Below are 115343 nucleotides of genomic sequence, written 5' to 3' on the forward strand. Positions count from 1 at the left end.
TGGAACAGACGATCAAGATCGACGACCGGGTGCTGGTGGACAAGCTGACCCCCTGGTTCGGCTGGGAGCCGCAGCGTGGCGAGGTGGTCGTCTTCCGGGACCCGGGCGGCTGGCTGGAGCAGGACCCGCAGGCCGCCGCGGGCGATCCGCCGGCCGGGATCAAGCAACTGCGGGACGGGCTGACCTGGATCGGACTGCTGCCCTCCGCCGAGGACCAGGATCTGATCAAGCGGGTGATCGGGATCGGCGGGGACCGGGTGGTCTGCTGCGAGGAGGCCGGCCGGATCACGGTGAACGGCGTCGCGGTGGACGAGCCCTACCTCTACCCCGGGAATCCGCCCTCGCGGATCGAGTTCGACGTGACGGTGCCCGAGGGGCACATCTTCGTCATGGGTGACCACCGCTCGAACTCCGCGGACTCCCGGTACCACCTGGAGGGGCCGGATCAGGGTACGGTTCCCACTGAGCTGGTCGTGGGCCGTGCCGTGGTCATCGCCTGGCCGTTCTCCCACTGGCAGCGGCTGGACGCCACCGACGTATTCGCGGCGGTGCCGGACCCGGCCGAGACGGACGGGACGGTCGAGGATGCTGAGGCGCGGGCCGCTCCGCCGGAACGGGCCACGCTCGGGAACAATGTTTTGGCGCCACTCCCGATCCCTGTGGAACTTCCGCTCGTTATGGGAGTAGTGGGCCTGTGGCGGATACCGCATGGGCAGAAACGCAGCGTGAGGAGTGGATGTGGGGGATGTGGCAGTCGGTGCACGGTCCGGCGCGGACGATCCGGAGGAATCCCCGGTGAGTCCCGGCGGCGGAGCATCTGGCGAGGAGCCCCCAGGCGACGGTCCTGACTCCGAGGGTCAGGGCAAGGGCGGTTACCAGCCCGACGACGGCGAGAGCACGCCGGCACCGGGCAAGAAGCAGCGCTCCTTCTGGAAGGAGCTGCCGATCCTGATCGGCATCGCCATCGTGCTGGCGCTGTTGATCAAGACCTTCCTGGTGCAGGCGTTCTCGATCCCCTCGAACTCGATGCAGAACACCTTGCAGCGGGGCGATCGTGTGCTGGTCGACAAGCTCACCCCCTGGTTCGGGTCCACTCCCGAGCGCGGCGAGGTCGTCGTCTTCAACGACCCGGGTGGCTGGCTGGGCGAGAGCCCGGAACAGAGCGGCTTCGGCGCCGCCGTGCAGCAGGGGTTGAGCTGGATCGGCCTGATGCCCTCCGCCGAGGACCAGGACCTGATCAAGCGGGTGATCGCGGTCGGCGGCGACACCGTCTCGTGCCGCAAGGGTGGTCCGGTGATCCTCAACGGCAGGGAACTGGACGAGAGCGAGTACCTCTTCCCCGGCAACACCGCCTGTGACGACCAGGAGTTCGGGCCGATCACCATCCCGGACGGCGAGCTGTGGGTGATGGGCGACCACCGGCAGGATTCCCTGGACTCCCGTTACCACCAGAACCTCCCCGGCGGCGGCACCGTGCCGGAGAGCAAGGTCGTCGGCCGTGCCATCGTCGTCGCCTGGCCGGTGAACCGCTGGTCCACACTGCCCGTCCCCTCCAGCTACGACGACATTCCCAGCGCGGCGATGGCCACGGCCGTCGCGACGGCGGCCGGCCCGGCCGGACTGGGGCTGGCCCTGGCCGTCCCGCTGGTGCTGTGGCGGCGCCGGACGCTGCTCCGCAAGGAGGAGTCGGCACAACGCTGATCGTGGGACACCCGGCGCTGGGTAGAGTCACTCCGGACCAAAAATCTGGAGGGTGTGATGAACGGAGCGCCGCGCCGTCCCACGGGCGTGGGGCATCGGCTGTCCCAGATCGCCGTCGCCCTGGGCTGCGTGCTGTTCGTGGGCGGCTTCGCCGTGGGTGCCCTGCTCTATCAGCCGTACGCCGTGCCCACCGACTCCATGCACCCCTCGGTCGCGGCGGGGGACCGGGTGCTGGCCCAGCGCATCGAGGGCGAGCAGGTACGCCGCGGGGACGTCGTGGTCTTCCGGGAGGCGACCTGGGGGGACGCCCCGATGATCAAGCGCGTCGTGGGCCTGGGCGGGGACACCGTGGTCTGCTGCGACCCGGACGGGCTGCTGCTGGTGAACGGCGAGCCGGTCCACGAGCCGTACCTGGATCCGCGGTGGAGTGAGTCGCCCACGGCCTACGAGGTCCGGATCCCGGAGGGCGAGCTGTTTCTGCTGGGGGACCAGCGGCTGGCCTCCATCGACTCCCGGGATCAGATCAGCGAGGCCACGGCGGGCAGCGTGCCCGTGCAGGCGGTCACCGCCCGGGTGGAGGCCACACTGTGGCCGCCCAGCTCCGTGGGGCTGCTGTCGCGCCCCACCGGGTTCGCCGACCAGCCCGGCGGCATATCCGGTACAGGACCGTTTCTCCTGCTGTGCTGGGCCATCGGCGCCGGCCTGCTGCTGATCCTCGCCGGGGCCCTGTACGGCCCGCTGGCGCGTCGCTCATCCCGATCGGGCCACCGAGGGGTGCCGAAACCGACGGGTGACGCACAATGAGGGAAGCACGGCTGAAGGGGATCACGCCATGAGCGCCGAGGACCTCGAAAAGTACGAGACCGAGATGGAGCTGAAGCTCTACCGGGAGTACCGTGACGTCGTCGGTCTGTTCACATATGTGATTGAGACCGAGCGGCGCTTCTACCTCACCAACGACTACGAGATGCAGGTGCACTCGGTCCAGGGCGAGGTGTTCTTCGAGGTGTCGATGGCCGACGCCTGGGTGTGGGACATGTACCGTCCGGCCCGTTTCGTCAAGCAGGTGCGTGTCCTCACCTTCAAGGACGTGAACATCGAGGAGCTCAACAAGAGCGACCTCGACCTCCCCGAAGACTCCGGATTCGGCGGATCGCACGGGCAGTGACCGCACCACAGACTCACTCGGACGAGTGAGGGAGTTATCCACAGCAGCCCTGTTTTCCACAGATTCCGGCTGCCCGGCACCATGGTCGGCCCGTATCGGGCAGCCTGCCCGCATGGCTCCGATCACTCTGTGTTGTCTTCTGCTCGCTCTGGCCGGTGGCGGCTCACCGCCCGACCGTGCCTGGCCCGTCCCCGGCGCCCAAGGGGCGTCCCGGCCGCTGATCCTCCGGCTCTTCGAACCTCCCGCCACCCCCTGGGGCGCAGGCCACCGCGGAGTGGACCTGCACACCGACCCGGGCGCCACCGTGGTGGCGGCAGTTCCGGGCACCGTGGTGTTCGCGGGTCAGGTCGGGGGCCGCGGGGTGATCAGCATCGAACTCGCCGGTGACGACGGCCCCCCGATGCGCATCACCTACGAGCCGGTGCGGGCGACCGTGGCCGTTGGGGAGGAGGTCACCGCCGGTCAGCCGGTGGGGATCCTGGAGAGCGGGCGGTACCACTGCGATCGGCCCTGTCTGCACTGGGGCTTCAAGGAGACCGGCACCCGCCGCTATCAGGACCCGCTGAGTCTGCTGCCCACCGAGCTGCTACGCCCGGGCCCCTCCCGGCTGCTGCCCGTCCACGGCGTCCCGCTCCCCGGGGACGGCCCCGGCCACCCCGTCCAGCGCGATCCGCACGGCGGTACCGGCGATCTCGGCCGGGTCGTCGAACCCGGACAGCGCCCGGCGCACCGCGGCGTCCACCACGCCCTGGAGGAGCGCCGCCGCCGGCCACGGCTCGGTGTGCCCCAGGCCGCGAAGCGCTTCGGTGATCAGCTCAAACAGGCCGCCGTGCGCCGCCTTGATCTTCTCCCGGGCCGCCGCGTCAAGCTCCATGGCGGACAGCGCCACCACCGCTCGGTGCCGACCGTCGCAGGCGAGCGCGAGCTGCGCACGCACATAAGCCTCCACCTGGCCGCGCGGGGAGTCCGCCGCGGCCACCGCCGCCTCGATCTCGGCGGCCCACAGGGGGAAGTCGACCGCGCACAGCGCCTCGACCACGGCGCCCCGGGAGCGGAAGTACTCGTAGACGGAGGAACGCGCCAGGCCCGTACGGGCCGCCAGCGCGGGGAAGGTGAGTGCGGCCGCTCCGCCCTCGGACAGCAGTGACCGGGCGGCGTCCAGCAGGGCGCCGCGCTGCAGCGAGCGGTGCTCGGCCACGGAGGCCGCTTGGATCCTGGGCACCAGACCACTGTAGAGCGTGCGGCGGCGCGGTTCAGCCCTGCACGCAAGAGGTGCCTCAACCGCTCACATCGGCGAGCTTCGCCCGCAGCTGGAGCACGGACTTGGTGTGGATCTGGCTGACCCGGCTCTCGGTGACCCCCAGTACCTGGCCGATCTCCGCCAGCGTCAGCCCTTCGTAGTAGTACAGCGTCACCACCGTCTTCTCCCGCTCCGGCAGGGTGTTGACGGCCCGGGCCAGCAGCCGCCGCAGTTCGCGGTCCTCGGCCACCTCCACCGGATCGTCGGCGGCCGTGTCCTCCAGCGTGTCCATCAGACTCAGCCGGTCGCCGCTCTCCCCTCCCACATGCAGCAACTCCTCCAGCGCCACCACATTGGCAAGTGACAACTGGCTGAATACCGCGTGGAGTTCCTCCAGGGTGATGTCCATCTCCCGGGCCACCTCGGATTCCGAGGGGGTGCGGCGCAGCGACGCCTCCAAGGTGGCGTAGGCCCGCTCGATGGCGCGGGCCTTCTGCCGTACCGAGCGCGGGATCCAGTCCAGGGCCCGCAGTTCGTCGATCATCGCGCCGCGGATCCGGGTGATGGCGTAGGTCTCGAACTTGATGGAGCGCTCGGGGTCGAACTTCTCGATCGCGTCGATCAGGCCGAACACCCCGGAGGAGACGAAGTCGGCCTGCTCCACGTTGGGTGGCAGCCCCACACTCACCCGGCCCGCCACGTACTTCACCAGGGGGGAGTAGTGCAGGATCAGCTGCTCCCGCAGCCGCTCGTCGCCGGTGGCCTTGTAGGTGCGCCACAGCCCGTCGAGCGAGGTGGGCGCGGCGGGAAGCGTCGCGCTCTCCACCACGGCCGGTGCGGCCGGCGCCGGGTGCGCGGGCCCGGGAGAGTGCTGGGGCATGCGGTGTCTTGAGCCGTTCTGCAGGGATCTGAGCGGGTGATGCGGAGTTCCGGGATGGCGAACTCTGTGAGCGTAGCGTGACTGGTGGGTCGCTTTGTGCAGGTGGCCGAAGTTGACCGATGCGCAGATACGTTCCGCTGGCCGCGCCGTCGTGTTACGCCCCCGCACCAACGTGTGACACGGAGGGGAGGGCGTGTCGGCCGTGGCAATGCCGTAACTGCCAGCGATCGGCCACATGTTCGACAAAGCCGAGGGAGCCGAGTTCGAGCAGCCGGGCCAGAGCCGTGTCGGCGGGCATGCAGGCCCCGCGGGCGACCTCCGCCACCGTGACCGCTCCCGAGGCCGGCAGCGCGTCCAGCACGCGAGCCGCCGCCTCACCCAGCAGATCCCGGGGAACCGCCGGGCCGTTCTCCGTGTCCGCCACCTCCCCCATGTCACCGACGAGCTCGATGACCTCGTCGGCCCCGCCCACCAAGGTCGCCTCCTGACGGATCAGCCGGTGGGCCCCCGCCGAGAGCCCTGAGGTCACCGGGCCCGGCACCGCCATCAGATGCCGCCCGAGCCCGGCCGCCCGCCGGGCGGTGATCAGCGAACCGCTGCGCAGCGCGGCCTCCACCACCACCGTCCCGCGGCTCAGCGCGGCGATCACCCGGTTCCGCTGCACGAACCGGCCCCGGGTGGGACGTTCCCCCGGTGGCAGCTCGCTGACCAGCAGCCCGCACTCGGCGATCCGGCACAGCAGTTCCCGGTGGCCGGCCGGATAGGCCACATCCAGACCGCAGGCCAGAACGGCCACCGTGGGGCCGGCCACCGCGAGCGCACCGCGGTGCGCCGCGCCGTCGATCCCGTACGCGGCACCCGAGATCACCGTCCAGCCTCGTTCGGCGAGCGCGGCTCCCAGCTCCGCAGCCATGTGTCCCCCGTAGTCGGTGCACGCCCGCGCCCCCACCAAGGAGACCGACCGCAGCGCCACGAACCGCAGTGAGCAGCCGCCGCGCACCCACAGCCCCACGGGGCGGGCCTCCCCGAGATCGTCCAGCTGTCCGGGCCACTCCCAGTCCCCGGGGCACACCAGCCGGCCGCCGCACCGGGCCATCTCCTCCAGATCGTGGCCCGGCGTGGCCCGCTCGGCCCGCAGCCGCAGGCCGGCCCAGCGGCCGGCCGGCACCTCCGGCAGCGGCTCGTCCCGCTCCAGGGCACGCCACACCGGTTCGGCGCCCAGCCGGGCCAGCTGCCGGCCCATGAGCTCGTCCCCGGGCTCGATCACCCCCGTGAGCGCCGCCCGCGCCAGTCGTTCCTCGTGCGACACCGCGCCGCTCACGGCAGACTCCCCGCCACCCCGGAGCCCCGTCGTACCCCGGTGCGGAACTCCAGCGCGGCATCCACGTCGTCCGCCGTGGGCCGGTCGTGCCCGGCGAGGTCCGCCACCGTCCAGGCCACCCGCAGCACCCGGTCCAGGCCCCGGGCCGTCAGCGTGCCGCGATCCAGGTCCGTCTCGGCCCTGGCCAGTGCTCCGGGGGCCGGCGCCCAGCGGGTCCGCAGCTCGTGACCCGGAGCCTCACCGTTGGTGGACCACGCCATCCCGGCGTAGCGGGCCGCGGCCCGTTCCCTGGCCGCACTCACCCGTGCCGCCACCACGGCGGTCGACTCGCCGCCGCCCGGCGACGTCAACTCGGCCCGCCCCACCGGCTCCACCGGCACCCGCAGATCGATCCGGTCCAGCAGCGGGCCGGACAACCGGGCCCGGTAGCGCCGCACCGTACTGGGCGGACACTCGCACTCACCGCCCGGCGAACCGTGCAGCCCGCACGGACAGGGATTGGCGGCCAGCACCAGCAGCACCCGGGCCGGCATCCGCAGCATCCCGGCCGAGCGCGCCACGACCACCTGCCCGGACTCCAGCGGCTGCCGCAGCGCGTCCAGCACCTGGCTGCTCATCTCGGCCGCCTCGTCCAGGAAGAGCACCCCGTGGTGGGCGAGGGAGGCCGCACCTGGCCGGGGCAGTCCGCTGCCGCCGCCCACCAGCGCGGGCAGCGAGGCGGAGTGGTGCGGGGCGCAGTACGGCGGCCGGTCCACCAGGGGCCGGTCCGATGGGAGCGAACCGCTCACCGAGTGCACCGCCGTGACCTCCAGCGCCTCCTGCCGGGTGAGTGGCGGCAGCAGCCCCGGCAGCCGTTCGGCCAGCATGGTCTTGCCCGCACCGGGCGAGCCCTTGAGGAACAGATGGTGCCGCCCGGCCGCCGCCACCTCCAGCGCCCGGCGGGCGAGCCGCTGGCCCGCCACCTCCGCCAGATCGGGTGGCCGCTCCGTTCCGTCGAAGGTGCGATACAGGCCGCCCGGCCGTGGACAGCCCCAGCTCGCGCCCCGCGCCCCGGGGTCGGCTCCCCCGGGCCCGGGCCGGGGTGCGGGTTCCTCCGGCACCGGCTCACCGGCCAGTACCGCGATCAGCTGCCGCAGGCTGCGCACTCCCAGCACCGCCACGTCCGGCACCAGCGCCGCCTCGGCGGCGGTCTGCTCGGGCACCACCACCTGCCGGTATCCGGCGTCCGCCGCGGTGAGCACGGCGGGCAGCACCCCGCGTACCGGACGGACCCCGCCGTCCAGGCCCAGCTCCCCGATCAGCAGCAGATCCGCGATCGCCTTGGGGTCGATGCGTTCGGCCGCCGCCAGGACGGCGCAGGCCACGGCCAGATCGAAGCCGCTGCCGCGCTTGGGCACCGCCGCCGGGCTGAGCCCCACGGTGAGTTTCTTCTGCGGCCACTCGGCGCCCGAGTTGAGCACCGCGGCCCGCACCCGGTCCCGGCTCTCGTTCAGCGTTCGGTCGGCGAGGCCGACCAGGGTGAATGCCGCCAGCCCCGGTTCGAGATCCGCCTGCACCTCCACCACGACGCCCTCGACCCCGACGAGGGCGACGGCTCCGGTGCGCGCGAACCCCATCACGCCACCCCCTTGGCGTGCTCCACGACCGGGGCACCCCGGCGGGGCAGCAGTACCCCGATCAGATCGATCCGTACTCCGCCGGCCGGCGGGGCGCCGTACGCGGGCAGCCAGCGTTCGCTCAGCCACCACTCGGCCAGCCGTCGCAGCCGTTCCGCCTTGCTCGGCGTCACGCCCGCCATCGGGTGCTGGAACCCCGCACCCCTGCGGGTCTTCACCTCGCACACCAGCAGGGCCCCGGCCCGGCCGGGCTCCCGGGCCACGATGTCGATCTCCCCGGCCCGGCAGCGCCAGTTCCGCTCCAGCACGGTCGTGCCCGCGGCCGCCAGCCGCCGTACCGCCAGGTCCTCTCCGAACCGGCCCAGCGCTCCTCGCTGTCCTCCGGTGCGTCCCGTCGCACGCGCCATCGCGCATCACCTCCGCCCCGGACGGTGCCCCAGCCGGCGGAAGCCTGCCGGAGCCTGTGGACAACCCCGGGGATGTGGACAACTCGTTCACCCTTGCGGGTGAACGGGGTCCCGTCGTGGGGGGCCCGGGGGCGGCCGGGACAGCGGCCGATGGGCTGTCGCCCCGCATGCCCGGGGTCCCGTACACTTCTGGTGGCGATCCGGGGACCCGGATCGACCTCGCATGCCCCGCCACCGCCGCGTCCCGGCCTCGCAGCCGAAGCGCTGAGGTGGCCGCGACTCTCGGTCCGCGGGACGGCCTTCACCGGCTTCCCCGGCACAGCGCGCAGGGGCGTCAGGAGCGCCGGCCGCCCGGCCGGTGCTGACAACCGAGTACCACGAGGAGAACGGCCATGGCCGTCGTCACGATGCGGGAGCTGCTGGAGAGCGGCGTCCACTTCGGGCACCAGACCCGCCGCTGGAACCCGAAGATGAAGCGCTTCATCTTCACCGAGCGCAACGGCATCTACATCATCGACCTGCTCCAGTCGCTGTCGTACATCGACCGCGCCTACGAGTTCGTCAAGGAGACCGTCGCCCACGGCGGCACGGTCATGTTCGTCGGCACCAAGAAGCAGGCCCAGCAGGCCATCGCGGAGCAGGCGACCCGGGTTGGCATGCCCTTCGTCAACCAGCGCTGGCTCGGCGGCATGCTCACCAACTTCTCCACCGTGCACAAGCGCCTCCAGCGCCTCAAGGAGCTGGAGCAGATCGACTTCGAGGACGTGGCCGCCTCCGGCCTGACCAAGAAGGAACTGCTCGTCCTCTCCCGCGAGAAGGCCAAGCTGGAGAAGACCCTGGGCGGTATCCGCGACATGCAGAAGGTGCCCAGCGCCGTCTGGATCGTGGACACCAAGAAGGAGCACATCGCCGTCGGCGAGGCCCGCAAGCTCAACATCCCGGTGGTCGCGATCCTCGACACCAACTGCGACCCGGACGAGGTCGACTACAAGATCCCCGGCAACGACGACGCGATCCGCTCCGTCACGCTGCTCACCCGGGTCATCGCCGACGCCGTCGCCGAGGGCCTGATCTCCCGCTCCGGTGCCGCCGAGGCGGCCAAGGGCGGCGAGAAGGCGGCCGCCGAGCCGCTGCCCGAGTGGGAGCGCGAGCTGCTGGAGCGCGGTGAGTCCGCCGAGGCCAAGGCCGAGGACAAGCCCGCCGAGCAGGCCCCCGCCGAGGCCGCCCCCGAGGCTGCCCCCGAGGCCCCCGCGGCGGACACCCCCGCCGAGCAGGGCTGACGCGAGCCGCAGAGCGATTCATCGACATTCCGGGAAGAGAATCAGACAACCATGGCGAACTACACCGCCGCTGACGTCAAGAAGCTCCGTGAGCTGACCGGCGCCGGCATGATGGACTGCAAGAAGGCGCTGGACGAGGCCGAGGGCAACGTCGACAAGGCCGTTGAGATCCTGCGCGTCAAGGGCCAGAAGGGTGTGGCCAAGCGTGAGAGCCGCACCACCGAGAACGGCGCCGTCACTTCGCTGATCTCCGACGACGCCACCTCCGGTGTGCTGGTCGAGCTCAAGTGCGAGACGGACTTCGTCGCCAAGGGCGAGAAGTTCCAGGCCGCCCTCGCCACCATCGCGCAGCACGTCTCCGCGACCGCCCCCGCGGACCTGGAGACCCTGCTGGCCTCGGAGATCGAGCCCGGCAAGTCCGTGCAGGCGTACGTCGACGAGGCCAACGCGACCCTGGGCGAGAAGATCGTTCTCGACCGCTTCGCGCGCTTCACCGGCGGCTACGTCGGCTCCTACCTGCACCGCACCAACCCCGACCTGCCGCCGCAGGTGGGTGTGCTGGTGGAGCTGGCCGAGGCCGGCGACCAGGCGGCCCAGGTGGTCAAGGACGTCGCGCAGCACATCGCCGCGTTCGGCCCGCGCTACCTGTCCCGCGAGGACGTGCCCGCCGAGCTGGTCGACTCCGAGCGTCGCGTCGCCGAGGCGACCGCCCGCGAGGAGGGCAAGCCCGAGGCCGCCCTGGCGCGCATCGTCGAGGGCCGGGTGAACGGCTTCTACAAGGAGAACGTCCTCCTTGACCAGGCCTTCGCCAAGGACAACAAGAAGACGGTGCAGAAGGTCCTGACCGAGGCGGGCGCCACGGTCAAGAACTTCGCCCGCTTCCGCGTCGGCGCCTGATCACGGAATCCGTCCCGCGCCATCGGCGGCGGACGGGACCGCGCCCGGCTATTGTCGGGGGCGGCAGGCCGTACGGCCGAGCCGGGTCAGGACCCGGCCGGCCGCAGTTGTGACGAGGAGGCCATTGCCGAACAGGACCGTCAAGGATCCACGGGCAATGGCCTCCTCAGCATGCGCACGAGGAGATTTCCATGAACCAGGGCGCCGCCGCCGCCGAGAGGACGGACGGCAAGGACGTCACACCTCCCCGCTTTCTCCTGAAGCTTTCGGGAGAGGCATTCGCGGGCAATGGAGGGCTCGGCGTCGACCCCGACATCGTCCACAAGATGGCGCGGGAGATCGCCGCCGTGGTCCGGGACGGTGCTCAGATCGCCGTGGTCATCGGCGGCGGAAACTTCTTCCGCGGGGCCGAACTCCAGCAGCGCGGCATGGACCGGGCCAGGTCCGACTACATGGGCATGCTGGGCACGGTGATGAACTGCCTCGCGCTCCAGGACTTCCTGGAGAAGGAGGGCATCGACTCCCGGGTGCAGACGGCGATCACCATGGGGCAGGTCGCCGAGCCGTACATTCCGCTGCGTGCGGTGCGGCACCTGGAGAAGGGCCGGGTCGTCATCTTCGGAGCCGGCATGGGCATGCCCTACTTCTCCACCGACACCACGGCCGCCCAGCGTGCGCTGGAGATCAACGCCGAGGCGCTGCTGATGGGCAAGAACGGGGTCGACGGAGTCTACGATTCCGACCCGGCCAAGAACCCTGACGCGGTGAAGTACGACGCCCTCGACTACGGCGAGGTCATCACGCGCGATCTGCGGGTCGCCGATGCCACGGCCATCACGCTGTGTCGGGACAATTCGCTCCCCATTCTGGTCTTCGAACTGCTGGCCGAAGGCAATATCGCCCGCGCCGTAAAGGGTGAGAAGATCGGCACGCTCGTGAACAGCCAGGGCCGACGGGCCTGACCGCCCGTCACGTCACGTCATACACATCGAACCAGGAGCACGTGGTGATCGAAGAAGCCCTCCTCGAGGCTGAGGAGAAGATGGAGAAGGCAGTCGTCGTCGCCAAGGAGGATCTGGCCGCGATCCGTACCGGCCGTGCCCACCCGGCGATGTTCAACAAGATCGTGGCCGAGTACTACGGCGCGATGACCCCGATCAACCAGCTGGCCTCGTTCTCGGTGCCCGAGGCCCGGATGGCGGTGGTGACCCCGTTCGACAAGACCGCGCTGCGCAACATCGAGCAGGCAATCCGCGACTCGGACCTGGGCGTCAACCCCACCAACGACGGTCACATCATCCGGGTGGTCCTTCCCGAACTGAGCGAGGAACGGCGCCGGGACTACATCAAGGTCGCCAAGACCAAGGGCGAGGACGCCAAGATCTCGATCCGCGGGGTGCGCCGCAAGGCCAAGGAATCGATCGACAAGTCCGTCAAGGACGGCGAGGTCGGCGAGGACGAGGGCCGGCGGGCGGAGAAGGAACTGGACGACACCACCAGCAAGTACGTCGCCCAGGTCGATGAGCTGCTCAAGCACAAGGAAGCCGAGCTGCTCGAAATCTGAGCGCCGGGCGGCGTCCCCACGTCGCCGCTCCCGTTGTCACTCCGCACCGCCGCCACCGAAGGACGAAGGACACCGCCACCCGTGAACGAACCATCCTGGCGCCCGCCCCAGCCCGCCGCCGGTTACGGGGAACCGCCGGCGAACGCCCGTCCCCACGCGGCGGGTCACGAGGGTGAGAGCCGGGGCCACGGGCGTGACGGGGCGGGCACTCCACCCGCCTCCGCCGCGCCGGCGGGGTCCGCGCCGGGCGTCGCCGCGGGTGGCGGCGGCCCCCAGGGGCAGGGCGGATCGGGCGGCGGCAAGCGGGCGGGACGCGACCTGCGGGCCGCCGTCGGGGTGGGGCTGGCGCTGGGCGCGGTGATCATCGCCTCGCTCTTCATCTACAAGCCGGTCTTCCTCGGCGTGATAGCGGTCGCCGTCATGGTCGGCGTGTGGGAGCTGTGCTCCCGGCTCGCCGAGCGCAAGCAGATCCAGGTGCCCATGGTGCCGCTGGCGATCGGCGGCGCCGCCATCGTGGTGGCGGGGTACCTGCGCGGTGCGGCGGGGGCCTGGGTGGCCCTGGGGCTGACGGTGCTCGTGGTGCTGCTGTGGCGGATGGCGTTCTCGCCCGAGACCTACCTGCGGGACGCCACCGCGTCGGTCTTCGCCGCGTTCTACGTTCCCTTCCTGGCCGCGTTCGTGGCACTCATGCTCGCCGCCGACGACGGCGCGTGGCGGGTGCTGACCTTCCTGGTGCTGGTGGTGCTCAGCGACACCGGCGCCTACGCCGTCGGCTGGCGGCTGGGCCGGCGCAAGCTCGCCCCCCGCATCAGCCCCGGCAAGACCCTGGAAGGGCTGGCGGGCGCCATCTCCTTCGCGATGGTGGGCGGCGCCCTGTGCTTCGCCTTCCTCATCGAGGACGCCGTGTGGTGGCAGGGCCTGCTGATGGGGCTCGCCGTCGCCATCTGCGCCACGCTCGGTGACCTGGGCGAGTCCATGATCAAGCGCGATCTGGGCATCAAGGACATGGGCACACTGCTGCCGGGCCACGGCGGCATCATGGACCGGCTCGACTCGCTGCTGCCCACCGCTCCCGTGGCCTGGCTGCTCTACCTGGCCTTCACCGGCGCCGGGTGAGCCCACGCGGGTGAATCTGCGACACTGGCAGAACCATGCCTAAGCCCGGAGAACTCACCTTTGTCGCGCCCCGCGGAGCCAAGAAGCCGCCGCGCCACCTCGCCGATCTGACCCCCGCGGAGCGCCGCGAGGCGGTGGCCGCCCTCGGCGAGAAGCCGTTCCGCGCCCAGCAGCTGTCGCGGCACTACTTCGCCCGCCTCACCGATGACCCGGCCGCCTGGACGGACGTCCCGGCCGCCGCCCGGGAGCGGCTGGCGAGCGGGCTGCTGCCGCAGCTGATGACGGTGGTCCGGCACATCAGCTGCGACGACGGCGCCACCCGCAAGACCCTGTGGCGGCTGCACGACGGGACACTGGTGGAGTCCGTGCTGATGCGGTACCCGGACCGGGTCACCATGTGCATCTCCTCACAGGCCGGCTGCGGCATGAACTGCCCGTTCTGCGCCACCGGCCAGGCCGGGCTCGACCGCAATCTGTCCACCGCCGAGATCGTGCACCAGATCGTGGACGGGATGCGCGCACTGCGGGACGGCGAGGTACCCGGCGGCCCGGCGCGGCTGTCGAACATCGTCTTCATGGGCATGGGCGAGCCGCTGGCCAACTACAACCGCGTCATCGGCGCGATCCGCCGGCTGACCGACCCCGAGCCGGACGGCATCGGGCTCTCCCAGCGCGGCATCACCGTCTCCACCGTCGGTCTGGTCCCGGCGATGCGACGGTTCGCCGACGAGGGGCTGAGCTGCCGGCTGGCGGTCTCGCTGCACGCCCCGGACGACGAGCTGCGCGACACCCTGGTGCCGGTGAACACCCGCTGGAAGGTCCGTGAGGTCCTGGACGCGGCGTGGGAGTACGCGGAGCGCTCCGGGCGCCGCATCTCCATCGAGTACGCACTGATCAGGGACATCAACGACCAGGCGTGGCGCGCCGATCTGCTCGGCAAGATGCTGCGCGGACACCGGGCGCACGTCAACCTCATCCCGCTGAACCCGACGCCCGGCTCGAAGTGGACGGCCTCCCGCCCCGAGGACGAGGCGGCGTTCGTCGAGGCCCTTCAGGCGCAGGGGGTGCCGGTCACCGTACGGGACACCCGTGGCCAGGAGATCGAGGGCGCCTGCGGACAGCTGGCGGCGGCGGAGCGATAGCGGCGGTCCCGGGCGGTCCGGGCCGGTCCGGTCGGTCTTCAGCGGTCCGGGCGGTTCTGTCCGGACCTGCTGCTATCGTGACGTCGAACAAACGCATTACTCCGACAGGGGAGCGCTCGCAGCGCTGAGAGTGCGGCACCAGGCCGCAGACCCTCGAACCTCGCCCAGGTCATGCTGGGTAGGAAGTCGATGTCTCTCGTGCTGCCCGCGTGTGCCCTCCTTGAGAAAGCAGCACGATGACGCGCAGCAGTGCCCGCCGGATCGCGGCGGCCCTCGCCCTCCCCGTGGCGGCGGTGACCCTGACCGCCTGCGGAAGCGGCGGAGACTCCGACGGCTCCGGCAGCTCCGGCGGCGAGCAGGTCACCCTCGTCACCCACGACTCGTTCAACGTCTCGCCCGAGGTGCTGGAGAAATTCACCGAGCAGACCGGCTACCGCGTCCAGGTGCTGCGCGCGGGTGACGCCGGGGTGATGGTCAACCAGGCGGTGCTCTCCAAGAACAACCCGCAGGGCGATGTGCTCTTCGGGGTCGACAACACCCTGCTCTCCCGCGCTCTGGACGAGGGCGTGTTCACCCCGTACGAGGCGGCCGGCCTCGACGCGGTCCCCGGGACGTACCAGCTGGACGCGGGTGAGCACCGGGTGACGCCCGTCGACAGCGGCGACATCTGCGTCAACTACGACCGCGCGTACTTCGCCGAGCACGACCTGGCACCGCCGCAGGACCTCGACGACCTCATCGACCCCGCGTACCGGGACCTCCTCGTGGTGCAGAACGCCGCCACCTCCTCGCCCGGCCTCGGCTTCCTGCTGGGCACCGTCGCGGCCTACGGGGACGACGGCTGGCAGGAGTACTGGCAGGCGCTGCGCGACAACGGTGTGGAGGTCGTCGACGGCTGGGAGCAGGCGTACAACGAGCGCTTCTCCGGCGCGGGCGGCGGCGCGGGTGACCGGCCGCTGGTGGTCTCCTACGCCTCCAGCCCGCCCGCCGAGGTCATCTACGGCGAGGGCGAGCTGCCCGAGGAAGGTCCGACCGGGGTGTCGAGCGGTACCTGCTTCCGGCAGATCGAGTTCGCCGGGCTGCTGGCCGGGGCCGGCAATCCCGAGGGTGGCCAGGCGCTGCTCGACTTCCTGATCGGCCTGGACTTCCAGGAGGACCTGCCGCTGCAGATGTTCGTCAACCCGGTGCACCCCGACGCCGAACTGCCGCAGGAGTTCGTCACCTACGGCGAGACGATCGAGACGCCGCTGACGATGGAGCCGCAGCGGATCGCGGAGCACCGTGAGGACTGGGTGTCGACGTGGACCTCGCTGGTCATCAGGTAGTTCGCGAACAGGAGGCGGCGGAGCACGATCCGCCGCCCGCCCCGTCCTCCCCGGCGGCCCCCCGGGCGCGGCGCCGTTCCACCGCTGTGCGGCTGGCCCTGCTGGCGGTGCCGCTGGTCTTCTTCGCGCTGTTCTTCGCCTACCCGGTCGCCGCCATCATCGGCCGCGGACTGCGCGACGGCGGAGCCTGGCAACTCGGTCCGGCCGCCGAGGTGCTCTCGGACCCCGGCATCCGCAAGGTGCTGTGGTTCACGCTGTGGCAGGCCGCCGCCTCCACCGCCCTCACCCTCGCCCTCGCGCTGCCCGGCGCGTACGTCTTCGCCCGGCTCGACTTCCCCGGCAAACGGCTGCTGCACGCCGCCGTCACCGTGCCCTTCGTGCTGCCCACCGTGGTGGCCGGCGCCGCCTTCCTGGCGCTCCTGGGCCGCGGCGGATTGCTGGAGGACCTGTGGGGGATACGCCTGGACACCACCGTGTGGGCGATCCTGCTGGCGCACGTGTTCTTCAACTACGCGGTGGTGGTCCGCACCGTGGGCGGGCTGTGGGCACAGCTCGATCCCCGCCAGGAGGAGGCCGCCCGCGTCCTGGGTGCGAGCCCGGCGGCGGCCTGGCGGCGGGTCACCCTCCCGGCGCTGGCCCCGGCCGTGGCCTCCGCCACGCTGATGGTCTTTCTCTTCACCTTCACCTCCTTCGGCGTCGTGCAGATCCTCGGCGGGCCCCGCTACGCCACGCTGGAGGTGGAGATCTACCGGCAGACCGCGCAACTGCTCGACCTGCCGACCGCGGCCGTGCTCACGCTGCTCCAGTTCGCGGCGGTCGGTGCGCTATTGCTCGTGCACGCGCGCACCGTACGCCGCGCCGAGACCTCGCTGCGGCTGGTGGACGCGGGTTCCGCGGCGCACCGGCCGCGCGGCGCCGCCCAGTGGTCGCTGCTCGCCGGGGTCCTGCTCTCCATCGCGCTGCTGCTCCTGCTGCCGCTCGCGGTGCTGGTCGAACGGTCCCTGTCCGGTCCCGACGGCTATGGCTTCGCCTATTACCGGGCGCTGACCAATACGGACAGCGGCACCTTCGTGGTGGCACCGTGGGAGGCCATCGGGCACTCCCTGGCGTACGGCGCGGTGGCCACGCTCATCGCCCTGACCGTGGGCGGGCTGGCCGCCGCCGCGCTCACCCGGCGGGCCGGCCGCTTCACCCGGGGCTTCGACGCCCTGCTGATGCTGCCGCTGGGCACCTCGGCGGTCACCGTGGGCTTCGGCTTCCTGATCGCGCTCGACGAACCGCCGCTGGACCTGCGGTCCTCGTGGATCCTGGTGCCGCTCGCCCAGGCACTGGTCGGAGTCCCGTTCGTCGTGCGGGTGCTGCTGCCCGTCCTGCGCGCGGTCGACGACCGGCTGCGGGAGGCGGCGGCGGTGCTGGGCGCCTCCCCGCTGCGGGTGTGGCGGGAGGTCGATCTGCCGCTGGTGCGGCGGGCGGCGCTGGTCGCGGCGGGGTTCGCGTTCGCCGTGTCCCTGGGCGAGTTCGGCGCCACGGTCTTCATCGCCCGGGCCGACACCCCCACGCTGCCGGTCGCGGTGGCCCGGCTGCTGGGGCGCGCCGGGGAACTCAACTACGGGCAGGCGATGGCCCTGTCCACCATTCTCATGCTGGTGTGCGCCGCCACGCTGCTGCTCCTGGAGCGGCTGCGCCCCGGCCGTACGGGGGAGCTGTGAAGGAAGACAACCCGATGCCTCTGCTGAGCCTGGACGGGCTGACCGTACGGTTCGGCGCGCACGCCGCGCTGGACGCCGTCGACCTCGCCGTCGCCGAACGCGAGATCGTGAGTGTGCTGGGTCCCAGCGGCAGTGGCAAGTCCACGCTGCTGCGGGCGGTCGCCGGGCTGCGGCCCGCCGACGCCGGCACGGTCACGCTCGGCGGGCAGGACCAGTCGGCGGTGCCCACCCACCGCCGCGGCCTGGGGCTGATGTTCCAGGACCATCAGCTGTTCCCGCAGCGGGACGTGGGGGGCAACATCGCCTTCGGCCTGCGGATGCGCGGCGTACCGCGGCACGCGGCGGCGCGGCGGGTGGCGGAACTCCTCGACCTGGTCGGGCTGCCGGACGCCGCCGGCCGGTCGGTGGGTTCGCTGTCCGGGGGAGAGCAGCAGCGGGTGGCGCTCGCCCGCGCGCTGGCGCCGAGCCCCCGGCTGCTGATGCTGGACGAACCGCTCGGTCAGCTGGACCGGGGGCTGCGGGAGCGCCTGGTGGTGGAGTTGCGGCAGTTGTTCCGGAAACTGGGCACCACCGTGCTGGCGGTCACCCACGATCAGGGGGAGGCGTTCGCGCTCGCGGACCGGGTCGTGGTGATGGGGGCCGGCCGGATCGCCCAGAGCGGCAGCCCGGCCGAGGTGTGGCAGCGTCCGGCCTCGGAGTTCGTCGCGCGGTTCCTCGGCTTCCGCAATGTGACGGAGGCGACCGTACGGGGCGGAACGGCGCAGACCCCGTGGGGCGAGGTGCCGGTGCCCGCCGGGACCCCCGAGGGCGTGGGGCAACTGCTCATCCGCCCCTCCGGCGTGGGTCTGGCGGGTGAGGGCAGCGGTCCGCGCTGCACGGTCGCCGCGCGCACGTTCCGCGGCGAGCGGGTGGTGCTGCTCCTGGATCCCGAGCGCGGCCCGCGACTGGAAGCGTCCGTACCGCTGCGGCTGGCGCCGGCGGAGGGCGAGCGGGTGACGCTCGTCTTCGATCCGCGCGAGGTGGTGCCGCTGGCGGGTGCCGAACCCGGCGACGGGTGAAAGTTTCTGTCTGTACGTCGGCCGGGCGGCGAAGTAAATTGTCGGCGTCCGGTCAACAACCCCTGGAGGGGCCGTATGAGACGGATCGTCGCCACCTGGCTTGTCGCGCTGAGTCTGCTGCTGGGCAGCGTCGCGCTGGCCGGCCCCGCCCGCGCCGAGCAGGATGTCCCCGAACAGTGGCGCAGCTACTGGGTCGACGCCTTCAACGACGGCATCTACACCCCTGATCAGGTCAGCACCCTGGTCGAGGACGCCAGCGCCGTCAACGCCAACGTGCTCATCGTCCAGACCGCCCGCCGCTACGACTGCTTCTGCAACCGGGCGCTGTACCCGCGCACCGACGCCGCGATCGCCCCCGCCCCGTACGACCCGCTGGACGAGGTCATCGCCCAGGCGCACGCGGCGGGGCTCCAGGTGCACGCCTGGGTCAACGTCAACACATTGTGGAACAGCGCCACCCCGCCCCGCGCCGCCGACCATGTCTTCAACCGGCACGGGCCCACCGCGCAGGGCCGCGACCGCTGGCTGAACAAGAAGGCGGACGGCACCGAACTCCAGGGCGTCAACGCCTACATCGACCCGGGGCACCCGGACGCCGCCGCGTACATCGTGGACGCCATCCGTTCCCTCGTCCGCCAGTACGACGTGGACGGCATCAACCTCGACTACATCCGCTACCCCGACGGCAGCTCCACCACCACCCACAGCGACTGGGGGTACAACGAGGTCGCGCTGGAGCGCTTCCGGCAGGCCACCGGGCGCACCGGCACCCCCGCGCCCGACGACGCGCGGTGGAGCGAGTGGCGCCGGGACCAGATCACCTCCCTGGTGCGGCGGATCTACCTCGGCATGTGGGAGGAGGATCCGGCGGCGCGGCTGTCCGTCAACGCCATCACGTACGGTTTCGGCCCCCAGTCGGTGGGCGGCTGGGAGGCGACGCGCACCTACGCGGAGGTGCTCCAGGACTGGTCCGGCTGGCTGGCGGAGGGCATCACCGACACCGTGGTCACCATGAACTACAAGCGGGACTGGAACCCCGACCAGGCGCGGATGTACAGCGAGTGGACCGAGTTCCTGGCCGACTCACAGGCCGGGCGGCAAGGGGTGACCGGGCCCGCGCTCTACCTCAACCCGGTCGAGGGCAGTTTGGCGCAGGTGCGCGAGGCGCTCACGCCGACCGCCTCCGGCAATGTGGCGGCCGGCTGGAGCGGCTACTCCTACGCCTCGCCGAGCATGGACGTGGCGGCCGACGGAGCGGCGGCGGAACGGGAACGGCTCACCGCCGCGCTCACCACCGGCCCCGACGCCCCCTTCGCCGATCCGGCCGCCGTACCCGGCATGGCGTGGAAGGAGGCGCCGCGGGACGGACATGTGACGGGTCAGCTGGCGCTGCGCGACGGTACGCCGCTGGATCAGGCCCGGATCACGCTGCGGCCGCTCGGTGGCTCGGGCGGCGGGGGCGCGCCGCAGGCGGTCCGTACGGTGACGGACGGCTCCGGCTGGTTCGGGTTCGTGCACGCGGCCCCGGGGCGCTATCTGCTGACGGTCGATCTGCCCTCGGGGGTGGTGGGCGTCCCGGTCTCCGCGGTCGAGGTGCGCGAGGGCCGTATCACCCAGGCGCCGTTCGGCCCGTTCTGGCAGGTGCGCTGACCCGTCCTTCCGGTTGGCCGCGGCCCGCGCCGCGGCCAACCGGCTACGCGCGGATCGGCAGCACCAGCGTCTGGAAGACCAGCCAGCTGAGCGGTGCGAACACCAGCAGCAGCGCCGCCAGTCGCAGCAGCGCCGCGCGGCGGATCAGCGCGCGGGGCGCGCCGAGCCGCAGCAGTGAGGTGGTCGCCGCGGCCCGCGCGGTGCGGGACTCGTGCACCGCCGCCGCGATCGTGCCCAGCGCGCACACCAGCACGATGCCGGTACCCAGCGCGCTGAGCGGCCCGAACAGCCGCGGTCCGTCGAGATGGAGCGCCGCCAGCGCCGCCGCCAGTGCCACGCACAGCGCCCCCAGGGGATGGCCCAGCCGCTCCGCCTCGCTCTGCAGGACGCGCCCCGCCAGCAGGCGCAGTGCGCCCGGCCGGCCCACCGCCAGCATCCTGCCGCACAGATGGGTGAGGGAGGGCGCCGCCACGATGACGCCGGTGGCGATCAGCAGCCAGCCCGCGACCACGCCGGGCGTCAGCCCGCTGAGCGCGCCCGGCAGGGTCAGCGCCCCCTCCGCGTCGCTCGGCGGCCGCTCCGTGAAGCCGGCGTAGCCGCTGAACGCGATCCCGGCCCCGATCAGGGCCGCCCCCCAGGGCAGCCCGGTGGGCACCTGCACCGGCTCCTCGGCCGGCCCGGTCGCCGTGGCGGAGGGAGCGGTGGGGGGCGCGGGCGGCGGGGGCAGGGGTGCGGAGTGCCGTACCGGCGCCGTCCTGCCGCGCAGCGCGAGCGCGCTGGCGACGGCGGCGGCAGCGGGGACGATCGTCAGCAGGGTCAGCGCGGCGGCCAGGGGCAGCGGCCGGTCCGCCGCGAGCAGGCCGGCCGCCGCCCCGTCGAAGGGCATACCCGAGATGTCGCCGCGCAGATGCAGGAAGACCAGCAGGGCGAGCGCGCTGCCCAACAGCGCGGCGACCGCCGTGGACACCGCCGCCAGCATCGGCAGCCGGGCCGGTCCCAGGCCCGCCGAGTCGAGTCCCGAACGCGGCCGTCCCGCCGGATCCGCGCGGGCCACCGCCACCGCCAGTTGGACCGTCGCGGCGATCGGCAGCACGCACCAGGCCAGCCGCAGCACCGCCTGGTCGCCGTCCCCGGGGTGGGCGCTGGCCCAGCCCAGGCCGCTGAGCAGCAGGAACCCGACCCCGCCGGCCGTCGCCGCGAGCAGCAGCCGGCGGGCGAGGGCCAGCGGCCGCGAGCCGCGGGCTAGGCGGAGAGCGAGCATGCCGGCTCGGCCGTCGAGTCGGGCTGGCGGCCGTCGAGCAGAGTGAGGGTGCGGTCGGCGAGCGTGGCGACCTCCGGATCGTGGGTGGCCAGCACGACGGTGATGCCGTGGGACCGTCCGGCGCTGGTCAGGGTGCGCAGCGCCTGGGCGCGGTCGGCCTGGTGCAGCGGCGCGGTGGGTTCGTCCGCGAAGACCACGTCCGGGGTGTGGACCAGGGCGCGGGCGATGGCGATCCGCTGCCGCTGCGCCTGGAGCAGTGCGGCGGGGCGCTTGCGGGCGCAGTCGCGCACATCCAGGCGTTCCAGCCACTCCAGCGCGGCGCGTTTGGCGGCGCGGTGGCCGGTGCCGGTGAGCAGCAGCGGCAGGGCGGCGTTCTCCCAGGCGGTCAGCTCGGGAACCAGGTGCGGGCGGTCGCCCACCCAGCCGAACTTGTCGCGGCGCAGCCGCTCGCGGGAGGTGGGGGTGAGGGTGTGGACGGGCATGCCGCTGAACCAGACCTCGCCGCCGGCGGGCACCAGTTGCCCGGACAGACAGCCCAGGAGCGTGGTCTTGCCGCAGCCCCGGGGGCCGGTGACGGCCACGATCTCGCCTTCCTGGATGCCCAGGGAGACCCCGAGCAATGCCGGGGATCCGCCGTGGGAGTAGTGCAGGTCGCGCGCCCACAGCACATCGTCGTCGGGTGGGGCCATCCTTGCCGGGACCTCCGCTCATGGGGTCTGATTCCCCCCGGCCGGGTGAACGTGTGGCCGGGGTATCGGTCACAGGGGCTGCTGCCGCCGGAGCGGCGATGCTAACAACGCGGGGCGGCGAATCAGGACATAGCGGAGCGGGTCGGCGAGGCGCGCGGCCGGTCGTACGGATGGGGGTTCGGTCGCGGTCGCGGTGGGGGCCGGACGGGGGAAGCCGGATGCGGGTGACCGCAAAATCTCCCTCGTTCATGTCATGTGTTCGACGTTTTTCCCGATGAGGCGCGGTGTCGGGTGTGGATTTCTCGACTGCGGCGGTGTTGCCACAGGGGCCTGCGGGCATAGGGTGAGGTGTCCCGCCCTCCCCAGGACAGTGAGCAGGAGGCTGTTGTGACCACCGAACCGCGTCGGCTGCGCAACTACATCGGCGGTACGTACCGCGATGCCCACGACGGGCGCACCACCGAGGTGGTCGATCCCGTGACGGGGGCCCCGTACGCCCTGGCCCCGCTCTCCGGGCGGGCCGATGTGGACGATGCCATGGCCGCCGCCGAGGCCGCGTTCCCCGCCTGGCGGGACGCCACCCCCGCCACCCGCCAGCTGGCGCTGCTGAAGATCGCCGACGCCTTCGAACGGCACGCGGACGAACTGCTGGCCATCGAGTGCGAGAACACCGGTAAGCCGCTGGAACTGACCCGGCAGGAAGAACTGCCGATGATGCTGGAGCAGATCCGCTTCTTCGCCGGTGCCGCGCGCATGCTGGAGGGCAAGTCCGCCGGGGAGTACATGGCCGGCATGACCTCCTTCGTACGCCGCGAACCCGTGGGCGTGTGCGCCCAGGTGGCGCCCTGGAACTACCCGATCATGATGGCGGTGTGGAAGTTCGCCCCGGCCCTGGCGGCGGGCAACACCGTGGTGCTCAAGCCCTCGGACACCACGCCGGCCTCCACGGTGTACGCCGCCGGGTTGATGGGGGAGATCCTGCCGCCCGGCGTTCTCAACGTGGTCTGCGGCGACCGCGACACCGGCCGGCTGATGGTGGATCACCCCACCCCCGCCATGGTGTCGATCACCGGCTCGGTACGGGCCGGCGGTGAGGTGGCGGCCGGCGCGGCCGCCGGACTCAAGCGGGTGCACCTGGAGCTGGGCGGCAAGGCGCCCTGCCTGGTCTTCGAGGACGCCGATCTCCAGGCGGCGGTGTCGGGCATCCGGGACGGCGGCTTCTTCAACGCCGGGCAGGACTGCACGGCCGCCACCCGGGTCCTGGTGCACGAGTCGCTGCACGACGACTTCGTCGCCGCGCTCACCAAGGCGACGCAGGAGGTCAAGACCGGCGACGTGACCGACCCCGACTGCTTCTACGGACCGCTCAACAGCGCCGCGCACCTCGCGAAGGTGGCCGGCTTCATCGAGCGGCTCCCCGCCCACGCGCGGATCGAGACCGGCGGCAAGCAGGTCGGCGACCGCGGATACTTCTACGCCCCGACCGTGATCAGCGGACTGCGCCAGGACGACGAGATCATCCAGCAGGAGGTCTTCGGCCCGGTCATCACCGTGCAGAAGTTCACCGACGAGGCCGAGGGCGTGCGGTGGGCCAACGACGTCGAGTACGGCCTGGCCTCCTCCGTGTGGACCAAGGACCACTCGCGGGCGATGCGGCTCTCCAAGGAGCTGGAGTTCGGCTGCGTGTGGATCAACACCCACATCCCGCTGGTCGGCGAGATGCCGCACGGCGGCTTCAAGAAGTCCGGCTACGGCAAGGACCTCTCCGCGTACGGCATGGAGGACTACACCCGCGTCAAGCACGTGATGACCGCGTTGTGAGGCCATGACCGCCGCCGGCCGCCGCGCCCCCGATCGTTTCGGTGCGCGGCGGCCGGCGGCGTCCGCCCGTGCGGGCGGTCAGGAATCCCGCGCCAGGACGTCCCGCAGCCGGCGGGTCTCGGTCAGGAGCCGGGTGGAGCCCGGCCGCGCGGCGTACTCGGTCAGGGCGGGAATCTCCCCGCCCGCCCCGGCCCAGGCGGCGCATTCGGTGCCCAGCGCCACCAGATCCGCCAGTCGGTGCGGCGGATCGGCCAGCGTGGACGGCAGCGCCGCCGCCACCGCGTCCCAGATCTCCCGGTAGGCACCGGATCCGGCCGCCTCCCGCAGGGCCGGCACCACCCTGCTGAGCTTGACCTCGCCCTGCCGGGCGCGGGCCGCCAGTTCGGCGCCCAGCGTCGCGCCGTCCAGCCGCCGCCCCGCCGCCAGGGCCAGCAGCGCGTCCACCGCGACCGCACGGTCCTCGGCGCGGGTCGCGCTCAGGGTCAGGGTGATCGCGAGCAGCAGGACCGGCCCACCGGAGCCGGGCGTCTCCGCCAGCGCGGCGATCATGCCGGAACCCTCGTTCGACCTGTTGTCCACCAGCTCGGGCAGCGCGGACACCACGAACGCCGCCATCAGCTCCGGCTGGGCCGGCCACAGCGCGGGCCAGCAACTGGCCAGCTGCGCCCTCGGATACAGGGGACGCCGGACATCGGGCGGCGTGGTGAGCCACGACAGCAGGGCGTCGCTCCCCGCCGCCGGGACGCCGGAGCGCGCGGGCACCGCGGCGGGCCGCAGCCCGATGGCGCGCAGACCTCGCGGCCGTTGCACCGTCGCCCGCGCGGCGCCGAAGCTCAGCCAGTCCGCCAGCCGGTCCCCGGCCGGGCTGCCGATGGCGTTCGCGTGCTCCGCGAGCCGCGGCTCCGGCTCCGGCGCGAGCCGCAGCAGCGCCAGCTGGAGGTCGTACTCCCAGGGTGTCCATCCCGCACGCGCCGCCCGCTCCAGACGCTCCGTCAGCCGGGCCGCCGCCAGCGTGCCGTCGGGCTCCGTGGGGGTGGCCACCAGCATCGGCACCGGCGCGTGCGCCAGGCCGAACGTGATCTCCCGCAGCCGGTGCAGCAGCACCCGCACCGGCCCGGGGCAGCGCTCGGCGTTGGTGCGCCACTGGCCCAGCCGGGTGCCGAAGAAGGGGTCCGGGTCGGGGGCCTCTTCCGCCGCGGCGTGCCCGTAGAACCGCCGGAGCCCGCTGTCCCGCCGCCGCACCGCCCCGGTCGCCGCGCCCAGCAGATCGCGCAGCTCGCCGAGCGGATCGGTGTACGAGCGCAGATACGACTCGCTCTCCCCGAGACCGATGCCGTGCCGGTCGAGCACGGGCGTCAGCGCGGCGATCAGCCCCGGCCGGTCCTCGTGCGCGGCGGACACCACGGCCGCCAGCACCCGCTCCAGCGCCGGCGGATCCACCTCGGCGCGATGCGAGAACCGTACGCCGTCGCTCATCACCGACAGCAACTGCGCCGTCTCCTCGGCCAGCTCCGCGAGCGAGCCGATCGGCGCGCGCGAGGTCCGCGCCGGCGGCGCGGGCGGGGGCGGCGGCGGTGCGCCGTCCGGCGCGCTGACCTCGATGCCCAGCGCCGGACCCAGCACCGTGCGCAGATCCGCCGGCAGGGACTCCGCCCGCACCGACAGTTCCTCGGCGGCGGCCGGGGTCAGCACCCCGGCGTGCCGCACCACCAGCCGGGTGGCCCGCTGCGCGACCTGCGTGGAGGAGTGGGCGAAAGCCGCGCCCGCCGCCGTCAGCAGGGCCGCCGCGTGCTCCGGATGCCGCGGAACGGCCTTGGCCAGCCAGGACAGCTGGGCGTCCGCCAGCTTCCGCTCGGGCCGGAACAGCACCACCTCGGTGATCTCGCACAGCTCACCCGCCGTGAACCGTTCCGCCTCCTCCAGGCGGCGCAGCTCCGCCTGCGCCAGTGCCGCCACCGCGGACGGCGCGTCGGACAGCAGCAGGGTCAGCTCCCGCACCCGCCCGGCGGCCTCCGCCGTCGTCACCTCCAGCAGCGTGTACAGCCGCAGAGGTCCGCGCAGATCCCCCGCCCGGCCGCCGCCGCGCAGCAGCCGGCGCAGCACGCCGTCCAGCAGGACGGCGCGGGGCAGCGCGCCGCCGTCGCCGTCGGCGGCCGCCACCAGCCGCTGGGCGAACGGCCCGTTCTCCAGCAGCTCGCCCACCTCGTCCACCGCGAACAGCAGCGGCACCATCGCCTTCAGCAGCGGGTCCTTCCCCAGCCCCGCCGCGGCGACGTCCCGGTTGTGGCTCCGGTGCACCCACGAGCGCACCAGCTCGGCGCGGGGCGGCGGCGTCACGCCGGTCTCGGCCAGCAGATCGAGCACGGCCAGCCGGCAGTCCGTCCGGGTGGCGTCGTCGACCCGCGCCGCCAGCCGCTCGGTCAGCTCCCGCAGCCACGGCGCCTCCCGTTCCCGCAGCAGCTCCAGCTCCGCCGTGAAGCCCTCCCGGTAGGGGCCCTGGAAGAACCGCCGGTCGGTCAGCCAGCGCGCCAGTTCCTCCGGGCCGCGCAGCACCCCCGCGCCGGCCAGCCGCAGCGCCGGGCCCCGGTCGTACACCAACTGGCGGCGCCCCTGGGCCGCGCGCCGCTCCCGTGCCCCGCGGCCCCACAGCCACTGATCCGCCTCATCGCGCTCCTGCTCCCACCGCCGGCGGTACGCCCTCAGCGGCTTGACCATGGACCGCCGCTCCCGGTCGCCCAGCCCCGAGACCGCCGCCCGCACCGCCGCGTGGTCGGCGGCCTCCAGCGCCTTCTCCAGAAGGCTGAACGCGTCATCCGTCATGATCCCGCTTCTCCCCAGCCGCTCTCAGTCGTTCCCGCCACCGCGCCCGCGCCGCGCCCTCAGCTCCGCCGCCAGCGCGTGCTTGCACTTGCCCCGCGTCCCCCGGTACCGCGACCACCAGGGGCAGGTGCAGCCCAGCGCCGCGCCCTGCGGGGACAGCCGCACCCGGTGGACGTGGTCCGGCACGGCGATGGTCGCCGTGTCGCCGCCCTCCGCGAGCCGCACCACGTCGTCCGCGAGCAGCGCCCGCGCCCCGCGCAGCCGAGGGTTCAGCCGCTCCGCGCCCGCCGCGTCGTACGGCAGCTCGCGGTGGAAGTACGCGGCCTCCGCCACGTCGTAGCCGACCCGGCCGGCCGTTCCCAGCTGTCCCAGCGCCGCCTTCACCCGGGGCAGTGGCAGCCCGGACAGCCGCGCCAGCTCCCCGGTGTCCACGGCGGGTTCGAAGTCCACCAGCGCGCCGATCAGCTCGGCGTCCGCCTCGACCTCGTCCGCCGCGAGCGCGTCGAGGACCGCGCCCTCCCCGCTGAAACCGCGCGTGACCTCGGGGGAGAGCGTCAGCACCAGCCGCATGCCGGGCAGCTCCAGTTCCCAGGCCGAGGCCACCGGGAGCGACCCCGCCCCCACCGGCGGGCCGTACACCCGCAGCGCCCGCGCGAAGCGCAGCAGCGGCGTCAGCACCTCGAGGCGCCGCGCCCCGGCCAGCGCCACCGCGCCCGGCACCGGCCGCGCCGAGCGGCGCAGCGTCCGTCCGGCGGGCACCATCCACAGCACCTCCGTGCCGGCCGGCAAGGACCGCAGCAGCCGTACCGCCTCCGCCGCCGGCAGTTCGGCCCGCAGGTCGAACGGCGCGGAGATCACCTGGAGTTCGGCGAACCCCCGCAGCCACCGCTCCGGCAGGGGCACCTTCTTCTCCACCACCGCGCCGTCGGCCGTGGTCACCGTCAGCTCGTCGGCGCCGACGGACAGCCGCAGCGGGTCCTCGCCGCGCACCCGGGCCAGTGCCTCGCGCAGCGGGTCGTTCACATCGACGTTGGTGGTGCCGCGGTCCAGGACCTCGCCGTCCAGCCCGCCGGGCAGCACGTCCAGCCGGGCGTGCACCCCGCAGCACGCCGAGAACGACTCGAAGCGCAGCCGCTCCCCGTCGCAGGTCACCACCGGGTCGCGCAGCGCGTCCAGAGATGGCCGGAAGTAGCGGGTACGTGCCACTGCGGCGACCGCCAGCAGGCCACGTGCCGCCGCCTCGGGACGGGTCAGCTTTCCGCTGAAGAACCGCGGATGCGGCTGTGGCCCGCGCGAGGTTGTCCCGCCCGAGGTCGCCAGCCCGACCCGGCGGCCGGGGGCATCGACCACCGAGGGCCGCAGATACCGATAGGAATGAGTCATCGCCACCATGCCCCGAACCGTAGGGCCAGGCACTGACAATCCGGCCCGGGGCAACGGTGGTTCGGCTCAGTGACCGGACAACGGCCCGATGACGCGGCGCAGTTCGGTGACGCGGTTGCTCGTGATGGCGTCCACGCCCATCGCCAGCAGGCGGCGCATGGCGCGCGGCGAGTCCACCGTCCAGGCCATCACCCGCAGCCCCCGCGCGTGGGCCCGCTCCACCAGCGCGTGGTCCAGCAGACCGAAGCGGTACGTCAGCCAGGCGGGGCGCAGGTCGTGCAGCACGGCGGGGCGGGGCGGGCCCGTGCGCTTCCAGGTGAGGCCGATCTCCGCCGCCTCGTCCGCCGCCCGCACCGCCTTGAGCGCGGCCGGATCGCCGCAGTAGCCCACCCGCTCGCCCGCGCCGGCCTCGCGCACCGCCGCCACCGCCGCGCGGGCCGGCGCCGCGTCGCGCATCGGCAGATCGATCAGGGTGCGCACCGGCGCCGTCACCGCCAGGACCTCGGCGAGCGTCGGGATGCCGCCGGCGGTCAGTTCCCGTACCTGCTGGGCCGTCAGCTCCGCGACGGGGCGGTCATGACCCCACAGCCGGTCCAGGGTCGCATCGTGCAGCACCACCGGCACGCCGTCGCGGGTCAGCCTGACGTCCAGCTCCACCATGTCCGCGCCGGCGGCGATCGCGGACCGGAAGGAGGCGACGGTGTTCTCCCGGGCGCGGTACGGGTCGCCCCGGTGCGCCACCGCCAGAACCGTGCTCATGCGGGCCACGCCGCCAGATGCGCGTCGATCTCCGCCGCCAGGGCGGCCTTGCCGGCCGGGTCGAGGAAGGAGGCGGTCACCGCGTTCTTCGCCAGCGCCGCCACCCCCGCCGCGTCCAGGCCCAGCAACTGCGCGGCGATCGCGTACTCCGTGCTCAGGTCGGTGCCGAACATCGGCGGGTCGTCGGAGTTGATGGTCACCGTGACCCCGGCGTCGATCAGCTGCGGAAGGGGGTGCTCCGCCATGGACGACACCGAGCGGGTGGCGACCTCGGAGGTGGGGCAGATCTCCAGCGGGATGCCGCGCTCCGCCAGGTGCGCCAGCAGGGCGGGGTCGTGGACGGCGTTGTTGCCGTGCCCGATGCGCTCCGCGCGCAGCTCGGTCAGCGCGTCCCAGACGGTCTGCGGCCCCGTGCTCTCCCCGGCGTGCGGGACGCTGTGCAGCCCGGCGGCGATGGCGCGGTCGAAGGCCGGCTTGAACAGCCCGCGCGGCCAGCCCTTCTCCGGGCCGCCCAGGCCGAAGGAGACCAGCCCGTCCGGCGGCAGTTCGGTCGCCAGCCGGGCGGTCTCCTCGGCGGCGGGCAGGCCCAGTTCGCCGGGGATGTCGAAGCACCAGCGCAGCACGACACCCAGGTCGCGCTCGGCGGCGACGCGGGCGTCCTCGATGGCCTCCATGTACGCGGGGGCAGGGATGTCACGGATCACGGAGGAGTAGGGCGTGAGCGTCAGCTCGGCGTAACGGATGTGCTGGGCGGCCATGTCCCGGGCGACCTCGTAGGTCAGCAGCCGGATGTCCTCGGCGTCCCGGATCAGGTCGACGACCGAGATGTACACCTCGATGAAGTGCGCGAAGTCCCGGAAGGTGAAGTACTCGGCGAGGAGCTCCGGATCCTTGGGGACCGAGGAGTCGGGATGCCGGGCCGCCAGCTCCGCGACAATACGCGGAGAGGCTGAGCCCACATGGTGAACATGCAGCTCAGCCTTGGGAAGCCGGGCGATGAAAGCGGTCAGGTCGGACAAGGGGGCCTCCGGTGCGGGCTGGTGGGGCCCGTTCATGGTAGGCAGGGGCCTCGCCGCGTGCGGCGGCCCATAGGGTATGGGGACTCAGGGGAGGAAGTGTGACCACGATGGAGGAGCCCGATCCGTTCCGGGTACCGGAGGAGAGCGGGCCCACGGGGCGGGGAACGGGCTGGGAGCCACCGGGCGGCGCGGCGCCGGTTCCCCCGCCCACGGCCGTGCCCGCCGCGCCGCCGCAGCCACCCGCGGCGGGCGTCGTACCGGACCCCGTACCCGTACTGTCCCCCGCTCCGGTGCCGGGCCCCGGGCCCGCCACCGGCGCCGTGCCCCTGCCGCGGCAACAGCCGTACGGGCCGCCGTCGTACGCCGTGAACGCGCCGTACGGGGCGCCCTACGCCATGATGCAGCCGGGCCCGCCGCGCAACGGTCTGGGCACCGCGTCGCTGGTCCTCGGGGTGATCGCCGCCGCCGTCTGCTGGACGTTCTACCTCAGCCCGCTGGCCGTGATCCTGGGCGTCCTGGCCCTGGTGCTCGGCGCGCTGGGTGCCGCCCGCGCACGCGGCGGCGGCGCCACCAACCGGGGCGCGGCGCTCGGCGGCCTGTGGACGGGAGCGGGCGCGGCGGTCATCGGTGCCGTGCTGTCCGCGCTGCTGGTCGGTCATCTGCTCCAGGTGATCGAGGTGGAGTCCGAGGCCGGCTCCGAACTGCTGGCCGGAGCCAGTGTGACGGTCCGGTTCGAGGACGGTCTGACCGTGACCATGCCCGAGCCGCAGCTTTCCGCCAGCGGGGCGATCGCCACCGTCGAGGTACGGCTGCGCAACGAGGGCAGCGACGCCGCGGACCTGGGCGGCGCCGAGCTGTACGTCCTGGTCGGTGAGCGCGAACTGCCCGGCCGTGACGTACGGCTGGAGACCCCGCTTCCCGGCAGCCTGGATCCGGGCCAGAGCTGGACCGCCCGGTACACCGTCACCGTGCCCTCCGGCGCGGGCGAGTTCGGGGTGGACTACGCCCCGGGCCGGGACTACGCGTTCGGCTACTGGCGGCTGCCGCTGCCCGGCGGCGCCGGCGAGGAGAGCGGCGACGGCGAGCGGGACCGTGACCGTGACCGGGACGACGAGGACACCGCCGACGTCTGACCGCGCCTCACCCCGCCCCCGCTCACGCCGCGTACCGAACTCTTCGGGCGATGTGACGCACAGCACGCGAAAACCCGGCGAAACGGTGTAAGGATCCACCTACTCGCCGCTCTCACCCGGTGATCCGCACGGCCCCCGCCCGGGGGCCCCGGAGCATCAGGGAGGAGAGCACAAGTGAGCGGCACAGTCGGGGTGAGGTCCGCGATGCGCTGGCTGGCATCGGCGGCACCCGATCCAAGGGCCTGCCGGTGGGAATGGGAGCGCCACCCGCTGGGGGTGGCGCTGCTCCCGGCCGGCCGGTTATGGGATCTGCTGATCCTCGACGGCGGGCTGGGGCACCCCACGCTGGAGGTGCTCACCGGGCTGCTGGGCCGCCCGGGCCCGGTGCTCGCGGACCACGGGGACACCAGGATCGGCTTCTTCGTGCCGCCGGGCACCGCCGACCGCTGGCTGGGCACCGGGGTACGTGCCGCCGGGCGCGGCAGCTGGGTCGCCGTCCCGCACCCGGGCCGTACCGGTCACGGGGTGCGCTGGCTGGTGCTGCCGGACGGATCGGGGACGCTGAACGACCCGGCGGTCCTGGAACTGGCGATGCACGAGGCGGCGGCTTCCAGGGCGCGCCGCCCGGCGGGGAACGGTTGACCGGCCGCACGCCCCGGGGGGTGTGGGGCGGGCGGAACCGGTCCCAAGAAGGCGGGAGTCGATGGCTCGCCACCGCTGTGAACGGTACGACAGCGGCGGCGGCCACACGCCCCGCGCCGCCGGATCCGCATCACATCCACCCAGCTTCTTCATCACGCGAAGCCGGGCCGCACACCCCCCGCCCTCTCCCGCCCTGTCCGGCGCGGCGGCCGGGCACCGCGTCACTGCTCCGCGAGGGCGCCCTCCAGGATGTCCAGGCCCTCGTTCAGCAGGTCCTCGCCGATGACCAGCGGCGGCAGGAAGCGCATCACATTGCCGTAGGTGCCGGTGGTCAGTACCAGCAGCCCCGCACGGTGGCAGGCCGCCGCCACCGCCGCGGTGGCCTGCGGCGCGGGCTCCTTGGTGCCCGGGCGGACCAGTTCGATGGCCAGCATCGCGCCCCGCCCCCGTACCTCGCCGATCAGATCGAACCGCTCGGCCAGCGCGCGCAGCCGGGGTTTCATGATCTCCTCGATGCGCCGCGCCCGGGCCGGCAGATCCATCTCCCGCATGGTCTCGATGGCGCCGAGCGCCGCGGCGCAGGCGACCGGGTTGCCGCCGTAGGTGCCGCCCAGCCCGCCGGTGTGCGCGGCGTCCATCAACTCGGCGCGGCCGGTGACCGCAGCCAGCGGCAGCCCGCCGGCGATGCCCTTGGCGGTGGTGATCAGATCGGGCACCAGGCCCTCGTCCTCGCTGGCGAACCACTGTCCGGTGCGGCAGAACCCGGACTGGATCTCATCGGCGATGAAGACGATGCCGTGCTCCTTCGCGAAGCCGGCCATGCGCGGCAGGAAGCCCTTCGCGGGCTCGATGAAGCCGCCCTCGCCCTGCAGCGGTTCGATGAGGATCGCCGCGACGTTCTCCGGGCCGATGTCCTTGCTGATGAGGTCAATGGCCTGGGCGGCGGCCTCCTCGGCGCAGTTCTCGGGGCCGGTCAGCCAGCGGTACGGGTAGGCCACCGGCACCCGGTAGATCTCCGGCGCGAACGGCCCGAAGCCCTGCTTGTAGGGCATGTTCTTGGCGGTGAGCGCCATGGTGAGGTTGGTGCGGCCGTGGTAGCCGTGCTCGAAGACCACCACCGCCTGCCGCTTGGTGGCGTACCGGGCGATCTTGACGGCGTTCTCCACCGCCTCCGCCCCGGAGTTGAACAGCGCGGACTTCTTCGGGTGATCCCCGGGGGTGACCCGGGCCAGCTCCTCGCACACCTCCACATAGCCCTCGTACGGGGTGACCATCGCGCAGGTGTGGGTGAACCGGGTCAGCTGCTCGGTGGCCCGGCGCACCACGGCCTCCGCGCTGTTGCCCACCGAGGTGACCGCGATGCCGGAGCCGAAGTCGATCAGGGCGTTGCCGTCGACGTCCTCCACGATGGCCCCGCCGGCCCGCCGCACGAACACCGGGAGCACGGTGCCCACGCCGTTGGCGACCGCGGCCTGCTTGCGGGCCAGCAGTTCCCGGGACAGCGGCCCGGGAATCTCGGTGACGACGCGCCGTTCCTGGCGCAGGGCGGGGCCGCCGGACAGTTCGGTCAAGCTGCTCATGTGCGCACTCCTCGGTACGAAGGGGCTGCTTTTCTCGCTCTGCTGTGCAGGCTAGGGCCAGCCGCCAGGGCCTGGCATGCACCGCCACGTAGCAGTTGCCCCGACCACTTGGCCGTGATGGACAGCGGGGCCCGGGGCGGGGGCCGGGGCGCGGATCCGCCGTGCGGACGGCGTTCCCGGCGATCAGCGTGCTCGATTAGATTGATGGCGACGCACAGTCAGCCATCCGGCCGGTCAGGGGGCTTGGGAGAGATGAGTACGGACGGCACCGGGCGGGCGGCGGGAGGCGACGTACGGCGTACCCCCGCCGTGCCGCCGCACGGCGCCCCGCCGCGGCCCCGCCAGGCGCCCGAGGCCGAACCGGCCGCCCCGCCGCTGGTGCGCTGGGTGCGCACCCCGCGGCCGGCCGCCGGGGCCGGCATCTGGCGCCTGGGCCATGTGCCCAAGCCGCCGCAGGACCCGAACCGGCTCGGCGACCGCGAACTGCACGGCACCGCGCTGCTGGCGCTGCTCGCCGGATGGCTGGTGTGGTCGCTGTACGACAACCGCTATCTGCGCGCGGTCGACTGGCCGCTGGACTGGGCGGGCGCCGCCTCCTGGGGCCCGAGCACCGGCGGGATCAGCGTCATCCACACCTACCAGGTGCTGTTCGTGTGCCTGCTGGCCTACGTGTTCGGCCGGCTCGGCCACGCCCCCGCGCTGTGGCGGCGGCACCGGCCGGCCCTGCTGCGGCTGCTGGGGCTGCCCGCGGGCACCGAGCCGCTGGAGCGCGCGGTGGTCCTGCGCGCGACGGCCGCCGCGGTCGCCGCGTACGTGGTGTGGACGCTCAGCTTCCGCGGCGTGTGGACGTTCTGGCTCGAGCCGCTGTACGCGGTGGTGCCCGACTCCTGGTGGGAGGACGGCGACAGCACGGCGTACACCGTCGCGTACAACGTCCACTACGCGCTCTACGCGCTGCTGCTGGCGCTGCTCCTGGGCCGGGCCGGCGGCTGGGGCGCGATCGCGCGGCGGTACCGCCCGGCGTGGCTGGGCGGGGACGGCGCCGTGACGCGGGGGGAGCGCGAGCGGGAGCGGCTGGCGGAGTGGTCCGAACTGCGCGAGGCCGGCGCGGTGCCCGCCGCGGACCGGCTGGCCGAGGAGATGCGCTCGGGCGCCATGAGCGACCTGGACTACGCCCGCATCGAGCACGCCTGGCAGGCGGTGCGCGCCCGGCCCACCGCCCTGGAACAGTTCACCCGCTCCGCGCTCGACGACGGGGCCGGCGCGTTCGTCCACCCCTCCGGCAGCCGTGACCTGACGGTGCGTACGGCCCAGCACGATCTGCTGACCCGGCAGGTGCGCATCGGCCGCGCCGTGGACGAGGAACGCAACCCGTACGAGCAGCGCGGCGAGGAGATCGCCCTGGACCCCGCCGTTCTGGGGACCTCGCTCCTGGCGGTGGGGCCGCCGGGCTCCGGGAAGACCGGGCGGGTGATCCGGCCGGTCACCGAGGCGCTGTGCCTGCACGCGCTCACCGGGCAGGCCGCGGTGGTGGCGGTCGGCACGGCGCGCAGCGCGCTGGGGCCCGACGACGCCTTCGACATCATCGTGCGGGTCGGCGACGTCCGCTCCACCCATGTGCTCGACCCGTACGGCGGGGCCGCCGACACCGACGAGGCCGCGGCGCTGCTGGCGGAGGCGCTGATCGGCGGCAGCGAGACCGAGCCGCGTACGGCCGCCGCGGCGCTGGCCCAGCTGATCGGCCCCTTCCAGGCGGCGTACGGACACTTCCCCGGCATACCGGAGCTGCGCGCCATGCTCGACGGGGCCCCGGCCCTGCTGGCCACGCTGCGCGAGGACCTGGGGCTGGCCGGCGCGTGGGACCAGCAGCGCGAACTGGACGCCCGGGCCCGGCAGGCGCAGCGGCCCGACGACATCGGGCCCCGGCTGGCCGACCAGCTGGCGCTGCTGGACCGGGCCGGTTTCTCGCAGGGTGAGGCGGAGCGCCGCACGCGGCCGTTCTCACTCAGCTCGCTGGAACACCCGCTGCGGGTACGGATCGATCTGCCGGCCACCGGGCACGCGGAGGCGGGGCGGGTGATCACACGGCTGCTGCTGGCGCAGTTCACGGCGGCGGTCACCGCGCGGCCGGACCGTACGCTGTTCGCCGCCCTGGTCCTGGACGACGCGACGGCCGCGATCACCCCCGGCACGGTGCGCGGGCTGACCCATCTGCGCCCGGCGAACGCGGGCGCGGTGCTCTCGCTGCGCACCCTGGACGATGTGCCCGCCGCGCTGCGCAGCGGGCTGCTGGGCGCGGTGGGCTGCCGGATGGCGTTCTCCGGGATCACCACGTGGGACGCGGAACACTTCGCGCGGGCGTGGGGCACGGCGTGGACGGAGGACCGCGATGTCACCAGTACCCCGGACCGCACCGGCGGTGTGGTGCGGCGGTTCACGCGCGGGGTGCGCAAGCTGTTCACGGGGCGGGACGCGACCACGGAGTCGGTGACGGTGCGGCGGGTGGAGCGGGAACGCTGGTCGGCCTCCGAGCTGGCGCACCGCGTGCCGCCGCGGCACGCGGTGCTGTCGCTGACCACGGTGGCGGGGGAGTCCGGGCCGCCGGTGCTGGTGCGGCTGGGCTGAGCGCGCCGCCGGAGCGCGCCGCCGCCAGGAGCGGTGGTGCGGCGGGGGCGGGGCGGTCCGCGGCGGAGCGGGTGCGACGTCCCGGGGGTGGTGCCCGTGGCGGGGGCGGTGCTTGTGCTGCCTCGCCCGGTGCCGCGCGGCGATGCCGGGGTCCGGATCAGTGCCTTTGCGCCCGGCGTGGCCGGCGGCGGCCCGCCCGGACCGGTGCCCCGGCGGCCCGCGCGGGTCCGTCCGTTCGGGAGCCCCGATGGGGATGGCCGAAGGTATCCCTGGCGCATATGACAAGCGCTGTACCGTGATGTCGGCGCGTGTCGTTCCCCCGGTCATCCAGATGGTCTCCCAAGGTGGTCCATGTACCCGACGCTTTCCTCACTCGTTCAGCACACGGCGCTCAAATTGGGCGTGCTCACGGGGGAGGACCGGCTGGATGTCCCGGTCCGCTGGGCGCACGCCAGCGAGCTGGCCGATCCGGTGCCCTATCTCGACGGCGGCGAGCTGCTGCTGACCACCGGGCTGAAACTCGACATCGACGACGCGGCGAAGATGACGGAGTACGTCCGCCGGCTGAGCGCCGCCGGGGTGGTGGGCCTGGGCTTCGGCGTCGGGGTGCACCACCCGGCGGTCACCCCGCAGCTGCTGGCGGCCGTGCAGGAGGTACGGATGCCGCTGCTTGAGGTGCCGCGGCGTACCCCCTTCATCGCGATCGGCAAGTTCGTCTCCGCCGCCATCGCCGCCGAGCAGTACCGGTCGGTCGGCGCCGGCTTCGCCGCGCAGCGGGAGCTGACCCGCGCGGCGCTGGCCCCAGGCGGGCGCCAGGCGCTGCTCGACCGGCTCGCCGCGCAGCTGGACGGCTGGGTCGCGCTGTACGACGTGGCGGGCGCCGTCACCGCCGTCGCCCCGGCGTGGGCCGCGCGCCGCGCCGCCCGGATGACGCCGGAGGTGATCCGGCTGCGCGACCGCCCGGCCCCGGCCAGCGCGGTGTGCTCCTGCGCGCCCGAGGCCGGCCCGGACGCCACGGGCGGCGGGGCGGGGGAGGACCGGGTGGAATTGCAGTCGGTGGGTTCGGGGCGCAGCGCGCGGGCGGTGCTCGCGGTCGGCACCGCCGCGCCGCCGGGCACCGCGGAGCGCTACGCGGTGCAGTCCGCGGTCGCGGTGCTGACGCTGGTCACCGAGCGGTCCCAGGCGTACCAGGCGGCCGAGGCGCGGCTGGGCGGCGCGGTGCTGCGGATGCTGCTCAGCGGCGAGCCGGACCACGCCCGGGCGGTGGCCGGCGATCTGTATGGGGGCTTGCTGGACGCCCCGCTGCGGCTGCTGGCCGCCGAGACGGGCGGGGAGCCGGAGGCGCTGACCGAGCTGGGCGCGGCCATCGAGGCCGCCGCAGCCCGGGCGGGGGAGGCCGTGCTGGCGCTGGCGGACGGCCAGCAGCTGGTGGTGCTGGCGGCGGACGGCGGGGCCGCGGTCGCGGCGGGGGCGGCGTTCGCCCGTACCGAGCAGCCGCCGGCGGCCCCGGGGCCCGCCGTGATTCTCGGGCTGTCGGCGCCGACCGGCCCCGCCACCGTGGACACCGCCTACCAGCAGGCCAGGGCGGCCCTGGTGGTGGCGCGGCGGCGCGGTCGCCCGCTGGTGGAGCACGACGACGTGGCGGCCGGCTCCGTCATGCCGCTGCTGGCGGACGACGCCGTGCGGGCCTTCGCCGAGGGGCGGCTGCGCGCGCTGCGGGCTCATGACGCGCAGGGCCGCGGTGATCTGGTCGCCTCGCTGCGGGCCTGGCTGTCCCGGCACGGTCAGTGGGACGCGGCGGCCGGCGATCTGGGCGTGCACCGGCACACGCTGCGCTACCGGATGCGCCGGGTGGAGGAGATTCTGGACCGCTCGCTGGACGATCCGGATGTCCGGATGGAGCTGTGGCTGGCGCTGAAGGCCACCGGCGCCTGAGCCGGTACGGACGGGGTCCCGGCCTCCCCCGAGGGAAGCCGGGACCCATCAGATCCGGTCAGAATTTGCCAGTGGACGATCGTTACTGATCATCCCTGATCGGTCACGAGCAGTACTGGGACTCCTTGCCGATCGAGCGGTACATGCAGTCCGCGTTCTCCAGCAGGATCAGCACGGCCTCCCGGTTGCGGGCGGTCTCCCGGTCGATCACGCTGCCCGGCGGGTAGAAGCCACCGCCGCTCGCACCGCGCGGATACATCTCGAACGTGTACGAGAAGATCCCCTGGTTCGCCCAGAGCCAGTCGTTGATGGATCCGTCGGTGATGTACAGATCGCTGGACTGCTGCGCCGTGTACCCGTTGCTCGCGGCCATCTCGCGCCCGACCGCGACGAAGGCGTCCCGGTCGTCCGCCGTCAGCCCCGCCGCGGTGTCCGCGTAGGTGTAGCCGTAGGGCCACAGGATCAGCTCGCCGTAGGTGTGGAAGTCGATGTGCGCGGTGATCTGCTGCTCGCCGCCGACCACCCGGCTGCGGACGAAGTCGGCGACCACCCTGGTCTCCGGCCCCGACTCGGGCGCCGCGCCCCGGTAGGTCGCGCTGCTCGTGCTGCCCGAGGAGCCGCCGCAGCAGCCCCACATGTGGTTCCAGTTGCGGTTGAGGTCGGTGCCGATCGCGCTGGAACCGGCGTTGGGCTGGCGGTTCTTGCGCCAGGAACGGAACGCGCCGGACTCTGTGTCGTAGTGCTTGCCGTCCGGGTTGACCGACGGGATCAGCCAGATCTCCCGGGTGTCCAGCAGCTCGGTGACGCGGGCGTCGCGCCCGTACTGGGAGGTCAGTTCGTCCAGCGTGTAGAGCGCCATCTCGACGGTGAGATGTTCGCGTGCGTGCTGGTTGTGGGTGAACAGGATCTCCGGCTCGTCCTCGTCGACGGCCACGTTGGCGCTCACCTTGACGGCGACGATGTCGCGTCCCTCGTGGCTGCGGCCGATCACCCGGCTGCTGACCAGGCCGGGATGACGGGCCACGGTGTCGTTGATGGCCGCCGTCATCGACGCGTAGGTGTGGTAGTCGGACGGCGCGGCGGCCTGGAAGTCGGCGCCCTCGTCGGTGTCGGCGAGCGGGGTCAGGTCGTAGCCGAGCTTCCGCAGCCGATCCGCCTCGCCGGCGTCGGCGGTGATCAGCACCGAACTGTGCAGCACCTCGTCGATGGCCGTGCCGGTGCCGGCCAGCGCCGTACGGTCCTGGGCCGTGCGCAGTCCGGTCACCTCGTACTGCCGGATCTGCTGAAGGGCCGGATCCGCCGAGCCGGCCGGGTCGGGTGTCGCGGCCGGGCCGGGTACGGCGGTGGCCTGGGCGCCGAGGGTGAGCGCCAGTGCCAGGGACAGGACGGCGGCGCCGGCCGCACCGTACCTGCGGGTCCGCCGGGTGCGGCGGGTGGTGCGTGGTTCCTGTGGTGCACGCGATGTGCGCATCGCAGCTCCTGGGTTCTCCAGTGCGACGGGTGGGGGCGGCGCCATGGTCCCGAACATGGCATGCTCCGGTCAATAACGCCTTTCCGGTCCCACCCGGCCAAGGCGTAAGAATGGAAACAGCCACCCCTACGCGGCGTACAAGTAAGCAGGAGTGCCCGAACCCCTACGGTGGAGCCCGGACACCCAATTCCACCCCTTTCGGAAGGGCGGGACCCGCGATGACGACAGCGACTGCCACCCAGGCGTTCTGGCTGGCCGGGCAGCAGGCCACCGGCACGGACACCCTGGAGGTGACCTCCCCCTGGGACGGCCGGCATCTGGCGACGGTGAGCGTGCCCACGCACGAACAGACCGAGGCGGCCGTGGCCGCCGCAGCCGCCGTGGCCGCCGAGTTCGCCGCCACCCCCGCGCATGTACGCGCCGCCGCGCTCGACCACGTCGGCGCCCGGCTCGCCGAACGCGCCGAGGAGATCGCCCAGCTCATCAGCGCGGAGAACGGCAAGCCCATCAAGTGGGCCAGGACCGAGGTCGCCCGCTGCCGCTCCGTCTTCCGCTGGGCCGCGGACGAGGCGCGCCGCTTCAACGGCGGCACCGGCCAGCGACTGGACGCCGACGCCGGCGGCGAGGGCCGGCTCGCGCTCACCCGCCGCATCCCCTACGGCCCGGTGCTCGGCATCGCGCCCTTCAACTTCCCGCTGAACCTGTGCGCCCACAAGGTCGCCCCCGCCATCGCCGCCGGCGCGCCGATCATCCTCAAGCCCGCCCCCGCCACGCCGCTCTCCGGGCTGCTGCTGGGCGAACTGCTGGCCGAGACCGACCTGCCCGCCGGAGCCTTCAGCGTGCTGCCGGTGCCGAACGACGCCATGCCCGACCTGGTGCGCGACGAGCGGCTGCCGATCATCTCCTTCACCGGCTCCGCGCCGGTCGGCTGGTCCATCCGCGACTCCGTGCCGCGCAAGCGCGTCACCCTGGAACTGGGCGGCAACGGCGCGGCCATCGTCCTGGGCGACTACTCCTCCGACGCCGACCTGGACTGGGCCGCCCAGCGCATCGCCACCTTCTCCAACTACCAGGGCGGCCAGTCCTGCATCTCCGTGCAGCGCGTCGTCGTCGACGCCACCCTGCACGACCGGCTGCTCCCGAGGCTGATCGACGCCGTACGGAACCTGGTCACCGGCGACCCGGCGGACGACGCCACCGACGTCGGTCCGCTCGTCAGCGAGGACGCCGCCCGCCGCGTGGAGTCCTGGGTCGAGCAGGCCAAGGACGCCGGCGCCACCGTCCTCACCGGCGGCACCCGGGACGGCGCCAGCTACGCGCCCACCGTGCTCGCCGACGTCCCCGGCGACACCCTGGTGAGCCACGAGGAGATCTTCGGCCCCGTCATGACCGTCACCACCGTCGAGAACGAGGAAGCCGCCTACGCCGCCGCCAACGACTCGCGGTACGGCCTCCAGGCGGGCCTGTTCACCCACGATCTGCGCGCCGCCTTCCGCGCCCACCGGGCCCTGCAGGTCGGCGGCGTGATCGTCGGCGACGTGCCGTCCTACCGCGCCGACCAGATGCCCTACGGCGGCGTCAAGGACTCCGGAGTCGGCCGCGAGGGCGTGCGGTACGCCATGGAGGACTACACCTACGAGCGGGTGATGGTGCTCACCGGCATCGAGCTGTAGCGGAACGGCCCGGCGCCGGAACGCCCCCCGCCGTCCACGGCGCGGGGCGTTCCGGCACTCAGGCTCGGCTGCTGCTCAGGCCGTTTTCCGCGCCACGATCAGATCCCGGGTGATGGCCTGATCCACCCGGTGCTCGAAGCCCCGGTACGGCTCCGTGTCCCGCACCTCGAAGCCCGCGTCCGCCAGCACCTCCGCCAGCTCCGCGCGGGAGGCGCCATAGATGTTCCACGAGATGCCGATGGCGCCGCCGGTGCGCAGCAGCCGCGCCCACACCGGCACCGCCTCGCTCAGCAGCGGCAGCGGGGAACGGGTCAGCCCGCCACCCTCGCCACGGGTCCTGCTGCCGTACCGCACCCCGTACGGCGCGTCCGTCACGATCAGGTCGAACGAGCCGGGCCTGAAGAACTGATCACTGGCCACGGTGTCCGCCTGCACCACGGTCAGCCCGATCGACTGCCCCTTCTTGTACAGCTCCTTGTTCTCGCCGATCTCCACCGACAGCCGCCGCCCCAGCGTCCGCTTGTCCCGGCGCACCTGCCCGCTCTCCGCGCGGTGCTTGAGGCGGCCGGCCTTCAGCCAGTGCCGCAGAAAGGTCTCGTACGCCTCGACGCTGCGCGCGTCCTGCTCGACCCCGGCGGAGTCCAGGCCGTACATGAGCGCCTGGTTGAGCGTGGTGCCCCGCCCGCACAGCGGGTCGAGCACCCGCAGCCCGCCGCTGAGCAGCCGCTGTGGGGCGTCGCACGCCATCGCCGTCACATTCAGCAGCAGCTTGGTGAAGTCCTCGTTGGTCTTCCCCGGGTACTTCTGGATGGTGATCAGATCACTGGGAAACCGGTCAAGACGCTCCACCGGCACCGGGCGCAGCGCCGGAGCGTCCGGCTCCCCCTCGATCAGGAACAGCGCGTACAGGGAGGACAGGTTCGCCACGTGGCGCAGCTGCCCGGCGGTCAGCTCCGGCGCGCGGAACGTCACGTACGGCACCCCGCCCAGTTCGGCCGCGGCCACTTCCCGCACGGCGCCATCCAGCACCGCGTCGCTGAGGACCAGCAGCTCGGCGCGCGCCAGGTCGGCGGCGCCGGCGGCGTACAGCCGGTTGTGGGAGGGCAGCAGCAGGAAACCGTAGGTGTGCATCGCGTTCATCGCGCCGGAGTCTAGCCGCCGCGGCGTCAGCCGAATTCCAGCCGGTCCACCCGCACCCCGGCGCCCACGGTCAGCTCCAGGTCGGCCACCCCGTCCGGCGGGACGGGCAGCTCGCCGCGCACCGTGGTGTACGTGTAACGGTCGCCCGTCGAGGGCACCGCGAGCGTCAGCTCCGCGCCGCCGGCCCCCGGAACCCGCAGCGAGAGAACGCCCTCGCCCGGCTCCTGGCGTGCCACCCGCACCGCGACGACGGCCGGGCCGCCGCCCGTACCGACATCGCAGCGCCGGAACAGCAGCCGGCCGGGCTCGCCGCCCGCAGCAGTCACCGCGTCGCCCGCCGAACGGGAGAGATCGACGATCTCCACGCCGTCCGCCTCGTCGAAGTCCGCCGCCGCGAGACCCGCCGCCCGCACCGGGCGCGGCGGCACCGGCTCACCGTCCAGCGTCAGATGGGTGCGTTCCCTGATGTCCCGGCTGGAGGAGCCGATGTGCAGCTCGTAGCCGCCCGGCTCCACCGTCCACCGCCCGTGCGCCACGTCCCAGAAGCCCAGCGCCTCCGCCAGCGGCACCTCGAACGTCAGCCGCCGCGCCTCGCCCGGCGCCAGCGCCACCCGCCGGTGGGCGACCAGCGCCCGGTGCGGACGGGGCACGCTCGGCGCGGTGGCCACGGCGTACACCTGCACCACTTCCTCGCCGGCCACCGTGCCGGTGTTCCGGACGGCCACCTCGGCGGTCAGCGTCTCGCCGTCCTGCCGCACCGACGCGTCCGCGTAGCCGAAGGACGTGTACGAGAGCCCGTGGCCGAACGGATACAGCGGCGTGCCGTCGTAGTAGAGATACGTGGCGCGCGAGCCGATCAGGTCGTAGTCCAGCAGCCCCGGCAGCTCGGCGTCCGCCCCGTACCAGGTCTGCGGCAGCCGCCCCGCGGGGGAGACGTCGCCCAGCAGCACCCGGGCCAGCGCCGTACCCGCCGCCTGCCCGCCGTGCGCCGTCCACAGCAGCGCGGGCAGCGCGGCGTCGGCGGCGTCGACCGCGTAGGGGTAGGAGGAGGAGAGCACCAGCACGGTGCGCTCGTTGGCGGCGTGCGCCGCCCGCCACAGCGCCTCCTGCTGCGGGGGCAGCGCGAGCGAGGGCCGGTCCTCGGTTTCGCGGCCGTTCAGATGCGGGTCGTTGCCCGCCACCACGACCACCACGTCGGCGTCCGCCGCCGCCCGGGCCACCTCGTCCACGCCGCGCCGCACCGTCTCCACGGTGAACACCGCGCCCTCGCCGGCGTCCTGCGCGACACTCAGCCCGCCCGGGGTCACCGCGACCAGCCGCCCGGTGCCGCGGTGCCGCAGCACCTGCCCGTCGGCGTGCGGCTCCAGGGTGAACGCCTCCTGGATCACCCAGCCACCGGGCTGCGCCGCCGACGCCCGCAGCAGTCCGTCCTCGGCGACCGACACGTACAGCCCGTCGGCGGCGCGCAGCGTCAGCACGCCCTCGCCCCAGTCGATCAGGTCCAGCACGGACCCCTGCTCGGGGTCGGAGCCGGCCGTCACCGTCAGCGGCGCCAGGTCGGTGCGCCCCGCGATCAGCGCCGGGTCCAGCGCCCCGGCCGCCGCCCGGTCGCCGACCGCGACCTCCGGGTCGGCTGCGGGTACGCTCACCCAGCCCTCCGCCGTACGCAGCCGGATCCGGTCGGTGCCCTCCGCGAAGGTCACCGAGCCCACCGCAGGGTGCTCCCGCAGCCCGTCCAGCGGGCTCACCGCGCGCAGCAGCGTCCCGCTGTACCAGTCGAGCTTCACCTCGTCCGCCAGCAGGCCGACCACGGCGATCCGCAGCCCCGGACGCAGCGGCAGCAGCCCGTCGTTCTTCAGCAGGACGACGGCCTGCTCGGCGGCCTCCCGCGCCAGCTCCCGGTGCTCGGGGGTGTCGAACGCCGCCTCCGCCGCGAACGGGTCGAGTTCGGGGTCGAAGTCGCCCAGCCGGAACCGCATGTCCAGCAGACGGCGCGCCGCCTCGTCGATGTCGTCCTGGCCGATCAGCCCGCGCTCCAGCGCGGCGCTCAGCCGCTCCACCGTCGGAGCGGAGTCCTCGCCGTGGTCGGTGAAGCTGTCCACCCCGGCGCGCAGCGCGGCGGCCAGGCCTTCCTCGTGGCTGGGGTAGTACGCCTCGGAACCGGCGATGTTGCTGGGCGCGCCGGCGTCCGAGCAGACCACCAGCGGCTGCTCGCTCCAGGTGCGCAGGTGCTCCGCCAGCAGCGGGGAGAGGTGGTTGGGACGGCCGTTGACGAGGTTGTACGCGGGCATCACCCCGGCCACCGAGCCGGCCCGCACCGGGCCGCGGAAGGCGGGCAGCTCGTACTCGTGCAGCACCCGCGCCCGCACCGAGGTGGAGGCGGTGTCCCGGTCGACCTCGTGGTTGTGCGCCAGCCAGTGCTTGAGCACCGGCGCGGTACGCCAGTACACGGGGTGCTCGCCGCGCAGCCCGCGGGTGTACGCGACGGCGATGGCCGAGGTCAGGTGCGGGTCCTCCGCGTACCCCTCCTCGTTACGGCCCCACAACGGGTGGCGCAGCAGGTTGACGGTGGGGGACCAGACGTTGAGCCCGACCCGGTCGTCGTGCGCCCGCATGGCCCGCACCTCACGGCCCACCGCCTCGCCGACGCGCCGCACCAGGTCCGGGTTCCAGGTGGCGCCGAGCCCGACCGCCTGCGGGAAGACCGTGGCCGGTCCCATCCAGGCGACGCCGTGCAGGGCTTCCTGACCGGTGCGGAAGGCCGGGACCGCCAGTCGTTCGACGGCGGGGGCGTACTGATGGAGCATCGCGAGCCGCTCGGCCGGGTTCAGCCGGTCCAGCAGATCGGTGACCCGTTCCGCGACGCTCAGCTGGGGGTTGCGGAAGGCCGGCTGATGGGCTGTCACAGGTGATTCCCTTGGGGACGGCGGTATCGGGGCGGCGCCACGGGCCGATACGGTAACGCGGTAACGGGGCGGCTCTCCCACACGTTCGAAGCGCTTCGATGCTGTGTTTCCGACAGGTCTCCTGTCAAGACACGGCTTGGCAACGACTGCTGAACCCCAAGAAGATACAGGCTACCCAGCCTGTCGAAATACAGTCGAACTTTCTTTGAAGCAGGGGTTGTGCCCCCAGCGGACGGGTCTTAATGTCGGCGCCACATCGAAGCGCTTCGACCACCTCGCACAACGGTCGTGTGATGGCAAAGAGCCACGAAGGGTTGACGAATGCCGAACTCAAGCTCCGCTCCAAGTCGGAGAAAATTCCTCGCTTCCACGGCGGTCGCCGCGGCGGCGACGGTGGGGGGCGTGCCGCTGCTGACGGCATGCGGCTCCGACGGGGGGAGCGGCGGAGGCGAGGGACGGGCCTCGCAGGAGGACCTGAAGAGCATACTTCCGACATATCGGCAGTCGGATACGGCGATTGAGCCGGACATCCCGAGTGAAAATGGCTCCAGCCCGGGATACACGACCTTTATTCCCACCGCGGAACTCGGCGTTTCCGTTCCCACGCCCAAGGGGAACGGCGGGACATTCACCGCCATGACCCCGCTGTGGGGCACTCCGCCCAGGAGCGGCAATGAGTACTGGACGGCGATGGATGAGGCCATCGGCGTCAAAATGAACTGGCAGACCCAGGACGGCAACACCTACGGCGAGAAGCTCGGCGCCGTGCTGGCCGGGAGCGACATCCCGGACATGGTGTGTGTTCCCGGCTGGGAACTGGGCGGCCAGATACCCCAGGCCATCTCCAGCCGTTTCGCGGACCTGGGTGAATACCTCTCCGGTGACAAGGTCCTCGACTTCCCGAACCTCGCGGCGATCCCCACCGCCGCCTGGCAGTCCTCGGTCTTCGGCGGCGCGCTGCGCGGTCTTCCGATGCCGATGGCGCCCGTCGGCGGCGTGGTGCCCTACTACCGGCAGGACATCTTCGAGGAGAACGGCTGGACCCCGCCGACGGACCCGCAGGGGTTCATCGACTTCGCCAAGGACGTCACCTCGGCGAAGAACCGGGTGTGGGCCTGCGAGGACATGAAGTGGTCGGCCTTCGTCATCCACGGTGTGCTGCCGGAGAAGCCCAACTACTTCGCCATGGTGGACGGCAAACTCGTCAACCGCTACGAGACGGACGCCTTCCTCGAGGCCCTGGAGTGGACCCGCAAGCTGTACGACGCGGGCGTCGTCCACCCGGACGCGGTCGCCGTCCAGGGCGACAGCAAGAACCGCTTCACCGCCGGCGAGTCCCTGATGTTCAACGATGGTGACGGCACCTGGCACAACCTGGTCGCCGAACAGCAGGCCGCCAACCCGGACTTCCGGATGAACGCCTTCGACTTCTTCGGCGCCGACGGCGACCCGGTGCTGTGGCGGGCCAACGGCTCCAACATCTGGACGTTCATCAACAAGAGCCTGAGCCCGGACCGCATCCGCGAGGCCCTGGAGATCGCCAACTTCTGCGCCGCCCCGTACGGCACCATCGAGCAGCGGATGCGTAACTACGGCGTCGAGGACGTGCACTACACCATCGAGAACGGTGTGCAGGTGCGCACTCCGCTGGGCGAGGAGCAGGTCGCGCCCGAGACCTATGTCTTCCTCTGTTCCCCGGGCTCGTTCTTCGCCTACCCCGACACTCCGCAGATGGTCCAGGACCTGACCAGTTGGCAGAAGCGCATGCTGCCCTTCGCCCAGGAGCCGCTGTTCTACGGCCGGCAGGTGCAGGAGCCGGATCGTTTCGCCAACCTGGCCGACCGCTTCGAGGCGCTGGAGGACGACGTTGTCCGGGGCAACCAGTCGATCAAGGACATGCAGCAGGCCGTCACCGACTGGCGGCGCAATGGCGGCGACCAGCTCCGCGACTGGTACCAGGAGCTGCTGGACAACGCGGACGCGTGACAGCGGCGAGGTACCCCTCGCCGCCCCCGTACCACCACCCCTGACCCGACTACCACTCCACACCACATAAGCAGGCGGCCACCCGGCCGGGCGCATGATGCCCGGCCGGGCCGGTCGCGTGAAACAAGGAGAATGCCGTGTCACAGAGCACGGTCCCGCGTTCCCCCAAGCCGCGGGAGGGAGGCGGCGGACAAGCTCCGCCGCCGACGAAGCACCGAAAGCCGGGTGTCCTGCGCGCCGCCGCCGGCCGCCGCGACGGACCGCCGCAGGCACGCGGGGGCACCGAGGCCTGGCGGAACCGGTTGCGCCGCGACTATCCGCTGATCCTGATGACCCTCCCGGTCATCGGCCTGCTGGTGGTCTTCGCGTACATCCCGATCGCCGGGAACGTGATCGCCTTCCAGTTCTTCAGCCCGTACGCCGGGGACGGCTTCTTCGGCTCCCTGGCGAACAGCGCCTGGGTGGGCCTGGAGCACTTCCAGACGATGGTGAACGACCGCTACTTCTGGGAAGCGGTCGAGAACACCCTGGTCTTCTCCGCGCTCCAGCTGCTGTTCTTCTTCCCGATCCCCATCGGGCTGGCGATCCTGATCAACAGCATCCTGCACAACAAGGTGCGGGCCTGGGCCCAGGCGGTGCTGTACCTGCCGCACTTCTTCTCCTGGGTGCTGGTGATCACCGTCTTCCAGCAGATCTTCGGCGGCGCCGGCCTGATCGCCCAGATCATGCGGGACAACGACTGGGGCAACGGCTTCGACCTGATGACCGACCCCGGCTTCTTCAAGTGGCTGATCACCTTCCAGGTGATCTGGAAGGACGCCGGCTGGGGCATCATCGTCTTCCTGGCGGCGCTGTCCATGGTCAACCAGGAGCTGTACGAGTCCGCCGCCGTCGACGGCGCGAACCGCTGGCGCCGCATCTGGCACATCACCCTCCCCGCGCTGCGGCCGGTGATCGCGCTGCTGCTGGTCCTCCAGGTCGGCAACATGCTCACCGTGGGCATGGAACAGTTCCTCATCCAGCGCACCGCGGTCGGGGTCGGAGCCTCCGAGGTCCTCGACACCTATGTGTGGGACCGGGGCATCGCCAACCATCAGTTCAGCTACGCGGCCGCCGTCGGCATCGTCAAGGGGATCTTCTCCCTGGCGCTGGTCCTGGCAGCCAACCGGGTCGCCCACGCGATGGGCGAGCAGGGGGTGTACAAGAAGCAATGAGTGACGCCAGTGTTCTCGTCGACGACGACGAAGAGACCAAGGGGAAGCGCACCAGACCGTCATGGGAGGAACCGCCGACTCAGATCGGCCTGGCGGCCAAGGGCGTCATCCTCGCCATCGCCCTGCTCGCCATCCTCTTCCCCCTGTGGATCGTGGTCGCCACCAGCCTGTCCGATGCAGAAACGATTTCCCGGACTGGCGGGCTGGTAATCATCCCGGACGGCATCAGCCTGGACGCGTACCGCGAACTGCTCAGCGGCGGCCAGGTGGCCAACGCCATGTGGATCTCGGTGTGCATCACCGTCATCGGCACGCTGTTCTCGATGACCACCTCGGTGCTCGCCGCGTACGGCCTGTCCCGGATGAACTCGCTGTGGCACCGGCCGCTGCTGATGACCCTGCTGCTGACGATGTTCTTCGGCGGCGCCGGGCTCATCCCGTCCTATCTGCTCATCCAGACCCTGGGCCTGATGAACAGCTACGCGGCGATCATCCTGCCGATGGCGGTGAACGTCTTCAACATCCTGGTGCTGCGCGCGTTCTTCATGAACATCGGCACCGAGCTGATCGACAGCGCCCGCATCGACGGCGCCGGCGAGTTCCGCATCCTGTGGCAGATCGTCCTGCCGCTGTCGCGCGCCGTGCTGGCCGTGATCGCGCTGTTCTACGCGGTCGGGTACTGGGGCAACTACTTCGCCGCCTTCATCTACATCACCGATCAGGAGAAACTGCCGCTGCAGAACGTCCTGCAGCAGATCGTGGTGAAGGGTGAACGTCCCATGGGCATGTCGGCGGCCATCGGCACCGGCCAGATCCCGAGCCTCGCGGTGCAGACCGCCGTGATGGTGCTGGCGCTGATCCCGGTCGCGGTGCTGTCCCCGTTCGTTCAGAAGCACTTCAAGAAGGGCATGCTCATCGGCGCCGTCAAGGGCTGAACCCCGCGTACGGCGATGGCTGGGCATTTTTTTGTGTCGTGAGGAGAATCGATTCGATGGCAGGGCTGAACGACGCCACCCGGGGCCGGCTGCTGTTCGGGGGCGACTACAACCCCGAGCAGTGGACGCCCGAGATCTGGCGCGAGGACATCCGGTTGATGAAGGAGGCCGGAGTCAATCTCGCCACCGTCGGCGTCTTCTCCTGGGCGACACTCGAACCCCGCCCGGGGGCGCGGAACTTCGGATGGCTGGATGAGGTCCTCGACCTCCTGCACGACGCCCGCATCGGCGTCGCGCTGGCCACACCGACCGCGTCCCCGCCCCCGTGGCTGGGCGCCCGGCACCCCGAGACGCTGCCGCAGGACGAGAACGGCGCCACCGTCTGGTACGGCGCCCGCAACCAGTTCTGCGCCTCCTCGCCCCTGTACCGCGAGTACGCGCAGCGCATCACCACCGACCTCGCCCGCCGCTACGGCCACCACCCGGCCCTGCGCGTGTGGCACATCAACAACGAGTACGGCACCCACTGCTGGTGCGACGAGAGCGCCCGGCACTTCCGCCGCTGGCTGCGCGAGCGCTACCAGGACCTGGACGCCCTGAACGACGCCTGGGGCACCGCCTTCTGGAGCCAGCGCTACGACTCCTGGGAGGAGCTGATCCCGCCGCGCCGGGCCCAGTACCTCAACAACCCCGCCCAGCTACTGGACTTCCGCCGCTTCACCAGCGACGCGCTGCTGGAGTGCTTCACCGCGGAACGCGACATCGTGGCCGCGCACAGCCCCTCCGGCATCCCGGTCACCACCAACTTCATGCCGCTGTTCGGCGGTCTGGACGGCTGGCGCTGGGCGGCGGAGGAGGACGTCGTCTCGGTCGACATCTACCCCGACCCCGCCGTCGGCCGCGAGAACCCGGCGGGCCCCGCGCACGGCGCGCTGGTCGCCGACCTGACCCGCTCCCAGGCCCGCGGCCCGTGGATGCTGATGGAACAGGCCGCCTCCGCCGTCAACTTCCGCGGCGTCAACAAGCCCAAGGGCGAGGGCCTGATGCGGCTGTGGTCCCTCCAGGCGGTGGCGCGCGGCGCGGACTCCCTGTGCTTCTTCCAGTGGCGCGCCTCGCGGCAGGGCAGCGAGAAGTTCCACTCCGCGATGCTGCCGCACGCCGGCGAGACCTCGCGCGCCTTCCGCCGCATCCGCGACCTGGGCGCGGAACTGGACCTGCTGGCCGGCGTCACCGGTACGGGGGTGAGCGCCGAGATCGCGATCCTGCACGACTGGCCCGCGTGGTGGGCCTCGAACCAGCCGGGCCGCCCCTCGGCCGAGCTGGACTACCCGGCGATCCTCGCCGCCTGGCACCACGCGCTGTGGCAGCAGAACCTCACCGCCGACCTCGCCCACCCCGAGGCCGACCTCAGCGGCTACAAGCTGATCGTCATCCCGCAGCTGTATCTGCTCTCGGACGCCGCGCTGGACGGCCTGGCGGCGTACGTACGCGGCGGCGGGCACGTCGTGTGCGGCTTCTTCACCGGCGTCGCCGACCCCGACGACCGGATCCGGGAGGGCGGCACCGACGCGCGCCTGCGCGCCGTCCTGGGCCTGGCCACCATCGAGGAGTGGTGGCCGCTGGCGGCGGGGGAGACCGTCGCCCTGGACGACGGCACCACCGGCAGCCTGTGGAGCGAGGACCTGACGCCGGCGGGGGCGCGGGCGGAGGCGTCCTACGCCGCCGGCGAGCTGGCCGGCCGCCCCGCCCTCACCCGCCACACCTACGGCGAGGGCACCGCCCGGTACGTCTCCACGCTGCCCGAACCCGCCGCCCTGCGCGCCCTGCTGGCCCGCGCCGCCGAAGCCGCCGGCGCCGCCCCCGCGCTGCCCGGCGCACCCGAGGGGGTGGAGGCCGTCCGCCGCGGCGGGCTGCTGTTCCTCCTCAACCACACACGTGAGCCGATCACCGTGCCCCTGGACGTCCCGCACAGCGATCTGCTCACCGGTCACCCCCACGCCGCCGACGTACGGCTGGAGCGGTACGGGGTGGCCGTGCTTTCCCCCACACCAACACAAGGGAGCCGCACATGCAGCACGCAAGGAGAGCACGCACGTTAGTCCTGGCACCGCTGGTCGCGTTTCTGACCTTCTTCGGCTACGGCGCCTCCACGGCGCAGGCGGCGGCCGTCTGGGAGTCCTGCGACCAGTGGGGCAACTGGACGGCGCCGGACGGCTACATCGTCTACAACAACATCTGGGGCTCGGGAGGCGGCAGCCAGTGCATCTCCGCCGACTCCTCCTCCAGCTGGACGGTGACCGCCAACCACCCCAACACCGGCGGTATCAAGTCCTACCCGAACGCCAAGCGCATCGTGAACCGCCCGCTCAACCAGCTGAACTCGCTCAACAGCACCTTCAACGTCACGGTGCCGCAGGCGGGCGCGTACAACACCGCCTATGACATCTGGGACCAGAACTACAACCACGAGATCATGCTGTGGACCAACTGGTACGGCCCCGTGGGACCGCTGGGCAGCTACCAGTCCCGGGTGAGCCTGGGCGGCCACACCTGGGACATCTACCGGGGCAGCAACGGGCACAACAACGTGTACTCGTTCCTGCGCACCGGCAACACCAGCTCCGGGACGGTGGACATCCTGCCGATCCTGCGCTGGATCGCCAACCAGGGCTGGATCAGCCAGAACGAGGTGATCGGTGATGTCCAGTTCGGCTACGAGATCACCTCGTCCTCGGGTGGTCTGACGTTCCGCACCAACCAATTCAGCGTCAGCCACAGCTGACGCGCCCCGCACCACACGCCCGGGCGGCGCGGCCACGCGCGGTACGGCCCGCCGCCCGGGCCCCCACGCGGCGCAGCGTCGCGACGGCGCCGGGCCGCGACCCGCGCACGTCCTGTCCGGCGTACGCGAGGGCCGCGGCCCGGCGGTGGGCGCGTGCGGGCGGCGCGCGGGGTTCAGCGCACCAGGCGCGGAGCCTGCCCCGTACTGGCGCGGACGGTCAGCCGGGGGGAGAGCAGGCGCACCACCGTCTCGCGCGGCGCCGCGGCCCTGGCCCGGCCGGCCCCGGTCCCCGCCGCGCCGAGCTTGGCCATCACCAGTTCCACCGCCCGCCGCCCCATCTCGTGCGCCGGGATCGCCACCGAGGTCAGGGCCACCGAGGTCTGCGTCGCCACCTGGTCAGGACAGATCGCCACCACCGAGATGTCCTCCGGCACCGCCCTGCCCTGCTGCCGCAGCAGGGAGAGCAGCGGCCCCACCGCGCTCTCGTTCTGCACGATGATCCCCGTCGTCCCCGGCCGCTCGTCGAAGATCCGGGCCAGGGCGCCCGCCATCGACTCGAAGCTCCCCTCGCACGGCCGGTGCAGCATCCGCAGCCCCAGCTCGGCGACCCGCTCCCGCACGCCGTTGATCGTCCGCTCGGCGAAGCCGGTGTGCCGTTCGTACACCGCCGCAGCCTCGCCGATGACCGCCAGCTCCTGATGGCCCAGCTCCGCCAGATGGTCCACGCACAGCCGGCCGGTCGCCACGAAGTCCAGATCGACACAGGTCAGTCCGTCGGTGTCGGCCGGCAGCCCGATGAGTACGGAGGGACGCGGTGATTCGTGCACCAGCGGCAGACGTGCGTCCTCCAGCTCCACGTCCATGAGGATCATCGCGTCGGCGAGGCCGCTGCCGATCACCCGGCGCACCGCCTCGGGGCCCTCCTGGTCGGTCAGCAGCAGGACGTCCCGTCCGTGCTCGCGCGCCGTGGTCGCCACCGCCATGGCGATCTCCATCATCACCGGCACGTACATGTCGGTGCGCAGAGGCATCATCAGGGCGATGATGTCGGAACGGCTGCTCGCCAGGGCCCGGGCCCCGGCGTTGGGGTGGTAGCCGAGCTGCTGGATGCTGCGTTCCACCCGCTCCCTGGTGGGGGCCGAGATGGTCCGCTTGCCGCTGAGCACATAGCTCACGGTGCTGGCTGAGACTCCGGCGTGCCGGGCGACCTCGGCGAGAGTGACCATAGACGCGCCTCCGTGGAAACCTGGGTGAAGCGCTTCGATCGTCCGTTCGCCGGGCAGATTCGAACGCTCCAAACGATGGAACCGCGTTGACCTTAGACCGGGCAATGGTTTGTGTCCATAGATGTATCGAAGCGCTTCGATGGAGCTTTCGTGGGTACCGCACAGTGGTACGCGACCGCTGAATCGGGTACCTGTACAACACCAGGTCTCGATCCCTCATGCCCCCACAGCGAGGTGAGCGGAGATGACCGCACCCAGCGACCCCTCGGAGGCGGAACGGGAGGCCAGGCGGCTGGCCGAGGCCGCGCGCGGCGCGGCCGCCCGTACCCCCGGTTTCGCCGGCCAGCTCTTCCTCGGCCGCCTCCGGCTCCAGCTGATCCACCCCCGCCCGGAGCCCGAGGCGGAGGCCGTACGGATCGGGGAACACTTCCTCGAACGATTGCGCGAATTCTGTACGGAGCACATCGACGCCGCCCTCATCGAACGCGAGGCCCGCATCCCCGAGGAGGTGATACGCGGCCTGCGCGAGCTGGGCGCCTTCGGCATGAACATCGCCGAGGAGTACGGCGGCCTTGGCCTGAACCACGTGTACTACAACCGCGCCCTCGCCGTCCTCACCTCCGCCAGCCCCGCGGTCGGCGCGCTGCTCTCCGCCCACCAGTCGATCGGTGTGCCGCAGCCCCTGGCCCTCTTCGGCACCGACGAGCAGAAGCGGACGTACCTGCCGCGCTGCGCGCGCGGCGCCATCTCCGCCTTCCTGCTCACTGAACCCGACGTCGGCTCCGACCCCGCGCGGCTGGGCGCCACCGCCGAGCCGGACGGCGACGACTACATCCTGGACGGCGTCAAGCTGTGGACCACCAACGGGGTCATCGCCGAACTCCTGGTGGTGATGGCCCAGGTACCCGGCATCGGCGACCACCCCGGCGGCATCACGGCGTTCGTCGTGGAGGCCGATTCGCCCGGCATCACCGTCGAGCAGCGCAACAGCTTCATGGGACTGCGCGGTATCGAGAACGGCGTCACCCGCTTCCACCGGGTCCGGGTCCCCGGCGACCGGCGGATCGGCGAGGAGGGCGCCGGCCTCAAGATCGCGCTCACCACGCTCAACACCGGGCGGCTCGCCGTCCCGGCGGTCGCCGTCGGCGCCGGCAAGTGGTGCCTGCGGATCGCCCGCCAGTGGTCGGGGCAGCGGGTGCAGTGGGGCAAGCCGATCGGGGAGCACGAGGCGATCGGCTCGAAGCTCTCGTACATCGCCGCCACCACCTTCGCCATGGAGGCGCTGCTGGAGGTCTTCAGCGAGATGGCCGACGAGGGGCGGGCCGACATCCGCCTGGAGGCGGCGGTCGCCAAGCTGCTGGGGAGCGAGTTCGCCGGCCGGATGGCGGACGAACTGGTGCAGCTGCGCGGCGGACGCGGCTACGAGACGGCCCAGTCCCTGGCGGCGCGCGGCGAGCGCGGCGTCCCGGCCGAGCAGCTCCTGCGCGACATGCGGATCAACCGGATCTTCGAGGGCTCCTCCGAGATCATGCGGCTCATGATCGCCCGCGAGGCCGTGGACACCCACCTCAAGGTCGCCGGCGCGCTGATCGACCCGGAACAGAACTTCACCGCCAAGCGCAGGGCCGCCCTCGCCGCGAGCGGCTTCTACGCCCGCTGGCTGCCGTCCCTGACCGCGGGCCGCGGACAGCTTCCCCTGTCGTACGGCGACTTCCGGGTCCCCGGCCACCGTGACCTGTCCGCCGAACTGCGCTACGTCGAACGCAGCGCGCGGCGTCTCGCCCGCGCGACGTTCTCCGGCATGGCGCGCTGGCAGGGCGCCATGGAGAGCAAGCAGGGCTACCTCGGGCGGCTGGTGGACATCGGGGCGGAGCTGTGCGCGATGAGCGCCGCCTGCGTGCACGCCGAGCGGCTGCGCACCCGTGGCCACCGTGACAACGGCAAGGAGGCGTACGAACTGGCGTACACCTTCTGCCGGCAGGCCCGGGTCCGCGTCGAGGACCTGTTCGTCCATCTCCACCACAGCGCGGACGCCGCGGACCGCGCGCTGGCACGCGGCGTGCTGGACGGTGCGTACACCTGGCTGGAGGAAGGCGTGCTCGACCCCTCCCTCGAGGGCCCCTGGATCGCCGAGACACCCCCCGGTCCCTCCGCACACCCCAACCTCCACCGCCCCATCCCCTGACCGACCGTGCCGCCGCCCGCCCCGGCGGGCAGCACAATGGCGGGATGCTCCGTGCGACACGCATCGTTCACCGGACCGCCGACGGCGTCCGGATACCCGGGACCTGGCGGCATGCCTTCATCCGCAACGGCGGGCGGTACCACCTCACCGATCTGTTCATCTACGCGGACGGGCTCATCGACTGCTGGGAGCTGGTGACCGTGGAGGAGTTCGCCGCGAAGCTGCGCAGCCAGTGGGTGGCCACCTCGTTCGAGGAGGCAGCCGATGCCTCCGCGTACGGGCTGGTCTCCTGGAAGCTCGGCGCTCCGCAGAGCTGGCTGACGCCCGAGCTGCTGCTCGCCGAGGTGCGGGACACCATCGATCAGCTGAACGAGCGTCCCGACTCGACCGACCGCTGCCTGGCCGCCGTCGACGCGTACCTCGCCGACCGCACGGAGGAGAAGCGGGCCCTGGCGCTCGCCGCCTACCACGCGATCCCCGAGTCGCAGCGGCTGTACGCGCTCGGCGACATGGACCACCGCGACGAGCCGCTGCGGGCGCTGCTGGAGGGAACCGGCGAGGAGTACGCGTACGGTCTCGCCTACTTCGAAGAGCGTGCGCGGGAGGCCGGCGCGCCGGCGGAGCGGGAGGAGCCGCAGCCCGCGGCGGTGCAGCTGTACCAGTCGAGCGTGGGCGTGCGCGAGGGCGAGGCGCTGGGCAAGGTGGCGCTGCGCAACGACTATCCCGCGCCCATCGAGGTGGACGGTGTGCTGTACCCCTCCGTCGCACACGCCCACTGCGCGCTGTCCGTCGCCGACCCCGCGGTACGGCCGGCGATCGCCGCCGCGTCCGGCGGGTACGCCGCGCGGACACTCGCCGACGAGGCGGGGCTGCGTAGCGACTGGACGCGGGTGCGTGCCGGGGTGATGGCGGAGCTGCTGCGCGCCAAGTTCGCCCGCCATCCCGATCTCGCGGCGGTGCTGCTGGCCACCGGTGACGCCTCGCTCATCTATGACGACATGAGTTCGGACTTCTTCGGCGACAACGGCGGGCGCGGACGCAACTGGGCAGGCAGGCTGCTGGAGCTGGTACGGGCAGAACTGTGCCTGCAAGGGCAGCCCCGGGACGCGGCGCCCGGTGGAGCGGCCACAATGGGGGAATGACCGAGACTTCCGGGGTCCTCGCTGATCCGCGTCTGCGTTATTCCGCCGCACCGCCCGAGGGGGTGCGTGAGGTGGTCATTCTGGGGTCGACCGGCTCGATCGGAACCCAGGCCATCGATGTGGTGCTGGCCAACCCGGACCGGTTCCGGGTGACCGGGATCTCCGCCGCGGGCGGCCGGGTCGAACTGCTCGCCATGCAGGCCCACCGCCTCCAGGTGCGTACCGTGGCCGTCGCCCAGGAGGCGAAGGCGACCGAGCTGCGCGAGGCGCTGCGCACCCGGTACGGGGTGGGGGAGCCGCTGCCGGAGATCCTCGCCGGTCCCGACGCCGCCGCCCACCTGGCCGGCAGCGCGTGCCACACCGTCCTCAACGGCATCACCGGATCCATCGGGCTCGCGCCCACCCTCGCCGCCCTGCGCGCCGGGCGGGTGCTGGCGCTCGCCAACAAGGAGTCGCTGATCGTCGGCGGTCCGCTGGTCGCCGCACTGGCCAAGCCGGGGCAGATCATCCCGGTGGACTCCGAGCACTCCGCCCTCTTCCAGGCGCTGCTGGGCGGTACCCGCGCCGAGATCGGCAAGCTGATCGTCACCGCCAGCGGCGGGCCGTTCCGCGGCCGTACCCGCGCCGAGCTGGCCGCCGTCACCCGTGAGCAGGCACTGAACCATCCCACCTGGGACATGGGCCCGGTCATCACCATCAACTCGGCGACCCTGGTGAACAAGGGGCTTGAGGTGATCGAGGCCCATCTGCTCTACGGCATCCCGTTCGACCGGATCGAGGTCGTGGTCCACCCGCAGTCGTACATTCATTCCATGGTCGAGTTCATGGACGGCTCCACCCTCGCTCAGCTCTCCCCGCCGGACATGCGCACGCCCATCGCGCTCGGTCTCGGCTGGCCCGACCGGGTCCCGCGGGCCGCCCCCGCCGTCGACTGGACCCGCGCCCACACCTGGGAGTTCTTCCCGCTGGACACCGAGGCCTTCCCCTCGGTGCCGCTCGCGTGCCATGTGGGTAGCCTCGGCGGTACCGCGCCCGCGGTGTACAACGCGGCCAACGAGGAGTGCGTCGACGCCTTCCTCGCCGGACTGCTGCCGTTCACCGGGATCGTGGACACTGTGGCCAAGGTGGTCGAGGAACAGGGCGATGCCTTCGCCGGAACCTCCCTGACCCTCCCCGACGTCCTCGAAGCGGAGACCCGGGCGCGCGTCCGCGCCCGCGAGCTGGCCGGACTGCCGCGACACACGTCCGCGGCACCCGTGGCGAATGGAGAAACGACGGCATGACGGGCTTGATGTTCCTGATCGGGATACTTGTCTTCGTCTTCGGACTGCTTTTTTCCATCGCCTGGCACGAGCTGGGGCATTTCAGCACCGCGAAGCTGTTCGGCGTCCGCGTTCCCCAGTTCATGGTGGGCTTCGGCCCCACCCTGTGGTCGCGGAAGAAGGGCGAGACCGAGTACGGCATCAAGGCCATCCCGATGGGCGGCTACATCCGCATGATCGGGATGTTCCCGCCCGGCGACGACGGCAGCCTCAGGAAACGCTCCACCTCGCCGTTCCGCGGCATGATCGAGGACGCCCGCGCCGCCTCCTTCGAGGAACTGGAGCCGGGCGACGAGAAGCGGCTGCTGTACACCCGCAAGCCGTGGCAGCGCATCGTCGTCTTCTTCGCCGGCCCCGCCATGAACCTCATCCTCGCCGTCGCGATCTTCCTCGGCGTCCTGATGTTCTTCGGGATCAACACCCAGACCACCACGGTCGCCTCCGTCTCCCAGTGCGTCATCTCGCAGAGCGAGGAGCAGCGCGACTGCCGGGCGGACGATCCGCTGGCCCCGGCCAACGCCGCCGGGCTGAAGACGGGCGACACGATCGTCGCCTTCAACGACGAGCCGGTCGAGGACTGGGGCACCCTCCAGCAGCGCATCCGCAACACCATCGGCCCGGCCACCATCACCGTGGAGCGGGACGGCAGCACCCAGGTGCTGCGGGCCGACCTCATCGAGAACCAGGTCGCCAAGACGGACGGCAGCGGCGGCTACGTCGAGGGCGAGTACGTCAGCGCCGGGTTCCTCGGCTTCTCCCCGGCCTCGGGCATCGTCAAGCAGGACTTTCCGCAGGCCGTGGACCGGATGGGCGACATCATGACCACCGGCGTCCAGGCCCTGGTCAACATCCCCTCCAAGGTCCCCGACCTGTGGAACGCCGCCATCGGCAACGGCGAGCGCGCCCAGGACTCACCGATGGGCGTCGTCGGCGCCGCCCGCGTCGGCGGGGAGATCTTCACCCTCGACATCCCGGCCAGCCAGCAGATCGCCACCGCGCTCTTCCTGGTCGCCGGCTTCAATCTCTCCCTCTTCCTGTTCAACATGCTGCCGCTGCTGCCGCTGGACGGCGGACACATGGCCGGGGCGGCGTGGGAGAGCGTGCGCCGGCACACCGCGAGGCTGCTCAGGCGCCCGGACCCGGGCCCCTTCGACGTGGCCAAACTGATGCCCGTTGCCTATGTGGTGGCGGGGGTCTTCATCTGCTTCACGCTGCTGGTTTTGGCGGCGGATATCGTCACACCGGTACGGCTTACCGGTTAACCGACCATCACCCGGGAAGGGTAATGTCAAGGGCTTGAGCCCGCCTTTCCCGGGACCTAGATCCGCACTGGGGTTGCACGAACATCATGAGCGCCATCTCGCTGGGAATTCCCTCCGTACCCATCAAGCTGGCTGATCGCCGCGTCAGCAAGAAGATCCAGGTCGGCTCCGTAGCGGTGGGTGGCGACGCCCCCGTGTCCGTGCAGTCGATGACCACCACCCGTACCTCGGACATCGGTGCCACGCTCCAGCAGATCGCGGAGCTCACCGCGTCCGGCTGCCAGATCGTGCGCGTCGCCTGCCCCACCCAGGACGACGCCGACGCACTGCCCGTCATCGCCCGCAAGTCGCAGATCCCCGTGATCGCCGACATCCACTTCCAGCCCAAGTACGTCTTCGCCGCCATCGACGCCGGCTGCGCGGCGGTCCGGGTCAACCCCGGCAACATCAAGAAGTTCGACGACCAGGTGAAGGAGATCGCCAAGGCGGCCTCCGACGCCGGCACCCCGATCCGGATCGGCGTCAACGCCGGCTCGCTGGACCGCCGGCTGCTCGCCAAGTACGGCAAGGCCACCCCCGAGGCGCTGGTGGAGTCCGCGCTGTGGGAGTGCTCCCTCTTCGAGGAGCACGGCTTCACCGACCTGAAGATCTCCGTCAAGCACAACGACCCGGTCGTCATGGTCAACGCCTACCGCCAGCTCGCCGCCCAGTGCGACTACCCGCTGCACCTGGGCGTCACCGAGGCGGGTCCCGCCTTCCAGGGCACCATCAAGTCGGCGGTCGCCTTCGGCGCACTGCTCGCCGAGGGCATCGGCGACACCATCCGGGTCTCGCTCTCCGCCCCGCCCGCCGAGGAGATCAAGGTCGGCATCCAGATCCTGGAATCGCTGAACCTGCGCCAGCGCCGCCTGGAAATCGTCTCCTGCCCCTCCTGCGGCCGCGCCCAGGTCGATGTCTACAAGCTCGCCGAGGAGGTCACCGCCGGGCTCGACGGCATGGAGGTGCCGCTGCGCGTCGCCGTCATGGGCTGCGTCGTCAACGGCCCCGGCGAGGCCCGCGAGGCCGACCTCGGGGTCGCCTCCGGCAACGGCAAGGGCCAGATCTTCGTCAAGGGAGAGGTCATCAAGACCGTTCCCGAGTCCAAGATCGTGGAGACCCTCATCGACGAGGCGATGAAGATCGCCGAGCAGATGGAGAAGGACGGCATCACCTCCGGCGAGCCCACCGTCTCCGTCGCCGGCTGAACGGCCCCGCGGGCGCGACGCACCCCGTCCGCCCGCACCCCCCGGCACCCGACCGCCGCCGCTCCGGCCCCGAGCCCGGACCGGCGGCGGCACGTGTGTGCGGCGTACGTGCAGGGCGTACGGAGGGCGCGTACCCACCCGGCGAACGCACGGCGCCCCCGCCACCGCGGGCGGTACAGTGCGCGGAACCCGCTCACCGCTCACCTCCAAGGCCACCTCGTGCTCACCACGCCCGCCACCCGCCCCCTGGACCCCGGCGACCTCGGCGACGCCCTGGCCCTCCTCGCCCGGGAACCGCTCGCCAACGCCTTCGTCACCGCCCGGGTCATCGAATCCGGCCTCGACCCCCGGCTGCTCGGCGGCGAACTGTGGGGCTGGTACCACCGCGGGCAGCTGCGCTCCCTGTGCTTCTCCGGCGCCAACCTCGTCCCCGTCGACGCCGCCCCCGCCGCCCTGCGCGCCTTCGCCGAACGCGCCCTGCGCGAGGGCCGCCGCTGCACCTCCATCGTCGGCCCGGAACCCGCCACCGCCGCCCTGTGGGCCCACCTGGAGCCGCACTGGGGCCCCGCCCGCGCCGTACGCGCCCACCAGCCACTGATGGCCACCAGCACCGCGCCGCCCGCCATCACCCCCGACCCCCTGGTGCGCCCCATGCGCAAGGACGAGATGGACCTGGTGCTGCCGGCCGCCGTCGCCATGTTCACCGAGGAGGTCGGCGTCTCCCCGCTCACCGCCCAGGACGGCGGCCTCGCCTACCAGTCCCGGGTCGCGGAGACGGTGGGCACCGGACGCTGCTTCGCCCGCGTCGAGGACGGCCGCATCGTCTTCAAGGCCGAGATCGGCGCCGTCACCCCCCACGCCTGCCAGCTCACCGGCGTGTGGACCGCCCCCGACCGCCGCCGCACCGGCCTCGCCGCCGCCGGCCTCGCCACCGTCATCCGGCACGCCCTGGACACCTGCGCCCCCGTTGTCAGCCTCTACGTCAACGACTACAACGCCCCCGCCCTCGCCCTCTACCGCCGCCTCGGCTTCACCAGCTCGGGCGCGCTGATGAGCGTGCTGTTCTGAGCGATGCGCGTTAGCCTCCCCGGCATGACACCATCTGCCTCGGGAGCCGCCCCCGACGCCCAGGACATCGCCGTGGGCCCCATCGATCTGGCGGCCAGGGTGGACGAGGCACTCGCCGTCCAGGCTCAGGCGTTCGGACTGAGCCCCGAGGAGATCGCGGTCCGCCGGCACATCGTGCTGCGCCACCTCGCCCACCCCGGCGCCCGGGCATTGGGCGCCGTCAGCACCGCCACCGGGGCGCTGGCCGGCTTCATCTACGGGATGCCCAACGACCGCGCGCAGTGGTGGTCCACCGTCGTCGAGCCGTATCTGCGCCGCGCCGGGTACGACGGCTGGCTGGACGACTCCTTCACCATCACCGAACTGCACGTGCTGCCCGCCTACCAGGGCCGCGGCATAGGCACCCGTCTCATCACCACGCTCACCGACGCCGCCGACGAACCCCGCTCGATCCTGTCCGCCATCGACATCGAGAGCCCCGCGCGACGCCTCTACCGCCGGCTCGGCTACCAGGACCTCGCCCGCCGGGTGCACTTCCCCTCCGCGCCGAGCCCGTACGCCGTGATGGGCGCCGAGCTCCCGCTGCGCCGCTGACCCCTCCGCTTGGCGCGCGCGGCCCGCGACCCGCTACTCTCGGGCCCAATCGCTCATCCCACGCAGGAGTCACGAATTCCCATGGCAGCCCGAGTACAGCGCCTGTCCCGATCCATGCTCAAGACGCTGCGGGACGCCCCGGCCGACGCGGAGACGATCAACCACGCGCTGCTGGTACGCGCCGGATACGTACGCCGCTCCGCCGCCGGCATCTGGAGCTGGCTGCCGCTGGGCAAGCAGGTCCTGGAGAACGTCGCGCGCGTGGTCCGCGAGGAGATGGACGCCATCGGCGGCCAGGAGGTGCTGCTGCCGGCCCTGCTGCCCAAGGAGCCCTACGAGGTCACCGGCCGCTACGAGGAGTACGGTGATCTGCTCTTCCGGCTGAAGGACCGCAAGGGCGCCGACTACGTCCTGGGCCCCACCCACGAGGAGATCTTCACCCAGCTGGTCCAGGACCAGTGCACCTCGTACAAGGACCTGCCGGTCACGCTGTACCAGATCCAGACCAAGTACCGTGACGAGGCGCGGCCCCGGGCCGGCATCCTGCGCGGGCGCGAGTTCACGATGAAGGACTCGTACTCCTTCGACGCCACCGACGAGGGGCTGGCCGAGTCTTACCGGCTGCACCGCGAGGCGTACATCAAGATCTTCACCCGTCTCGGTCTGGACTACCGCATCGTCTCCGCCGTCTCCGGCGCGATGGGCGGCTCCGCCTCCGAAGAGTTCCTGGCCCCCGCGCCGGCCGGCGAGGACACCTTCGCCGACTGCCCGGCGTGCGGCTACGCCGCCAACACCGAGGCGGTCAGCTTCGCGCTGACGCCGGTGGAGGGCGTCGCGCACCCCGGCATCGAGGAACTGGACACCCCGGACACCCCCACCATCGAGGCCCTGGCCGAGCACCTGAAGGTGCCCGCCTCCGCCACCCTGAAGAACCTCCTCGTCACCATCGACGGCGAGATCGCGGCCATCGGCGTGCCCGGTGACCGCGAGGTCGACCTCGGCAAGCTCTCCGAGGCGCTGGCCCCGGCGGAGGTGGAGCTGGTGACGGCCGAGCACTTCGCGCAGCGGCCGGACCTGGTGCGCGGCTACGTCGGCCCGCAGGGCATGGCGGGCAAGGCGTTCCGCTACCTGGCCGACCCGCGCGTCGCGCCGGGCACCTCGTGGATCACCGGCGCCAACAAGGCCGGCGCGCACGCCCGCAACGTGGTGGCCGGCCGCGACTTCGAGGTGGACCAGTACCTGGACGTGGTCGTGGTCGAGCCCGGCGACCCGTGCCCGAACTGTGGTGCCGGACTGAACCTGGACCGCGCGATCGAGATCGGCCACATCTTCCAGCTGGGCCGCAAGTACGCGGACGCCTTCGGCCTGGAGGTGCTGGGCCGCGAGGGCAAGCCGGTGCGGGTGACGATGGGCTCCTACGGCGTCGGCGTCTCGCGCGCCGTGGCGGCCCTGGCCGAGCAGACGGCGGACGAGCAGGGCCTGTGCTGGCCGCGGGAGATCGCGCCGGCCGATGTCCATGTGGTGGCGGCGGGCAAGGCGGTGCAGACGGAGCTGGCGCTCTCGATCGCCGACCGCCTCGGCGCGGGGGGCGTGCGCGTGCTGGCGGACGACCGCGCGGGTGTCTCCCCGGGCGTGAAGTTCACCGACGCGGAGCTGATCGGTGTTCCCACGATCCTGATCGTGGGGCGCGGCGCGGCCGAGGGCCGGGTGGAGCTGAAGGACCGCCGCACCGGCGAGCGCGAGGACCTGACGGTGGACGAGGCGATCGCCCGCCTGACCGAACAGCTGGGCTGACCCCCCCGCGCACCCCGGCCCGCCCCGACGGGACCACCACGCCGCTCCGCCGCACCCACGCGGCGGGGCGGCGGGCGGGTGGGCCGCGCACGCGGCGGAGGTCGGCACGCCGCGCCTGTCCACGCGGCGCGGTGGTGGCCGGGATGCCGCGCACGTTCACACGGTGCGGCGGAGGGCGGGACGCCGCGCGCATTCCGTCCACGCGGTGCGGCGGAGGGCGCAACGCCGCGCCCGGCCACGCGGCGCGGCGGTTTTGCCGGTCGAAGGCGGCGGGGCGGCGGACGGGGTCCTCACCGTCACACCCGCAGCCGCCCGAGAAAGGTCTCCATCGCCGTCACCGCCCGGTGCAGTGCCAGGACCGATGCGGCCGGGTCGCCGGGGAGTTCGAGGGCGTGGTCCGCGCCCGGGAACTCCACCACCTGGTGCGGCAGCGAGGCCGCGATCGCCGGGTCCCACCAGCGTTCGTCGGCGGTGCCGCCGATCAGCAGCGCGGGCGCGGTGGCCCCGGCCAGCGCGGCGGCCACGCCGGCGTCCCGCAGCAACGGCGTCAGCCAGATCGCCGGCAGGCCCCGCTCCGTGGCCAGCGGGGCGGCCATGGTGCCCAGCGACTTGCCGACCAGCAACCCGCAGGCGCCGTCCTCCGCCGCGATCGCTTCCTCGGCCCGTTCCCGTACCCACGCCGCGGACCGGGCGGGGGAGAGGCCGTCCGGGGCCTGCCACCACAGTTCCCGCACCGTCCAGCCCGCCGCCAGCAGCGCGGCGCGGGCGAAGTGCAGCAACGGCCGCGCCGGCGAATAGCCCATCCCGGGCAGCACCAGGGCGACGCGGCCGGACCCGCCCTCGTAGCGGGTGGGCGCGGGGAAACGTACGGGGTCGGCATCCGGTTCTCGCATGGCGGCACGGTAGCCGCGCCGCGCGGAGCCGTCACAGCCAGGTGGCGAACTCCAGCAGCGCCTCGGCGTCCCTGCGGCGGTCCTCGGCATGGGCACGGACGCCGGACTCCACGGCGCGGAACAGCGTCCAGCCGCGCAGCCGCTCCGGATCCACCTCGACCGACGCCGCCAGCTTCGTCATCCGGCGCCGGGTGATGGCCGGAGCGCCCGCGGAGGCGGTCAGATCGTGCAGCCGGTCCCGGGACAGCCGGGCCAGGTCGTAGGCCCGCTCGCCCACCACCGGGTCAGGACCCACCGCCAGCCACGGCGCCCGCCCGGTGTCACAGGCCAGCACCGCGCCCTGGCGGAAGTCCCCGTGGAGCAAGAGTTCCTCCGGCGGGCCGGCCAGCAGTTCGGCGCGGGCCGCCAGCGCCTCCGCGATCAGCGGTCCCGCCCCTTCCGGCAGCTCGGCGTCCGCCGTCAGCCCCGCCGTGCGCTCGGCCACCGTGGGGAAGGCGTGTTCCGCGCCCGGGCCGACCCACAGCCGGTGCAGCGCCGAGACCGCCTCCAGCATCGCCTTGGTCTCCGGCAGCGACCGCAGCGAGGTCTCCCCGTGCAGTCGCTCCAGCAGCAGCGCGCCCGCGTCCGGCGCCGCCTCCAGCACCCGCACCGCGCCGTGGCCGTCCCAGCGCGCCAGCGCCGCCGCCTCCAGCGCGGCGGAGTGGCCCGGCGCGCACAGCTTCAGCGCGGCCGGGGTGCCGTCCGCGCGCCGCACCAGCACGGTCATGCTGGTGCGTCCGCCCGGCGCGGCCACCCGCTCCACCCTCAGCTCCCACTCCCGGGTGAGCCGCACCACCAGTTCCGGCAGCCCGGCCAGCCATGCTTCGGCCGCCGCGGGCTGGGCGCGGGTGAGGCGCAGCGGGGGCGCCAGATCGGGTGCCGCCGTCATGCGCCACCGCCGGCGTACTCGGCGAGGCCGGGGAAGGCCGTTCCCGTGCCGCTCCACCGGGCCGCCCGGACCGCGCTCTCGCGCAGCGCCGCCGCGGCGTCCCGGCGCGACGCCCCCGTGGCGACCAGCACCAGATCCGCGTAGGCACCGGCCAGCCGCGCCTCCAGATCGGCGGCGAGCGCCTGCGCCGTGGCGGCGTCGCTCACCTCGAACGGCAGCGCGTACGCCGCGGCGGCCGCCTCCGGCACCGCGCCCAGGTCCAACACCGTGCGCCGCAGCGCGTCGCGGCGTGCCCGGTGTCCCGTGTAGGCCTCACGCACCTCCGCGTCCCGATCCGCGCCGATCCGCGCGCCGACCACGCCGTAGCCGTACACCGCGGCGTGCTCGGCGGCGAGCGCCGCCTGGGTGGCGCGCAGCGCCGGGGTGTCGGGGACCTCGGCGGAGTCCTGGGCCCGCCGCGTGGTCCCCCGTGTCGTGCGCGTCATGCGCGGGCCTCTCCCAGCAGATAGACGTGGACCGAACCGGCCGCCGACAGCGAGGCGAGCAGCCGGGCCAGCTCGGGCGGGGCGTCGCCGAGGGTGCGCAGTCGCTCGTCGGCCAGGGCGCGTTCGGCCTCGATGAGCCCGGCGAGCGCGCCGTCGGCGTCGGACGGCACCCCGGGCGCGGAGCCGGGGGACGGCGCACCGTCCTCCTGAAGCGCCGTCAGCTGCGCCGCGACGGTCTCCCGCAGCGGGGTGAGCGTTCCGGCGAGGTCCGGGTGGGCCGCGGTGGTGGCGTCGTAGCGGGCGAGCAGCTTGGCGTTGTCCCGGGCCGCCCGCCGGCGCAGCCCCTCGGGGGTGGCGGCGGCCTCGCCGGAACGTTCGGGGCCGGCGTCGTCCGCCCCGGAGCAGCCGCTGAGCACGCCGGTCAGGGCGACGAGGGCGCCGCCGGTGAGCAGAAGGGTACGTCTGGGCAGCTCGATGGGCGGGCCGCTGGACATGGCTTCCCCGTACTTCCCGCGAGTGAGTTCATCTGATGATGCGTCAGCGGTATCTCCAGTGGAGATCACCGCAGGGTGAGCGTACCCGTGCAGTCAGCTCATCGGCCCGCGACCCCGGGTTCGCGGCGTGCCAGGACCGCACGACAACGCGGTCGGCGTACGGTGCCACAGGCGATAGGCTGTGGCGGCGGGTCTGAGCCCCGCGCCCCCACCCCCCGATCCCCACAACAGCAGACGCGGCCGAGGAGTCACCCGGATGAGCACGACCCAGATCGACAGGCTGCGGGAGCTGCTGGAGCCGCTGGCCGGGGAACGGGGGATGGACCTCGAAGAGGTGCGGCTGACGCCGGCGGGCAAGCGCCGCGTGCTGCGGGTCGTGGTGGACACCGACGAGGGCGTGGGCCTGGAGGCCTGCGCCGAACTGAGCCGCGCCGCCTCCGCCGCCCTCGACGCCGCGGATGTGCTCGGAGCGACCCCGTACGTCCTGGAGGTCTCCTCGCCCGGCGCCGACCGGCCGCTGACGGAGCACCGCCACTACCGGCGTGCCACCGGCCGGCTGATCAAGGCCAGGCTGCACGACGGCGGCGAGCTGACCGCGCGCGTCGTCGGCGTGGACGGGAGCGGCCTGGACCTGGAGGTCCCGGGCGTCAAGGGACGCCGGCCGACCGCCCGCCGGGTGGGGTTCGACGAGATCGCCTCCGCCCGGGTGGAGATCGAGTTCAGCCGCAAGACGGACGCTGACACGGACAGCGACACAGACACAGATACACCTACAGACACCGACGGTGACGAGAGCCAGAAGGAGGCGTAGTCGTGGACATCGATATGAGTGCCCTGCGGGGACTGGTGCGGGAGAAGGAGATCTCCTTCGATCTGCTCGTGGAGGCGATCGAATCGGCTCTCCTCATTGCGTACCACCGCACCGAGGGCAGCCGCCGCCGCGCACGCGTGGTGCTGGACCGCGGCACCGGCCATGTGACGGTGTGGGCCAAGGAGGACGCGGCCGACCTCGAACCGGACGAGGACGGCGAGCGGCCCGAGCCGCGCGAGTTCGACGACACCCCGGACGGGTTCGGCAGGATCGCGGCGACCACCGCCAAGCAGGTCATCCTCCAGCGGCTGCGCGACGCGGAGGGTGATGTCACCTTCGGCGAGTACGCCGGGCGCGAGGGCGACGTGGTGGCCGGCGTCGTCCAGCAGGGGCGTGACCCGCGCAGCGTGCTGGTGGACATCGGCAAGATGGAGGCCGTGCTGCCGCCGCAGGAGCAGGTTCCGGGCGAGTCGTACACCCACGGCTCGCGGCTGCGCTGCTACGTGGTGCGGGTGGCCAAGGGGGCGCGCGGCCCGTCCGTCACGCTCTCGCGCACCCACCCGAACCTGGTGAAGAAGCTGTTCGAGCTGGAGGTCCCGGAGATCGCCGACGGCTCGGTCGAGATCGCGGCGATCGCCCGCGAGGCCGGGCACCGCACCAAGATCGCGGTGCACTCCACCAGATCAGGGCTGAACGCCAAGGGCGCCTGCATCGGCCCGATGGGCGGGCGGGTGCGCAACGTGATGGCGGAGCTGCACGGCGAGAAGATCGACATCGTGGACTGGTCCGACGACCCGGCCGAGATGGTCGCCAACGCTCTGTCGCCCGCCCGGGTGAGCCGGGTCGAGGTGGTGGACGCGGCGGCCCGCTCGGCGCGGGTCACCGTGCCGGACTACCAGCTGTCGCTCGCCATCGGCAAGGAGGGGCAGAACGCCCGGCTGGCGGCCCGCCTGACCGGCTGGCGCATCGACATCCGCCCCGACACCGAGCAGCGGCAGCCGGACGCCGGGGAATGACCTTGGCGGCCGTGGCGTTGTGACAACCGCCGCCCCGTGCGACGGGGCGGAGATCGTGCCGACCCGGGTAGGGGAGCGGTACGTACGGGGAGGTAGAATCAACTGTGTCTGGCCGGACACATGTCCAGGCATGCCCGGAGCGGACGTGCGTGGGCTGTAGGCAACGCGCGGCCCGGGATGATCTGCTGCGTGCGGTGTTGGTCGAGGGGCACTGTGTCCCTGATCCACGCGGTACGCTGCCCGGTCGGGGCGCCTATGTGCACCCCGTACCGGCCTGCGTCGAGCTGGCGGTCCGCCGTCGGGCGTTCCCCAGGGCCTATCGGACCCAGGGGCCGCTTGACACCGGAGAGCTGGCACGCTTGGTCGGCCGGATGCAAGCGCAGGAAACGCACCAAACGTAAGAAGCGCCGCGTGGTGGTCACCACGCGGTCCAGGTACCTCGCGAGTCGGAAGTAGGTCGAGATTGCGATGAGCACTCGATGAGTACGCGATGAGTACGCCCGTGAAATAGCGAAGGTCCGAGGGACGACCCACCCCGGACCGTAAGGAGCGAAGTGGCTAAGGTCCGGGTATACGAGCTCGCCAAGGAGCTTGGAGTCGAAAGCAAGGTCGTCATGGCCAAGCTCCAAGAACTCGGTGAATTCGTCCGTTCGGCGTCCTCGACGATTGAGGCGCCGGTCGTCCGTAAACTGACTGATGCGCTCAGCGCGGGTTCTGGCGGTGCCAGGAAGTCCGCGAAGCCCGGTGCGCCGGGCAGGAGCGCCCCCAAGCCGGGTGGCGCGCCCAAGCCGGGTGCCCCCGGTCCCCGTCCGGGACCTGCCGCGCCCAAGCCGGGTGCGGCGGCCCCCAAGCCGGGCAACGCGCCGCGGCCGGGTCCCACCCCGCCGCCTGCCGCGCCCAAGCCGTCCGGCGCCAAGCCGGGCCCTGCGGCGCCCGAGTTCACCGCGCCGCCGAGCCCCGAGCCGGCGCCGCGTCCCGCCGCCCAGCGTCCCGGCCCCGCGGCCGGTCCTGGTGGCAACGCGCCCAAGCCGGGTGCGCGTCCGGCCCCCAAGCCGGGTGCCGCCGCGCCGAAGCCGGCCGGTGCCAAGCCCGCGGGTGAGGCCCGCAAGCCGGGTGGCCCCAAGCCGGGCGCCCGTCCCGCCGGCCCGCGTCCGGGTAACAACCCGTTCACGACCAGTGGCTCCACGGGCATGGCCCGTCCGCAGGCCCCTCGTCCCGGTGGCGCTCCGCGTCCCGGTGGCCAGGGCCAGGGCGGTCCGCGTCCCGGTGGCGGTCAGCCGGGTGCGGCCGGTCCGCGCCCCCAGGCGCCCGGTGGCGGTCGCGCCACTCCGGGCAACATGCCCCGTCCGCAGGGTGCGGCCCCCGGTGGCCCGCGTCCCGGCGGCGGTAACCGTCCGAACCCCGGCATGATGCCGCAGCGTCCGGCGGCCGGTGGCCGTCCGGGCGGCGGTCCCGGTGGCCCCGGCGGCCGTGGTGCCGGTGGCGGTCCCCGCCCCGGTGGCGGCGGCGGTGGCGGCTTCCGCGGTGGCGGCGGCGGTGCCCGTCCGGGCGGCGCCGGTCGTCCCGGTGGCGGCGGCGGTTTCGCCGGTCGTCCCGGTGGCGGCGGTGGAGCCGGTGGCGGCGGCGGTTTCGCCGGCCGTCCGGGCTTCGGCGGCCGTCCCGGTGGCCCCGGTGGCCGTGGTGGTACGCAGGGTGCCTTCGGGCGTCCCGGCGGCCCGGCCCGGCGTGGCCGCAAGTCGAAGCGGCAGCGGCGCCAGGAGTACGAGGCCATGCAGGCCCCGTCGATCGGCGGCGTGATGCTGCCGCGCGGCAAGGGTGAGGCCATCCGGCTGTCGCGCGGTGCGTCCCTGACCGACTTCGCGGAGAAGATCAACGCCAACCCGGCGTCGCTGGTCCAGGTGATGTTCAACCTGGGCGAGATGGTCACCGCGACCCAGTCGGTCTCCGACGAGACCCTCCAACTCCTCGGTGACGAGATGAACTACACGGTTCAGATCGTCAGCCCGGAGGAGGAGGACCGCGAGCTGCTCGGCTCCTTCGACATCGAGTTCGGTGAGGACGAGGGCGGCGAAGAGGCCCTGGTCAAGCGTCCGCCGGTGGTGACCGTCATGGGTCACGTCGACCACGGCAAGACGCGTCTGCTGGACGCGATCCGCAAGACCAACGTCATCGAGGGTGAGGCCGGCGGCATCACCCAGCACATCGGTGCGTACCAGGTCGCCACCGAGGTCAACGGCGACGACCGGAAGATCACCTTCATCGACACCCCGGGTCACGAGGCGTTCACCGCCATGCGTGCCCGTGGTGCGAAGTCGACCGACATCGCGATCCTGGTGGTCGCGGCCAACGACGGTGTGATGCCCCAGACGATCGAGGCGCTCAACCACGCCAAGGCCGCCGAGGTGCCGATCGTCGTCGCGGTCAACAAGATCGACGTCGAGGGTGCCGACCCGACCAAGGTGCGCGGTCAGCTGACCGAGTACGGCCTGGTCGCCGAGGAGTACGGCGGCGAGACCATGTTCGTCGACATCTCCGCCAAGCAGGGCACCAACATCGAGGGTCTGCTGGAGGCCGTGATCCTCACGGCGGACGCCGCCCTCGACCTGCGGGCCAACCCCACGCAGGACGCCCAGGGCATCGCCATCGAGGCCCACCTGGACCGCGGTCGCGGTGCGGTGGCCACGGTGCTGGTCCAGCGCGGCACGCTGCGCGTCGGCGACACCATGGTGGCGGGCGACGCGCACGGCCGAGTGCGGGCGATGCTGGACGACTCCGGCAAGAACGTCTACGAGGCCGGTCCGTCCACGCCCGTCCTGGTGCAGGGTCTGACCAATGTGCCGGGCGCCGGCGACAACTTCCTGGTGGTCGGCGAGGACCGTACCGCCCGGCAGATCGCCGAGAAGCGTGCGGCGCGGGAGCGCAACGCGGCCTTCGCCAAGCGCGTCCGCAGGGTCTCCCTCGAGGACCTGGACCGGGTGCTCAAGGAGGGCGAGTTCCAGCAGCTCAACCTCATCATCAAGGGCGACGCGTCCGGTTCGGTCGAGGCCCTGGAGTCCTCGCTGCTCCAGCTGGATGTCGGCGAGGGTGTGGACCTGCGGGTTCTGCACCGCGGGGTGGGTGCGGTCACCGAGACCGACATCGACCTGGCGGCCGGCTCCGACGCCATCATCATCGGCTTCAACGTGCGCGCCGAGGGGCGTGCCACGCAGGCGGCCGAGCGTGAAGGCGTGGACGTCCGGTACTACTCGGTCATCTACCAGGCGATCGAGGAGATCGAGGCGGCCCTGAAGGGCCTGCTGAAGCCGGAGTACGAAGAGGTCGAGCTGGGCACCGCGGAGATCCGCGAGGTCTTCCGCTCCTCCAAGCTGGGCAACATCGCGGGTGTGCTCATCCGCTCCGGCGAGGTCAAGCGGAACACCAAGGCACGACTGCTGCGCGACGGCCGGGTCGTGGCGGAGAACCTCAACATCGAGGGCCTGCGCCGCTTCAAGGACGACGTCACCGAGATCCGCGAAGGCTTCGAGGGCGGTATCAACCTCGGGAACTTCAACGACATCAAGATCGACGACGTCATCGCGACGTACGAGATGCGGGAGAAGCCGCGCGTCTAGCGCGGTGGGCCGGGGCCGGTCGGCGGGGTGCGAAACTCCGTCGATCGGCCCCGGCCGTTCCCGTTACGATCACCAGCATGTATACCGGGACGTTGTCGTTCGACCTGCTGCTGGGGGATGTGCATTCCCTCAAGCAGAAGCGCTCCGTGGTCCGGCCCATCGTGGCGGAGCTGCAGCGCAAGTACGCGGTCAGCGCCGCAGAGGTCGGTGACCAGAACCTCCACCGCCGGGCCGAGATCGGCCTGGCCGCGGTCTCCGGGGACCACGGGCACCTGTCCGGACTCCTCGACGACTGCGAGCGGCTGGTGGCCGCCCGCCCCGAGGTGGAACTGCTGTCCGTACGGCGGCGGATCCACGGCGAGCACGACGAATAGCGAGCGGCAGCCCCCCACGGGGCAGGCCGGACAGCAGGCAAGGAGAAGGACCAGTGGCCGACAAGGCGCGGGCGAAGAGGCTGGCGGACCTCATCCGCGAGGTGATCGCCCAGAAACTGCAGCGGGGCATCAAGGACCCGAGGCTGGGAACCAGGGTCACCATCACCGACACCCGGGTGACCGGCGACCTGCGGGAAGCGACCGTCTTCTACACGGTGTACGGGGACGAGAGCGACCGCGAGGAGGTCGCCGCCGGACTGAACAGCGCCAAGGGCATGCTGCGCTCGGCGGTGGGCGCGGCGGCCGGGGTCAAGCACACCCCGAGCCTGGAGTTCGTCCCCGACGCGCTGCCGGAGACCGCCCGCAACCTTGAGCACCTGTTCGATCAGGCGCGGGAGCGGGACGAGGAGGTGCGCCGTACCTCCGCAGGTGCCCAGTACGCGGGGGAGGCCGACCCGTACCGGGAGGAGGGTGAGCGCGCCGAGGGCGACGCGGACACCGTGGACACCGCGGACGGCGCGGACGGCGCCGGCCCGGGCAGCACGGAGAGCACGGACAGCACCGAGGGCCGTACCGACCGATGAGCAAAGCCAGCGGCGGCCCGGACGGGATCGTCGTCGTCGACAAGCCCGCCGGGCACACCTCGCACGACGTGGTGGCGCAGATGCGCGGCATCGCCCGCACCCGCCGCGTCGGGCACGCCGGGACCCTGGACCCGATGGCCACCGGGGTCCTGGTGCTGGGCCTGGGCCAGGCCACCAAGCTGCTGGGACACCTGGCGCTCACGGAGAAGGAGTACCTGGGCGTCATCCGGCTCGGCCAGACCACGGTCACCGATGACGCGGAGGGCGAGATCACCGGCACGGCGGGCGCCCCCGCCGTCGACCGGGCCGCCCTGGACGCCGCGGTGGCGGCGCTGACCGGCGACATCCTCCAGGTCCCGGCCAGCGTCAGCGCCATCAAGGTCGACGGCAAGCGGTCCTACAAGCGGGTGCGGGAGGGCGAGGACGTCGAACTCCCGGCCCGGCCCGTGACGGTGCGGTCCTTCGACGTGCACCACGTGACCACGACGGCGACGCCGGACGGCACCCCCGTCACCGATGTGACCGTGGGCGTGGTCTGCTCCTCCGGCACGTACATCCGGGCGCTCGCCCGCGACGTGGGCGCGGCCCTGGGCACCGGCGGGCACCTGACCGCGCTCCGTCGCACCCGCGTCGGCCCGTACGGGCTCGGCGGACCCGGCGGTGCCCGTACGCTCGACGCGCTCCGCGCCGAACTGCGCGTGCTGCCGCTGGACGAGGCCGCGGCGGCGGCGTTCCCGCGCTGGGACGTGGACGAACGCCGGGCCCGCCTGATCGGCAACGGCGTACGGATCGCGGCGCCGCAGCTGCCGGCCGGTCCGGTAGCGGTGTTCGGCCCGCAGCGGCACCTGGTCGCACTGGTCGAGCGGGTCGGCGAGGGGGACGCGCGGGCGAAGAGCCTGGCGGTCTTCGCCGCACCGGCGCAGGCACCGTCCCCGTCGTGACGCCCCCGTCCGGGGGCCGGGTACCTTGGAGCCGCGGCGGGCCACCGTGGCGGCCCGTGAAAACGCGCAAGGAATCGGCGAGGAGCGAGAACGGTGCAGCGCTGGCGTGGCATGGCGGAGATCCCCGGTGACTGGGGGCGCAGCGTCGTCACCATCGGGTCGTACGACGGCGTGCACCTCGGACATCAGCTGATCATCGGCAAGGCGGTGGAACGCGCCAGGGAACTGGGCGTCCCGGCGGTCGTGATCACCTTCGACCCGCATCCGAGCGAGGTGATCAGGCCGGGCAGCCAGCCGGCGCTGCTGGCCCCGCACGCGCGGCGCGCCGAGCTGATGGAGCGGCTGGGTGTGGACGCGGTGCTGGTGCTGCCGTTCACCAAGGAGCTGTCGCGGCTGTCACCGGCGGAGTTCGTCGTCAAGGTGCTGGTGGAGAAGTTGCACGCGCGGTCCGTGGTGGAGGGGCCCAACTTCCGCTTCGGACACCGGGCGGCGGGCACCGTGGCGACGCTGGCGGAGCTGGGGGAGAGCTACGGCTTCGACGTGCGGGTCATCGATCTGTACGTGCGCGGGGCGGTGGGGGAGGGCGAGCCGTTCTCGTCCTCACTGGCGCGCCGGCTGATCGCCGAGGGCGATGTAGCGGGCGCGGCGGCGGTACTGGGCCGGCCGCACCGGGTGGAGGGCGAGGTGGTGCACGGGGCGGCGCGCGGGCGCGACCTGGGCATTCCGACCGCCAACCTGGACGTGGTGCCCGGCACCGCGATCCCGGCCGACGGGGTGTACGCGGGGTGGCTGACGGCGGGGCGGGAGCGCTGGCCGGCGGCGATCTCGATCGGCACCAATCCGCAGTTCGAGGGCACCGTGCGCTCGGTGGAGGCACATGTCGTGGACCGTACCGACCTCGATCTGTACGGGCAGTGGGTGGCGGTGGACTTCCACTCCTACGTGCGCGGGCAGGAGACCTTCGACAGCCTGGACGCCTTCCTGGCGCGGCTGGAGGAGGACAAGCAGCGGGTGCGCGAACTGCCCGCCTGAGCGCTCGCGGACCACAGGGACCGCACGCACGACGGCCGCCGCCGACCGAGAGGTCGGCGGCGGCCGTCGTGGTGTGTCAGCGCTGGGGCGGCGGAGGCGCGCCCCAGCCGCCGGGCTGCTGCGGAAAGCCGTACCCCGGGTGCTGCGGGGGCTGCTGCTGCGGAGGCTGCTGGGGGTATCCGTATCCCGGCTGCTGGTGCGGCGGCGGGTACCCGTATCCCTGCGGCGGCTGCCCGGGGACCTGCCCCGGCGACTGGCCGTGGCCCGGGAGCGGCGGTGCCATGTGCGGCGGCAGCCCGCCGTCCTGGGTCCACAGCCCCTGCTGCTGCTGAGCGCGGACGAAGTCCTCGGCGATCAGTGCGGCCAGGTCGAAGTAGGACTGCCGGGTCTTGGGCCGCATCAGATCCAGGTCCAGTTCGGCGCCGGCCGCCAGGTGTTCGTCGAACGGGGCGACCACCACGCCGCGGCAGCGGGTCTGGAAGTGGGCCACGATGTCCTCGACCTTCACCATCCGGCCGGTCTCCCGCACCCCGGAGATCACCGTGACGCTGCGCTGCACCAGCTCGCCGTAGCCGTGGGCGGCCAGCCAGTCGAGGGTGGTGCTGGCGCTGCTGGCACCGTCCACGGACGGCGTGGAGACGATGATCAGCTGGTCGGCGAGGTCCAGGACGCCGCGCATCGCGCTGTACAGCAGGCCGGTGCCCGAGTCGGTGAGGATGATCGGGTACTGCTTGCCGAGCACGTCGATGACGCGCCGGTAGTCCTCGTCGTTGAAGGTGGTCGAGACGGCCGGGTCCACGTCGTTGGCGAGGATCTCCAGACCTGAGGGGGCCTGCGAGGTGAACCGGCGGATGTCCATGTAGCTGTTGAGGTACGGGATCGCGCCGACCAGATCGCGGATGGTCGCACCGGTCTCACGGCGCACCCGGCGGCCGAGGGTACCGGCGTCCGGGTTGGCGTCGATCGCGATCACCTTGTCCTGCCGCTCGCTGGCGAGCGTGGCGCCCAGCGCGGTGGTCGTGGTGGTCTTGCCGACGCCGCCCTTGAGGCTGATGACGGCGATCCGGTAGCAGGACAGCACCGGGGTGCGGATGATGTCGAGCTTGCGCTGCCTCTCCGCCTCCGCCGCCTTGCCACCGATCCGGAACCGTGAACCCGCCTTGCTGGCCGGCTGGGAACGCTGCTTGTTGCGGCGCTTGTCCTGCAGCAGCCGGTCGGAGGACAGCTCTACCGACGCGGTGTAGCCGAGCGCGCCCGGCTGGGCACCCTCGTACGGCTGCGTGCCGGGCCAGCCGGGCACGGCGCGGGGGTCCTGCGGCGGCTGGTGGGGCTGACCGTGCTGCGCGGGCGGTACGGGCTGCTGCTGTGCGGGGTCGGCCGGCTGCGGCTGCGGCTGGGCGAACTGCGGCCCGGTGGGCTGCCCGTACGGGGGCGGGCCCGGCCGGTCGCTCTGATCGTCCTGGCCCGGCTGGGCGGCGGCCTGGTGGGGGAGCGGGTAGGGCATGCCGCCGGGCTGCTGGTGCTGTGGGTGCTGCTGGTGCGGCGGCTGGGGGTACGGCTGCCCCGGGGCGGGCTGCGGGTACGCGCCCGGCTGTCCGGGCGGGGTGGGCTGCGCGTAGGGGGCGCCGGGCTGCGGGCCGGGGGGCTGCGCGTACGGGGCGCCGCCGCCGGGCACCTGCTGCTGGTGCGGCGGGCCACCCGCGTACGGGGAGAGCGCCGCGCCCGCGCCGGGCTGACCAGGTTGTCCGGGCTGCCCGGGCTGGACGAACGGGGCGCCCGGCTGCGGTGCGGGCGGCCCGTTCTGCGGCGGGACCGGCTGTGGGTCCTGCTGCGACGGCGCGGGTGATTGCGGGCCGGGCTGGGCGTACGGCGCGAGAGCACCGCCGGCCCCGCCCCCGGGCTGCGGCCCGGCCGGCGGGGCCGCCGGCGGCGCGTACGGGGGGAGCGGAGCGCTGGGCGCGGGCTGCTGCGGAGCGGGAACGCTCGCGGCTGCCGGTCCGGCGTCCTGCTGCTCCGCCTGGGCGGCCTGCTGGAGGAAGGCCGGCGGAATGGCGTCCTGCGGCTCCTCCTCCGGCTCCGGGGCCCCCTCCGCCTCCTCCTCGACGGGGATCGGCGTCTCCGGCTCCGCGCGGGCGAACTCGACCCGGACGGGCGGCTGGTCCTGGGCGAAGCCCGAGGCACCCTTCGGGGTGAAGACGAACGTGGCGTCCGCGATCTCCCCCGCGCCGCCGGTCACTTCGGGGGCGGAGGGCTCCGGTGCGTCCGTGGGCGCGGCGGTGATCTCCTCCGGCTCCTGCGAGGCGGCGGGCTCACCCGGCTCACTCGACGCGCCCGGCTCAACCGGGACGTCCGGCTCGCTCGGCGCGGCCGGCGGCGCCTCGGCCGGTACCGGGGGCTTGATCTGGAAGTCCGGCGGCAGCGGCGGCAGTCCACCGGGCGGCACGGCCGGCGGCACCGGCGGGACGGGCCCCGGCCCGGCGGCCGGCGCGGGGTGCTGCGGCGGCCGCTGCTCCCCGATGGCCTTGCGCACGGCGGCGGCCGAGAACTGGAGCGTCGTGCTGTTCTGCGGCTCACCCTCGCCGCGGGCGGGTTCGGCCGCCGGCTGCGCGGGCGTCGGATCCGGCACGGAGACGTCCTGCGGATGCAGTTCCGGGACCGGTCCCCGGTCGATGGGGGCGGCCGGCGGTGGAACGGCGGCCGGCGGCGCGGCCGGAGCCGGGGGCGCGGGCGGGACGGAACTCACCGGCGGGGGCGGAGGCGTGGCCGCCCCACCCCCCGGCGCGCCGCCCGAATACCAGGCGGGCGGGGTGTAGTCGATGGTGAACTGCCCGGTGTTCTCGGGCTCCTCGTCGAGGAGCTCATCATCGGGCCGTTCGTCGGGGGAGGAGTTCTCCTCCCCGGTGCGAACCTTGTCCCGATCGGTGTTCACGACGCCTCCCGCTGCTGGTATTGCTTTCTGGTCCGGGCATCATTGGGACCGTTACGCGGATGACGGACTTGAGCCCCCGTGCGGTTCCCTCGGCATGGACCGGGGTGGATGGCCCGGCGGCGCTCCCGCCGCGACCACTCTCAGCCTAATCATCACAGCCAAGAACCCCGCACCGCTCCCCGCCACCGCGCGACGCGCATCACAGCGGAAACCGGCGCGAGCCGGACAGGGGAAGAAGCCGGCCGCCCGGCGCCGTATCAACCGGCGTTGTCGTACCGGATACTGCCCACCATGCGCTCAATGGTCTCATCGGGGAGCTCGTCCTCATACCCGATGTCGGTCATCAGCCCCCACCCCACGAGGTTGTTGTCAGGGCTGAGATAGGAAATCCCGATCACGAGTCCGTCCCGCACCGGACAGCGAGCGTCGGGATCGTTCGGGAGACCCGTGACCGTCGCGGTGGTGATGTGACCGGCGACGCCGTGCTCGTTGCTGAACGGCTCCGTGTCGGTCACGTCGAGCCGGTCGCCCTCACTCCGCGACATGTTCGCCAGCAGAAGATCCACCGCGAGCGCCCGGCTCGCTTCCTCGGTGTCCGTCGCCCCCTGACGGTTGCTCGTTCCCGCCAAGGCCCGCGCGTCTCCGCCCGCCGCGCGGCCCGGATCGGTCAGCAGCAGCACGGCGGTGATCGTCGCCAAGGTCAGCGCCGTGGCGCCCAGACCGAACGCCACAGACCGTACGGTGCGGTTCGTACCGCCCGCAGGGGCGGGGGTCGGTTCGCCAGGAGAAAACGCCCGCAGGTATGACGGGTCCTGGTAGGGGTTCGGCCCCGGTGGCGGTCCGCCGAACGTCATCCGCTCATCCTTCCCCGTGTGCGCATTCAGCTGTTGGCGTCCAGTCGGCTGGCATGTCCCAGCAGCCCGGCCTCGCCGTCGGTGGGTACCAGGCGCACCAACTGCCGCGCCCGCCGCGTGCACCACACCGTGGCGTCCTCCGCCAGCGTCGACAGGGCCTCCGTCTGCTGGGCGGGCAGTCCCATCAGCGGGCCGATACGCCCCGCCTCCTCCGGTGAGACGCGCTGCACCCCCACCAGCGCCGCGTGTTCGGCCAGCCGGGGCGCGACCGGGCTCAGATAGGGCAGCAGGGTGAGCACGGGCTGCCACGGCGCCGACACCACCCGGCCGCGCGGTGGACGGATACCGCAGTCCCGCACCACCAGCACGGGGTTGCCGAGCGTCGCCCCCAGCGGCGGCACCTTGCCCACCTCGTGCAGCGTCATCAACTCCATGCCGCCGTCGGCCGCCTGGGCCAGCCGTGTCCACAGCCGGGGCCGCCCCGTCTCCACCGCGACCCGGGTGCCGGTGCCCACCGCGCGCAGTGCCAGCACCTGCGCCGTCCACAGACCGCCGATCAGCACGATCTCGTACGGCACCGGATGATGGATGCCCAGCACGGCGGGACGACCGCGGACATCGACCCCGATCACCACACCGTCGTCACCGACCGGCAGCGCGAGCCCCGCCAGTTCGTCCGCCGTCAGCACATGCCCGCCGCCCCGGCCCATCAGTGCCCGCCTCCCAGCGGCAGGGTGGCCCGCACCCCGCGCAACTGCTCGTGATCCATCCGGGTCAGCCCGACCCGTACCCCCCGCGCCGCGTGCAGCAACGCCTCGCCCGCCGCCCGCAGATGATCCTCACCGTGCCCGGTGACCCGCACGTGCCCGGCCACCGACACCGAACCGGCGGCGTGCCGGCGCAGCGTCAGCGCGAAGGTCGTGGCGAAAGCGGGACCGGCGGTCAGCAGCGCCACCAGACCCGACAGCGGCGCCGCGCCGGCCCCGAGCGCCGGCCAGCGGCTCACCTCGAACGTCGTGTGCCAGCGGTCGTCGCACCGCCACGCCCGCGAACTCTCCGCCGTACGCCGCGGCCTGGGGCCGTCCCCCTGCCCGATCAGCGTGGTGGTCGCCGGGTTGGAGCTGGCACAGGCGGCGACCGCGGACAACAGCTCCGCCTCCGACAGCACCGTGGCCCGGAACCCCGCTCCCGTCAGCCGGCTCGCGAGCTGATCGGCGGCCCGGGTCAGCGCGCGCTGCGCGCCCTTCAGCCCGCCGCCGCGTTCGGCCACGGCCTCCTGGCAGCGTTCGGGATCCAGCCGGAGCGCCACCCAGGTCAGGCGCAGCCCGGGCGCCATCTCGTGCCCCTCCTGCGCCCCGTTGCCCAGCAGCTGGGCGTAGTTGCGCCCGGCGATCGCCTGCTGCGGCAACTGCGGTGACGGCGCGGGCTGGGTGTGCTGCACGCACTGCACCGAATCCAGCAGCACGCCGTCCGTCTCCAGTGCGTCCGCGAGCAGCGTCAGCGGCAACGGGCTGCCCTCCCGCCCCGGTTGCAGGGGGGAGCGCGGCGCCTCCACCCGCAGCACGGCGGTCAGCCGGCTGCCGTCACCGGCCATGCCCACGTCCGCCGACCACGCGCCGGACGCCGCCGCGCTGCCGGGCCGGGTGCGCTGGAACGCGTAACTGCGCAGACCGGGCTCGCATTCGGCGGCCAGTGACAGCAGCGGATCGACACCGGGGGGCAGCGGGCCCATCGCCCGCTTCCGGCGGCGGCGCAGCGCCCAGGCCGCGCCCGCCCACGCCGGGAGCGGCCGGCCGCGCCGCCTGCCCACCGCGATCAGCGTCAAAGCGGCGGCGGGCACGGTCGCCGCCGCCATCAGTACCCAGCTGTCCGCCACCCAGCCGCTCAACAGCAGGGCCACCGCCGCCTGTACACAGACCAGGGGCCACACCGCGCACCCGGGACCCGCCGCCGCGCCCGCACCACCCGAGGACGCCCGCGTACTCCTGGGCACCACCGGTCGTGCACGCTCCGGCGTCGCGGCAGGTCCCGCCGTACGCGCCCCCGTCACCGTGGTCGCCATCGTCAACGCCCCCCTCCTCCCGGTGATCAGACCGTCACCCGGCATAGTAGATGTCCACTCCGACGGTCGGCACAGCCGACCCGGACAGTTGAACCAGCCGCATGGGGGAGGAGCGCCCGGCCATGGCCTCGCGCAAGGACGAGCTGAACGCGTATACGTACGCCAAGAAGCGGAGGGTCGCCGCCTTTGTGCAACCCTCTCCCACCGGCAGCGACGAGGGCGCCCCGCGCCCCCTGCGCGCCGTGGTGCCCGGCATGGTGGTGGGCGCGCTGGTGCTGGCCGGCTTCGGCGCGTGGGGGATGTTCAAGCCGGCCGTCCCGGCGCAGTGGGACAAGCCCAACAAGAACGTCATCATCGGCAGCGAATCCACCACCCGGTACGTCGTCCTGACCACCGACGGACGCGACCAGCTGCACCCGGTGCTCAACCTCTCCTCCGCCCGGCTGCTCCTGGACCCCGACTCCTTCGACATCGTCAGCGTCAACGAACGCGAACTGGACAACGGCCGCATCCCGCACGGCGCCACCCTCGGCATCCCCTACGCCCCCGACCGGCTGCCCTCCGCCGACGACGCCGGGACCGCCAAGCGGTGGGCGGTGTGCCAGCGGCCCGGCGGATCCGGCGGCGCCGAGGCCGGCCATGTGCAGCAGGCGGTGTTCGTCCTGGGCGACCGTGACGCCGACCGCGTCGAGGGACGGCAGCGGCTGCGCGACGGGCAGGTGCTGTACGTCGCCTCCACCCGCGACCAGGCCCGCTACCTCGTCGACGGCACGGGCACCAAGTACCTCATCGGCGGCCCGGACTGGGCGGACATGGCCGGGGACGAGACCGAGCTGCTGCACCGTTCTCTGGTCGGCAGCGAACACGATCCGCAGCCCGTCACCGAGGAGTGGCTGGCCACGCTGAACGAGGGCAGCCCCATCGTCTTCCCCCAGCTGGAGGGCCCCATCGGGGAACGCGCCGGGGTGCCGGGGCTCGACCCGGACGCGGACCGTGTCGGCATGGTGCTGCTCGCCCCGACCGGCGCCGGCCCGCAGCACTATGTGGTGCTGCCCGGAAAGGTGGTGCCCGTCTCGGAGTTCACCGCACGGCTGTTGCTGGACAGCCCCGACGCGGGTTCGCTGGGCCAGGCGAGCGGCGCGCTGGAGGTCGGCGCCCAGACGTTCACGCCCGCCCCCGCGGCCGACAGCATCGACCGCGATCACGACTGGCCGGCCGCCGCCGCCGAACAGGTCAACGCCCTGGCGGGCGACGACCCTCCGCGCGAGACCGTGTGCTCCGTCCTGCGGGGCGTGGATGAGGACGACGGAAGCACCGAACTGAGCACCTGGGCCGGCACCGGCTACCCGGCCACGATCGTGAACGAGGCGGGCAGCGCGTACGTCACCCCGGGATCCGGGCTCCTCTACCGCCAGGTACAGGGCGAACAGGCGGAGGCCGGCGGCCTGTACCTGGTCACGGACACCGGACTGCGGTACGCGGTGGACGCCGGTGCCACCACCGACAAGAGCGCCGAAGACGCGCAGATCAGGCTGGGTTACCGGGACGTCGCCCCGGTGCCGGTGCCCGCCCACTGGTCGCAGTTCCTGCCGGTCGGACCGCGGCTGGACCGGGCGAGCGCGCAGCAGCCGCAGGGCTCATGAGCGGGGGAGCGCGGATGAGACGGCTGAACGCCACAGCGGCGGCACTCGCCCTGACGGCCGGCGCCGGGATCCTGTACGTGCCGTACGGCCCCGTGGCCACGGCGCGGGCCGACGACCGGCGCTGCACCTTCCCCTCGGAACCGATCGTGGAGCAGCCCTGGTCGCTGCAGCGCGTCGTGCTCGACCGTCTGTGGCAGGACACCAAGGGCGAGAACGTGCGGGTGGCCGTCATCGACAGCGGTGTGGACGCGGCGAATCCGCAGCTGGCGGGCGCCGTCGACAAGGCGGCGGGCGCGGACTTCACCCCGCAGGACCCGCGCGAGGACGACGAGCCCAGCCGCACGAGCCACGGGGACGGAACGACGGACACGGTCGGTCACGGCACGAAGGTGGCGGGCATCATCGCGGCCCGGCCGGACGAGTCAAGCGGTTTCGTCGGACTGGCTCCCGGCGCCGTCATCATCCCGGTGCGGCAGAACGACGAGTACGGCAACGGCACCGTCGAATCGCTGGCCTGGTCGATCGACCACGCGGTGGACCAGGGCGCGCGGATCATCAACATCTCGCAGGACAGCGAGGAGGCGCTGAGCGATGAGACCTCGCTCAAGGCCGCGATCGACAGGGCGCTGGGCGCGGACATCGTGGTGATCGCCTCGGTCGGCAACGAGGGCGCGGACGGTGAGTTCAAGGAGACCTACCCCGCGGCGTACGACGGCGTCCTGGCGGTGGCCGCCTCCGACCGCAACAACGAGCGGGCCTTCTTCTCCCAGGCCGGCGACTTCGTCGGCATCGCGGCGCCCGGCGTGGACATGGTCTCCACGGTCCCCGGCGGCGGCCAGTGCGTGGACAACGGCACCAGCTTCGCGGCCCCGTACGTCGCGGGTGTCGCCGCGCTGCTGCGCGCCAAGTACCCGGACTGGACGGCGTCGCAAGTCGTCACCCACCTCCAGCAGACGGCGGAACGCGGCATCCCGGGACCCGACCCGTACCTGGGCTGGGGCGTGGTGGACCCGGTCCGCGCGCTGACGGACCCCACCGCCCCCGGTGACGCGCCGGTCCCGGACGAGCCGGCCCCGCCCGCCCCGGCACCGGACATCCCGGAGCTGGAGCTGGGCGAGTCCTACGCCGCCCGTGCCGAACGCCTGGGCACCTATGTCCTGCTGACCGGCACCGTCGTGACGGCATCGGTGGCCGGCACGGCCCTGATCCTCCGCGACCGCCGCCGACGCCGCCCCACCGACTCCGCCACGCCCTGATCTGCCCGGGAGTTCCAGGTGTCCCACCTCCACGGCGGTTTCGGTCCGCCCGTCCCACCGCGCCCCCACCACGGCGGGCACCCCCGCTGGACGGCCGCGCTGCTGATCGCACTCTCCCTGGCGGTGCTGGCGTCGGCCGGTGGCCTGGTGTGGGCGGTGGGACAGCGGCTCGGCGCGGAAAGAACCGCTACGGCCCCGGTGGAACCGGCTGCCCCCGCACCGCTGCCGGCGGAGCCGATCGAGGCGACAGCGGCGTGGCACATACCCGCACCCGATCTGAGTACCTTCGACGAACGGGTGCAGCAAGGCGGGGTCTGGCTGTACGAGGACACGGTGGTGCGCGTCATGCCCGAAGCCCTGGTGTCCTACGCACTGGCCGACGGCAGTGAACGGTGGAGCATGCCGCTGGCGGCGGGAAGCAACGGTTGCACCTCCTCCTCACAGATCGACGCCGGCCGCATCGCCGTTCTTTCGGGAATGAACTGTGAGTATCTCGTCGTGGTCGATCTCGCGACCGGCGAGGACCGGGCCACCATCTCGTTGACATCCACGCGGTTGAAAGTTCCCTACCAGGAACCGGCGCTCCTCGGCGACACCGTCGCCGTGGGTTCCCCCCTGGGCGGCGCCGGCTTCCGGATCAGTGACGGCGAGCAGTTGTGGTGGCACGAGCCGGGGGGACGCTGCGTCGAGACGGGTTACACGGTGCTGGACGACATCCTCGTCTCCGAGGTGGCCTGCGGAACGGGCTGCAACGATCTGGGCATCTGTGGCTACGGGTACGCGGCCACCGGACTGCGCGCGACGACGGAGAACGGTGAAGAGCTGTGGCGGTGGGAATTCGATCACGAGGTGGAGGGCTCGCAGCTGGAGATCATCGGGGTGATCTCCGTCGACCCGCTGGTGATCCATGCCCGGCTGGACGGCACGTTCGGTGGTGTCCATCGGATCTTCGTGGTCGAGGACACCAGGAACTCCGTGCTCAGGGAGGTCGGCTACCAGAAGGACCGGCACCTGCCGCCCTGCACGGTGCTGGCCACGTGGTGGTGCGCCGACGCCGTCGTCGGCGGCGACTATCTCGCTGTGTCGGGGATGGACACGGTGGGGCTGTCGGTTTTCGATCTGGCCACGGGCGAGCTGGTGGGTGATGTCCCTCCCGAGGGACGGTCGATGCGGCCGATCGCCATGGTGGAGGACGAGTTCCTCGTCTACCGGGGGGAGTGGGAAGACCATCCGGGCATGGTGGTGGCGATCGACCCGCAAACGATGACGCAGCACACTGTGATGACGCTGGACGAGGACGCCGCGTTGGAGCACGACATGTGGGGGATCGCCGGTTACGGCGTACGCCTGGTGTGGGACACGCCCACCCGGACCCTGGTCATGGCTGCCACCGAGATCTCCGAGAGTGCCCGCCTGCCGGAGGCATCCCTTCTGGCCTACCGCTGACCCACGGGGCCGTTCCTACTCGATGTCGAACTCGCCGTCCCTGGCCCCGAGAACGAAGGCCTCCCACTCGGCGGCGGTGTACCGCAGCACGGTGTCCGGGTCGCTGGAGTTGCGCATGCCGACGCCGCCACCGGGGAGGTAGGCGATCTCGACCCGCTCCTCCTCCGGGCTGCCCGGGGCGCTCAGCCACTCCACACCCGAGATGTCCAGCGCGTACAGCTCGTTCTTCTCGCGCTCCTTGCGAGCGGCGATCTCGGCCTCGGTCTCCGTCCCGGACATCGGCGGAGGCTCCCTTCTTCCCTCAACGCTGTGGTCTGAGGGCGATCGTAACGCAGCGCACCCGCGCGCGGACTATCGGCTGCGCAGGAGCCATTCGGCGAGCAGGACGAGGACGAAGCCGGTCACCAGGACCGCCATCCCCAGCCGGGTCCGGCCGCGGCGGCTCATCTCGATGACGGCGCCCGACAGGACGAAGGCTGCCCCGTACAGTCCGAGGGACACCAGGGAGGAACCGTCACCGAGTTGGATGACGAGCACCACCGCCATCACGGTCATCGCCGCCGCGGCGATGCCCATGCGAAGCCGTCTGGCCTGCCGTGGGGTGAGTCCCTGTGGTGTCGAAGTCACGTCAAGAGCATAGACGTTCGGTGTGCCTCGGTACTCAGTGCCGTGGATGAGTATCCGCACGGATGTCCGGTGCGGGAACCGTCACTAGTCTCACTCGCGTGGTTACCCACGTGTCTGCCCGATGTAGCTCCCGCATAAGATGAGCTACGAACGGCGATGGAGGGGGCACGGGGGGTAGAGAACGATGGGGGTGGGGTATGCCTGACGAAAGCAGCCCGTCGGCCGACCTGGTGGTGTCCACCGAGGCACTCGGCCAATTCCGCGGCCGGCTGGACGACGTCCTGACGAACACGCAGACCGCGGGTCTGACGCCCTCGCTGATGGCCGACCTGCGCATGGACCAGGCCAACTACGGCGGACTCATTCCCGGGATGACGCAGATCTCCCACGAGTTCGGTCATGCCGTGAACCGGCTGGAGGCCTTCGTGCGGATCCAGCAGGACCTGATCGAGGCCCTGGGTATCGCGACACTGATCTCGGAACGGGGCTACGAGAACGTCGAGGCGGAGAATTTGGAACGTCTTCAGCAGATCATGGCCCATCTGGCGGACGACTACACGCCACCGCCGGCGGTTACCGATGAGGATCTCTATGGCCGACCGGGACTTCGGCCTCTGCCGTGATGCTTTCTGCGCGGCAGCGGGGATGATCAACAAGAAGAAGGAGGCAGCATGGCGGAAGAACACGCTAGCGGCAGTGACCTCACAGTAAGCAGTGGTGAGATTACCAGCCTGCTCCAGAAGTTCACCGATGCTCAGGAGATCATTTCCCGGATGAGCGGGAGGACGGAGGAGGCTCGGCAGGCGGTTCGCGCCACCTGGAGCAGCATGAGTGCGGGGGAGTTCAGCCGGGGTCAGGAGCAGTTGGGTCTCGACATCCACCGGCTGTCCGCCGCCCTGGAGAACCTTTCCGAACTGGTGAGGATGAGCCGGGACGGGTTCACCGCGGAGGAGCAGGAGCAGGCTTCGGCGTTGAAGAACGTATACGCGCCCCTGTCGGGCAGCGGCAATCCCACTATCGCGGGTCTCTGAGCGCGGTCCTGCGCACTTCTGAACTCGACTGTGAGAAGAGGATAGACGATGATGGATGACCGTATTTCCGTGAGCTATGCCGGCCTGGAATCGGGCTCCCAGCAGATGGGGAGCATCGAAGGTGAGCTGCAGAAGGCGCTGGAGGACATCCAGGGTGCAATGCTCCGGGTCTCCGCTGGGTGGTCGGGTGAGGCCAAAACCGCGCTGGACCAGAACATGCTGGTGTTCGACGCGGAATTGGAGAAGCTCCGGGGCGTCACGGCCGCGACAGGTCGTGCGCTGGGGACTGTGGGTGCCAACTACCACCGCACGGATCAGCGGGGCGCCAACCTGATCGCTCCCATCTGAACATCGATTGACGAATTCTCCTTCGGGGGACAGGTAAAGCCTGTCCCCCGAAGGAGATTCGCGTATCAAGAGAGGACGTGGCCCGAGTGGGGTTTGACGAGGAGTGGGCCCAGGCCAAGGCCGAGGCGCGTGATGAGATCGCTCGCACCCGGCTCAACGGATCTCCGGAAGCCGCCGGGGGATCAGGGCGACTCGTTCTCCATGGTGAAGACGTCGGGCCGATCGGCGAGCAGGCGGATGGCCTGGCAACATCTCTCCAGGAACACGGCCTGGCGGCCGATAACCCGACACGGGTAGCAGGGATCCTTCTGCGAACTCCCGGGTTCGAAACCGGCCGGGCACTGATGGATGTGGCGGACGCCTGGCAGTCCCAGGTGGAGACACTCAAGGAGTCCTGTCTTGGTATCTCCCAGCACCTTCGATACACCTTGACGTCTCATGCGGGGGGCGAGCTGGAGAACCAGGCCGAGATGATCAGGGCTCAGACATCTCCTGCCGCACACCACATCAGCAACATGGCCTGAGGAGACAACCAGCATGGATGGCGGCGGCCGCCTGGGATTCGAAGACCTCTTCAACGCGTCGCTGGACAAGCTGCACCAGGCGAGACAGGGCTGGGACGAACAGGTTCAGCGCCTCACGGAGATGCAGGAACCAGCGGAGACCATGGCCGGCCAGGCACGGTCCGCCAGTTGGGAAGGCGAGAACGCGACAGTTACCGTGCCGCATGTCCTCGCCCAGGCAGGACAGTTCGAAGCGGCGCTGTTGCAGGCGACCTCGATCCGGAACATCTGCAGAGACGGTTACCACCGGCTCAAGGGATACCAGAATCGCCTCAGTGAACTGATCGAGGAAGCCGCAGCGGAGGGCGTGCATGTCGATGGGGCGGGCCGGGTGGACGGGCGCTTGTCCGACCTGGACGGTGAGACGCGCCGGCTTCGGCAGGAATGTGCGCTGGCGGTCTCGCAGAGCATCGAAAGCGTTCTGCAGTCCGCGGCGGAAGCGGACCAGAGTGTCGCGCAGGCTCTCCGGGATGCCAAGGGAACGGACCCATACGCCTTCAATCCCGTCGAGTACGCGAACCTCTCGCAGGCCGAGACGGCCTATGCCGACGCACAACACTTCATCGAGTTGGCCGAGCGCGGATCCGACCTGAGTGGCGAAGAACTTCGTACTTTCAGCTGGCTGGCCGAATATTACGCCGATGATCCGGTTTTCGCCGAACGTGTGACATTGGGACTCGGGCCGGAAGGCACACTGCAGCTCTGGGTTGATCTCAGCTCGGGGAATTGGCATCCGGATTCCGAGCGGTGGCAGATCCTGGACGGCCTTCAGACGAACCTTGGCAACCTCCTGGGCACGGCGACGCGCTCCGACTCCGCGGCGATGGAGCAATGGGAACAGGAAATGCTCGAACTCGGAGAGCAATCCATCAACGGTGGCCCCCTCGGCTATCAGGTGATGAGCGCTCTCATGCGCGACGGTGAGTATGAGACCGAGTTTCTTCTCGACTACGGCGAGGGCCTGATGGACTTCGAGATGGAGTTCGTCACCCAGTACGGCGGATCGGACCCAGTCCTTGGATCTGCGGGGTCACCGAACTGGCGATTGTGGCAGTCGGACACGCAGCTCAGCTTCGGAGACGAGGACGAATTGGGCCTGGATCCTGTCGTCGGCTATCTGAGCGCCTTGAGTAACAATCCGGAAGCTTCCACAGCCTTTTTCGCGGCTCCCGAAGATTTTGATCCCTCTGACCGGGAATCCGAGATCAACCCTCGCCTCGCCTATCTCTCCCAGGACCGCACGTGGTGGACCAGCCGCGACGGCTTCGCCCCCGACATGATCGATATTCACCCGATCGTGGGAGAGGCCTTGATGGCTGCCACGACGGGCATCTCGTCCGACGGTCTGGACGCGGCCGGTCTGGACGAAGGCGTTGTCGGAGACTTCCGGACGGTGGATTCGGCGAGGGTGATGGATCAGGTCATTCATCTGTATGGAACCCTTGACCCCGAACTTCTCAATAATCAACCAGAAATGAGCTCCGCACTTGGATTCATGGCCGGCATGTACATGGATGACATCAACTATGGTGTTTCCGGAATAGGGGACGAAAAGAATCCGGATCACGCCGATATCTTTGCCACTTCGTACGGTGACACTCTCGAATCCGGGAGACATTCCACGATTCGCTTTCTGAGTGTGATCGGCAAGGACGAGGTTGCTTATGAGAGCGCCACTCTGCTCCAGCACGTTTACATGCTGGGGAAGCTGGACGAATTCCCGCCGACCAGCCAAGAAAACTTTCTTTCCGGATCTCAGGTCCTCATAGCCGGAGGCGAGGTGCGGGGTATTCTTGACCACGCGCGAGCGGAGCAGGTCGCGGCGGATTATATTGAAGATTCAGAAGCCGCTCAGGCTGCCTTGGCAAGTTCTGCGGAGTGGAAAGGCGCGGCGGTCGGTGCTGGAGTCGGCGCTGGTATTGCCTTTCTGACTGCCCCTGTTACAGGTGGGCTGAGTGGATTTCTGGTTCCCATTGGAGCCGATATGGGCGGTGAATTTCTGAGTACCTTCTTCGAAGGGTTCATCGACGACGGTTCCGATTCGGATGGTGAAGCGGAAAAGGCGGGCCAAATTTCCCGGCAAGAGTTTTATGAGGCAGGGGAGGGGGATATCGCTACCTTGTTGGATGCTTATATGGATTCGGCTGGTGCGTACGTTGATCAGGAAAGTATTTCCAGCCAGAGAAACTTTGTGGGAAATTCTTATGTTAACGGCAGAAGGAGCGATGAAGATCTTGGATATTCGCCGCACTAGAGGACTGCAGCGCGTTCGTGAAGGATTCTTTTCCAATTCTGCGCTCAGGGCTGCCGCTTTCGGCGTCGGAATTCTTATGATTTCTTCTTGTGACAGTGCGCCGAAGGGGCCTGAAATTTCGGGCGTTGCGGCAGAGGAAGTTTGCGCTGGCATTCTTTCGGCTGATGCGGCGGCTGCACTGAAGCGACTGTCTGGCATGACGCGGTTCGGGGAGTTGTCAGAGGTGCCGTCCGATGAATTCTCCGATTCCATCGAGCGTCTACGTTCAGGGGATACGGCAGAACTGTGTCGGATTTATGCGCCACCCGATGCTGATGTTCCATCTGCAACGATTTCTTTCTCCTGGGTGTTGCCAAACTTCTCGGGCGAGGGTGATCGCTACCAAACGGGAATGATTGCGACAGCGCTGCCGAATGCGGCAATCATCGCATTCCAATGTGAAGGTGAGAATTATCCGCACGACAAAGTCCTGCTGGGGAATTTGAACGTTCGTTCCTGGACAAGGGAAGCTGATGGTCAGATGACCATCGTCAACTCCGTCTCTCGGGCAGTTGCCGAAGGGCTGGGTTGCCTCGACGAGTCCGGGCTCGTCGAGGGAATTCCGCAGCCCGTCGGCGAATAGGTCAGTCCTCCGAGATCCAGCCCAGCTGGACCTGGATATGGTCCTTCTTGCGGGTGGTGAGGGTTCCGCGTCCCGGCGGCTGCGGGCGGGCGCGGACTCCGCTCAGGATCTCGCCTTCCTTGGGATCGCCGGACAGAACCAGGGCTTGGGAACCGAGGTCGCGCAGCCGTTGCATGAACGGTTCGAAGAAGGCCCGGGCGACGCCGGCCGAGTTACGGGCGATGATGAAGTTGATTCCCACGTCCCGGGCGTAGGGGAGATGTTCGGCCAACTGGGCCAGCGGGTTGTTGGAGTTCGCCGCCACCAGATCGTGGTCATCGATGATGAGGAAGATGCGCGGCCCGGTCCACCAGTTGCGGGCCCGCAGTTCCTGGATGGTGATGTCTTCCCTCGGCTTGCGCTTCTCGAACACCGAGCGCAGTCCGATCACATCCTCGACCAGCTTCGATTCCATGATGGCGTAGTCCGCCACGTACTCCCCGGGCGCCGCCGCCATCAGCGAACGCCGGTAGTCCGCGATGATGAAGCGTGCCTGCTCAGCCGAGTAGCGCTCGGTGATCTTCTGCATGATCAGGCGGAGTGCGGCTGACTTGCCCGATTCGCTCTCGCCGAAGATCAGCAGGAACGGGTCCTTTTCGAAATCGAGGTAGACCGGCTCCAGATCCTTCTCACCGATGCCGATCGGGATGCCCGCCTCGGGGCGGACGGCGCCGTGCGGGAGGCGGGCGGCCGGGAGGACCCGCGGAAGCATCCTGACCTGCGGGGCCGTGCTGCCCTGCCACTTCTCGGCCACTGCCGCGACCAGGGCCGCCGTGCCTTCGGACAGGTCTTCCGAGGACGGCCGGCCATCCAGACGGGGCAGCGCCGCCATCCAGTGCAGCTTCTCCGGGATCTGGCCGCGTCCCGGCATGTTCGCCGGGACGGCTCGGGCGATCTTGCGGTCGAAGTCCGAATCCAGGGCCTCGGCCAGCTTCAGCTCCAGACGGTTCGTCAGCTGATCTTTGAGCGCCGGACGGATCTCCATCTGCCGGGAGGACGTGACGACCACGTGGATGCCGTACCCGAGTCCCCGCGACGCCAGATCGTTGATCACCGGCTCCAGCGTCATGTCGTAGTCCTGTTTGAACGCCCCCCAGCCGTCGACGAGCAGGAAGACATCCCCCCACGGCTCCTCCGCCAGTTGTCCGGCGGCGCGCATCTTGCGGTAGGTGGTGATCGAGTCGATGCCGTGCCGGCGGAAGAGTTCCTCGCGCCGGGCCAGCACCCCCGCCACCTCGGAGACCGTACGACGCACCCGGTCCGGGTCCAGACGCGAGGCGATGCCGCCCACGTGCGGGAGCCCGGACAGCGAGGACAGCCCGCCGCCGCCGAAGTCCAGGGCGTAGAACTGCACCTCCTGCGTCGTGTGGGTGAGAGCGAAGGACGCGATCAGGGTGCGCAGCAGCGTGGACTTGCCGGACTGCGGACCACCCACGATCAGCATGTGCCCGCCGGCCCCGGAGAAGTCCCGGTACAGCGTCTCGCGGCGCTGCTCGAACGGCTTGTCCACCTGGCCCAGCGGGACGACCAGCGTGCCGGTCGGGCCCCGGGTCACCAACTGGTCCAGCGTCGCCGCCGAGTCCAGTGGGGGCAGCCAGACCTGGTGGGCCGAGGGGCCCTGGCCCTCCAGGCGGCGGACGATCACGTCCAGGACCGTGTCCGCCAGGGCGTCGTCCTGCGGGGCCGGTTCGGTGGCCGCCATCGCCGTGCGCGGGTCGGGTTCCGCGTGGCGGACCGGGACCGGGGCCGCCGTGAACAGCACCGGGTGGCGCTGGACCGGGGCCGGGCCCGAGGGCGCGGGCTTCGCCGGGCCCTCGCGGTAGGCGCCCGAGACGTACGCGGCCTTGAAGCGGACCATCTCCTCGGTGCCCGACTTCAGGATGCCCGAGCCCGGGATCTGCGGCAGGTGGTACGCGTCGGGCACGCCGATCGCCGTACGGGACTCCGCGGCCGAGAACGTCCGCAGGCCGATCCGGTACGACAGATAGGTGTCCAGGCCCTTCAGCCGGCCCTCCTCCAGGCGCTGCGAGGCCAGCAGCAGGTGCACGCCCAGCGAACGGCCGATGCGGCCGATCTGGATGAACATGTCGATGAAGTCCGGCATCGCCGTGAGCAGTTCGGAGAACTCGTCGATCACCAGCACCAGCGAGGACAGTGGGGCCAGCGGCGCGCCCGCCGCCCGCGCCTTCTCGTAGTCGTGCAGGTTCGCGTAGTTGCCCGCCGCCCGCAGCAGCTCCTGGCGGCGCTGGAGTTCACCCCGGATGGAGTCACCCATCCGGTCCACCAGCGTCAGGTCGTCCGCGAGGTTGGTGATCACCGCCGAGACGTGCGGCAGCTGCGCCATGCCCGCGAACGTCGCGCCGCCCTTGAAGTCCGCCAGAACGAAGTTCAGCGTCTCCGAGGTGTGGGTGACGGCGAGACCGAGCACCAGCGTGCGCAGCAGCTCCGACTTGCCGGAGCCGGTCGCGCCCACGCACAGGCCGTGCGGGCCCATGCCCTCCTGCGCGGCCTCCTTCAGGTCCAGCATCACCGGCTGGCCGCTCTCGTCCACCCCGATCGGCACGCGCAGCCGCTCCCCGGCCGACCGCGGCCGCCAGGTGCGTGAGACGTCCACCGCCGCGGGATCGCCGAGCCCCAGCAGGTCGCCGAAGTCCAGCTCGGCCAGCAGCGGCTCGTCCTCCTCGGCTCCCGTGCTCAGCCGCAGCGGCGCCAGCTGCCGCGCCAGCGCCTCGGCCGCCGCCACCGGCAGCTGGTCGGGCTCGCCGTCGAAGGACACCCCGTCCCCCGCGTCGAACCGCAGCGACCCCGCGGCGCACCGCACCGAAAGCCGGCCCCTGGCCGGTTCCGGCTCGCCCGGCAGGACCTCCACCACCGTGACGCCCTGCAGCCCCTCCGCCGACGCGAACGCCGAATGCGGCGGCACCCGTACGCCGTCCAGGACCAGCACCACGTGCGGCTGGTCGAGCACCGGCTTGCCGTTCGCGGAGAACCGGCCCCGGCCCTCCAGGCGTTCGGTCAGCTCCTCCTCCAGCTCAGTGACCCCGCGGGCGATCAGCCGCCGCGAACCCGCCCCGTCCACCGACGGCAGCTGGACGTGGGGAAGCCACTTCGCCCACTCCCACGCGTCCGCCGCGCCGGCCGAGCACGCCACCGCCACCGTCACGTCCTGCGGCGAGTGCAGCGCCGTCAGCGACGCCACCAGCGCGCGCGCCGTCCCCCGCGCCGCCTCCACGTCCCCCGCCAGCACCACCTGGTAGAAGCCACGCAGCGACACGGCCATCGGCAGCCCCGACACGGTGCCGTGCGTCGCCAGGAACCGCCGCATCGCGCCCGCCGTCAGCGGCTCCAGCTCGTCCACCGGCGCGGTCTGCGGCGGCACCAGCGGCGTGGCCAGGCCGTGTTCGCCAAGACCCAGCCGCACCTGTCCGAAATCCCCGTCCCCCGGGCGCCGTTCCCACAGCCGGCTGCCCTCGGCCACCAGCGCCCACAACTGCTCGGGCGCCGGGTGCAGATACAGCTGCGCGTCGCGCTGCGCCCGGGCCGTGCCCCACACCGCGCGCCGGGTCCGCGCCAGATACCGCAGGTAGTCCCGCCGCAGCTGGCCCATCTGCCCCTGGGTGCCGCGCCGGTGGCGGATGATCATCGCCACCACCATGGCGCCCGTTGACACCATCATCAGCATGCCCATGATCCGCATGAACGGATGGGCGTTCGGCATGAAGAAGAACACCACCGAGGAGCCCATGCCCAGCATCGGCATGAGCTGCATCAGTACACCGTCCTGCTGCCCCTTGGGCAGTTCCGGCGGCGGCTGCACCGCCACTTCCTCGCCCGGCACCTCGGCCGGCAGCGTACGCGGCGGACGTTTCACAATGATCTGGCTCATACGGCCCCCCGATCCGGCAACCCCTCGGCGCCGCCCGATCCTACTGACCGGCCCCAGGAGTACAGCCGGTAGGGTGACCAACGCAGTCCGTGCGCAAGCCCGTCCCGCGCGCATCTTGGGGGAATCACACGTGAACTCGACAGCGGCCACCGGCTTCTGCCGCGTCACCGTCGCCGCGCCCGACAGCCGGATCGACGTGGCGCTGCCGGAGGACATGCCTCTGGCCGACCTCTACGCACAGCTACTCCAGCTCACCGGCCAGGCACCCGCCGAAGGCGCCCCCGTCGGCTACCACCTCGTGCGACGCGACGGCAGCGTTCTGGACGGCTCCCGCACCCTGGCCGCGCAGCGCATCCTGGACGGCGAGGTGCTCGTCCTGCGCCCGGTCGCCGACGCCCTGCCGCCCCCCGTGCACGACGACGTCAGCGAAGCGGTCGCCGACGCCGTCACCCACGACCGCGCCCTGTGGCAGGACGAGCGGCTGCGCACCGCCGGGCTGACCGGCGCCGCCGTCCTCACCACCCTGGCCGCCGCCGTGCTGTGGTACGCCGACCCGGTGCGCCACGACCTGCACGGCCTGCCCGGCATCATCGCCGGCGTGCTGGCCGTCCTGCTGATCTCCTTCAGCGTGGTGCGCGCCCGGGTGTACGGCGACCGGCCCGCCGCCGTCGCGTCCGGCCTCGCCGCCCTCCCGCACGGACTGATCGCCGGCACCGGCGCCCTGCCGCTGGCCGACGGGCACGGCGTGGGCCGTCTCGAACTGCTGCTGGGCTGCGTCGCCGTCCTGGTGCTGTCCGTCGTGGCCGCGGCGGCCCTGCCCGACGCCGCCGCGCCGTTCGTGGCCACCACCACCGCAGCCCTCATCGGCACCCTCGCCACCTTCGCCGCGATCGTGGCCGACGCCCGCCCGGTGTCCGCCGCCGCGCTCACCGCGCCCGTCGCCATCGGCGCCCTCGGCTTCCTGCCGGGACTGTCCGCGGCGCTCGTCCGGCTGCCCATCGGCTACGAGGCCCCGCGCGCCGACTTCGACACCGCGGACCCCGACCAGGCGGCGCCGCCCGAGAGCCCCGTCGACGCCGAGCGGATAGCCGCCCAGGCCCGCCTCGGCCACCAGATCCTGCTCGGCCTCACCGCCGGCTGCGCCATCGCCGCCACCACCGCCGTCGCCGTCCTCGGCTTCTCCTCCAGCGGCTGGGGCCAGCTGCTCGCCCTGGCCACCGCGGGCACCCTGCTGACCCGCTCCCGGCTCTTCCGGTACGCCGTCCAGGTGTCCGTGCTGCTGACGGCCGGCCTCGCCGCGCTCGCCCTGCTGGTCACCGGCTTCCTGCTGCACCCGCCCGCCGGCGCCGTGCGCGACCTGCTGGCCGGTGACAGCACCGCGCTCGACCTGCGCACCCTGTGGCTGACCGCCGTCCTCGCCGCAGCCGCTGCCGTCCTGACCGCGATCGCGCTCATCGTGCCGCGCGCCGGGCTCACCCCCTTCTGGGGACGGGCCTTGGACCTCACCGAGTCCGCGCTGCTGCTGTCCCTGATCCCGCTGTGCCTGGCCGTCCTCGGGATCTACGCCCGCGCGCGCGGGCTGACCAGCGACTGACGAACCGGTTGGGCGCGGGGGAAGGCCGCACAAGGGGAACAACCGGTCAGGACCACCCCGGCCCGGCTGATAGGGTGTCGTGCGCCCGGTGAGTTGTCTTTCACCATCCCTGTGCCCCTGTGAAGAAGACCAGGGGCCGCTTCCGGGCCGATTCCATGAGGAGTACGTGTGTCGTCGCTCGATGCCGCCACGAAGCAGAAGATCATCGCGGATTTCGCCACCAAGGAGGGTGACACCGGTTCCCCCGAGGTCCAGGTGGCGCTGCTGTCCCGCCGTATCTCGGACCTGACCGAGCACCTGAAGACCCACAAGCACGACCACCACTCCCGCCGCGGCCTGCTGCTGCTGGTCGGCCAGCGCCGCCGGCTGCTCCAGTACCTGGCCAAGAAGGACATCCAGCGCTTCCGCAGCCTGGTGGAGCGTCTCGGCATCCGCCGCGGCGCGGCGGGCGCCCGCTAAGACGTCGGAGAGGGAGCGGCCACCGCTGGCGGGGCCGCTCCCTTCGCCGTATCCGGCCCGGCAGGCACCCCGGCGGGCGACCGCCCGACGCGGAAACCGGGCCCCCGGACCGATGCCTTTGTAGGCTGGTCCCACCACTGCACAACGACAGAGCATGAGGCGGAGCGCCTTCTTATCCGTCGCCGGTCCTCGGTAGTGGCCCCCGGGCGACTTCCCGGGAGCTTCGATCGATGGCCGGCCCGTACGGAGGTGCTCCACCGATTGACGTCCCGCCCGGTCACACCCGGCGGGGCGAGAAACAGGAGACATCCCAGGTGGAGAACGAAACCCACTACGCCGAGGCCGTCATCGACAACGGCGCCTTCGGCACCCGCACCATCCGCTTCGAGACCGGCCGCCTCGCGCGGCAGGCCGCCGGTTCCGCCGTGGCCTACCTGGACGACGACACCATGGTGCTGTCGGCCACCACCGCCTCGAAGAAGCCGAAGGACCAGCTGGACTTCTTCCCGCTGACCGTCGACGTCGAGGAGCGGATGTACGCCGCCGGGAAGATCCCCGGCTCCTTCTTCCGGCGCGAGGGCCGTCCCTCCGAGGACGCCATCCTCACCTGCCGGCTGATCGACCGCCCGCTGCGCCCCTCGTTCAAGAAGGGCCTGCGCAACGAGATCCAGGTCGTCGAGACGATCATGGCGCTCAACCCCGACCACCTGTACGACGTGGTAGCCATCAACGCCGCTTCCTGCTCCACGCAGCTGGCCGGCCTGCCCTTCTCCGGCCCCATCGGCGGCACCCGTGTCGCGCTGATCCAGGGCCAGTGGGTGGCCTTCCCCACCCACAGCGAGCTGGAGAACGCCGTCTTCGACATGGTCGTCGCCGGCCGCGTGCTGCCCGACGGTGACGTCGCGATCATGATGGTCGAGGCCGAGGCCACCGAGAAGACCATCGAGCTGGTCAAGGGCGGTGCCGCCGCGCCGACCGAGGAGGTCGTCGCCGCCGGTCTCGAGGCCGCCAAGCCCTTCATCAAGGTGCTGTGCCGCGCCCAGTCCGACCTCGCCGCCAAGGCCGCCAAGCCCACCGGTGAGTTCCCGGTCTTCCTGGACTACGAGGACGACGTCTTCGAGGCGCTGTCCGCCGCAGTCCGCGACGAGCTGGCCCAGGCGCTGACCATCGCCGGCAAGCAGGAGCGCGAGGGCGAGCTGGACCGCGTCAAGGTCGTGGCCGCCGAGAAGCTGCTGCCCCAGTTCGAGGGTCGCGAGAAGGAGATCTCCGCCGCGTACCGCTCGCTCACCAAGCAGCTGGTCCGTGAGCGCGTCATCAAGGACAAGGTCCGCATCGACGGCCGCGGTGTCACCGACATCCGTACGCTGGCCGCCGAGGTCGAGGCCATCCCGCGCGTGCACGGTTCGGCCCTCTTCGAGCGCGGCGAGACCCAGATCCTGGGTGTCACCACGCTCAACATGCTCCGCATGGAGCAGCAGCTGGACACCCTCTCCCCGGTGACCCGCAAGCGCTACATGCACAACTACAACTTCCCGCCCTACTCCACCGGTGAGACCGGCCGGGTCGGCTCCCCCAAGCGCCGCGAGATCGGTCACGGGGCGCTCGCCGAGCGCGCGCTGGTGCCGGTGCTGCCCACCCGCGAGGAGTTCCCCTACGCCATCCGGCAGGTCTCCGAGGCGCTGGGCTCCAACGGCTCGACCTCCATGGGGTCGGTCTGCGCCTCCACCATGTCGCTGCTGAACGCCGGTGTGCCGCTCAAGGCCCCCGTCGCCGGTATCGCCATGGGCCTGATCTCCCAGGAGATCGAGGGCGAGACCCACTACGTCACCCTCACCGACATCCTCGGTGCGGAGGACGCCTACGGCGACATGGACTTCAAGGTCGCCGGCACCAAGCAGTTCGTGACCGCGCTCCAGCTGGACACCAAGCTGGACGGTATCCCGGCCTCGGTCCTGGCCGCCGCGCTCAAGCAGGCCCGCGACGCCCGCCTCCACATCCTCGATGTGATGGGCGAGGCCATCGACGTGCCCGACGAGATGTCCCCGAACGCCCCGCGGATCATCACGGTGAAGATCCCCGTGGACAAGATCGGTGAGGTCATCGGCCCCAAGGGCAAGATGATCAACCAGATCCAGGAGGACACCGGCGCCGACATCACCATCGAGGACGACGGCACCATCTACATCGGTGCCGCCGACGGCCCGGCCGCCGAGGCCGCCCGCGCCACGATCAACGGCATCGCCAACCCGACGATGCCCGAGGTCGGCGAGCGGTACCTGGGCACCGTGGTGAAGACCACCACCTTCGGTGCCTTCGTCTCCCTGCTCCCCGGCAAGGACGGACTGCTGCACATCTCGCAGATCCGCAAGCTCGCCGGTGGCAAGCGCGTGGAGAACGTCGAGGACGTCCTGGGCGTGGGCCAGAAGGTCCAGGTCGAGATCGCCGAGATCGACCAGCGCGGCAAGCTCTCGCTGATCCCCGTCCTGGAGGACGAGGCCGCCGAGGACACCGCCGAGAAGGACGCTGCCGACAAGTGACGCGTACCCCTGGTACCAGGACGGCCCGCCCCACCGCACCGGTGGGGCGGGCCGTGCCCCGTCCGCACGCCGTGACCCTCCCGCGGCCTCCGGCCGGGGGTGCCCCCACCGGGGGCGGCGGCGCCGTCCGCAAGACCGTGCTCCCCGGCGGCCTGCGCGTCGTCACCGAGACCGTGCCCTCCGTGCGCTCGGTCTCCTTCGGCATCTGGGCCGCGGTCGGCTCCCGGGACGAGACCCCGGCGCTGGCCGGCGCCACCCACTACCTCGAACACGTGCTGTTCAAGGGCACCGAGCGGCGCAGCGCGCTGGAGATCTCCTCTGTCGTCGAGGCGGTCGGCGGTGAGATGAACGCCTTCACCACGAAGGAGTTCACCTGCTACTACGCCCGGGTGCTGGACAGCGATCTGCCGCTGGCCGTCGATGTCGTGTGCGACATGCTCACCTCCTCGGTCATCGACCCGGCGGAGGTAGAGGCCGAGCGGAACGTCATCCTCGAAGAGATCGCCATGACGGACGACGATCCGGGCGACGGCGTCCATGACCTGTTCGCCCGGACCCTGCTGGGCGACACCCCGCTGGGCCGCCCGGTGCTGGGCACCGAGGAGACCGTCGGGGCCCTCACCCGGGACCAGATCGCCCGCTTCTACCGGCGGCACTACGACCCCACCCGGCTGGTCGTCACCGCGGCCGGCAACCTCGACCACGACACCGTCGTCGAGCAGGTGCGGGCTGCCTTCGACCGCGCCGGCGCGCTGGGAGCGGCGGACGCGAGCCCGCTGGACCCGCGCGGCGGCACACGCCTGATCCGTACGGCGGGCGCCGTCGACGTCCAGGAACGGGCGACCGAACAGGCGCACCTGATCCTGGGCATGCCGGGCGTCTCGCGGCACGACGAGCGGCGCTGGGCGCTGGCCGTCCTGTCCACGGCGCTGGGCGGCGGCATGTCCTCGCGTCTGTTCCAGGAGGTACGGGAGCGCCGCGGGCTGGCCTACAGCGTGTACGCGCACACCTCCGGGTACGCCGACTGCGGCCTGTTCGGGGTGTACGCCGGCTGCCGCCCCGAGCGGCTGGGCGATGTGCTGGCGATCTCCCGCGAGACGCTGGCGGACATCGCCGAGCACGGACTGGGCGAGGAGGAGACCCGGCGGGCGATCGGTCAGCTGGCCGGCTCCACGGTGCTGGGTCTTGAGGACACCGGCGCCCTGATGCACCGGCTCGGCAAGAGCGAGGTGTGCTGGGGCGAGCAGTTGTCGGTGACCGGTCTGCTGGAGCGGTACCGGGCGGTGACCCCGGACGAGGTGCGGGAGGTGGCGGCCCAGGTGCTCGGCCACAAGCCGTCGCTGTCCGTCATCGGTCCGCTGAAGGACAAGCACACCGCCAAGCTGCACGAGGCCATGGCCTGAGCGCGAGAAGCGGACGAGAGCAAAAGAGCGGAAGAGAGCGAATGAGCAAGCTGCGCGTCGCCGTCCTGGGTGCCCACGGGCGGATGGGGTCCGAGGCGGTACGGGCCGTCGGGGCCGCCGATGATCTGGAGCTGGTCGCCGAACTCGGCCGGGGGGACCGGCTGGAGACGCTGACCGGGACGGGGGCCCAGGTCGCCGTGGACCTGACCCACCCCGACGCGGTGATGGACAACCTGGAGTTCTGCGTCCGGCACGGCATCCACGGTGTGGTCGGTACCACCGGGTTCACCGAGGAACGGCTCGGCCTGCTGCGTACCTGGCTGGCCGGATCCCCCGGCACCGGGGTGCTGATCGCGCCGAACTTCGGCATCGGCGCCGTGCTCACCATGCACTTCGCCCAGCAGGCCGCCCGCTTCTTCGAATCGGTGGAGGTCGTCGAGCTGCATCACCCGCACAAGGCCGATGCCCCCAGCGGCACGGCGGTGCGCACCGCCCAGCTGATCGCCCGGGCCCGTGCGGACGCGAAGCTGCCGGCCCAGCCCGACGCCACGAGCACCGCGCTGGAGGGTGCCCGCGGCGCCGACGTGGACGGGGTGCCGGTGCACGCGGTCCGGCTGCGCGGCCTGGTGGCCCACCAGGAAGTGCTGTTCGGCGACGAGGGGGAGATCTTCACCCTGCGCCACGACTCCATGAACCGTGGCTCGTTCATGCCCGGGGTGCTGCTGGGCGTGCGCCGCATCACGGGCGCGCCGGGCCTGACCCTGGGCCTGGAGCACTTCATGGATCTGGACGGCTAGCGATGGCGGGAAAGATCGGCTACGCGCTGGTGTCGGTGCTGCTCGTCGGCTATTTCGTGCTGGCCGGGCACCGTGGGGTGGTGCTCATCGGGCAGGGCACCTGGGTGACGGTCCCGTTCGGGATCGCCGTGCTGGTGATGCCGCTGATCGGTGCCTGGTTCCTGTGGCGGACGACCCGCTTCGCGCGGGACGCCGGGAAGCTGGCCAAGGAGTTGGAGGCCGAGGGCGGGCTGCCGGTGGACGATCTGCCGCGTACCCCCAGCGGCCGGGTCGAGCAGGCGGCGGCCGACGCCGCGTTCGCGGAGCGGCAGGCGGAGGCGGAGGAGAATCCGCGCGATTGGCGGTGCTGGTTCCGCCTCGCCCTGGCGTACCACGACGCCCGGGACACCCCGCGTGCCCGCAAGGCCATGGAGCACGCGATCGCGCTGCGGGCGGGCCGGGCCTGAGACGGGAAGGACCGCGGCCCGGTACGGCGGTGTGCCGTACCGGGCCGCGGTCCGCGTGCCGGGCGGGGTTCAGTGGCGGTGCTCGGCGGCCCAGGCCTCCAGGACGTCGGCGGCGCGCTCGAAGGCCTTCCGCCGGCTGAGGAAGTCCGCGCTGTGGTCGGTGAGCAATGGCCGCAGGGGCTCACCGCGGCGCGGCTCGATGTGGATGGACTGGCCCTGTACGGTGCGCGGCAGTCCGAGCCAGCGCACCGGCTGCTGGACGGTGGAGACCCGTTCGATCTCCCGCCAGCGCAGGGTCCGGGTGCTGAGCAGGCCCACCCGGCGCAGTCCGCGCGGGCTGACCCAGATGCCCATGCGCAGCACGCGCAGGGCGAAGGCTATGGAGACGGCCGCGATGACCAGGGTGACGCCGGCCGCGCCGACGGTGCCGGCGATGGCGATGATCAGTGCGGAGATCAGCAGGTACGCCGAGAGCAGCAGGGCCAGTGCGGAGACCGCCACCCGCTGCGGGCCGAGCCGGTAGGGGCGGCGCCACTGATCGGCTCCGGCGTGGGGGAGGGATGCGTCCGACGTGGTGGAGTCGAAGTCACGGTCGGCCGCGAGAAAGGGCAGGGGCAAGGCTCGTCCTCGTTCGTGTCACGTTCGCCGCTGGCAGTGCACGGGTGAGGTTATCGCGCTCAGGAACCCTCGGCCGCCTCCGGTGTCACGGAGGTGGTCCCGTGCTCCACGTCGAGGGCAGGCCTGGCCAGCAGGACGGCCCCGACCAGGGCGGACACCAGGGCGAGGCCCAGGAGTGCGCGGGTGACGAGGACGCCGATCGTCAGCTGTCGCATACCCTCTCCTTCCCCCAAATGGCCCCAAATCAAAAATATCAGCTGAACAGTCCGACTCGGCCCGTCGGTCCTGATCTGTCCGGTCGCCGATGGGGCTGTCGGCGGCGGCCCGTAGGGTGGGCCCCGCTACTCGCAGCACGCTCCTGAAAGGGCCCGCCGGTGACCGATACACCCAGTTTCCGCAGTGATGTGACCGTCGAACTGGTCAAGCACAGCGCCTCCGACACCGATGTGCTGTGGGCGGCCCGTGTCTCCACCGCGGGGGAGCAGTCACTCGAAGAGGTCAGCAAGGACCCCGAGCGGTCCAAGGGGCTGATCAACTATCTGATGCGCGACCGGCACGGCAGCCCGTTCGAGCACAACTCCATGACCTTCTTCGTCAGTGCGCCGATCTTCGTCTTCCGCGAGTTCCATCGGCACCGGGTCGGCTGGTGCCTGGCCGGTGATACGGAAGTGACGCTGGAGAGCGAGGCCGGTCATCTTCGCCGCCGGAAGATCAGCGATCTCTACCAGCAGTGGCACCACGGGGTCCAGGACCGGTTGCCGTGGTCGGCGGGCGGGGTCACCTGGCACGCGAAGGCCGGTAAGTGGATGGCCCAGGTCGGACATCAGGGCACCCAGCACTACCTCGGGCTGTATGAGAACCGTGAGGCCGCCCAGAGCGCGGTGCTGGAATTTCGTGAGCAGCACCCGACCACTCGCCTGCGCAAACTCGACTCCGTGCGGCGCAATCATGTGCGCTGCTACGACGAGGACACCCTGTTGGCCCAGCGTGCGCCCATCACCGACGTGATCGAGTCGGGTGTGAAGCAGCTCATCAAGATTTCCACGGCGAGCGGCCGCAGCCTCCGCTGCTCCGTCGATCACGCCATTCTTACCCCCGACGGCTGGGCGAAGGCCGGAGAGCTGGCGGTGGGTGACGCGGTCATGGTGGCGGGCACCGTGCCCAAGCCGTCGGAGCGGTTGGTACCGCCCAGTCTGCGCCGGGGTATCGGAGTGTGGACCTCGATGCAGCGTGACCGGCTCATCGCGGACACGGACCGGTGTCATCTGTGCGGCGAGGCGTTCCCCAGGGAGGCCCTCGCCCTGGACCATGTCGTCCCGGTGGCGGAGAACCTGCGGGCTGCCCTCGACGAGAAGAACCTGGCGCCGGCCTGCCAGGACTGCCATGCGCGCAAGAGTGCTACCGAACAGGGGCTGGCTCGGCGAGGCGGCAAGATCGCGGTGGCCAAGCCGGACCCGATCGTCTCCGTCGCGCCCGACGCCGAGGAAATGACCTACGACCTGTCGGTCGAGGGGCCGTGGCACAACTTCCTCGCCAATGGGGTGGTCGTCCACAACTCCTACAACGAGGAGAGCGGCCGGTACCGGGAGCTGGAGCCGGTGTTCTACATGCCGGGCGAGGACCGCAAGCTGGTGCAGCGCGGTCGGCCGGGCAAGTACGAGTTCGTCGACGGCACCCCCGAACAGCACGCGGCGCTCGGCAAGACCATGGAGGACTCCTACCGGCACTCCTACGCGGCCTACCAGGAACTGCTGGCCGACGGCGTCGCCCGCGAGGTGGCCAGGGCCACGCTGCCGGTCGGGCTGTTCTCCACGATGTACGCCACCTGCAACGCCCGCTCACTCATGCACTTCCTCGGGCTGCGCACCCAGCACGAACAGGCCAGGGTGCCCTCCTTCCCGCAGCGTGAGATCGAGATGGTCGCGGAGAAGATGGAGGCGGAGTGGGCGCGGCTGATGCCACTGACGTACGCGGCCTTCAACGCCAATGGCCGAGTGGCCCCGTAGCCCCGGCCCATGGGGCGCCCGGCTGCCCGAAAAGCTGAGCGAAGTGTCCGTATTGCGACATTTCGAGAAGTTCATTTAGGGTGATTGAACGGACCCCGGCGCTGTCTGAACCCCCGAGCAGGCAGCGCCGGGATCCACATGTAGGGCATCCCGGTGGATCGCGGGACGCCGAGCTGCGAGTAGCGTGGTTCCCATGGCTCCGACCTCCACACCCCTCACACCCTTCGGACGGGTGCTGACCGCGATGGTCACGCCGTTCACCCCGGACGGCTCGCTGGATCTCGACGGTGCGCAGCGACTGGCCGCCCACTTGGTGGACGCCGGCAATGACGGCCTGATCGTCAATGGCACCACCGGCGAATCCCCGACCACGTCCGACGCGGAGAAAGCCCAGCTCGTGCGCGCCGTGGTCGAGGCGGTCGGAGACCGCGCCCACGTGGTGGCCGGAGCGGGCACCAACGACACCCGGCACAGCCTGGCGCTGGCCCGCGCCGCCCAGGAGGCCGGGGCGCACGGCATCCTCGCCGTCACCCCGTACTACAACAAGCCCCCGCAGGAGGGCCTGGTCCAGCACTTCACCGCCATCGCGGACGCCACCGAGCTGCCGGTGATGCTTTACGACATTCCCGGGCGCAGTGGGGTGCCGATCAACACCGAGACGATGGTGCGGCTGGCCGAGCACCCGCGTATCGTGGCCAACAAGGACGCCAAGGGCGACCTGGGGCGGGCGAGCTGGGCCATCGCCACCACGGGTCTCGCCTGGTACTCCGGCGACGACATGCTGAACCTGCCGCTGCTGTCGGTGGGCGCCGTCGGCTTCGTCTCCGTGGTGGGCCATGTGGTCACCCCCGAGCTGCGCTCCCTGGTGAACGCCTACACCGGCGGTGACGTCGCCAAGGCCACGGAGATCCACCAGAAGCTGCTCCCCGTCTTCACCGGGATGTTCCGCACCCAGGGTGTGATCACCTCCAAGGCGGCCCTCGGCTTCCAGGGCCTGCCCGGCGGCCCGCTGCGGCTGCCGATGGTCGGGCTCACCGACGAGGAAACCGAACAGCTCAAGCGGGATCTGGCCGCCGGCGGGGTACAGATCTGAGAACCCAGACTTCGCAAGACCAGCAACACCAGCACAACCAGCGGCACCGATCAGGTCCGCCCGGCACGGCAGTACCACCGGAGTGGCGTCGACTCGTCGACACACTCCGACATATCAACAGATCAACATACGAAACCCCACACGCGTGCCCGCGGCCTCCACGGGGGCGCCCGGCGCGCGTGGTCAGGAGAGTCTCTTGAGTCATCCCCATCCAGAACTCGGCCGGCCGCCGAAACTCCCGGAAGGCGGCCTGCGGGTCACTCCGCTCGGCGGCCTCGGCGAGATCGGCCGCAACATGACGGTCTTCGAGTACGGCGGCCGGCTGCTGATCGTCGACTGCGGGGTGCTCTTCCCCGAGGAGGAGCAGCCCGGCATCGACCTGATCCTGCCGGACTTCACGTCCCTGCGGAACCGTCTCGACGACATCGAGGGCATCGTCCTCACCCACGGCCACGAGGACCACATCGGTGGCGTGCCGTACCTGCTCCGCGAGAAGCCGGACATCCCGCTGATCGGCTCCAAGCTGACCCTCGCCCTGATCGAGGCCAAGCTCCAGGAGCACCGCATCCGCCCCTACACCCTGGAGGTTGCGGAGGGCACCAGCGAGCGGATCGGCCCCTTCGACTGCGAATTCGTCGCGGTCAACCACTCGATCCCGGACGCGCTCGCGGTCGCCATCCGCACCCCGGCCGGCATGGCCGTGCACACCGGCGACTTCAAGATGGACCAGCTGCCGCTGGACGGCCGCCTCACCGACCTGCGGGCCTTCGCCCGGCTCGGCGAGGAGGGCATCGACCTGCTGCTGTCGGACTCCACCAACGCGGAGGTGCCCGGCTTCGTCTCCCCGGAGCGGGAGATCTCCGGCGTGCTGCGCCAGGTCTTCGCGCGGGCCGACAAGCGGATCATCGTGGCGAGCTTCGCCAGCCATGTGCACCGCATTCAGCAGATCGTGGACGCCGCCCAGGAGCACGGGCGCAAGATCGCCTTCGTGGGCCGGTCCATGGTCCGCAACATGGGCATCGCGCGGGACCTGGGCTATCTGCGGGTCCCGCCGGGCCTGGTGGTGGACGTACGGACGCTGGACGACCTCCCGGACCGGGAAGTGGTGCTGGTGTGCACCGGCTCCCAGGGCGAGCCCATGGCGGCCCTGTCCCGGATGGCCAACCGTGATCACCAGATCCGCATCGTCGAGGGCGACACGGTCATCCTGGCCTCCTCCCTGATCCCCGGGAACGAGAACGCGGTCTACCGGGTGATCAACGGACTGACCCGCTGGGGCGCCAACGTCGTCCACAAGGGCAATGCCAAGGTCCATGTGTCCGGGCACGCCTCGGCCGGTGAGCTGTTGTACTTCTACAACATCTGTAAGCCGCGGAACCTGATGCCGGTGCACGGCGAGTGGCGCCATCTGCGCGCCAACGCCGAACTCGGCGCGCTCACCGGGGTACCGGCCGACCGGATCGTGATCGCCGAGGACGGCGTCGTCGTCGACCTGGTCAAGGGCAAGGCGAAGATCGTCGGCAAGGTCCAGGCCGGCTACGTGTACGTGGACGGCCTGTCGGTCGGCGGCGTCACCGAGTCCAGCCTGAAGGACCGGCGGATCCTGGGGGACGAGGGCTTCATCTCCGTGTTCGTGGTGGTCGACAGCAGTACGGGCAAGATCGTCAGCGGTCCCAGCATCCACTCGCGGGGCTCGGGCATCGACGACGCGGCCTTCGCCGAGGTCATCCCGAAGATCGACGAGGTACTCGCCAAGTCCGCCCAGGACGGCGTGGTCGAGGCGCACCAGCTGCAGCAGCTCGTGCGCCGCACGGTGGGCAAGTGGGTCTCCGACGTGTACCGCCGGCGCCCGATGATCATGCCGGTCGTGGTCGAGGTCTGAGGCGGACGGGCCCGCGAGGACCCCGTCATCTGCCTGCGGGGCGCCAGGATTTGCATCCGGGCGCCCCGCTCCAGTACGTTTACGTCATCGCCGCAACGGGAACGCCGGACAGTCCAACTGGCCGGGGAAACCGGGACGTCGGAGAGCAGACTCAAGTGCCTGGAAAGGCACGGAAGTTACCTCTGATAAGGTGAGAAACACGAAGGGAAAGCCCGGAGGGGCCCGAGAGGGAACCAAAGGAAGCATCCGTTCCTTGAGAACTCAACAGCGTGCCAAATAGTCAATGCCAGATTATTTACTGAGTCTGCATCTCGACCTCGTCTGAGGTGCAGCAATTAGCGAGGATTTTCCTTGCTCTTACATGAAGCATTCATGGAGAGTTTGATCCTGGCTCAGGACGAACGCTGGCGGCGTGCTTAACACATGCAAGTCGAACGATGAACCGGTTTCGGCCGGGGATTAGTGGCGAACGGGTGAGTAACACGTGGGCAATCTGCCCTGCACTCTGGGATAAGCCCGGGAAACTGGGTCTAATACCGGATACGACACATGAGGGCATCCTCGTGTGTGGAAAGTTCCGGCGGTGCAGGATGAGCCCGCGGCCTATCAGCTTGTTGGTGGGGTAGTGGCCTACCAAGGCGACGACGGGTAGCCGGCCTGAGAGGGTGACCGGCCACACTGGGACTGAGACACGGCCCAGACTCCTACGGGAGGCAGCAGTGGGGAATATTGCACAATGGGCGAAAGCCTGATGCAGCGACGCCGCGTGAGGGATGACGGCCTTCGGGTTGTAAACCTCTTTCAGCAGGGAAGAAGCGAAAGTGACGGTACCTGCAGAAGAAGCACCGGCTAACTACGTGCCAGCAGCCGCGGTAATACGTAGGGTGCAAGCGTTGTCCGGAATTATTGGGCGTAAAGAGCTCGTAGGCGGCCTGTCGCGTCGATTGTGAAAGCCCAGGGCTTAACCCTGGGTCTGCAGTCGATACGGGCAGGCTAGAGTTCGGTAGGGGAGATCGGAATTCCTGGTGTAGCGGTGAAATGCGCAGATATCAGGAGGAACACCGGTGGCGAAGGCGGATCTCTGGGCCGATACTGACGCTGAGGAGCGAAAGCGTGGGGAGCGAACAGGATTAGATACCCTGGTAGTCCACGCCGTAAACGGTGGGCACTAGGTGTGGGCAACATTCCACGTTGTCCGTGCCGCAGCTAACGCATTAAGTGCCCCGCCTGGGGAGTACGGCCGCAAGGCTAAAACTCAAAGGAATTGACGGGGGCCCGCACAAGCGGCGGAGCATGTGGCTTAATTCGACGCAACGCGAAGAACCTTACCAAGGCTTGACATACACCGGAAACGGCCAGAGATGGTCGCCCCCTTGTGGTCGGTGTACAGGTGGTGCATGGCTGTCGTCAGCTCGTGTCGTGAGATGTTGGGTTAAGTCCCGCAACGAGCGCAACCCTTATCCTGTGTTGCCAGCGGATCCCTTCGGGGGTGCCGGGGACTCACGGGAGACTGCCGGGGTCAACTCGGAGGAAGGTGGGGACGACGTCAAGTCATCATGCCCCTTATGTCTTGGGCTGCACACGTGCTACAATGGCCGGTACAATGAGCTGCGATACCGCGAGGTGGAGCGAATCTCAAAAAGCCGGTCTCAGTTCGGATTGGGGTCTGCAACTCGACCCCATGAAGTCGGAGTCGCTAGTAATCGCAGATCAGCATTGCTGCGGTGAATACGTTCCCGGGCCTTGTACACACCGCCCGTCACGTCATGAAAGTCGGTAACACCCGAAGCCGGTGGCCTAACCCCTTGTGGGAGGGAGCTGTCGAAGGTGGGACTGGCGATTGGGACGAAGTCGTAACAAGGTAGCCGTACCGGAAGGTGCGGCTGGATCACCTCCTTTCTAAGGAGCTTCTAGACCGCGATAGCGGTCCAGAGCCACTACGCCGGCGAGTGTTCGGCGGTGGTTTGCTCATGGGTGGAACATTGACTGCAACATTTGGTTCGCTGTTGGGTGTCTGAAGGTACGGCTGTGAAAGGTCGAATCTTCGGTTGTTGTTTGAGAATTGCACAGTGGACGCGAGCATCTGTGGCCAAGTTTTTAAGGGCGCACGGTGGATGCCTTGGTACCAGGAACCGATGAAGGACGTGGGAGGCCGCGATAGTCCCCGGGGAGTTGTCAACCTAGCTGTGATCCGGGGGTTTCCGAATGGGGAAACCCGGCAGTCGTTATGGGCTGTCACCCACTGCTGAATGTATAGGCGGTGTGGAGGGAACGCGGGGAAGTGAAACATCTCAGTACCCGCAGGAAGAGAAAACAACCGTGATTCCGGGAGTAGTGGTGAGCGAAACCGGAGGAGGCTAAACCGTATGTGTGTGATACCCGGCAGGGGTTGCGCATGCGGGGTTGTGGGAGCTTTTTTGATCGTTCTGCCGGACGGTCGGTGAGTAAGAAACTGTGTGGATAGGCGAAGGGCATGCGAAAGGCCCGGCGTAGAGGGTAAGACCCCCGTAGCTGAAATCTGCATGGCTCACTTAAAGGTTTCCCAAGTAGCATGGGGCCCGAGAAATCCTGTGTGAATCTGGCGGGACCACCCGTTAAGCCTAAATATTCCCTGGTGACCGATAGTGGATAGTACCGTGAGGGAATGGTGAAAAGTACCGCGGGAGCGGAGTGAAATAGTTCCTGAAACCGTGTGCCTACAAGCCGTGGGAGCGTCGTGCACAGAGCTTGCTCTGTGTGCCGTGACTGCGTGCCTTTTGAAGAATGAGCCTGCGAGTTTGCGGTGTGTTGCGAGGTTAACCCGTGTGGGGTAGCCGTAGCGAAAGCGAGTCCGAACAGGGCGATTGAGTAGCATGCCCTAGACCCGAAGCGGAGTGATCTAGCCATGGGCAGGGTGAAGCGAGGGTAAGACCTCGTGGAGGCCCGAACCCACCAGAGTTGAAAATCTGGGGGATGACCTGTGGTTAGGGGTGAAAGGCCAATCAAACTCCGTGATAGCTGGTTCTCCCCGAAATGCATTTAGGTGCAGCGTCGTGTGTTTCTTGCCGGAGGTAGAGCACTGGATAGGTGATGGGCCTTACCGGGTTACTGACCTTAGCCAAACTCCGAATGCCGGTAAGTGAGAGCGCGGCAGTGAGACTGTGGGGGATAAGCTCCATGGTCGAGAGGGAAACAGCCCAGAGCATCGACTAAGGCCCCTAAGCGTGTGCTAAGTGGGAAAGGATGTGGAGTCGCAGAGACAACCAGGAGGTTGGCTTAGAAGCAGCCACCCTTGAAAGAGTGCGTAATAGCTCACTGGTCGAGTGATTCTGCGCCGACAATGTAGCGGGGCTCAAGTACACCGCCGAAGTCGTGTCACTGCAACAATACTTCTAACGAAGGTTGTGGTGGGTAGGGGAGCGTCGTGTGCCGGGTGAAGCAGCCGTGGAAACGAGTTGTGGACGGTATGCGAGTGAGAATGCAGGCATGAGTAGCGATACAAGAGTGGGAAACTCTTGCGCCGATTGACTAAGGGTTCCTGGGTCAAGTTGATCTGCCCAGGGTAAGTCGGGGCCTAAGGCGAGGCCGACAGGCGTAGTCGATGGATAACCGGTTGATATTCCGGTACCCGTTGTGGAGCGCCAACGCTGAATCAGGCGATGCTAAGCCCGCGAAGCCGCCATCTGTCCCTTCGGGGGTGGGTGGAGTGGTGGAGTCGGTGGTCCAGACCTGTAGTAGGTGAGTGATGGGGTGACGCAGGAAGGTAGTCCAGCCCGGGCGGTGGTTGTCCCGGGGTAAGGGTGTGGCCCGTGGAGCAGGTAAATCCGTTCCACACGAGGGTGAGACCTGATGCCGAGCCGATTGTGGTGAAGTGGATGATCCTATGCTGTCGAGAAAAGCCTCTAGCGAGTTTCACAATGGCCCGTACCCTAAACCGACTCAGGTGGTCAGGTAGAGTATACCGAGGCGTTCGGGTGAACTATGGTTAAGGAACTCGGCAAAATGCCCCCGTAACTTCGGGAGAAGGGGGGCCATTTCTGGTGATGAGACTTGCTCTCTGAGCTGGGGGTGGCCGCAGAGACCAGCGAGAAGCGACTGTTTACTAAAAACACAGGTCCGTGCGAAGCTGTAAGGCGATGTATACGGACTGACGCCTGCCCGGTGCTGGAACGTTAAGGGGACCGGTTAGTCACATTTCGGTGTGGCGAAGCTGAGAACTTAAGCGCCAGTAAACGGCGGTGGTAACTATAACCATCCTAAGGTAGCGAAATTCCTTGTCGGGTAAGTTCCGACCTGCACGAATGGCGTAACGACTTCTTGACTGTCTCAACCATAGGCCCGGTGAAATTGCACTACGAGTAAAGATGCTCGTTTCGCGCAGCAGGACGGAAAGACCCCGGGACCTTTACTATAGCTTGATATTGGTGTTCGGTTCGGTTTGTGTAGGATAGGTGGGAGACTGTGAAGCCTGGACGCTAGTTCAGGTGGAGTCGTTGTTGAAATACCACTCTGATCGTGCTGGATGTCTAACCTGGGTCCGTGATCCGGATCGGGGACAGTGTCTGGTGGGTAGTTTAACTGGGGCGGTTGCCTCCTAAAGAGTAACGGAGGCGCCCAAAGGTTCCCTCAGCCTGGTTGGTCATCAGGTGGTGAGTGTAAGTGCACAAGGGAGCTTGACTGTGAGACTGGCAGGTCGAGCAGGTGCGAAAGCAGGGACTAGTGATCCGGCGGTGGTTTGTGGAAGCGCCGTCGCTCAACGGATAAAAGGTACCCCGGGGATAACAGGCTGATCTTCCCCAAGAGTCCGTATCGACGGGATGGTTTGGCACCTCGATGTCGGCTCGTCGCATCCTGGGGCTGGAGTTGGTCCCAAGGGTTGGGCTGTTCGCCCATTAAAGCGGTACGCGAGCTGGGTTTAGAACGTCGTGAGACAGTTCGGTCCCTATCCGCTGTGCGCGTTGGAGTCTTGAGAAGGGCTGTCCCTAGTACGAGAGGACCGGGACGGACGAACCTCTGGTGTGCCAGTTGTTCTGCCAAGGGCATGGCTGGTTGGCTACGTTCGGGAGGGATAACCGCTGAAAGCATCTAAGCGGGAAGCCTGCTTCGAGATGAGGACTCCCACCCACTTGATGGGGTAAGGCTCCCTGTAGACGACAGGGTTGATAGGCCAGATATGGAAGCCTCGTGAGAGGTGGAGTTGACTGGTACTAATAGGCCGAGGGCTTGTCCTCAGATGCTCGCGTCCACTGTGATTTTTTTTCGAATGACAACCATTTAGAGTTTCGGTGGTCATGGCGAAAGGGAAACGCCCGGTTACATTCCGAACCCGGAAGCTAAGCCTTTCAGCGCCGATGGTACTGCATGGGGGACCGTGTGGGAGAGTAGGTCGCCGCCGAACAATGCCCCAATAGCTCAGTCGGCAGAGCGTCTCCATGGTAAGGAGAAGGTCAACGGTTCGATTCCGTTTTGGGGCTCCGCAGCAAGATATATGAAAGGCTCCCGCCTGATGGTGGGGGCCTTTTTGCGTTGCCGTGTGCGGATGCGCGCTGCCCTGCTCCGGGGCGGGCCGGCCGAGCGGGCAGATGCCGCCCGGCCGGCCCGTCTTACTCGGGGATGCGCAGGGTCAGAATCGCCATGTCGTCGGACGGGGCGTCGGAGGCGAAGCGTTCCACGGCGCGCAGCACGCGGGCCGCGACGGCGCCGGCGGTCAGCCCCGTACAGTTGCTCAGCACCTCGGCCAGGCCGTCGTCGCCCAACATGCGGGTGCCCTCACGGCGTTCGGTGACGCCGTCCGTCACACACAGCAGCACGTCGCCCGGATTGAGCGTGGTGTGCTGCTCGTACAGCTCCAGGTCCTCCATCACACCGAGCAGCGGCTGCGGGTCCGCGGCGGCCTCCACCCGGCCGTCCGGGGTCAGACGCAGCGGCAGCGGATGGCCGGCGCACACCATCTTCAGCAGCGCGCCACCGCCCGGCTGCGGCCACAGCTCGCCGTACAGCAGCGTCAGGAAGCGCGAGCGGGAACCCTCGTCCAGGATGGCGGCGTTGAGCCGCTCCAGGACCGCCGGGCCGCCCAGGCCCTCACGGGCCAGCAGCCGCAGCGCGTGCCGGGCGAGGCCGGTGACCGCCGCGGCCAGCGGACCCGTACCGCACACGTCCCCTATGGCGAAGCCGTAGGCGCCCTCACGGATCGGGAAGACGTCGTAGAAGTCGCCGCCGACCTCGTTGCCCTCGCCCGCCGCGCGGTAGATGACCTCCACGTCCACGCCGTCGATCTCCGGCAGCTCGGGCGGCAGCAGACTGCGCTGCAGGGACTGGCTGGTGGCCGTGCGCTCGCTGTAGAGCCGGGCGTTGTCCAGGGCCAGGGCGGCCCGCCGGGAGAGGTCCTCGGCCAGCTCCAGGATGTCCTGGCGGAAGCGTTCGTCGGCCGGCTGGCCCAGCGCGAGCAGCCCGATGACGCGGTTGCGCGCGATCAGCGGCAGCAGCACCGTCTCGCCGCCCACCGCGGCGGCCGTCGCCAGGCTGGGCCCAGGAGTACGGGGCGCGGGCAGCCGGCCCATGGCCAGACTGCGCAGCGAGCTGCGCAGCGCGGTGTTGTGGGCGGCGTCGGCCGGGGCGGTCCAGGTGCGGACGCCGAGCCGGATGTCGGGGTCCGGGGGATCGACGCGGGCCAGCAGGTCCTTGATGCCGTCGATGCGGTCCTCGTCCTCGTGCAGCACGTAGGACAGCACGGGCTCGGCGCCCGCCTCCGGGATCGTGTAGACGCCGCACCAGGTGGCCAGGGTGGGCACGATCATCTGCGCCATCAGGGCCAGCGTCTGATCGCGGTCCAGGGTGCCGGCCAGCAGCTCGGACGCCTCTACCAGGAAGGACAGCGAGTTGCGGCGCAGCCGCTCCAGCTCCGTCAGGCGGGCGGACTCGACGGCCAGCGCGATGCGGTCGGCGGCGAACTGGAGACGCAGCGCCTCCTCGTTGGAGAACCGGCCCGGGGTCTCGGAGGCGACGCCCAGGGAGCCGGTGAGCCGGCCCTCGACCTTGAGGGGCACGGTGACCACGGCGTGCATGCCGGTGCCGGACAGCAGGGGCACCGCGCCGGGGGAGGCGGACAGGTCCTCGTGGACGGACGGCATCCGGGCCGAGCCGTACCGTCCGCTGCCGGCCTCCACCGGGACGCGGGCGAACCGCTGGCGGGCGCCGGGCAGCCCGGTGGAGGCGCGTACCTCCAGCTCGGTCTCGTCGTCCGTGGCCAGCAGCAGGAAGGCCGCGTCGCCGTCCAGGAGGTCGCGTGCGCGCTCCACGGTGCGCTGGAGGAGGCCGTCCAGGTCATCGGGCGGCGGAGAGCCGATGAGGGCGTCCAGCGGGTCGCTCTGCGGCCGCTCGTTGCCCTCGGGGCCCGCGGTGGTCCGTGCGGAGCCGCGGGTGGGGGTCTGGAGGATGGCGCGCTCGCGGTCGTGCACGATCAGGCAGACCGTGGACGGCTCGCCGCGGGCGTCGCGGACCCGCAGGTGGCAGGCGTAGACCGGGACCGTACGGCCCTCGGAGTCGCGCAGCCCGTAGCTGCCCTCCCAGCGGGACAGGGACAGCGCCTCGGCGATGCCGGTGCCGGTGCCCGGCGTCTGCGGCCAGGCGGCGAGGTCGGCCAGCGGCTTGCCGATGACCTGCTCGGGCGGGTAGCCGAAGAGGGCTTGGGCGTCGGCGTTCCAGGAGGTGACGGTGTCGGCGCGGTCGACCTGGATGACGGCGACCTTGACCCGGGTCTCGGCCAGCGGCAGCGCCTCGCTGGGCAGCGGGGGCCCGGCGGAGCGGGTGCCGGCCGGGAAGGTCTGCTGTTCGAGGCGGAACCACACGCACTTGTCGGCGCTGGTGTAGTCGACGCCCCAGCGGGAGGCGAGGGCCGCGCAGAGCATGAGCCCGCGGCCGCCCTCGCTGTTCAGGTCCCGGCCCCGGCTGACGTCGCCGATGGGGAGTTCGCGCTCGGGGTGCCGGTCGATGATCTCGAAACGGACGCCGGTGTCGTCGCGCAGGCAGCGGACCTCGGCGGCGGTCCCCGCGTGGATGACGGCGTTGGTGACCAGCTCGCTGGTCAGCACGACCGCGTCCTCGATCAGCTCCGCC

General features: G+C 71.2%; 89 protein-coding genes, 1 tRNA gene, 3 rRNA genes and 1 pseudogene (2 of these 94 only partly in view). 64 read left to right on the forward strand and 30 right to left on the reverse strand.

Annotated features, from left to right (window positions below; genetic code table 11):
• The 5 genes and pseudogenes from lepB (ACTFAP_RS22915) to ACTFAP_RS22935 all read left to right on the forward strand — a co-directional run.
• On the forward strand, positions 1–848 hold the 3' portion of the coding sequence (gene lepB / locus ACTFAP_RS22915) for a signal peptidase I (RefSeq protein WP_400012962.1). The gene continues 322 nt to the left of window position 1, outside the view; only the last 848 of its 1170 coding nucleotides appear in the window; the start codon falls outside the window, past its left edge; it ends in the stop codon at positions 846–848.
• Complete coding sequence (gene lepB, locus ACTFAP_RS22920) at positions 748–1701, forward strand: signal peptidase I (RefSeq protein ID WP_390123753.1); 954 nt, start codon at positions 748–750, stop codon at positions 1699–1701. Before lepB (ACTFAP_RS22915) ends, lepB (ACTFAP_RS22920) begins: the two co-directional genes overlap by 101 nt.
• A gap of 57 nt (positions 1702–1758) precedes the next feature.
• On the forward strand, positions 1759–2505 hold the full coding sequence (gene lepB, locus ACTFAP_RS22925; protein WP_500467285.1) for a signal peptidase I: 747 nt from the start codon (positions 1759–1761) through the stop codon (positions 2503–2505).
• Between the two features lie 28 nt (positions 2506–2533).
• The gene (locus ACTFAP_RS22930; protein ID WP_030738319.1) at positions 2534–2869 is read left to right on the forward strand and encodes a DUF2469 domain-containing protein; all 336 of its coding nucleotides are present in this window, start codon (positions 2534–2536) and stop codon (positions 2867–2869) included.
• 112 nt (positions 2870–2981) lie between these two features.
• A pseudogene (locus tag ACTFAP_RS22935) lies at positions 2982–3353 on the forward strand (peptidoglycan DD-metalloendopeptidase family protein); the annotation flags it as partial.
• 102 nt (positions 3354–3455) lie between these two features.
• Here the strand turns inward: ACTFAP_RS22935 and ACTFAP_RS22940 are convergent.
• From ACTFAP_RS22940 to ACTFAP_RS22960, 5 genes are all read right to left on the reverse strand, one after another.
• On the reverse strand, positions 3456–4091 hold the full coding sequence (locus tag ACTFAP_RS22940; RefSeq protein ID WP_500467286.1) for a TetR/AcrR family transcriptional regulator: 636 nt from the start codon (positions 4089–4091) through the stop codon (positions 3456–3458).
• A gap of 55 nt (positions 4092–4146) precedes the next feature.
• Entirely contained in the window at positions 4147–4989 is an 843-nt protein-coding gene (gene whiG / locus ACTFAP_RS22945) for an RNA polymerase sigma factor WhiG (RefSeq protein ID WP_390123759.1), read from the reverse strand.
• Positions 4990–5143: 154 nt separating this feature from the next.
• A complete protein-coding gene (gene dprA, locus ACTFAP_RS22950; RefSeq protein ID WP_500467287.1) occupies positions 5144–6310 on the reverse strand; it encodes a DNA-processing protein DprA in 1167 nt (388 codons plus the stop codon).
• Positions 6307–7926 carry an ATP-binding protein gene (locus ACTFAP_RS22955; protein WP_495682160.1) on the reverse strand — a complete coding sequence of 540 codons (1620 nt, stop codon included), beginning with the start codon at positions 7924–7926 and terminating at the stop codon, positions 6307–6309. Before ACTFAP_RS22955 ends, dprA begins: the two co-directional genes overlap by 4 nt.
• The gene (locus tag ACTFAP_RS22960; RefSeq protein ID WP_390123765.1) at positions 7926–8333 is read right to left on the reverse strand and encodes a YraN family protein; all 408 of its coding nucleotides are present in this window, start codon (positions 8331–8333) and stop codon (positions 7926–7928) included. The genes ACTFAP_RS22955 and ACTFAP_RS22960 overlap by 1 nt, the downstream gene beginning before the upstream one ends.
• Before the next feature lie 392 nt (positions 8334–8725).
• Here ACTFAP_RS22960 and rpsB point away from each other — a divergent pair, with 392 nt between their 5' ends.
• From rpsB to ACTFAP_RS23010, 10 genes are all read left to right on the forward strand, one after another.
• Positions 8726–9613: a 30S ribosomal protein S2 gene (rpsB, locus tag ACTFAP_RS22965; RefSeq protein WP_386534777.1), complete on the forward strand. Its 888-nt coding sequence runs from the start codon at positions 8726–8728 to the stop codon at positions 9611–9613.
• 51 nt (positions 9614–9664) lie between these two features.
• Positions 9665–10510 (forward strand): translation elongation factor Ts, encoded by an 846-nt coding sequence (gene tsf / locus ACTFAP_RS22970; RefSeq protein ID WP_030738302.1) that lies wholly within the window; start codon positions 9665–9667, stop codon positions 10508–10510.
• A gap of 191 nt (positions 10511–10701) precedes the next feature.
• On the forward strand, positions 10702–11472 hold the full coding sequence (pyrH, locus tag ACTFAP_RS22975) for a UMP kinase (protein ID WP_030738299.1): 771 nt from the start codon (positions 10702–10704) through the stop codon (positions 11470–11472).
• A gap of 44 nt (positions 11473–11516) precedes the next feature.
• On the forward strand, positions 11517–12074 hold the full coding sequence (gene frr, locus ACTFAP_RS22980) for a ribosome recycling factor (protein ID WP_030738298.1): 558 nt from the start codon (positions 11517–11519) through the stop codon (positions 12072–12074).
• Positions 12075–12155: 81 nt separating this feature from the next.
• The gene (locus ACTFAP_RS22985) at positions 12156–13190 is read left to right on the forward strand and encodes a phosphatidate cytidylyltransferase (RefSeq protein WP_495682161.1); all 1035 of its coding nucleotides are present in this window, start codon (positions 12156–12158) and stop codon (positions 13188–13190) included.
• 35 nt (positions 13191–13225) lie between these two features.
• Complete coding sequence (gene rlmN / locus ACTFAP_RS22990; protein WP_500467288.1) at positions 13226–14332, forward strand: dual-specificity RNA methyltransferase RlmN; 1107 nt, start codon at positions 13226–13228, stop codon at positions 14330–14332.
• A 236-nt stretch (positions 14333–14568) separates the two neighbouring features.
• Positions 14569–15657, forward strand: a complete 1089-nt coding sequence (locus ACTFAP_RS22995; RefSeq protein WP_500467289.1) for a thiamine ABC transporter substrate-binding protein — start codon at positions 14569–14571, stop codon at positions 15655–15657.
• A gap of 86 nt (positions 15658–15743) precedes the next feature.
• On the forward strand, positions 15744–17366 hold the full coding sequence (locus ACTFAP_RS23000) for an ABC transporter permease (protein ID WP_500467290.1): 1623 nt from the start codon (positions 15744–15746) through the stop codon (positions 17364–17366).
• 14 nt (positions 17367–17380) lie between these two features.
• Positions 17381–18424 carry an ABC transporter ATP-binding protein gene (locus ACTFAP_RS23005; protein WP_500467291.1) on the forward strand — a complete coding sequence of 348 codons (1044 nt, stop codon included), beginning with the start codon at positions 17381–17383 and terminating at the stop codon, positions 18422–18424.
• 75 nt (positions 18425–18499) lie between these two features.
• Positions 18500–20074 carry a family 10 glycosylhydrolase gene (locus tag ACTFAP_RS23010; RefSeq protein ID WP_500467292.1) on the forward strand — a complete coding sequence of 525 codons (1575 nt, stop codon included), beginning with the start codon at positions 18500–18502 and terminating at the stop codon, positions 20072–20074.
• A gap of 43 nt (positions 20075–20117) precedes the next feature.
• On the opposite strand, the gene ACTFAP_RS23015 is transcribed toward ACTFAP_RS23010, so the two are convergent.
• Positions 20118–21335 carry a hypothetical protein gene (locus ACTFAP_RS23015; RefSeq protein WP_495682166.1) on the reverse strand — a complete coding sequence of 406 codons (1218 nt, stop codon included), beginning with the start codon at positions 21333–21335 and terminating at the stop codon, positions 20118–20120.
• The gene (locus ACTFAP_RS23020) at positions 21317–22024 is read right to left on the reverse strand and encodes an ABC transporter ATP-binding protein (protein ID WP_390123783.1); all 708 of its coding nucleotides are present in this window, start codon (positions 22022–22024) and stop codon (positions 21317–21319) included. The genes ACTFAP_RS23015 and ACTFAP_RS23020 overlap by 19 nt, the downstream gene beginning before the upstream one ends.
• A 387-nt stretch (positions 22025–22411) precedes the next feature.
• On the opposite strand from ACTFAP_RS23020, the gene ACTFAP_RS23025 reads away from it, so the two are divergent.
• Positions 22412–23845: an aminobutyraldehyde dehydrogenase gene (locus ACTFAP_RS23025; protein WP_495682167.1), complete on the forward strand. Its 1434-nt coding sequence runs from the start codon at positions 22412–22414 to the stop codon at positions 23843–23845.
• Positions 23846–23923: 78 nt separating this feature from the next.
• Here ACTFAP_RS23025 and ACTFAP_RS23030 read toward each other — a convergent pair whose 3' ends face one another.
• The 4 genes from ACTFAP_RS23030 to ACTFAP_RS23045 are packed head-to-tail and all read right to left on the reverse strand — an operon-like array spanning position 23924 to position 29862.
• Entirely contained in the window at positions 23924–26665 is a 2742-nt protein-coding gene (locus tag ACTFAP_RS23030; RefSeq protein WP_500467293.1) for a hypothetical protein, read from the reverse strand.
• A 24-nt stretch (positions 26666–26689) separates the two neighbouring features.
• Positions 26690–28057, reverse strand: coding sequence for an SWIM zinc finger family protein (locus tag ACTFAP_RS23035; RefSeq protein WP_500467294.1), 1368 nt, complete (start codon positions 28055–28057; stop codon positions 26690–26692).
• Positions 28058–28114: 57 nt separating this feature from the next.
• Positions 28115–28807, reverse strand: a complete 693-nt coding sequence (locus tag ACTFAP_RS23040) for a glycerophosphodiester phosphodiesterase family protein (protein WP_495682170.1) — start codon at positions 28805–28807, stop codon at positions 28115–28117.
• Positions 28804–29862, reverse strand: a complete 1059-nt coding sequence (locus ACTFAP_RS23045; RefSeq protein ID WP_436978449.1) for an adenosine deaminase — start codon at positions 29860–29862, stop codon at positions 28804–28806. The genes ACTFAP_RS23040 and ACTFAP_RS23045 overlap by 4 nt, the downstream gene beginning before the upstream one ends.
• 62 nt (positions 29863–29924) lie before the next feature.
• On the opposite strand from ACTFAP_RS23045, the gene ACTFAP_RS23050 reads away from it, so the two are divergent.
• Together ACTFAP_RS23050 and ACTFAP_RS23055 are read left to right on the forward strand one after the other, a co-directional pair.
• Complete coding sequence (locus ACTFAP_RS23050; RefSeq protein WP_500467295.1) at positions 29925–30959, forward strand: hypothetical protein; 1035 nt, start codon at positions 29925–29927, stop codon at positions 30957–30959.
• Positions 30960–31163: 204 nt separating this feature from the next.
• Complete coding sequence (locus tag ACTFAP_RS23055) at positions 31164–31601, forward strand: bifunctional DNA primase/polymerase (RefSeq protein WP_390123900.1); 438 nt, start codon at positions 31164–31166, stop codon at positions 31599–31601.
• Between the two features lie 221 nt (positions 31602–31822).
• On the opposite strand, the gene gabT is transcribed toward ACTFAP_RS23055, so the two are convergent.
• A complete protein-coding gene (gene gabT / locus ACTFAP_RS23060) occupies positions 31823–33181 on the reverse strand; it encodes a 4-aminobutyrate--2-oxoglutarate transaminase (RefSeq protein ID WP_495682172.1) in 1359 nt (452 codons plus the stop codon).
• A 252-nt stretch (positions 33182–33433) separates the two neighbouring features.
• On the opposite strand from gabT, the gene ACTFAP_RS23065 reads away from it, so the two are divergent.
• Complete coding sequence (locus ACTFAP_RS23065; RefSeq protein WP_495682173.1) at positions 33434–35806, forward strand: type IV secretory system conjugative DNA transfer family protein; 2373 nt, start codon at positions 33434–33436, stop codon at positions 35804–35806.
• A 351-nt stretch (positions 35807–36157) separates the two neighbouring features.
• Positions 36158–37741, forward strand: coding sequence for a PucR family transcriptional regulator (locus ACTFAP_RS23070; RefSeq protein ID WP_390123797.1), 1584 nt, complete (start codon positions 36158–36160; stop codon positions 37739–37741).
• A 103-nt stretch (positions 37742–37844) separates the two neighbouring features.
• Here the strand turns inward: ACTFAP_RS23070 and ACTFAP_RS23075 are convergent, their stop codons facing one another.
• Positions 37845–39212, reverse strand: a complete 1368-nt coding sequence (locus tag ACTFAP_RS23075) for a M14 family zinc carboxypeptidase (protein WP_495682174.1) — start codon at positions 39210–39212, stop codon at positions 37845–37847.
• Positions 39213–39430: 218 nt separating this feature from the next.
• On the opposite strand from ACTFAP_RS23075, the gene ACTFAP_RS23080 reads away from it, so the two are divergent.
• The gene (locus tag ACTFAP_RS23080) at positions 39431–40885 is read left to right on the forward strand and encodes an aldehyde dehydrogenase family protein (RefSeq protein WP_500467296.1); all 1455 of its coding nucleotides are present in this window, start codon (positions 39431–39433) and stop codon (positions 40883–40885) included.
• Between the two features lie 75 nt (positions 40886–40960).
• Here the strand turns inward: ACTFAP_RS23080 and ACTFAP_RS23085 are convergent, their stop codons facing one another.
• Together ACTFAP_RS23085 and ACTFAP_RS23090 are read right to left on the reverse strand one after the other, a co-directional pair.
• Positions 40961–42025 (reverse strand): TRM11 family SAM-dependent methyltransferase, encoded by a 1065-nt coding sequence (locus ACTFAP_RS23085; RefSeq protein WP_500467297.1) that lies wholly within the window; start codon positions 42023–42025, stop codon positions 40961–40963.
• A gap of 26 nt (positions 42026–42051) precedes the next feature.
• Positions 42052–44931, reverse strand: coding sequence for a glycoside hydrolase family 3 C-terminal domain-containing protein (locus ACTFAP_RS23090; RefSeq protein WP_500467298.1), 2880 nt, complete (start codon positions 44929–44931; stop codon positions 42052–42054).
• Between the two features lie 636 nt (positions 44932–45567).
• Between ACTFAP_RS23090 and ACTFAP_RS23095 the strand changes: the two genes are divergently transcribed.
• From ACTFAP_RS23095 to ACTFAP_RS23115, 5 genes are all read left to right on the forward strand, one after another.
• Entirely contained in the window at positions 45568–46917 is a 1350-nt protein-coding gene (locus ACTFAP_RS23095; protein WP_495682178.1) for an extracellular solute-binding protein, read from the forward strand.
• 137 nt (positions 46918–47054) lie between these two features.
• A complete protein-coding gene (locus ACTFAP_RS23100; protein WP_400012933.1) occupies positions 47055–48131 on the forward strand; it encodes an ABC transporter permease in 1077 nt (358 codons plus the stop codon).
• A complete protein-coding gene (locus ACTFAP_RS23105) occupies positions 48128–49066 on the forward strand; it encodes a carbohydrate ABC transporter permease (protein WP_390123811.1) in 939 nt (312 codons plus the stop codon). The genes ACTFAP_RS23100 and ACTFAP_RS23105 overlap by 4 nt, the downstream gene beginning before the upstream one ends.
• 56 nt (positions 49067–49122) lie before the next feature.
• A complete protein-coding gene (locus ACTFAP_RS23110) occupies positions 49123–51165 on the forward strand; it encodes a beta-galactosidase (RefSeq protein WP_500467299.1) in 2043 nt (680 codons plus the stop codon).
• Entirely contained in the window at positions 51135–51848 is a 714-nt protein-coding gene (locus tag ACTFAP_RS23115; protein ID WP_495682180.1) for a GH12 family glycosyl hydrolase domain-containing protein, read from the forward strand. Before ACTFAP_RS23110 ends, ACTFAP_RS23115 begins: the two co-directional genes overlap by 31 nt.
• A 173-nt stretch (positions 51849–52021) precedes the next feature.
• Here the strand turns inward: ACTFAP_RS23115 and ACTFAP_RS23120 are convergent, their stop codons facing one another.
• Complete coding sequence (locus ACTFAP_RS23120) at positions 52022–53074, reverse strand: LacI family DNA-binding transcriptional regulator (protein WP_390123817.1); 1053 nt, start codon at positions 53072–53074, stop codon at positions 52022–52024.
• A gap of 244 nt (positions 53075–53318) precedes the next feature.
• Here ACTFAP_RS23120 and ACTFAP_RS23125 point away from each other — a divergent pair, with 244 nt between their 5' ends.
• The 8 genes from ACTFAP_RS23125 (at position 53319) to ACTFAP_RS23160 (ending at position 63685) form a co-directional block, all read left to right on the forward strand.
• Positions 53319–55259: an acyl-CoA dehydrogenase family protein gene (locus tag ACTFAP_RS23125; RefSeq protein WP_500467300.1), complete on the forward strand. Its 1941-nt coding sequence runs from the start codon at positions 53319–53321 to the stop codon at positions 55257–55259.
• Positions 55260–55303: 44 nt separating this feature from the next.
• Positions 55304–56401, forward strand: a complete 1098-nt coding sequence (locus ACTFAP_RS23130; protein WP_500467301.1) for an NADAR family protein — start codon at positions 55304–55306, stop codon at positions 56399–56401.
• A complete protein-coding gene (dxr, locus tag ACTFAP_RS23135) occupies positions 56398–57684 on the forward strand; it encodes a 1-deoxy-D-xylulose-5-phosphate reductoisomerase (RefSeq protein ID WP_495682183.1) in 1287 nt (428 codons plus the stop codon). Before ACTFAP_RS23130 ends, dxr begins: the two co-directional genes overlap by 4 nt.
• Positions 57681–58985 (forward strand): M50 family metallopeptidase, encoded by a 1305-nt coding sequence (locus tag ACTFAP_RS23140; RefSeq protein ID WP_500467302.1) that lies wholly within the window; start codon positions 57681–57683, stop codon positions 58983–58985. The genes dxr and ACTFAP_RS23140 overlap by 4 nt, the downstream gene beginning before the upstream one ends.
• Positions 58986–59071: 86 nt before the next feature.
• Entirely contained in the window at positions 59072–60229 is a 1158-nt protein-coding gene (ispG, locus tag ACTFAP_RS23145) for a flavodoxin-dependent (E)-4-hydroxy-3-methylbut-2-enyl-diphosphate synthase (RefSeq protein ID WP_495682185.1), read from the forward strand.
• A 219-nt stretch (positions 60230–60448) separates the two neighbouring features.
• Positions 60449–61297 (forward strand): GNAT family N-acetyltransferase, encoded by an 849-nt coding sequence (locus tag ACTFAP_RS23150; RefSeq protein WP_495682186.1) that lies wholly within the window; start codon positions 60449–60451, stop codon positions 61295–61297.
• A gap of 24 nt (positions 61298–61321) precedes the next feature.
• On the forward strand, positions 61322–61891 hold the full coding sequence (locus tag ACTFAP_RS23155; protein WP_390123829.1) for a GNAT family N-acetyltransferase: 570 nt from the start codon (positions 61322–61324) through the stop codon (positions 61889–61891).
• Between the two features lie 81 nt (positions 61892–61972).
• Complete coding sequence (locus tag ACTFAP_RS23160) at positions 61973–63685, forward strand: proline--tRNA ligase (RefSeq protein WP_500467303.1); 1713 nt, start codon at positions 61973–61975, stop codon at positions 63683–63685.
• A 296-nt stretch (positions 63686–63981) separates the two neighbouring features.
• Here ACTFAP_RS23160 and ACTFAP_RS23165 read toward each other — a convergent pair whose 3' ends face one another.
• Genes ACTFAP_RS23165 through ACTFAP_RS23180 form a run of 4 tightly spaced genes read right to left on the reverse strand, consistent with a single transcriptional unit; the run spans position 63982 to position 66485 of the window.
• The gene (locus tag ACTFAP_RS23165) at positions 63982–64578 is read right to left on the reverse strand and encodes an alpha/beta hydrolase (RefSeq protein ID WP_500467304.1); all 597 of its coding nucleotides are present in this window, start codon (positions 64576–64578) and stop codon (positions 63982–63984) included.
• Positions 64579–64609: 31 nt separating this feature from the next.
• The gene (locus ACTFAP_RS23170) at positions 64610–65506 is read right to left on the reverse strand and encodes an aminoglycoside phosphotransferase family protein (RefSeq protein ID WP_500467305.1); all 897 of its coding nucleotides are present in this window, start codon (positions 65504–65506) and stop codon (positions 64610–64612) included.
• Entirely contained in the window at positions 65503–65991 is a 489-nt protein-coding gene (locus ACTFAP_RS23175; RefSeq protein ID WP_500467306.1) for a ferritin-like domain-containing protein, read from the reverse strand. Before ACTFAP_RS23175 ends, ACTFAP_RS23170 begins: the two co-directional genes overlap by 4 nt.
• On the reverse strand, positions 65988–66485 hold the full coding sequence (locus ACTFAP_RS23180) for a hypothetical protein (protein WP_495682191.1): 498 nt from the start codon (positions 66483–66485) through the stop codon (positions 65988–65990). The genes ACTFAP_RS23175 and ACTFAP_RS23180 overlap by 4 nt, the downstream gene beginning before the upstream one ends.
• Positions 66486–66741: 256 nt before the next feature.
• Here ACTFAP_RS23180 and rimP point away from each other — a divergent pair, with 256 nt between their 5' ends.
• The 8 genes from rimP (at position 66742) to ACTFAP_RS23220 (ending at position 74854) form a co-directional block, all read left to right on the forward strand.
• On the forward strand, positions 66742–67296 hold the full coding sequence (rimP, locus tag ACTFAP_RS23185; RefSeq protein ID WP_495682192.1) for a ribosome maturation factor RimP: 555 nt from the start codon (positions 66742–66744) through the stop codon (positions 67294–67296).
• Positions 67297–67298: 2 nt separating this feature from the next.
• On the forward strand, positions 67299–68312 hold the full coding sequence (nusA, locus tag ACTFAP_RS23190; protein ID WP_495682193.1) for a transcription termination factor NusA: 1014 nt from the start codon (positions 67299–67301) through the stop codon (positions 68310–68312).
• Positions 68313–68416: 104 nt separating this feature from the next.
• Positions 68417–68713: a YlxR family protein gene (locus tag ACTFAP_RS23195; RefSeq protein ID WP_390123845.1), complete on the forward strand. Its 297-nt coding sequence runs from the start codon at positions 68417–68419 to the stop codon at positions 68711–68713.
• 153 nt (positions 68714–68866) lie between these two features.
• Positions 68867–71923, forward strand: coding sequence for a translation initiation factor IF-2 (gene infB / locus ACTFAP_RS23200; RefSeq protein ID WP_500467307.1), 3057 nt, complete (start codon positions 68867–68869; stop codon positions 71921–71923).
• 77 nt (positions 71924–72000) lie between these two features.
• Positions 72001–72297: a DUF503 domain-containing protein gene (locus ACTFAP_RS23205; protein WP_030738161.1), complete on the forward strand. Its 297-nt coding sequence runs from the start codon at positions 72001–72003 to the stop codon at positions 72295–72297.
• Positions 72298–72350: 53 nt separating this feature from the next.
• On the forward strand, positions 72351–72881 hold the full coding sequence (rbfA, locus tag ACTFAP_RS23210) for a 30S ribosome-binding factor RbfA (RefSeq protein WP_500467308.1): 531 nt from the start codon (positions 72351–72353) through the stop codon (positions 72879–72881).
• Positions 72878–73822, forward strand: a complete 945-nt coding sequence (truB, locus tag ACTFAP_RS23215; protein WP_390123852.1) for a tRNA pseudouridine(55) synthase TruB — start codon at positions 72878–72880, stop codon at positions 73820–73822. Before rbfA ends, truB begins: the two co-directional genes overlap by 4 nt.
• A 93-nt stretch (positions 73823–73915) precedes the next feature.
• A complete protein-coding gene (locus ACTFAP_RS23220; RefSeq protein ID WP_495682195.1) occupies positions 73916–74854 on the forward strand; it encodes a bifunctional riboflavin kinase/FAD synthetase in 939 nt (312 codons plus the stop codon).
• 76 nt (positions 74855–74930) lie between these two features.
• Here the strand turns inward: ACTFAP_RS23220 and ACTFAP_RS23225 are convergent, their stop codons facing one another.
• The 4 genes from ACTFAP_RS23225 to eccE all read right to left on the reverse strand — a co-directional run bounded on the left by ACTFAP_RS23225 (position 74931) and on the right by eccE (position 80699).
• Entirely contained in the window at positions 74931–77783 is a 2853-nt protein-coding gene (locus ACTFAP_RS23225) for an SCO5717 family growth-regulating ATPase (protein WP_500467309.1), read from the reverse strand.
• 257 nt (positions 77784–78040) lie between these two features.
• Complete coding sequence (locus ACTFAP_RS23230) at positions 78041–78514, reverse strand: DUF8017 domain-containing protein (protein ID WP_500467310.1); 474 nt, start codon at positions 78512–78514, stop codon at positions 78041–78043.
• A gap of 149 nt (positions 78515–78663) precedes the next feature.
• Positions 78664–79347: a hypothetical protein gene (locus ACTFAP_RS23235; protein WP_400012911.1), complete on the reverse strand. Its 684-nt coding sequence runs from the start codon at positions 79345–79347 to the stop codon at positions 78664–78666.
• Positions 79347–80699 (reverse strand): type VII secretion protein EccE, encoded by a 1353-nt coding sequence (gene eccE, locus ACTFAP_RS23240; RefSeq protein WP_500469543.1) that lies wholly within the window; start codon positions 80697–80699, stop codon positions 79347–79349. Before eccE ends, ACTFAP_RS23235 begins: the two co-directional genes overlap by 1 nt.
• Before the next feature lie 122 nt (positions 80700–80821).
• On the opposite strand from eccE, the gene eccB reads away from it, so the two are divergent.
• Genes eccB through ACTFAP_RS23255 form a run of 3 tightly spaced genes read left to right on the forward strand, consistent with a single transcriptional unit; the run spans position 80822 to position 85044 of the window.
• Positions 80822–82342: a type VII secretion protein EccB gene (eccB, locus tag ACTFAP_RS23245; protein WP_500467311.1), complete on the forward strand. Its 1521-nt coding sequence runs from the start codon at positions 80822–80824 to the stop codon at positions 82340–82342.
• A gap of 14 nt (positions 82343–82356) precedes the next feature.
• Positions 82357–83598, forward strand: a complete 1242-nt coding sequence (gene mycP, locus ACTFAP_RS23250) for a type VII secretion-associated serine protease mycosin (protein ID WP_500467312.1) — start codon at positions 82357–82359, stop codon at positions 83596–83598.
• A gap of 18 nt (positions 83599–83616) precedes the next feature.
• Positions 83617–85044, forward strand: coding sequence for a hypothetical protein (locus ACTFAP_RS23255; RefSeq protein ID WP_495682200.1), 1428 nt, complete (start codon positions 83617–83619; stop codon positions 85042–85044).
• Between the two features lie 15 nt (positions 85045–85059).
• On the opposite strand, the gene ACTFAP_RS23260 is transcribed toward ACTFAP_RS23255, so the two are convergent.
• Both ACTFAP_RS23260 and ACTFAP_RS23265 read right to left on the reverse strand, forming a co-directional pair.
• Positions 85060–85323 (reverse strand): DUF397 domain-containing protein, encoded by a 264-nt coding sequence (locus tag ACTFAP_RS23260; protein ID WP_030738130.1) that lies wholly within the window; start codon positions 85321–85323, stop codon positions 85060–85062.
• Positions 85324–85395: 72 nt separating this feature from the next.
• Complete coding sequence (locus ACTFAP_RS23265) at positions 85396–85671, reverse strand: hypothetical protein (protein WP_390123866.1); 276 nt, start codon at positions 85669–85671, stop codon at positions 85396–85398.
• A gap of 197 nt (positions 85672–85868) precedes the next feature.
• On the opposite strand from ACTFAP_RS23265, the gene ACTFAP_RS23270 reads away from it, so the two are divergent.
• From ACTFAP_RS23270 to ACTFAP_RS23295, 6 genes are all read left to right on the forward strand, one after another.
• Positions 85869–86294, forward strand: coding sequence for a hypothetical protein (locus tag ACTFAP_RS23270; RefSeq protein WP_400012905.1), 426 nt, complete (start codon positions 85869–85871; stop codon positions 86292–86294).
• Positions 86295–86342: 48 nt separating this feature from the next.
• Positions 86343–86702, forward strand: coding sequence for a WXG100 family type VII secretion target (locus ACTFAP_RS23275; RefSeq protein ID WP_030738124.1), 360 nt, complete (start codon positions 86343–86345; stop codon positions 86700–86702).
• A 48-nt stretch (positions 86703–86750) separates the two neighbouring features.
• Positions 86751–87050, forward strand: coding sequence for a WXG100 family type VII secretion target (locus ACTFAP_RS23280; RefSeq protein ID WP_400012904.1), 300 nt, complete (start codon positions 86751–86753; stop codon positions 87048–87050).
• Positions 87051–87136: 86 nt separating this feature from the next.
• Positions 87137–87574 (forward strand): hypothetical protein, encoded by a 438-nt coding sequence (locus ACTFAP_RS23285; RefSeq protein ID WP_495682201.1) that lies wholly within the window; start codon positions 87137–87139, stop codon positions 87572–87574.
• 13 nt (positions 87575–87587) lie between these two features.
• Complete coding sequence (locus tag ACTFAP_RS23290) at positions 87588–89867, forward strand: hypothetical protein (protein WP_500467313.1); 2280 nt, start codon at positions 87588–87590, stop codon at positions 89865–89867.
• Positions 89839–90489 carry a hypothetical protein gene (locus tag ACTFAP_RS23295; protein ID WP_495682203.1) on the forward strand — a complete coding sequence of 217 codons (651 nt, stop codon included), beginning with the start codon at positions 89839–89841 and terminating at the stop codon, positions 90487–90489. Before ACTFAP_RS23290 ends, ACTFAP_RS23295 begins: the two co-directional genes overlap by 29 nt.
• Before the next feature lies 1 nt (position 90490).
• Here the strand turns inward: ACTFAP_RS23295 and eccCa are convergent, their stop codons facing one another.
• Positions 90491–94414, reverse strand: coding sequence for a type VII secretion protein EccCa (gene eccCa, locus ACTFAP_RS23300; protein ID WP_500467314.1), 3924 nt, complete (start codon positions 94412–94414; stop codon positions 90491–90493).
• A 130-nt stretch (positions 94415–94544) separates the two neighbouring features.
• Here eccCa and eccD point away from each other — a divergent pair, with 130 nt between their 5' ends.
• From eccD to ACTFAP_RS23330, 6 genes are all read left to right on the forward strand, one after another.
• Positions 94545–96008, forward strand: coding sequence for a type VII secretion integral membrane protein EccD (gene eccD, locus ACTFAP_RS23305; RefSeq protein WP_495682205.1), 1464 nt, complete (start codon positions 94545–94547; stop codon positions 96006–96008).
• A 168-nt stretch (positions 96009–96176) separates the two neighbouring features.
• A complete protein-coding gene (gene rpsO, locus ACTFAP_RS23310; RefSeq protein ID WP_030738110.1) occupies positions 96177–96467 on the forward strand; it encodes a 30S ribosomal protein S15 in 291 nt (96 codons plus the stop codon).
• 314 nt (positions 96468–96781) lie between these two features.
• Entirely contained in the window at positions 96782–99004 is a 2223-nt protein-coding gene (locus ACTFAP_RS23315; protein ID WP_390123878.1) for a polyribonucleotide nucleotidyltransferase, read from the forward strand.
• Complete coding sequence (locus ACTFAP_RS23320) at positions 99001–100407, forward strand: insulinase family protein (RefSeq protein WP_495682206.1); 1407 nt, start codon at positions 99001–99003, stop codon at positions 100405–100407. Before ACTFAP_RS23315 ends, ACTFAP_RS23320 begins: the two co-directional genes overlap by 4 nt.
• A gap of 41 nt (positions 100408–100448) precedes the next feature.
• A complete protein-coding gene (gene dapB / locus ACTFAP_RS23325) occupies positions 100449–101204 on the forward strand; it encodes a 4-hydroxy-tetrahydrodipicolinate reductase (RefSeq protein ID WP_495682207.1) in 756 nt (251 codons plus the stop codon).
• A 2-nt stretch (positions 101205–101206) separates the two neighbouring features.
• Positions 101207–101650, forward strand: a complete 444-nt coding sequence (locus ACTFAP_RS23330) for a tetratricopeptide repeat protein (RefSeq protein WP_390123884.1) — start codon at positions 101207–101209, stop codon at positions 101648–101650.
• 69 nt (positions 101651–101719) lie between these two features.
• On the opposite strand, the gene ACTFAP_RS23335 is transcribed toward ACTFAP_RS23330, so the two are convergent.
• Together ACTFAP_RS23335 and ACTFAP_RS23340 are read right to left on the reverse strand one after the other, a co-directional pair.
• Positions 101720–102268 carry an SCO5741 family PH domain-containing membrane protein gene (locus tag ACTFAP_RS23335; protein ID WP_200363711.1) on the reverse strand — a complete coding sequence of 183 codons (549 nt, stop codon included), beginning with the start codon at positions 102266–102268 and terminating at the stop codon, positions 101720–101722.
• A 59-nt stretch (positions 102269–102327) separates the two neighbouring features.
• Positions 102328–102483, reverse strand: a complete 156-nt coding sequence (locus ACTFAP_RS23340) for a hypothetical protein (RefSeq protein WP_390123886.1) — start codon at positions 102481–102483, stop codon at positions 102328–102330.
• A gap of 159 nt (positions 102484–102642) precedes the next feature.
• Here ACTFAP_RS23340 and thyX point away from each other — a divergent pair, with 159 nt between their 5' ends.
• The 7 genes from thyX to ACTFAP_RS23375 all read left to right on the forward strand — a co-directional run bounded on the left by thyX (position 102643) and on the right by ACTFAP_RS23375 (position 112702).
• The gene (gene thyX, locus ACTFAP_RS23345) at positions 102643–104274 is read left to right on the forward strand and encodes an FAD-dependent thymidylate synthase (protein WP_500467315.1); all 1632 of its coding nucleotides are present in this window, start codon (positions 102643–102645) and stop codon (positions 104272–104274) included.
• Between the two features lie 193 nt (positions 104275–104467).
• Positions 104468–105367, forward strand: coding sequence for a 4-hydroxy-tetrahydrodipicolinate synthase (gene dapA, locus ACTFAP_RS23350; RefSeq protein WP_046724970.1), 900 nt, complete (start codon positions 104468–104470; stop codon positions 105365–105367).
• Positions 105368–105563: 196 nt separating this feature from the next.
• Positions 105564–107249 (forward strand): ribonuclease J, encoded by a 1686-nt coding sequence (locus ACTFAP_RS23355; protein WP_390123892.1) that lies wholly within the window; start codon positions 105564–105566, stop codon positions 107247–107249.
• A gap of 369 nt (positions 107250–107618) precedes the next feature.
• Positions 107619–109148, forward strand: a 16S ribosomal RNA gene (locus tag ACTFAP_RS23360).
• A 188-nt stretch (positions 109149–109336) separates the two neighbouring features.
• Positions 109337–112459, forward strand: a 23S ribosomal RNA gene (locus ACTFAP_RS23365).
• Between the two features lie 50 nt (positions 112460–112509).
• A 5S ribosomal RNA gene (gene rrf, locus ACTFAP_RS23370) occupies positions 112510–112626 on the forward strand.
• Together the 16S, 23S and 5S rRNA genes with 1 tRNA gene alongside form the textbook arrangement of a ribosomal RNA operon.
• 3 nt (positions 112627–112629) lie before the next feature.
• Positions 112630–112702 (forward strand) — tRNA-Thr (locus tag ACTFAP_RS23375).
• 129 nt (positions 112703–112831) lie between these two features.
• Here the strand turns inward: ACTFAP_RS23375 and ACTFAP_RS23380 are convergent.
• Positions 112832–115343: the 3' portion of a SpoIIE family protein phosphatase gene (locus ACTFAP_RS23380; protein ID WP_495682209.1), read on the reverse strand. 98 nt of this gene lie beyond the right edge of the window; the window shows 2512 of its 2610 coding nt (coding positions 99–2610); its start codon lies off the right edge, out of view; its stop codon occupies positions 112832–112834.

The sequence above is a fragment of the Streptomyces sp. PH9007 genome (genome assembly GCF_059813725.1).

Coding starts and splice junctions, on each gene's coding strand:
- dxr (WP_495682183.1), top strand. CDS start 56,398: ATGACCGAGACTTCCGGGGTCCTCGCTGATCCGCGTCTGCGTTATTCC.
- ACTFAP_RS23130 (WP_500467301.1), top strand. CDS start 55,304: ATGCTCCGTGCGACACGCATCGTTCACCGGACCGCCGACGGCGTCCGG.
- ACTFAP_RS23075 (WP_495682174.1), bottom strand. CDS start 39,212: ATGCGCACATCGCGTGCACCACAGGAACCACGCACCACCCGCCGCACC.
- ACTFAP_RS23155 (WP_390123829.1), top strand. CDS start 61,322: ATGACACCATCTGCCTCGGGAGCCGCCCCCGACGCCCAGGACATCGCC.
- ACTFAP_RS23095 (WP_495682178.1), top strand. CDS start 45,568: ATGACCCCGCTGTGGGGCACTCCGCCCAGGAGCGGCAATGAGTACTGG.
- ACTFAP_RS23205 (WP_030738161.1), top strand. CDS start 72,001: ATGTATACCGGGACGTTGTCGTTCGACCTGCTGCTGGGGGATGTGCAT.
- ACTFAP_RS23280 (WP_400012904.1), top strand. CDS start 86,751: ATGATGGATGACCGTATTTCCGTGAGCTATGCCGGCCTGGAATCGGGC.
- ACTFAP_RS23035 (WP_500467294.1), bottom strand. CDS start 28,057: ATGGTGGCGATGACTCATTCCTATCGGTATCTGCGGCCCTCGGTGGTC.
- ACTFAP_RS22930 (WP_030738319.1), top strand. CDS start 2,534: ATGAGCGCCGAGGACCTCGAAAAGTACGAGACCGAGATGGAGCTGAAG.
- rpsB (WP_386534777.1), top strand. CDS start 8,726: ATGGCCGTCGTCACGATGCGGGAGCTGCTGGAGAGCGGCGTCCACTTC.
- ACTFAP_RS23055 (WP_390123900.1), top strand. CDS start 31,164: ATGCGCTGGCTGGCATCGGCGGCACCCGATCCAAGGGCCTGCCGGTGG.
- ACTFAP_RS22995 (WP_500467289.1), top strand. CDS start 14,569: ATGACGCGCAGCAGTGCCCGCCGGATCGCGGCGGCCCTCGCCCTCCCC.
- ACTFAP_RS23330 (WP_390123884.1), top strand. CDS start 101,207: ATGGCGGGAAAGATCGGCTACGCGCTGGTGTCGGTGCTGCTCGTCGGC.
- ACTFAP_RS23340 (WP_390123886.1), bottom strand. CDS start 102,483: ATGCGACAGCTGACGATCGGCGTCCTCGTCACCCGCGCACTCCTGGGC.
- ACTFAP_RS23085 (WP_500467297.1), bottom strand. CDS start 42,025: ATGAACGCGATGCACACCTACGGTTTCCTGCTGCTGCCCTCCCACAAC.
- ACTFAP_RS23115 (WP_495682180.1), top strand. CDS start 51,135: ATGCAGCACGCAAGGAGAGCACGCACGTTAGTCCTGGCACCGCTGGTC.
- eccE (WP_500469543.1), bottom strand. CDS start 80,699: ATGGCGACCACGGTGACGGGGGCGCGTACGGCGGGACCTGCCGCGACG.
- ACTFAP_RS23105 (WP_390123811.1), top strand. CDS start 48,128: ATGAGTGACGCCAGTGTTCTCGTCGACGACGACGAAGAGACCAAGGGG.
- rlmN (WP_500467288.1), top strand. CDS start 13,226: ATGCCTAAGCCCGGAGAACTCACCTTTGTCGCGCCCCGCGGAGCCAAG.
- eccB (WP_500467311.1), top strand. CDS start 80,822: ATGGCCTCGCGCAAGGACGAGCTGAACGCGTATACGTACGCCAAGAAG.
- ACTFAP_RS22955 (WP_495682160.1), bottom strand. CDS start 7,926: ATGGGGTTCGCGCGCACCGGAGCCGTCGCCCTCGTCGGGGTCGAGGGC.
- lepB (WP_500467285.1), top strand. CDS start 1,759: ATGAACGGAGCGCCGCGCCGTCCCACGGGCGTGGGGCATCGGCTGTCC.
- ACTFAP_RS23270 (WP_400012905.1), top strand. CDS start 85,869: ATGCCTGACGAAAGCAGCCCGTCGGCCGACCTGGTGGTGTCCACCGAG.
- whiG (WP_390123759.1), bottom strand. CDS start 4,989: ATGCCCCAGCACTCTCCCGGGCCCGCGCACCCGGCGCCGGCCGCACCG.
- ACTFAP_RS23170 (WP_500467305.1), bottom strand. CDS start 65,506: ATGACGGCGGCACCCGATCTGGCGCCCCCGCTGCGCCTCACCCGCGCC.
- ACTFAP_RS23040 (WP_495682170.1), bottom strand. CDS start 28,807: ATGAGCACGGTTCTGGCGGTGGCGCACCGGGGCGACCCGTACCGCGCC.
- ACTFAP_RS23015 (WP_495682166.1), bottom strand. CDS start 21,335: ATGCTCGCTCTCCGCCTAGCCCGCGGCTCGCGGCCGCTGGCCCTCGCC.
- ACTFAP_RS23180 (WP_495682191.1), bottom strand. CDS start 66,485: ATGTCCAGCGGCCCGCCCATCGAGCTGCCCAGACGTACCCTTCTGCTC.
- eccCa (WP_500467314.1), bottom strand. CDS start 94,414: ATGAGCCAGATCATTGTGAAACGTCCGCCGCGTACGCTGCCGGCCGAG.
- ACTFAP_RS23080 (WP_500467296.1), top strand. CDS start 39,431: ATGACGACAGCGACTGCCACCCAGGCGTTCTGGCTGGCCGGGCAGCAG.
- ACTFAP_RS23005 (WP_500467291.1), top strand. CDS start 17,381: ATGCCTCTGCTGAGCCTGGACGGGCTGACCGTACGGTTCGGCGCGCAC.
- ACTFAP_RS23160 (WP_500467303.1), top strand. CDS start 61,973: ATGGCAGCCCGAGTACAGCGCCTGTCCCGATCCATGCTCAAGACGCTG.
- mycP (WP_500467312.1), top strand. CDS start 82,357: ATGAGACGGCTGAACGCCACAGCGGCGGCACTCGCCCTGACGGCCGGC.
- ACTFAP_RS23235 (WP_400012911.1), bottom strand. CDS start 79,347: ATGGGCCGGGGCGGCGGGCATGTGCTGACGGCGGACGAACTGGCGGGG.
- ACTFAP_RS23070 (WP_390123797.1), top strand. CDS start 36,158: ATGTACCCGACGCTTTCCTCACTCGTTCAGCACACGGCGCTCAAATTG.
- dapB (WP_495682207.1), top strand. CDS start 100,449: ATGAGCAAGCTGCGCGTCGCCGTCCTGGGTGCCCACGGGCGGATGGGG.
- pyrH (WP_030738299.1), top strand. CDS start 10,702: ATGAACCAGGGCGCCGCCGCCGCCGAGAGGACGGACGGCAAGGACGTC.
- ACTFAP_RS23120 (WP_390123817.1), bottom strand. CDS start 53,074: ATGGTCACTCTCGCCGAGGTCGCCCGGCACGCCGGAGTCTCAGCCAGC.
- ACTFAP_RS23295 (WP_495682203.1), top strand. CDS start 89,839: ATGAAGATCTTGGATATTCGCCGCACTAGAGGACTGCAGCGCGTTCGT.
- gabT (WP_495682172.1), bottom strand. CDS start 33,181: ATGAGCAGCTTGACCGAACTGTCCGGCGGCCCCGCCCTGCGCCAGGAA.
- ACTFAP_RS23140 (WP_500467302.1), top strand. CDS start 57,681: ATGACGGGCTTGATGTTCCTGATCGGGATACTTGTCTTCGTCTTCGGA.
- ACTFAP_RS22960 (WP_390123765.1), bottom strand. CDS start 8,333: ATGGCGCGTGCGACGGGACGCACCGGAGGACAGCGAGGAGCGCTGGGC.
- dapA (WP_046724970.1), top strand. CDS start 104,468: ATGGCTCCGACCTCCACACCCCTCACACCCTTCGGACGGGTGCTGACC.
- truB (WP_390123852.1), top strand. CDS start 72,878: ATGAGCAAAGCCAGCGGCGGCCCGGACGGGATCGTCGTCGTCGACAAG.
- ACTFAP_RS23165 (WP_500467304.1), bottom strand. CDS start 64,578: ATGCGAGAACCGGATGCCGACCCCGTACGTTTCCCCGCGCCCACCCGC.
- tsf (WP_030738302.1), top strand. CDS start 9,665: ATGGCGAACTACACCGCCGCTGACGTCAAGAAGCTCCGTGAGCTGACC.
- ACTFAP_RS23045 (WP_436978449.1), bottom strand. CDS start 29,862: ATGAACGGGCCCCACCAGCCCGCACCGGAGGCCCCCTTGTCCGACCTG.
- ACTFAP_RS23275 (WP_030738124.1), top strand. CDS start 86,343: ATGGCGGAAGAACACGCTAGCGGCAGTGACCTCACAGTAAGCAGTGGT.
- ACTFAP_RS23110 (WP_500467299.1), top strand. CDS start 49,123: ATGGCAGGGCTGAACGACGCCACCCGGGGCCGGCTGCTGTTCGGGGGC.
- ACTFAP_RS23030 (WP_500467293.1), bottom strand. CDS start 26,665: ATGACGGATGACGCGTTCAGCCTTCTGGAGAAGGCGCTGGAGGCCGCC.
- ACTFAP_RS23290 (WP_500467313.1), top strand. CDS start 87,588: ATGGATGGCGGCGGCCGCCTGGGATTCGAAGACCTCTTCAACGCGTCG.
- rimP (WP_495682192.1), top strand. CDS start 66,742: ATGAGCACGACCCAGATCGACAGGCTGCGGGAGCTGCTGGAGCCGCTG.
- ACTFAP_RS23065 (WP_495682173.1), top strand. CDS start 33,434: ATGAGTACGGACGGCACCGGGCGGGCGGCGGGAGGCGACGTACGGCGT.
- ACTFAP_RS23175 (WP_500467306.1), bottom strand. CDS start 65,991: ATGACGCGCACGACACGGGGGACCACGCGGCGGGCCCAGGACTCCGCC.
- ACTFAP_RS23125 (WP_500467300.1), top strand. CDS start 53,319: ATGACCGCACCCAGCGACCCCTCGGAGGCGGAACGGGAGGCCAGGCGG.
- ispG (WP_495682185.1), top strand. CDS start 59,072: ATGAGCGCCATCTCGCTGGGAATTCCCTCCGTACCCATCAAGCTGGCT.
- ACTFAP_RS23020 (WP_390123783.1), bottom strand. CDS start 22,024: ATGGCCCCACCCGACGACGATGTGCTGTGGGCGCGCGACCTGCACTAC.
- ACTFAP_RS23010 (WP_500467292.1), top strand. CDS start 18,500: ATGAGACGGATCGTCGCCACCTGGCTTGTCGCGCTGAGTCTGCTGCTG.
- ACTFAP_RS23260 (WP_030738130.1), bottom strand. CDS start 85,323: ATGTCCGGGACGGAGACCGAGGCCGAGATCGCCGCTCGCAAGGAGCGC.